Source organism: Flavobacterium sp. FlaQc-48 (assembly GCF_044007335.1).
Lineage (GTDB): Bacteria > Bacteroidota > Bacteroidia > Flavobacteriales > Flavobacteriaceae > Flavobacterium.
In genome coordinates this window covers 115344-217046 of the sequence record NZ_JBIPCR010000010.1, presented here as the reverse complement: position 1 = coordinate 217046, position 101703 = coordinate 115344, and the positions used below count along the sequence as shown (strand labels likewise).

Here is a 101703-nt window from a genome sequence, read left to right as displayed (position 1 = left end):
AAATGATGAATTGGATCCCAGAAAATTATTTTTTTTTTAAGGGGCAAAGGTTCAAAGGGACAAAGGTTCAGAGTTTATATACTTTGTGGTTTTGTTTCTTTGGACCTTTTTTTTCAATTCACCTTTGTCCCTTTGAACCTTAATCCAGAACCGGGCATCGACACAAATGAACCAAACGAGGTAAATGATGAATTGGATCCCAGAAAATTATTTTTTTTTTAAGGGGCAAAGGTTCAAAGGGACAAAGGTTCAGAGTTTATATACTTTGTGGTTTTGTTTCTTTGGACCTTTTTTTTCAATTCACCTTTGCCACTTTGAACCTTTGCTACTTTGAACCTTTGTCCCTTTAAACCTTTGCCACTTTGAACCTTTGCCACTTTGAACCTTCAAAAAAAAAACCTAATCCCCTATTTTCTCCAGAACCGGAATATCATCCATTTTTTCCAGACGTTCGGCCAGTCCTGCCCTGGCCTCTTTTAATTCTTCTTCGGCGGCTATAAGTTCTTTGTACAATTCGTCTTTTCCGGAAGAAACCTGATCAATTTTACGCATGATTTCGTAAATCTCGCCTTCGGCTTCCATTACTTTTAGTCTTTTGTAATACGTCAGGCTTTCGGTCATGTGCGCCAGTGCGATCATTGCCGTTAGAAACGGATGGTTGTTGGTGACATTGACATCTTTAATTTTTCCGTGTTCGAGTTCGACCTTTAGTGCAAAAGCAAATTCTTCCATATTAAAAGCTTCGTATTTGCTTTTTGGATTTAAATAGGCCTTAATAGACTCAACATTGTTCATGGTAGACAAATCAACGTCAGTCTCTTTTTCATCGCTTAAATCCTTAAAAACGATGTTTGCGATGGCTCTTGCCTCGGCAACCGTTGGATCATTTTCAGGATTTTCGAAATCCCGTACCGACCAGTCCCAATTTTCAGGATGGACAGGTTTGATATATTTTTCACAGAAATCTGTCACATCGTTTTTTAAACTTACCATTACCTCTTCTCTTTTGATGTAAACATCCTGGTAAGCACCGCTTTTAGTTCCCATAATTTTTATTTTTTTTTGAAAATACAAACGACACATTTACCTAAATACATGTGTCGTTTTTGATTGTTATTTTATTTACTGTGCTGACTAAATTCTTTTTCTTCCTGTGATTAGAGATATAATAAATAAAACTAAGAATATAAAGAATAAAACTTTAGCGATACTGGCGGCTCCGGCAGCAATGCCTGTGAAACCAAATATTCCGGCGATGATCGCAAGAATAATAAAAATGACTGTATAACGTAACATAAGCGTGATTTTTTTAATTAATAATGATTTTGTTTGTTACTCAAATTTCATACTTTTTAAAGAGATGCATTAACTCCATAAATTCTTTTATTGTCGTAATCAAGGTCATTTTACAATAAACTGACCTGATAGTTTTGTATTAATTCTGAAAAGGCAATTTCGCTGTGCGAAAAGTGCTCTTTGTTGCTTCGGCATTTTTTGGCCCTGTCGAAATAGTGCTGAATCGAACCGTCTTCGTAGGTCGAAACCAGTAACGGATGAACGTAATAATTTTTACAGACATTTCTGGTATTTCCCAAAGCTTCGGCTGTAGTATCAAAAGCGGTTAAAATGTTCTTTTTGATTTCTTTTTCATCGCTGGTCGTTCCAATTTCCATTAAGGTTTCAAAAAATACGATAGAGGCTGCCCAGGTCCTGAAATCCTTGGCGCTAAAATATTCTCCCGAAATTTCATGTAAATATTCGTTTACCATATGGCTGTCGAGCACTTTTCGTTCGCCGTTTTTATCGTAATACTTAAAAACTTCCCAACCCGGAATTTCCTCGCAACGGCTCACCAGTTTTACCAGTTTTTTATTTCGGGTCGTAATGGTGTGTTTTACGCCTTTTTTTCCTGTAAATTCAAATCGAAGGGAATTTTTATTGATGTTGATATGGCGTTTTCTTAAAGTCGAAAGCCCGTAGGATTTATTGTCTTTGGCGTACTTTTCGTTTCCAATCCTAATGTGGGTTTCTTCCATTAACCGGATTACCAGAGCCACTACTTTTTCTTTAGACCATTCTTTTTGTTCTAAATCCTGATCGACTTTTTGTCGTATGGCAGGTAATTTGCTTCCAAACTCGGCTATTTTGTAGAATTTGGTTTGGTTGCGGATCAGATTCCATTTTGGATGGTAGCGGTATTGTTTTCTGTTTTTATCGTCTAAACCTACGGCTTGTAAGTGTCCGTTTGGCAAATCCGAAATCTGAACATTTACCCAGGCCGGCGGAAGTACCAGACTGTGAATGCGTTTTAACTCGCTTTTTTGTTTAATGCAACGTCCGTTTTTTTTATAAACAAAGCCTTCTTCGCATTTCGAACGTTCGATAGGCAATTTTTGATTGCTGATATAAACTAAATCTAATTTTTCTAACACCAAATGAGGTGTTTTAATCAATTGGCCCATTAGTTTCTCGGTTTTTGCTGCTGCATTCATGGTAATCATTGTTATTATTTGCCACAGGTTTCAGATTGATAAAGATGTTTTCCGATATATTTAATTCTTCTGATCCTCTGTGGCATTATTTTAATGTTAATTGGGACGTAAGGACTTAATTAGATTTTTTTTGTTCATGTAGGACCTTCCGGGAATTCCCACCTTTCTGGCCTGCTGATACAATTCTTCTTTAGTCCATAAATCATAAGGTTTTGCATTTCCTCCTTTTTCACCGGCATCCGGCGTATTGGCAATACGCGCTGCTTTTTCTTTGCTATATCCTATTTCTAATAGCGCCTGGTACTGCTTTTCGTTTTTTATTCTGGCATCTGGCATAACTGAAAAATTTTAGGTTAATAACTTACTGTATGGTTTAGTAAAATTCCTTAAAATGCAAGAATTATGTGTTATACAATTTTTTGATAACTTTTCATAATTAACTCTATGTCAGAAGCCTTCGCAACAAAACAAAACAATTTCCCCTCCATCAGGGGTTAAGCATCGGTTTTATAAGAAACTTATTAAAAATAAATAAGATTTTTACTATATTTACCGTTCTTAACCTACGACATTAAGAATTACATAAAATTTGCCTTTGTGGTACGGTACTCTATTGGAAACAATTAAGAACGCCTTATCAACATGGGCTTTATATTCACTAAAAAATGTCAAGTTATGAGTACAAACACCCTTTCGAAAGAAGCCGAAACAAGGCTGATGAATTTTTTTAACAACACAATTGATCCAAAAGAAATGGCGAAATCAATAAGGCAGGCAAATTATATTCTTGCTTTGGGCGTTATGAGGGAACATGAAACACTTCAAAACGAAAAAGCCAATCTCGAAAACAGTTTTTACTGGCTGAATCAATTAGCCGAAATTTTAAATCCATATCTGGATGAAGAATAGATTTAGATTTCTATTTTAAATTAAATACAAAACTTAAAACCTCGACTATACCAATAGCCGGTTTTTTTTTATTGATACTTTTCTTTTAATCAAATCCCTTTAAACCCCATTAGTGGTCGGAGTATTTTTCATAAATACTAAAAACATAAAGAAAAAAGCGAAAAGCCCAAAGGCAAGAAATACCGTTTTATAATTTGACGTTTTGATCGATTATAAATTTCTTTTTCTTCTTTACCGGATCGATATACGAAATATTGAACTTATTTTTGTCGGCATTTAGGGTAAGTGTAGAAAGGGCTTCTTTTTTTAATTTTTTTCCTTTAATGTTAATTGCAGTCGCAAAACTTCCTATAAGCTGAATCTCTAAATTTGTTTTGTCGATTTTGTATTCAATTTTACGAATTACAAATTCTGCCCTGCTGCTTTTTTTATTTACATTATTTACGGCATCAAACACCTTAATGTCTTTTGGATCAAAAACAAGCGAAAGTCCTTTGTTCTCCAACTCTATTCTTCCGTTTCCGCTGGCTTCATCTTCGTTTATAAACTCTTCAAAAGTGACAAAAAAAGATGCAAATTTGTCCTGAGTAGCCACATTGTATTTTAAAAATACGCCTGAGTTTAAAAAATTATACTCAAAAACTCTCGGAATTACTTTAAAACTATAAAATGAGGCAGATGGTCCTATAGAGGTTTGTAAATCGCCAACAAAGAGCATGTCACTGGTTCCTTTTAATTCTTTTCGAAAATAATTAAGTTCCGGGCTAAAAAGCGATTCATCGGGATCATTCAAAAACAAATCCGTAAACCGGGGATGATACGCTTGCGCAGAAGCTGTAAGGCTAATAAATAAAATGGTGATCGCAAAGATTTTTTTCATTTTCAGGATGTTTCAATTGTTTCAGAAATGGTTTTAGTAAAAGTATAATGAGGTTAATCGCATTTTACCTTTTTTAATTCGCCTGATTTAATGTCTAGCTGAAGGCAGGTTTGCTTTATTAAAACCATTTTATTATTGACAACCTTATACACTGCATTCATCTGACTTGCCCCTGCACAACATTGATTGTATTCGCTAATTCTTTTCGTTTTACTATCAAACTCCAATGAAGTGCCGCTAAAACTGCTTTCAAAGTACTTTTGTGTCTTTGGATCGTAAAGAAAATACAAACTGGTCGTATTGGGCCCGGCTGCACTTGCCTCAAAAACAGAGAAATCTTCAATGCCGTCAAAATTATAATCATCGATACTTATATTGTTTAACCCCCAAAGCTGACAATCTAAATCAAATTGCTGAAGTAGTTTGTCTGTCTTTTTCTCCAGAATTTTAACCCCGGTTACTTTGGCATAAAAATCGCCTTTGGTTTTTGACACCATCAACTTAAAATATTTGCCTTTAAGGGAGACAGGCTGTAGAATTTCCCTGTTTTTCCATTCGGCTGAAGGTCCATTATCAATAGCGGATATTTTGGACAACGTTATCTTAAGTTCTTTTTTTGTAGTTAAGTCCAGCCATGTTCCCTCGATTTTAGTGGCTTTGGGATTAAAATTTTCAAAAGTCATTTTAGCAGTTTCTTTACCGCTTTTATCTTTTTCAAAAAAAGTTAATACTTTCTTTTTTAATGTACCCCGTATTTCAATAGGCGTATCATAATTTGAATAGGCATAAATAGCACTTCCGGAATCATCTGAGCTAATATCGGTAACAAATTCTATGGGATACTTATCTATAAAGCCCGTATAAGTGGTTTGTGCCCTGATGCAAAGTGAGAGTAAAAAAAATAATGCCACTATCATTTTTTGTTGTACTGCATGGTTGGTTATGGCAATCATAAAATGGTTGATTCGGTTTATATGATAAGGTGTACTTATTTTTGGTATTGCGAATATAACACTATTTGTATTACACCTTGATTTTTTAGATAAATCCAAATCATATAACATTATTCAAAAATACTGTAAGACATTCTTCACACGATCTGAATAATTTTACATTATAACATTTAAACTTTAAAATCATGAAAAAAATACTATTAGCCGGAAAAGTAATTTTAGGAGCAGGACTACTGCTGATATCCTTAAACTCTTGTAAAAACGAAAACAAACAAGAAGATCCAAAAGAAGTTGCCGAAGATACAAACGAAGCTAAATTTGACTCTATTGATGATAAAAAAGATGATTCGGAATTTCTGGTAGATCAGGCAGAGATTAATCTTGCTGAAATCGAAATCGGAAAACTGGCTCAAACCAAAAGTACAAATCCTGAAGTGAAAAAATTTGGAAAAATGCTTGTTGATGAGCATACCAAATCAGCTTCTGAAGTTAGCGCTTTGGCTAAAGCTAAAAACTTCACTTTACCTACTTCGTTAACTGAAGATGGTCAGGATGAATACAAAAAACTAAATGAAAAATCAGGTCTTGATTTTGATAAAAAGTTCGCTGATATGATGATCGACGGACACGAAAAAGCTATTGACAAATTGAAAAAAGCAACTGAAGATGCAAAAGATCAAGATGTTAAACTTTGGGCATCAAACAATATAGCACCGCTAACAGCTCATTTGGAGCATGCGAAATTGCTAAAACAAGACTTAGACAAAAAGAAATAAATTTAATTGGTTATTATTTATTTTCAAAAAACCCCTTAAGAGTTGAATTGCTTAAGGGGTTTTCTTTTTTTTTCTAAGGTACAGAGGTTCAGAGGTGCAAAGGGACAAAGTTTTTTGTAGGACGCACTTGCTGTGCATCTTTTTAGGTTTTAATAACCACGTAGGATGGATTAAAATCCATCCCTACAATATGTTTCGTTCCTCCGGAACTGCTTGATAAGTTTTAATACAAAGCATTCAGCCTTTGTCCCTTTGAACCTTTACACCTATGAACCTATTTCTCCAGCTATCTTTCTTCCTTTATAAAAAACCCCTTCTCTTTTAGGCAAACGTGCTACGGCTTCGGCGGAGCAGCTTGCTTTTACTAAAATAAAACTGGCTTCGTCATTTGCTGTGGGCCATACGCGGGTTCCTGAATCGTTTAGCGGCAAAATCTCATCTTTTGTGGCAATATGAAGGGCACGGCTTAAACTGTATTCGTCTGTCCAGCCATATAATTGTGCACATAATTTTGCTTTTTCGAGCATATCGCACGTTCCAAAAGGCTGCCAGTGATCGACAATACTATCTGTTCCTGTCATTAATTTTACGCCGTATTTTTTCAAAGTCGGAATTGGCATTATGGTTTTCCCAATAGGGATTGTCGACACTACTCCTATCCCTAGATTTCCCATTTGTTCCGCTATTTTTTCCATATCCTTTGGGTCCATTCTCGCCAGGGCAAAACCGTGACTGATATAGGTTTTTCCTTGTAACTGCTTATTTTCTTCTACTTTTTTTATCATGTATTCAATCGCAGCTTTACCGGATGGAGGCGATTCGTGCAAATGTATGTCGATACCTTTATTTGTATCAAGTGCAATTTGAAACATGGTGTCAAGTGATTTTTCCATATTACCATCAACATTTGTCGGGTCAAGTCCGCCTATGAAATCAATTCCCATCGAGGCTGCTTCCCTTAACAAAGGTTCTGATTGTGAATATAAGATGCCGTGCTGCGGAAAAGCCACAATTTCCCAGCCAAAACCATCTTTATTTTTTTCCAGTGCGGCCTGTAAATGTTCTAAACTTTTTAATCCGCTTACAGGATCAATATTGCATTGACAACGTGCAAAATAACTCCCCTGGCTTTGCATGAGTTTAATGGCTTCTTCGGCTTTATGCTGAGAATCCGGCAGCAACTTTGGAATTAGCTTTTGCTCCAGCGTAATCATATCTTTTACTGTATATCCTTTTCTTGGCGCTGCATTCCAGGTTCCGCTGCCATAATAGGTTTTATCGATATGAATGTGCATGTCACGCAATCCCGGAAGCATCAAAAGACCTTTGGCGTCAACTGTTTTTAATTTCAAAGCCGATTTTCCTGTTGTAATGCTTTTAATTTTTCCATCGGCAATATGTACGGTGTACAAAGCTGTTTTGGTGGCAATGACTTCATTTTTTTCATTGTACTCAAAACCATCTTCTAATCGTACATTCACTAAAAGGTATTCGTTTAAGGCTGTTTTATTTTCTTCCGGTACTACCTGTGCGACTGCATTGCCCCCAATTCCTGAAAACAAGGCGGCACCGGTTGCTGCAGCTCCCAATCCTAAGAATTTTTTTCGGCTTATTGTATGCTCTTCCATAAATTATATTTTATATTTCCTGGGTTTGTTATACGTTTTTCCAATAACACTCTGGTAATAAACAGCATGCATTGGTTTGCAAAAATCGTGATAAACTAAAAACGGGAACGGTAATATTACGGATAAGGATGGTAAAAATTATAACTTTGTTTAAAATCGCCTGGAGTTTTGCCCGTATATTTTTTAAATACTTTGCTAAAATACGTATTGTCATTAAAACCCAATTGGTAGGCTATTTCTTTGATAGACAAATCGGTACTGGTAAGTAAACGTTTGGCTTCGAGAATCGTTCTTTCTTTAATTACATCGCCGGCCGGCATTTTTAAATATTTCTGCGAAAGGATATTAAGATAATTAGGCGTGATATTTAATTTATCAGCATAAAAATTCACCGAAGACTCCTGATTAAAATGATTGTCAATTAAGACCGTAAACCTTTTAATCATCTTTTCGGGTTTGGTTGAAGAGTCGTGCTCCGGAAATTGATTTAAATACTCCTTTTGCAATAATTTCAGCATGACATGCAAGCGAAGCAAGACTATTTCTTTGGTCAGCATATCATTATCCGGCAATACCAATTCTATTTCCTGTAACTGATTTTTGAATTCTTCGAATTTTATCTGATTTAAAGAAAGACAAGACGGAACACTTTGTTCAAAAAACGGAAGTGATCCTAAATTCGGGAAAATCGTAATTACATCTGCCGAAAGCATCAGCTGAAATCCGGTAGTATCGACATCAAGCGACCAGTTATGTACCTGCCCCGGTCGTATAAAATAAACCTGATAATCGCCTACTATATATTGTGTAAAATCGACATGGTGAACGCCGGAACCTTTCTCTACAAAAAAGACGAGATAAAAATCATGTTTATGAGGCTGTTCAAATTCGTTTCTTCCTTTTACACTATGGCGGAATAAGGTAATACCCAAAGTTTCTTCCCCGAGTATATTGCCAACAGATAAAACAGGAATCGAATGTTTTTGCAAAGGAAAAAGTGGTTGATTGTTCACTTTCAAAAATAATAATTAATATGGTATAAGTTTTTAAAAGAATAAAAAAAGGTCCGACTTTATAAAGTCAGACCTTTTTAAGCACTTATTTATGTATGTTTTTAGTTCACGCAATAACAATAGCTATCGGAAGCTAAGACACAAAGTTTATAAACTTCTGAACCTTTGCCAATTTGAACCTTTGCCGCTTTGAAAGTTACTTCAAAGAAGCCATATCAATTACAAAACGGTATTTAATATCTCCTTTTAGTAATCTTTCGTAAGCATCGTTTACTTCATTTACGCCAATCAATTCAATATCAGCAGTAATGTTATGTTCGGCACAAAAGTCAAGCATTTCCTGAGTTTCGGCAATGCCGCCTATGTTTGAACCGGCAAAGCTTCTTCTGCCTAATAAAAGACTAAATGATGTTACCGGAAGTGGTTCCATTGGTGCGCCAACCAAAGTTAGCGTTCCGTCTACTTTTAGCAAATTCAGGTAAGCATCGATATCATGCTGAGCTGATACACAGTCCAGAATAAAGTTCAGGCTTTTGGCATATTTCGCCATTTGTTCCGGATCGGTAGACAAAACTACTTCATCTGCACCCAACCGTTTTGCATCTTCGGTTTTAGACAATGAAGTGGTAAAAACCACCACATGAGCGCCCATAGCTTTTGCCAGTTTGATTCCCATATGGCCTAAACCACCAATACCTACGACACCTACTTTTTGCCCGGGACCCACTTTCCAGTGTTTCAACGGAGAATATGTGGTGATCCCTGCGCACAATAAAGGAGCAACTCCTGCAAGATCTAATTTATCTGAAATATGCAATACATAGTTTTCATCGACTACAATACTTTGAGAATACCCTCCAAAAGTTTGTCCGCCTAAATGAACATCAGGAGAATTAAAAGTCAGTGTATTTCCGGGATCGCAAAATTGCTCTAATCCTTCTTTGCAATGCTCGCATTCTCTGCACGAATCGACCATACAGCCTACTCCGGCCAGATCCCCAATTTTGAATCCTTTTACGTGATCGCCTACTTTTGTTACACGCCCTACGATTTCGTGACCCGGAACAATTGGATAAATGGTTCCGTGCCATTCGTTTCTGGCAGAATGCAAATCAGAATGGCAGATTCCGCAATATAAAATCTCGATTTCTACATCATGTGCCAGCACTACTCTGCGTTGTATATCTAAGGTTTGCAAAGGTGCTTCGGCAGCTTCTGTACCAAAGGCTTTTATGTTTTTTGTTTCCATTTAAGTTTTTGTTTAAAGTTTCAGGTTTTATTTATTTGCTTCGCCAATTCAGCTAAAGCCTCGTGTCACGTTTTGAAAAATGCCAGGAAGGCATGAAAACACAATTTGTTTGCGAATGTTGTGTATAATTTCACGCAGATCTACATGGATTTAGGCAGATTTAATTTGATTTAAATACTATCTGCTTAAATCTGCGTTAAAAAAATATTATTTCAAGCAAAGACGCAAAGTCGCAAAGTTTTCTTTTTTAAGGCTGTAAGCTTTTACACTTAGTAACTTAGAAGTTCAGAAACTTAGCAACTTAGATTACTTTCCAAAACTAAAATACTCGTCATCGGTTACGCTTTCTAACCAGATTCCTTTTCCTTTATCGATTTCTGTGATAATGCTAATGTGCGAAAATCGGCTAAAAGGAGTTGCACCATACCAATGTTCTACGCCAGGCAAAATTGTAATTACCTCATCTTTATGAAGCAAACGAATAGCAGCGCCTCTTTCCTGAAAATAGCCAATTCCGTCTGTTACGATAAACAATTGTAAGCTGGCGTTAATGTGCCATTTGCATCTTGAACCCGGTTCAAAAGACACTTCTTTAATGATCGTATTGTCCGGATGAATATTGCTGGTTTGTTTTTTATACGAAACATCCCCAGTCATAAAAGTATTTGGGATTTTTCCCTCTTCAATAGCAGAAGTATAAAGTGTTGACATAAAATTGATTTTTTGAGATTGATTTTTATTTTAATAAAATCTAACAAAACCGTTAATTAATCGTTAGATCACCAAACAACACTTTTACTTGTATTATTTAAAGCTATTGTATTGTTCGTCGGTTACTGGTTCAAGCCAGTCTACAATACCTTTTTCAGTATTGGTACTAATAGCAATGTGGGTAAATGTACCGTCCGGAGAAGCTCCGTGCCAATGTTTTACTTCGGGTTGAATGTTGACTACATCGCCTTCCTGAAGCAACTGAATTGGTTTTCCTTCTTCCTGATAATATCCTGTTCCTTGTGTTACAATCAGGATTTGTCCTCCGGGATGTGTATGCCAGTTGTTTCTCGCTCCCGCTTCGAAAACGACATTACCCACTGCAGTATGTAAAACAGGATCATTTGGAACCAGCATTTTCACCCATGCTTTTCCTGTAAAATAATCCGCTGAAGCTAAATCTCCTTTTGGGAAAATAGTTTCATTTAATTGATTTTCTGATTCTTTCATAATTGTTTTGTTTTTGTATATCAGTGCTGGAAACTAAATCAGAAAGCCAGATACGCTTTATAGAAGTTATATTTAGTCAGCGAAAAACCGATAGTGGTTAATACTAATTATTTCAGCGCAAAATTACTTTAGCATCGACAATTAGAAATAACAATAATCAAACAAAAAATTATGAATATGAAACAATTTACGCTCTTAACGATTTTGGAATCGTTCCGGTAAGCCTTTTAAAGTAATTATTAAAATAACTCGGATATTCAAATCCCAGCGAATATCCAATGTCAGAAATACTCCAGTCGGTATGTTGCAGTAATGCTTTGGCTTCGCCAATGATTCTCTCTGTAATATGGGCTGTGGTGGGCTTTCCGGTGACTTCTTTTACAGAACGGTTTAAATGATTAACATGTACCGCGAGGCTTTGTGCATAATCCTGAGGTGTTTTTAAGGCCAAAGGTTCATTTTTTGTTTCTATAGGGAATTGTCTTTCTAACAATTCCAGAAATAAAGATGTTATTCTTGAAGAAGCATTTTTATGTTTAAAGAAATTTTCTGTAGGCTGCATTTTCATCGATTCGTGCAAAATCAGATTGATATAATTACGCATTAAATCATCTTTAAAAACATAATCGGTTTCCTGTTCTTCGATCATTTTTTTAAATAATGAATCGATAAACACTTTTTGTTCAGGTGATAAGCTAAAAATAGGTGTTCCGCCAATTTTAAACAAAGGCGATTCATGAAGACTTTCAGAACGATCGTTTGCCCGTAAAAATTCTTCGGTAAAAACGCAGGCATATCCTTCGTAAACAGGCGAAATAATTTCCCATGAATACGGAATAATCGGATTGCCGAAAAACAATATCGTTCCGTCAGTTTCGATACCACGATCGGCATAGTGAATCAGGCTCTTACTGGTATTGATACAAATCTTGTAAAAATCCCTGCGATTGTAGGTCGGAATCTTGCTAACATCGCTATTTACCTCATACACTTTAAAGCCTTTTAACTTTAAATCGTTTATACCTAGTTCAGAAGCCTGAAATTCTAATTGATCTTTCATTTTGCAAAGTTATGAAAATCAAATAAAGAAATTTGTTTCAGGTTTCAGGTTTTTTTGTTTCAGGGTTGAAATGAGAATAACAAAAATTTAACCGCAAAGTCCGCTAAGCTTTTTTACGGTAGATTGTCTTGATAAACGCAGAGAACGCAAAGCTTTGTCAATTAACTTTGTGAACTTTATGTTTTAAAATGTAAAAACAGTATAAAACTTTGCGCCTGAGCTAGCGATACCTATCGGGATTCCGAGATTAAAAAAAACTTAGCGCATTTTGCGTAAATCCTTGCGTGCTTTGCGGTTAAATTTTACACAAACACTAATCCCGTTTCAAACCTGAAACCTGAAACAAAAATAAACAACTAAAAAATTGCTTAATTATACCAATCGGTATATATTTGCATTAAAATTTACCAATCATGAGTAAAGCCGAAAAAACAAAACAATTTATTATAGAAAAAACTGCTCCTCTTTTTAATATGAAAGGATACAGCGGAACTTCTATGAGTGATATTACTGCTGCTACCGGACTTACAAAAGGAAGTATTTATGGTAATTTCGAAAACAAAGACGAAGTTGCCATTGCTGCTTTTAAGTTTAATGTGAAGAAACTTCAGGACACTTTTGCGAGAGAAATCGAAAAGCAAACGACTTTCAAAGACAAATTATTGGTTTATCCCAGATTGTATTCTGACTATTATGATTTAAGGATTACCAAAGGCGGCTGTCCTATTATCAATACCGCCACAGAAGCTGACGATACGCACCCAATTCTTAGAAAAAAAGTCGAAAACACCATTCTGGCCTGGAAAGACAAATTGGTCTATTTTATTGAACAGGGAATTATTGCCGGAGAATTTAAAGCTAAATCTATCGATCCGGAAAAAACAGCCTTAACTATAATTGCCATTATCGAAGGCGCTGTAATGATTACCAAAATCACCGGAAACCTCAATAACTTATCTGATATTATGCTTTCGCTAAACAAAATTATAGAGGACTTAGAATAAAAAGCAACAACTAAAATTGCTTTTTTTTTAAATAAAAATATACCGATCAGTATTAAAAAATAAACACTAAACCTAATGGAAAAATTAACGCGATTACAAGTATTGCAAAATCACATTGACAGAGAATTTACAGCATCGCCATCGCCTTTTATGCTTTGGATGAAACCCATAGTTGTTGCTGCCGACGAAGGAACGGTTACTTTTAAATATTTGGTCAGGGAAGAAATGTCGAATCCGGTTAAGAGCCTGCACGGAGGCGTAACGGCTGCTATTGCTGATGATTGTATTGGTGCGACCATGTTTTCCTTACATGAAGATACTTTTTACACCACCATCAATCTTGTGGTCGATTACTTTGCCCCTGCTTTTGTTGGAGATACTATTATTGCCCAAACAGCGATCATCCGAAAAGGAAAACAAATTGTAAATGCACAATGTGAAATATGGAACAAAGACCAAACCCGATTACTTGCAAGAGCAACGTTTAATCTTCTTAAAACCAATATTGTCAAGAAAGAACTGTAACTCTTTCTCACACACAGATGCTGTTGATTTCTAAATTAAATCTACGTTTAAATAGTTTCACGCAGATTTTCTTTTTTATCAGTGGCTATGATTTTTAAACACATAGAAACATAGATTCTGTAAACTTAAAAAAAGGCGTTTCACTTTACCTCAACTAACATAGAGCTATGTGAAAGAAACTTGTTTCTTTTTTGACACCTTTTTATGCTATAAAACCTATGTTTCTATGTGTTTTATATTTTACGTATTGCAGGCCAGCATTTGATAAACAGAATTTTTTTTTAATCAAAAATATACCAATCGGTATAAAAAAACTTATGACACCATTACACCGAAAACTCCTCATTTTTACAGTTATTCTGGCTGCCATTATGGAACTGATTGATATTTCGATCGTAAACGTAGCCCTTTCTCACATGAGCGGAAACCTGGGTGCAACGCTCGAAGACACTTCCTGGGTGATTACTGCTTATGCTATTGCCAATGTAATTATCATACCCATTACCAGTTTTTTGAGCGCCAATCTGGGGCGACGCAATTATTACATTGGTTCTGTTATTTTGTTTACGTTCTGTTCTTTTATGTGCGGGCATTCTTCAAACATCTGGATGCTGGTCTTTTTCAGGTTTTTTCAGGGAATTGGCGGTGGTGCCTTATTGTCTATTTCTCAGGTGGTGGTTTTTGAACTTTTTCCAAAAGACAAACAATCTACTGCAGGTGCTTTGTTTGGAGCAGGAATTTTCATCGGGCCAACCATTGGGCCAACGCTTGGTGGTTATATCACCGAAAATTACGATTGGCCATGGATCTTTTTAATCAATGTCCCAATTGGAATTCTGGTCATGATTTCTTGCTATTTCTTGTTGCGTGAACCATCAGTTAAACCGGAAATAACAAAAGTCGACTGGACCGGAATTGCTTTACTGGCTATTGGTGTTGGTGCATTGCAAACTGTTCTGGAAAGAGGCGAAGTCGAAGATTGGTTTGAAACCCGATATATTATTGTTTTAACTGTTATTGCCATTAGTACTTTACTCCTGTTTATTTATTGGGAATTAAGGATCGAAAAACCAGTAGTAAACCTCAGGGTTTTAAAAAGTAAATCCCTCAGCATAGCAGCGATTCTGACTTTTGTAACCGGATTTGGAATGTTTATTTCGATCTACATTACCCCTGTTGTGGCACAACGGCTTTTGAGTTTTTCTCCTTATCAAACAGGATTGCTTTTACTTCCGGGAGCTTTATTTGCATTACTGGCCTTAAAAACATGCGGAACGCTTTTGCAAAAAGGGGTTTCACCTGTTATCATTATTGCAGCAGGTTTTCTTTTATTTATCTATTTCAACTGGCGAATGTCCGGAATGACTTTAAACACCAGTGCTGCCGAAGTTGCCACTTCTCTTATTTTTCGTGCCTTAGGAATGGCTTTACTTACGGTTCCGCTCACGATGCTGGCTGTTTCTTCTCTGGATGATAAAGATGTTGGACAAGGCGCAGCCCTCAACAATATGATGCGGCAATTGGGGGGTTCTTTTGGTGTATCCATCATCAATACCTACGTAGCACACCGTTTTGCAGCACATCGAAACGAATTGGTATCGAATGTGAGTCAATACAATGTTATTGCTATGGATCGAATCAATGCGTATATCAAATATTTTCAAAGCAGGGGTTTCGCTTATAATGAAGCCAAATTGAAAGCCCTTAAACTGATGGAAAATATTGTATTGAGACAATCCTCTTTATTAAGTTATCGGGATGCTTTTTTTCTTGTCGGGTTGTTTTTTGTCGTGACCTTGCCGCTTCTTTTGTTTGTGATGAACAAATCGAAGAAACCAAAAACAAATGTGATTATTTCCGATCATTGAAATTTTTATTTAAACACCCAGAAACATAGCTTTTATAGTCTGGAAAAGGGAATAAAAAAGAAACTCGTTTCTTTCACATAGCTATGTGAATTAATACAAAGTGAAACGCCTGTTTTAAGTTTACAAAAGCTATGTCTCTGTGTGTTTAAAAATTATAACGTTAGTTTTTCTTCTGGTCAACATTCAAAACCCCCGTCTTTAATCCTTTGGCGGAAGCCGATAAAACAACTTCACTTCTGCTCTCGTCTTTCTGAACAATGATTTGGGCATAACCATTAAATAATTTACGTTTCCATGGTTCTGATGGTGATATTACCCTGATAATTCCGGGATCTGTATTCATAACATCCCAATCTTTTACTTTTTGTAAAGGGGATGCTCTTATAGTAATAAAATTGGTTCCTTCTTTTAAAACAGCTTTATCAAGATGATATTTTTGCGGATCATCTGTACTTGCATTCACTAAATTCCCGTTTATAAAAACAGACTCGTTTACACCTATTTTTTTATAAAAGAAATCAACAATATTGGCTTGTAAATTATTTTTCAACTCAAATTTTCCTCTGTAGATATATGCCGAAGCCTGATTTTTATAATCTCTATCCTTAAAAGCTGGTGCCCAGGCATTACTTTCATCTAAAGCAGATTGATTTGCATTGTCAACAGAAACACTCTTTCTTTCTTCGAAATTAGTAATGGGAACAAGATCAATACCATCCAAAAAAATATCTTTTTCTAATGATGTCGGATTTCCATTTCCTACGCCCAAAATCTTTCCGCCTTTTATCGAAAATGTAATTTCGTCATTTGCAGTTGGTACATGTACCCCTTTTTTATCTGTAACTTCAACTGTAATCACAGAAACAGTTGCATTTGGAGAATTTTCAGGATCTATAGAAAGTTTTATGTTTTCAGCATTTCCGGTTGTTTTTTGAACTTCGGTCAATATCTTTTTTCCCTCTTTATAGCCAATCGCTTCCAGAGTTCCAGGCGCGTATTTTACTTTCCATTCTAAATGGCTGTATTGTTCCATTTTCTTTTTTCCTAAACTCTTTTTGTTCAGGAAAAGTTCTACTTCATCACAATTAGACTGGACCCAGACGTCGATTTCTTTTCCTTCCATTCCGCTCCAGTTCCAATGCGGCATAATGTGCAGGACTGGCGCACTTCCCCACCACGATTTCAGGTAAAAAACATTGTCTTTCGGAAAACCGCAAACATCCATCATCCCAAAATAAGAGGTCACCGATGGCCAGCCGTAAGGCGTTGGTTCTCCGCGATAATCAAAACCGGTCCAGATAAACATTCCTGCCAGATAAGGTCTTGAAGCATAAAACTTCCATCCTTCTTCGATACTGTAAAAAGTTGGTCGTGGCTTTTTGTCATATGCACTTTGGTAATGTTTGACATCATCTGTAAAATAAATACCCCGCGTTGCAAATGTAGAACCTTCTTCTGTTCCCATTCCGGGTTGGTTTTTAAATTCATTTCGATGTGCGTCAATATCTCCGTTACCTATATAATTATACCCCATGATTTCAACTACAGATGATATCCCGCTTTTAAAACCACTGCTGATTCCAACAGTTACCGGTCTTGTCGGGTCAATGCTTTTGCTAAATCCCTGCATTACATTGGTAATGCGTTCACCAACAATTCCGCCTTCGATATTCCATTCTTCATTTCCAACAGACCAGCAAAAGATAGCTGGATGATTGCGATCGCGCTCTATCATTCGTTTTAAATCGTTTAAATGATACTCGTTAATTCCCATCAAACGCGTTTCATCAATAACCAGCATTCCTAATCGGTCGCAGGCATCGAGCAATTCGGGAGTTGGCGGATTGTGTGAACAACGATAGGCATTAGAACCCATTTCTTTGAGTTTTTTTATGCGGTAATATTGTAATGCGTCAGGCAGCGCCGTTCCAATTCCGGCATGATCCTGGTGGTTATTTGTTCCTTTAAGTTTTACTGCTTTTCCGTTAAGAAAAAAACCTTTTTCAGGATCAAAATGAATAGTCCTTATTCCAAAATTGGTTTCATACGTATCGACGATTTTTCCTTCTTGTTTAATTTGTGTCTCCAAACGATACAAATTAGGCGCTTCAATATCCCATAATAACGGATTATGGACTTGTAATCTTGAAGTGTATTGTACTGTTTGATAAAAATCCGGAGCTGCTGCATTTTGAGTAGTACTCACAACTTGTTTCCCTGAAGCTTCTAAAATGGTTTGCACTATTTCAATTGCACCTTTATAATTTCCTTTGTTTTCAATTTTAATTTCGGCAGTAACTTCAGCAGCAGTATTCTGAATTTGGGAAGTCACATACGTTCCGTTCTGGATCACGTGCAATGGATTTGTTTTTTGCAGATAGATATGTCTGTAAATCCCTGCTCCTTCATAAAACCAGCCTTCTTCCATTGTGGCATCAGCCCGAACGACAATCGTATTTTCGCCACCATAATTAACATAAGCCGTTACATCATATTCAAACCCATTGTAACCGCTTTCTTCTGTTCCGAGGAAATGACCGTTGAAAAATACTTTCGAATTTCTAAAAACACCATCAAATTTCAGCGAAATAATTCTTCCTTTGTCACTTTCCGGAATGGCAATTTTTTTTCGATACCAGCCAATACTTTTTTCAGGAAAACCTTTTCCGGCAGCTTTAAAACCATGACTAAAACTTGCTTTTTCACTAAAAGCCTGTTCAACAGCCCAATCGTGCGGAAGATCCAGTTTTCTCCAGGCCCGGTCATCAAATCCTACTGCTGCAGGACCATCGCCAAAACCTGTTTTAGACAGGTACGAGAAATATCCTTCGGCATGTCCAAAATCTTTTTGGGTATCATAAGAATGACCAAATGAAAAGCGCCAGTCTTTATCGATTACAATTAATTCCCTGTCTGATTTGTTTTGCGCAAATGAACCAATAGAAATCAGAAAGATAAAATACAACAGCATTTCTTTGAGAGAAATAGTTTTCATAAATAATGTGGTTAGTCAGTCTGATAAAAATAGGATTTTTAAATAGAACATAGTAATAGTATTTTATCAAAATATGATCCATGACAGTATCGATTATCAGCTTTTTTTAAGAACAAAAACTGCGCTGTTTTCTATCAAAATACTATTGAAAAATTTCTTGTAGTATTCGAAATACAACTTCGTAACGCTTACTGTTAAAATTTAGAATCATTCTATTGCCTCTCTTTTATCAAATTATTTTGTTTTGATGTAATTTTATAATGAAATTAAACTAAAATTAGAAAAACGAGCTATTATTATGAGTGTTATTAAAGATGAAAATAAACTTATTAGCACCATTAAACGCGTTGATCAGAAGATTAATAAACTAAATGATCAAAAAATCATCGCCTTTTTTGAAGCTCTGGGTTTAACAGAAAGAGAGGATGTGCCGAAAAATTTTCTGGAATGGGAAACTATTTTAATTATAGTTCCGGATCGCCATATATCTCACGAATTAAAATATTATAAGTATTCGATTGAAAGACTTTCTTTCGTCACAAATCCGAATGCGCAGGAAATTCATATTTTTGATTTTAACGAATGGAAAAATATCACCCGAAACAAAACACAATTTCAGATTAGGGAACTATTGAAGAATAGTTTTGGCGGTGTTCGAAATCACGCAGACAGATTGAATTAAGGTATTTACTTTAACTGATATTTTAATTCCAATTGAGATGAAATGGATCACCAGAGAAAGACCTAAAATTGACCGGATTGCATGTCCCTGGTTAATCCAAAAATTTGTTGATGCTGAAGCTGAATTTATTTACGTTCCGTTTGATGAAGTATTAAGTAAAGCGGCGGCTTTAGATGCTATTCCGTTTGATATTCCCGATGTTGAATTTACTCATTATAATGATGAATGTACTTTTGATTATATCATAAAAAAGTATCAAATTAAAGATCCTGCAGTTTTAATACTGTCTAAAATTGTTCGTGGTGCCGATACGGACAGACATGATCTTGCCAAAGAATCAGCAGGACTTTGGGCAATATCTGCGGGATTGTCCCACAATAGTACAAACGATTCTGAATTACTAAAAACCGGAATGCTTCTTTATGACGCCCTTTACAGCTGGGCAACACATCTTTACCAACAAAATCATTTGCAAAATAGTCCTTTTGAGAGTTTGCTTCATGAAGTCTATCAGAAGTTTTTAATCGAAAAAAAATCAAATAAAAAAACACCTTCCTGGGTAAAAGATTTAAAAGAAATAATTCAGGATCAGGTCGATGCACAGTTTACTTTTGATTTAAAGAAAATTTCAAATGATTTAGAACTTAATCCTTCTTATTTATCCCGTGAATTCTCAAAATATTTTGAAGATTTAAATTTTGGTGACTATGTTCGAAAATTACGTATCGAAAAAGCTGTAAACCTTATTCAGAATTCGGCTTATACCCTTACCGAAATTGCTTATATGACGGGCTTTTCAGACCAAAGCCACTTTACCAGAATTTTTAAACTGCATACGGGCAAAAACCCTTCTTCTTATCGAAAAAATGCCTTAAAAAGTAATCCGGATACAAAAGGTAAATAGCATACTATTTATAATGGCAGAGTCGTAATAGTTTTGTTTTTCTAAAATCAAACTATTATGAATTCGTTGAAACGCCTTTTTATTTTAATTCTCCTTGTATCAAAATCAACTGCATTTGCTCAAAATACTTATCCAAAAATCACCGGCTATTTTGGGATTCTTCATCCTATTGTAACTCTTAGCAAGGAACAGACGAACCTGAATTTCAGAGATTATTATGCTATAGGGTTCCCTACAGGAATAAACATCTGGAAAAGTTCCAAAATTGGGTTTTCATTTGAAATTGTTCCTACTATAAAAGCCGAAGACGGTCATGATAAAGTAACCAATATCGTATTTCATCCCGGCGTTTTGGTCGCTTTGGGAAACGGTTACACTTTTGCAGGAAGAGCTGCTTTTGAAAGTGGCGGAAGATATGGTTTTACCCCCGTCATAAATAAAACGGTTATCAAAAATGAGAATTGCAGCTACTTTGTTGCCGTTCCTTTTCCGGTGCGATTTGGAAATGATCATCCTGCAACTTTTACGGTAGGTTTTCAATTTGGAATTGCTTTTTAAACTCGCCTCTGTCAATATATTAATTAGCAAAATAACGCAAACTAGTTTTCCAAAATATAATATATTTCCTTATATTTCAAAGACTTAAAACAAAGACTCAATAGTGCTTTTATTGAGTCTGCACAGTTCTTTTGAAAACAAAATTAATTTTTTATCTATGGAAACAAAATTTGATATCATTGTTATTGGTTCTGGCCCTGGCGGATACGCCTCTGCCATCCGATGTTCACAATTAGGCTATAAAACAGCTATTGTTGAAAAATACAAAGCATTGGGCGGCACTTGCACAAACGTTGGATGCATACCTACAAAAGCATTACTCGACAGTACGGAGCATTATCATGAAGCGGCAACCAAATTTGCAGCTCACGGCATCATAACCGGAAAATTAAGTCTGGATTTCCCTCAATTCATCAAAAGAAAATCAGAAGTAGTCGAGCAAAATATTGCCGGACTGAACTTTTTGATGAAAAAAAATAAAATTGAAGTTTTTGAAGGAATAGCTTCTTTTTTAAACGATAAAGAAATTAGCATAAAAGCAAATGATGGCTCCCTAACTACAATTTCGGCTACTCATTATATTATTGCAACAGGCTCTAAACCCGCCACCATTCCCGGAGTTGAAATTGATAAAACACGAATCATTACTTCGACCGAAGCGCTTTCTCTTCCGGATAAACCCAAAACAATGGTCATTATTGGAGGTGGCGTCATTGGTGTCGAAATGGCGTCAATTTATGCCCGAATTGGAGTTGAAATTACCATAATTGAATATGCTGACAGCCTTATTCCGACCATGGATAAGGAATTAGGAAAAGAACTCAAAAAGATCTTTACCAAACAAAACATCAAAATTTTACTGAGCCATAAAGTACAATCAGCGAAAAATAACGGCAAAAATGCCACGGTTACTTTTCTGGATACGGCAAATGCCACACAAGAAATTACAGCCGATTATTGTTTGGTTGCCGTGGGAAGAAAACCTTATACTGAAGGTCTGGGATTGGAAAATACCACTGTTGAATTAGACCAAAAGGGCCGAATCGTAACCAATGAGAAACTACAAACTAAAGCTGAAAATATTTATGCTATTGGCGATGTGGTTGCCGGAGCAATGTTGGCACATAAAGCCGAGGAAGAAGGAATATTTGTTGCCGAAACCATTAACGGACAAAAACCGCATATCAATTACCGCCTAATTCCAGGTGTTGTTTATACCTGGCCGGAAGTCGCTTCGGTGGGTTATACCGAAGAAGAACTGAAAGAAAAAGGCCTGGAATACCGGGTGGGTAAATTTCCGTTCTCAGCCAGCGCAAGAGCCCGTGCCGCAATGGAAAAAGATGGTTTTTCGAAAGTCCTTTCAGATCCTAAATACGGTGAACTTTTAGGCATGCACATCATTGGTCCAAGAGCCGCCGATTTGATTGCACAAGGGGTCATAGGTATGGAATATGAAGTGACCGATGAAGATATGTTCCGAATTTCGTATGCGCATCCAACCTATTCTGAAACTTTGAAAGAAGCCTATATGATTGCCTCAGGACAGGGAGCTATAAATATTTAAAATTTTTGTTTCAGGTTTCAGGTTTCAGGTTTCAGGTTTCAGGTTTCAGGTTTCAGGTTTCAGGTTTCAGGTTTCAGGTTTCAGGTTTCAGGTTTCAGGTTTCAGGTTTCAGGTTTCAGGTTTTCACTAACCTGAAACCTGAAAACAATCTGGATTTTATCTTTTAATTTCAAAAATCCTGATGAACTTTTGCTCCAGCTTTTTCTTTTTTCTTTCCTCTTTCCATCTTGAATAAAAAATTATAATGAGCAGAAACAGACTCACAATGGTAGATGCCCTTCTCAGACCTCTTCCAAAAAAAAGAAAAAACACATTCATTGCTATTAGAAAAACTACCGGAGAAAACCGCACCCAAAGCAACTGAAATTTACTGTTTGGTTCAACGATGTAACTTACTTTAAGTATATTGTTGACATTCTTGTATTTTCCTTTTATAGTAAAATAGGTTGGTGATGTGGTTGAGTTGATCGTCAAAGTGAAACTTTTATCATCAAAAAGCCCGTAAAAAAGCTTTTTTCCGCCGAACCTGGGAAATATTCTAAATAAATTTAATTGTGCTCTCAGAGAACCTATTTCCGTATTATTTTTTAATCTTGTTCTGAATTCGGCTATACTGAGTTTTGATTCCATTGATTCGTTTTTCTTTTAAAAGAAATTTTTATATTCTCTTAATAAGTTCTTTCACTCTTGCAAAAACATAATTGGCTTTTTCATCAAAAACTACCATATCAAAATCGCTGCTTCCTTCAGTAAAATGACCTTCTTTTTTGGTATCAGCATATACTTTTTCAAAATATTGGTCACGCTTCTTAAGCCAGTCTAATTGTTCTTTTTTTAATTTTGATTGTTCTTTAGAACTCAATTTTAGTTTTAAATTCCTATAGGAAAGGTTAAGTAAACTATCAGATTGGTTGTAATATTCAATTGAACAATTTTTCATCCCATTCCCACTGTCCAAACAATGCTGATAAGATGATTTTATTTTATTAACTGTTTCTATTGTCTGTGCACTACAATGAAATGAAAACAAAAGAATAAATACTGCTATCGATTTTTGTATCATAATTTATATTGAAGTTTTTATTGTTATTACCTGAATTTCGAACTAGCAATATACTCAAAGTTTCTAATAGTTTTTATTTTTTTACTGTGCTGTCAGTAAATTTTTAAGCATATCATTTAAAGCATTTCCGTGGATATTCTTAGCCAGGATAATTCCGTTTTTGTCAATCAGAAAGTTTAGCGGTACTGATTGCAGTTTATAATCGCCAACAACGGGAGAATTCCAGTATTTTAAATCGCTTACTTGTGTCCACGGGAGTTTTTGCTTTGCAATTGCTGCCAGCCAGAGTGTTTTTTTAGTATCCATCGAAATGCTGTAAATAGAAAACCTGCCAGCGTAAGTATTATTGAGTTTTATCAATTCGGGCTGTTCTTTTATACATGGGCCGCACCATGATGCCCAAAAGTCAACTAATACAAATTCTCCTCTGAAGGAAGAAAGTGCCACAGTATTTCCTTTTGTATCCGGTAAGTCTATTTCCGGTGCAATATCGCCAATATTTGTTCCTACGACCTGAGCTTTTGAATTGGTTATAAAACACAATAAGAATCCTAAAATAAGTACCGTTTTTTTCATAATTGATTAAGTTTATTGTTTTGGGGTTAGCTTTTACTCTTGTAAAACGTAAATTTTTATCACAAAAAAAATACGCTAAACTCTTCATCTTTGAGAAATGAAATTTATAAGCAAATATAATTTTTTATCTCTTTTAGAAAACTTTTAATTTTAATGCTCTTTATTTTTTATAAATAGAAAACATATAATTTTACGTAAATAATATTATTTTAATTTAAAGACTAAAAATGAAAATTTCATACCAAAATATCAGTCAGAAAGAAATAACACAAGAGCAGATTATTCCTAATGAAGGGTATTATAAAGTTTTTAAAGACGGTAATGACAAAATCATTAAAGAAGAATATTATAAAGATGAAAAAGTACTTCATACTTATTTCTATGTGGATTTAGGATCTTCACATCAGCAAATTTTAGATTTACAGACTGAAGAATCAATCGTTTTTATTGAAATAGAAATGATTAATAAAAATTACTTTAAACATTATTTATACGGATATCGTAATGGAGTTCTTAGTAACAAAGACTTTTCAATCTATGACAATACCGGATTTTGTTTCATGACTCGTGATATAGAAACAAATATGGGTAGTCGCCTGGAAACTATTAAATATTATGAAGATCCAAAAAGTGGTTATGAATTTGAATTCAATTATTCTGAATCCGGTCAATTATCAGGTGTTATCGTTTTTTCTTCAACAGATTTTTTTGAGCCCTTTAGAGCTGATGAATTACATATGATCCCAAATTTTGAATGGTGGGAGCAATATTCGTCTTATTATTTAAATGCTACGCCAGAAATACCGGATTTTGTCACTGACATTAAATAAGATTGAAAAATAACAATTAATCACTCGGTTTGGCTAAAGCTTTTTCTCTTTTCAACTCTCATTCTATGCAAAAAAACTTGGCGGTCCTGTGCCTTTGCGAGATTAATACTTAGGCAAGTATAAATTTTCATTATTAAATCCTTCGTTTTTTACTTTAACTTTCCTCGCCTACATCATAAAATTATGCTAAAAATATTTCTTTAAATTGGTATATCGGGAAAAGTCGATATATTTGCATGATGGAACCAATCGAAATCTTTAAAGCGCTCTCTAATAAATCCAGATTGCAAATGCTGGAATGGCTAAAAGAACCTGAAATCAATTTTCCGGATCAATTGCAGCATGCAGGATTTGAACACGGAGTTTGTGTTGGACAAATTCAGGCCAAAGCTGGTCTGACACAATCAACAGTTTCTGAATATCTCTCTATTTTACAACGTGCAGGATTTATAGAATCTAAACGCGTTGGACAATGGACTTACTATAAACGCAACGAAGGTGCCTTTGAAGCACTCAGTAACTTAATTCAATCTAATTTGTAAATTACTATGAGTACAAACAACCTGTTTTCTCCATTTAACTTAAAAACGTTAAATCTTAAAAACCGAATCGTAATGGCGCCTATGACGCGTTCATTTTCTCCAGACGGAATTCCAACTGATGAAGTAGCTTCTTACTACCAAAAAAGAGCTGAAGGCGAAGTTGGATTAATATTATCTGAAGGAACTGTTATCGACAGGGCCTCATCCTCAAACGATGCTAATGTGCCGCATTTTTACGGTGAAGCAGCATTAAAAGGATGGAAAAAAGTGATTGAAGAAGTTCACGCTGCCGGAGGTTCAATGGGACCACAAATCTGGCATATGGGTATAATGGACAACCACCACTCAGGATGGGTTCCTCCGGTACCTTTTGAAGGTCCGTCAGGATTAAACCGACCTGATTTCAGTAATGGAAATACAATGTCTGAAAAAGATATTGAAGATACTATTATTGCTTTTGGTAAAGCTGCTGCCGATGCTAAAAGATTAGGTTTTGATACAATCGAAATTCACGGTGCACACGGTTATTTAATTGACCAGTTCTTTAGAGCCGAAACAAATTTACGTACTGATATTTACGGCGGAAAAACACTTCCGGAACGTAATCGTTTTGCTATCGAAGTAGTAAAAGAAATCAGAAAACAAGTGGGTAATGATTTCGCGGTAATCATGCGATTCTCTCAATTTAAGCCTTCTGATTATAATTATAAACTGGCTCATAATCCACAGGAATTAGAAGCGTGGCTTACACCTCTTGTGGATGCAGGAGTTGATATTTTGCACTGTTCTCAACGTCGTTTCTGGGAACCTGAATTTGAGGAATCTGATTTGAATTTTGCAGGCTGGGCTAAAAAAGTAACGGGAGCACCAACTATTACAGTAGGTTCTGTTGGGCTTTCCGGAGATTTCTTTGGAGCATTTGCAGGTGAAAGCTCTCAACCCACTTCATTAGAGGAATTAAACAGACGTTTCGACAGAGGCGATTTTGACCTGGTTGCTGTAGGAAGACCTCTTTTATCTGACCCTAATTGGGTGGCTAAAATTAAAGCAGGTAAAACAGACCAATTGAAAGGTTTCAGTAAAGAAGCTTTGGGAGCATTGGTTTTGGAATAAATTTAAAAAAAGGTTCAAAGATGCAAAGGTTCAGAGGGACAAAGGTTTACTTTTAGGATTTTCCCCCTTTGTTACTTTGAACCTCTGAACCTTTTTTTTAGAAGCATTGGTTTTAGAAAAAGGGACAAAGATGCAAAGGTTCAGAGGGACAAAGGTTTCCTAATTGAACTAAATACAAAAGGGATAAACTTAATTGTTTATCCCTTTTTTTTGAATAGCGCTACTACAGCAAACATTTAGAGGTTCAGATAAAGTTTTCCTTTTAGAATTCCCCCCTTTGAACCTTTGTTACTTTGAAACTCTGAACCTTTTTTTAGAAGCATTGGTTTTAGAAAAAGGGACAAAGATGCAAAGGTTCAGAGGGACAAAGGTTTCCTAATTGAACTAAATACAAAAGGGATAAACTTAATTGTTTATCCCTTTTTTTGAATAGCGCTACTACAGCAAACATTTAGAGGTTCAGATAAAGTTTTCCTTTTAGAATTTCCCCCCTCTGAACCTTTGTTACTTTGTTGCTTTGAACCTTTGAACCTTTGCACCTTTGCACCTTTGCAACTTTGAACCTCTGCCCCTTTTTTTAAGCAATTTTTCTTTTTTGAAATTTATTCTGAAGCCAATTGCGTACAGGTTCATCGTAAAATTTCAGACATAGAATAGCAATTACAATACTTGAGATTAAAACCCCAATTCCTGTGACGTAACCGTCTTTTAAAGAAATTTTATTATCAATTACCCAGGCTGTATACCAATAAATTAAAGGATAATGTATAATGTAAATTGGGTATGAAATATCTCCCAAAGCTTTGCATATCTTAATTGATAGTTTATTTTTTATTTCTCCTCCTGCACCAATGGCAACGATTAAAGGAAACAAAAGAATAATAGAAACCGATTCATATAAACCATTCATCCATAAACTGTTTTCGTCTCCAATTCTTGGAATTGAAAAAATAACCAGAATTAGAATACTGCAAACCCAGAAAGCGCCTTTTATATGAATTAACTTTCCTAAGCGAGAGAGTAAAACACCAGCAAAAAAAGGATATAATAAGCGGGTAAAACCAACATTCAATTGTTCCGGGTTTAAAGACCAACCGCCAATAACATCGCCTTTTGGTCCAAAAACGGTATAATTAATCAGCATTGCAGCAAATATAAAAACAAAGATTCCAAGTACTTTATTCGAGAATTTACGGAAGAATAAGGTGTACAAAATATTGGCAATATATTCGAAGAATAGTGACCATGCCGGCCCGTTTAGAGGATGCATTTCGCCCCAGCCTCTAATTTCTAATGATGGTGGAATTGGAAGTAATGTAAACCCGATTACCATGGTCAGAATCACTTTCCAGGGAGCCATACCTGCAATTTGCGGAAAAATACCCGAAGCCTGAAAATAATAGAAAATGGCCCCTATAATCATTCCCATAATCACCATGGGCTGCAGACGAATTAAACGTCGTTTGTAAAATTCCCATTGGGTCATTTTTGCCCAACGATCGTCATAGGCATACGCTACCACAAATCCGGACAGGAGAAAAAAGAAATCAACTGCAAGATAACCATGATTGATGATTTGTTTAAATCGGCTTCCTTCGTTGTGAGCTTCAAAAATGTGAAAAATAACAACAAGAACGGCGGCTACTCCACGCAATCCGTCCAGAATTTCATAATGTTTTTTAGGTTGAATATCAATAGAAGTTGAACTCATAAAGTTTTTGGTGGTTTAAAGGTTAGTTTATTTTTTGGTGAAAGCTAAAATAAGTTTTTTCTAAACAGTTTTAATAAACAATTTAACTATAAAAGTGTATACATTTTTATGCAGAAAACATAACTATCTCATTGTCAAATCATCTTATTATCCAATTTAAAATTACTGATGATTTTTAAGCCATTCTAATCTGCGTTGATCCGGCAACTGTGTTACTTTAAAATTCTCGAATTTAGCTTCAAAACCTTTTCCGTCCGGCGATGCGGCCATCAAACCTACCATCACTGGTGTGTTGTCCTGTAAAGGCGCATTTCTGGTCAGGATGTAGTTTTTATCATCATACGAAAAGAAAACCTCAACAGCGTCTAATCGTCTCACTACTTTAATCCATACAAATGGCGGTGCTTTGTCTAAAGTAGTTACGCTCCAGTCGCTTTTATCGTGTGTTACGACTGTACTGATATTAAATTTTCCGTCTACAAATTCAACTCCTGTTTTAATATAGTTTTTCTCGTCGATACGAAGCATTAATCCCATTTGGTCAAAACGGGCAATATAATTTCCGGTAATTTTTACTTTGGCTTCAAATTCTCCACCATAAGTAGCGTAATAAAACGGAGCATCATCTACGGTGAATCCGTAATGCGAAATACGCCAGTAATCGCTGTTTGCTGTAACATTCATGATTAACGCATTGTTTTTAATTTCCCATTTTTCAGGTTCATTAAACCATTGCATTTTATTCAGGCTTTGCGCCGAAAGGTTTTGGATCAACAATAAAACCAGAATACTTAGTACATTTTTTTTCATTTAAATTAATTTAACTATTAACTTATTTTTTTTGAACCACTAAGAGATTAAGAAAGATTAAGCTTAATCATAATGGTTATTTTTTGGGAACCTTTAAGAAATTACGAAAAGTTAAGTTTTAGGCTTAATAAACACAACGCCTTAATGATCTTAATATCTTAATGGTAAAATCCATAAATGGTAAAACCATTTTAAAAGCAAAGCTGCAACTTTTTACACTTGCAGCTTTACAACCAACCAATTTAGAAATAATGAAATTATTGAAGTGAGAAGCCCACTTTAGATTTTATATCTGTAGAAGATGCCCCAATGATTGCTTCAAAAGCTCCCGGTTCAGCAACCCAGTCGTGTTTTTTATCATCAAAAAAGCTCAAAGCTGTTTTGTCTACTGTAAAAGTTACTGTTTTTTCTTCTCCCGCTTTAAGCGCAATTTTCTCAAATCCTTTTAACTCTTTTATTGGACGGGGTAATGAAGATTTTAAATCGCTGATATAAAGCTGAACAACTTCTGAACCTTCTCTTGGTCCTGTATTTTTAACCGTAACAGAAAATGTAATTTTGTCGCTGCTTGTCATTTGTTTTTTATCAGCAGTTACTTTTCCGTATGCAAAAGTCGTATAGCTTAATCCGTGACCAAAAGAGAATAATGGTTTTGCTTTTTGTTTGTCAGCCCAACGGTATCCTACAAAAATTCCTTCGTTATATTTTACGTCATCACCGCCCGGGAATTCTCCTAAAGCATGCGCTCCGTTATCTGATAATTTAACCGGAAAAGTGAAAGATAATTTTCCTGAAGGATTTACATCTCCAACCAAAACGTTCGCCAGGGCGCTTCCTGCTTCTGTACCTAAAAACCATCCTTGTACGATTCCCGGAACTTCTTTTACCCATGGCATTGCCACAGCATTTCCTGAAATATTGACAAAAACTACATTTTTATTTACTTTAACCAGGTCGGCAATTAATTTATCCTGTCCGTATGGCAAACCTAATGTTGTACGATCATGTCCTTCAGCATCCTGATTGTCACTTTTATTTAAACCTCCAATAAAAAGAATGATATCAGCATCTTTAGCTACTTTTAAAGCCTCAGCAGATAATTCTGCCGGAGAGCGTTTGTCTTCTAAGCTTACTTTTGCCACTACCCCATTATAATTACTGGTTGGATCCCCAACATAACCACGGGCATAAACGATTTCAGCCTGATTTCCAATTCTTTTCTTTAATCCTTCAAGAGGTGTAATTTCGTATCTTGCTTTTAGTGAAGAACTTCCCCCTCCTACAGTCATCATCTTGATGGCATTTTCACCAATAACCACGATTTTCTTTGTTTTAGAAAGGTTAATTGGTAAAATGTTATTATTGTTTTGAAGCAATACGATTCCTTCTTCGGCAATTTTACGGCCGGCATCTGCATGTTCCTGTGTTCCAAAAGATCCAAACGGACGATTTCTATCCATTGTTGTTAAGAACGATAAACGTAAAATACGACGTACTTTTTCATCTAATTCTTTAGTTCCAACTTCCCCTTTTCTAATCATTTCTGAGTATGGTTTTGCCAGATAATAGTTGTCATAGGCATTACTGGTTCCCCAGGAAAGTCCGTTTGTCCAGGAACCAAACTCCATATCCAGACCATTGTATATCGATTGTTTTGTATCGCTAACTCCTCCCCAATCTGAAACTACAACTCCTTTAAAGCCCCATTCTCCGCGAAGAATATCATTTAGCAAAAACTCGTTATGACAACATTGTTGTCCTTTATATCGGTTGTATGACCCCATAATTGCCCAGGCATCACCTTCCTGAACTGCAGCTTTAAAAGCAGGTAAATAGATTTCGTACAAAGCACGATCGTCAACAATAACGTTTACAGAGTTACGTTTTGTTTCCTGATTATTTAAAGCAAAATGTTTTACACAGGCAGCAACTCCGTTTGCCTGTACTCCTTTAATATAAGGAACAACCATTTTTGAAGTAAGGAAAGGATCTTCTCCCATATATTCGAAGTTACGACCGTTTAGTGGTGTTCTGTAGATATTCACTCCGGGGCCTAACAATACATTTTTGTTACGGTAACGTGCTTCTTCTCCAATAGATTTACCATATAAAGAAGATAACTCTTTGTTCCAGGTTGCAGAAAGTGCCGTAAGAGCCGGAAATGCAATACAAGAATCATTTGTCCATCCTGCCTGATCCCATTCGTCCCATTTTACTTCAGTACGAATTCCATGAGGCCCGTCAGTCATCCAGTTTTCCGGAATACCTAAACGTTTTACACCTGGAGAACTAAATTTAGACTGCGCATGGATCATGGCAATTTTTTCTTCGGTTGTCATTCTTTTAAGCGCATCTTCTACACGCTCTTCAATTGGCTTTTTATCATCCAGATAAACCGGAACTTTATTCTGTGCATTCACACCAATAGAGCTCAACAAAAGTAAAACAACAATTGTTTTAACGTTTTTAAACATAACTAATAATTTATTAAAGCATTTAATTTACAATCAAAGGTTACATACAGTTGCCGGTAACCTTTTTAATAATAGTGTAAAGCTAAAACGTTATAGTTCGTTTTGAATTTTTAAACGAAAAAAAGTAGTGAATTAAAAAATCAATAGTTTGATTTACAATTGTTTAACAAAAAATAAAGATCAAAAAAAGTAGTGATTTTAAAATATTTTTTCAGACTTTCAATGAAATTAAGCCAATTTTCATGACCATTTCTTCAAAATCATTTCGGGAAACTGCAGCTTTATTTCGACCTCTGGTGCGATAATTATAAATTGTGCTTAAAGAGTACCTGAGAAAGGCTGCAATTTTTACACTGTCATTAATTCCCAAACGGATCAAAGCAAAAATACGAAGCTCGGTATTGAGCAATTCTCCTTGTTTTAAAACGATCTGTTCTTCCTTAATTAAAAGTGCGTTGAAGTCTTTGACAAAAGTGGGATATAAATTCAGAAAGATAATATCAAAATTCTTGTATAATTCTTCGAGTTCGTTATCAACCAGAGTAGTCGACTTAAGCATTTTATAAATCTCATCGAATTGTTTTGCCGTTGCTTTTTTATTTAAAATGATACGGTAATTTTCAAGTTTATTGATGTAGGTTGAACAAAGGCTGAAAAAGTGTGCAATATATTCTTCCTTAATATGATTTGATTCTGATAATTGTGCATTACGTTCCTGTAACTGATTGTTGGTTTCTGTAATGTCTTTATTTAATTCGGCTAATTTTTGACTGGTAATAAAAAGTTCCCCTCTAATTCTGGACACCTTTTTCATTTGCTTGTACACATAAATTATGGCCACTAATAAAAATGCCGAAAGTAAGCTGATACATAAAAGATACAGTTGCAACTCGGTTTTTCTTTTAGCCTCTCTTTCCAGATAAACCGTATTGATAATCGAATATACCTCAGACATTAACAGGGTACGAAACTGAACATTACAATAAAGTGCATCTTCGATAGCCGATTGTGTTAATTTATAGGCCATATCAACATCGCCGATTTCATAAAAAACAAGGGCTAATTCCTGAAGTGATGCATTATCTTTATTGGCATTTTTTATATCTGAAGTAGCCGAAAGTGCGTAATATTTCTTTCTTAATTCTAATTGCTTCGTGGTTTCATAAATTTTACCCAAAAGATACGTAACCATTGCATATTGGGGATTATCTTCTTTGATATTGCCAAATATTTCTAACAATTGCTGTTCTGCAATTTTAAACTTTTTCCGGGACATTATTTGCTGAATCCTGGTAATCTGATAATTTAGCGTATTAGGCCCTAAAACAGTTACTAAAGAATCTCTGTATTTTTGTATTTGCTGAATGTATTTAATATCGTAACTATTGGCAGCATAATGCTCAAAAAACTCGCGATAGGCCACATAATAATGTTGCAGTAATGCTACCGACAGGTTTTTCTTGTCAATGCTTTTCAGGATTGCCTCAGATTCACGGTATTTTCCCGAAGATGAATAAAGGGTTACCAATTGCAAATTCGCCAGATTTAGCAACTCTTTGTTTTGAAGATCGCTGGCAATTTTCAGATTCTTTTTGACATAAAAAATAGCCGAATCTGAGTTGAATTTTTGGTACTCTGTGTATAATGTTTTGTTGTAATTGTATTCTTGTTCCTTCGTTAAATCTTCCGATTTTATTTTTTTAAAGTTTAAAATACGCTCCTCTTTGAGACGAACATAATGCGCTTTATTCCTAAGGGCATCGTTTAGCTTTGCAATAATAGTATCGGTACTGTCTGATGAATAAACAGGATTTGCCAACAGAACTAAAAAACAAAGCAACACGTAATTTTTCAAAGCGAATTAAAGATATAATGAGACTTACAAATATAACAAAGTGATCGTATAAAAGATGAATTATTTATAAGACGCAAATTTTGAATTTTGTAACAAAAAAACCGCTTAAAAAACATTGCTTCTGGCGAAAAGTACAGTTCAGATAAAATTTGATGCTCATTTTACTGATTCGCTATCCCGAAGACACAGCTGAAAAACAGATTTTTTAAATTAATTATAGGTTACGAATATAATCCTGTGGCAATGATTTTTTGTAAATTTGATTGTCTCTAATTTTTCTAATCTCAACTAAATAAATATGCCTCACTTTATTATTGATTGTTCCGAAAATGTAATACACTTAAAATCGGCTGATGATATTATGCAGGAAGTTTTTGATGCTGCCATGTCAACCGGACTTTTTACTGAATCTGAAATTAAAGTACGGATCAATCCGTTTAGTTATTACAATAACGGAAATTCCTTAAATGATTTTATACATGTTTTTGGATACATTATGGAAGGCAGAAATACAGATCAAAAGGCAAATCTTTCCCAATCAATTGTTTCTAAACTGAATGAAATACTACCCGAAGTTCCGGTAATTTCAATCAATATAAAAGATTTTGAAAAAGCAAGTTATTTTAATAAAGCGATGATCTGAAAAGAGTTTTTAGATCCTTTATGATATAAAAGAAACAATAACAACAATTCCCTGTCACTATAAAAACAAATACCTAATTATCAATAAATTAAATAATTTGTATATTTTTTTTATAAACAGATTTATTTTTTTAATCTAAGACTTTTACAAAAAAAAGCTACAAATTCACGAATATTTCTAATCTATTTTCCTGAAAATTCGTGAATTCACAGCTATATTAACTCACAATATCAATAAAACTTTAAAAAAGTTCCCACAAAGATCGATCCTCGCAACTCTATCCTCTTGATTCGATCCTCTTGACTCTTTGCTCTATCTTCTTGACTCTTTACTCTATCCTCTTTACTCTATCCTCTTTACTCTTTACTCTATCCTCTTGACTCTATCCTCTAACTACCCGCAATTGGCGCTGCCAGACAACTTTCGGGAATATCAAAAGCATTGACCAACGAAACAGCATCCGGACGAATGTCCCAACAAAGCTGATTGACCATTTTACGGATGGCTTTGGTTTTTACGGCTTCCATATATCCATCTTCCAGATACCAGGCTTTGTTTTTTTCGATTTGCGAAAGTGCGTACAGATGATTCAGTTTTGTCAATATCTCTTTTGATTTATTATCTTCAACTGCTGTTATTGCCAATTGAAACTGCTCCAAAACCACTCTTTCCAAATAAGCCTGAGCTACATCAATCATTTGGTGTTGTACGACATTAAAAGCATCATAAGGCTCTAAACCTCCGTCAACTAATTTTTTGATACGTCTTGCTGCAGATGCCAATATTGTTTTTTCTCTATGAATGAAAGCCTGTAAATGAAATTCCCCGTCAAGCAAATGTTCATCATCGGTTTTGCGGGTTGCAATTGGATTTTTTTCTGTAATGGCCGTTTTGGCATTTTCATATACATAATTGATGATTCCCAAAGAGCCCATTTCTCCGAATGCTTTTCTGAATTCAGACAAACGGTTTTTGGCAACCAATTGCATCAAAACGGTATTATCGCCTTCAAATGTGGTGTATATTTCGGTATCATTTTTTAAAGCATCGATTCGGTTTTCAGACAAATAGCCTTTTCCGCCACAGGCTTCACGGCATTCTTGCAAAATATCTCTGGTACTCCAGGTCGAATAGGATTTCATTCCGGCTGCCAACGCTTCAATTTCCTGCATTTCGGCTTCGGTTTTGTTTAAGAAACGATTAGTAAGATATTGTAAAGCAAAATGAACGGCATAAGTTTTAGCCAATGGCGGAATTAATCGGCGTTGGTGCATTCTGTAATTTAAGATTGGAACTTCTGATCCGCCTTCTGGTCCAAATTGTCGTCGCTGATCACTGTATCGAATTGCAATGGTCAATCCGGATTTGGCTGCAGCCAAAGCAGAACGCGGAATCCCGATTCGTCCGCCAACCAAAGTCCCCAACATGGTAAAAAAACGTCTGTTATCACTCGGAATCGGGCTTTCAAATTCGCCTTTATCATTCACAGAAGCAAAACGATCCAGCATATTTTCTTTTGGAATTACTACCTGATCAAAACTAATCGTTCCGTTGTCTACGCCATTTAATCCCATTTTATGTCCACAGTCACCAATAGTCACTCCATTAAGGGTATTGCCGTTTGTATCGCGTAACGGAACTACAAAGGCATTTACACCATAATCATGACCGTCAATTACTAATTTGGCAAAAACGGTTGCCATTTGCCCGTGAACCGCTGCATTGCCAATATATTCTTTTTGGGCGTTTTTGTTTGGTGTATGAATGGTAAACGTTTGATCATTGTGATTGTAAGTGGCTGTGGTTTCTAGACCTTTTACATTTGATCCGTGATGTGTTTCGGTCATTGCAAAACAACCCGGAATTTTTAATGTTCCAATATCTTTTAGGTATTTCGCATAATGCTTATCAGTTCCTAACGATTGCACGCTCATTCCCCAAAGCCCAAACTGAACACCAAATTTGATTACTAAGCTCAAATCGTGATAACTCAGGGTTTCCATTATGGCAAAATAATCGGCTATGTTTTCTCCTCCTCCATATTGTTTTGGATAGGCCATATTTCCGAGATTTTCTTCGGCTAAAATTTTACACCAATTGTAAACGGTCTGGCGATACACCCTGATATCTGTCGAAGTTTCGTAAGCAAATTCAGGTCTTGAAATAACCGATTTTACTTTGTTGATAATCGCAGCTTCTTTACCGTTTAGGATTGCTGTTATTTTCCGGATATCAAAATCAGCATTAGTCTGGGAGTTTGCCGTAAACGAACTGGCTTTTGTTTTAAAATTCTGAAGGGCTTCTTCACCCAAAATTCCGAGATCATTTTCCAGTTTTATAAAATCTGATTTCAAAGTCGAAATACCGGTGTCTTTTTCAGAAAGCGCTTCTGCAATATCAAAGATGGATTTGATATCTTCTTTATTTTGAATACTGTTTTCAATATCTGATTTCCACTGTGAGAGTTCATTTCGCGAAGGCGGATTTGAGATATCTACTCTTGAAAGCAATTGTTGTTTTTCTTCGGGCGAAAGCCAGGTTAGGTCATTGATAAATTTCTGAATCGTGATAAACTCTTTCTGAGTCAGCAAGTCATCGGACCATACTAAATAGAATAACGGAATAAAGGCTTGAAGTTTGGTATTTTTCATAGAGAATCTTAATTTTTACTTCTGTTAAATTAAAGAAATTTCACTTAAAGTACGTTAAGATTCTCTTAATATATAGATGCTGTTGTGTCTGTAATTTCAAGATGGTGCCCGTTTTTTATCCGTTTACTTTAGTATTCATCATACCGCTTACAACGTTAATCATTGCTTTTCTGGTTAAGAATCTCGGCAAAAACGACTGAACATAATTCATTGCTCCAACAATTTTAAAACTTTTGCTTTTTAGAAGCGCTTTGATTCCTTGTTTCGCAACTTCTTCGGGAGTATCTGCTGTCATGCCTTTTGTGTTTGCTCTTGCCACAGATTGAAAACCGGTAGTGGTATTCCCCGGACAAAGTGCTGTTATGGTGATCCCTTTTTTATGATACTCGCCATAAAGTGCTTCAGAAAAATTTAGCACAAACGATTTACTGGCGCAATAAGCAGCTACGTATGGACATGGCTGTAATGCCCCGGTTGAAGCAACATTAATGATACCGCCATCTCCTTTTTTCAGCATATCCGGCAATACCAAATGACAGAGTTTTACCAGTGCGTTGATGTTGATTTCGATCATTTCTTCGTACTGCTGAATACTTTCATCCAAAAAATTGATCCATTTACCAAATCCCGCATTGTTGACCAGTATATCTACAGTTAAACCGGCCTGTTTTATTTGATTGTACAATTTGTACGGAGTTTCTTTTTGCAGAAGATCACCAGCAAAAACATTTACTTTTACTTTATACTCATTTGAAATTTTACTGGCCAAAAGATCTAATTTACCTTCTGATCTCGCTGTTAAAATAAGATTTGTTCCCTGTTTTGCCAATTCATAAGCAAAAGCTTCTCCAATGCCGGATGATGCTCCGGTAATCAATGCTGTTTTGTTTTTTATTGTTTTCATTTTTTAGTTATTTTCTGAAGCAAAATTCAGGAATAACCAGACCATTCTACTTGACCTATGTTAGGAAATCAGTTTTCTCCTGATTCGGCTTAAACTTTCAGGTTTGATCCCGATAAAAGAGGCAATATATTGAAGCGGCACATTTTTAATTATATCCGGATTATATTTTAACAGGTTTAAATATCGATCCTCTGCTGACAGATTCATAATATCCCGGGTTCGCTGCTCATTATAGATAACCGATTTTTCATAAATAATTCTGGCAAAATCTGCCCATTTTGGACTTTTTTGGCAAAGGCTGTCAAAATTGCTTTTTGTAATACGCAGTACCTGACACGGAGTTATACATTCGACGCTGTCATGGGAAACGGTTCCGTTTATAAAGCTATTGAAAGAAGTGATAAATCCGGATGGACAATTGATATGGGTAGTAATCTGAGCACCATTTTCATTATAAAAAATGCGTATAAAACCGGAATTTATAAAATACAAATACTTAACGGGTTTGTTTTCGATTTCTAAAATCTGACCTTTATCAAAAAAAACAGGCTCGAAAAAAAGCCCCACGACACTTATATCAGTTTCATCGATTTTTATAATTTCCCGAATTAAATTTAAAAGTTTTTCGTGCATTTAAAATCTAGTTTGAATGAATCTCATATCATAAAAAGGCTTTTTTATTTGCCAAGAATTTACCCTGTTCCATAAAAAAACAGGAATGAAAAATACTCATTCCTGTTTGAATATCCTGTTAAGATTCTGGTAATTTATATTTTAAACCAATAAAAAATATATACTACCACACGTTATTTAGAATCTTTGGATATTGTGGCAAACTTTTGTCTGATGGCAAAAATATGATGTGAATTAAAAACCAAAACGGCCAGAAAAACAATTCCGTAGGCAATAATCTGTATCAATCCGAACTGTTCTTTATAAAGGAACATGGCCAACAGAAACGCAATCATCGGATTAATATTCAAAAGCATTCCTACTGTCGATGAGTTAATTCCTGAAAGCGAATATAAATTAAGGAACAATGGAAAAATGGTAAATAAGATCGCGATGGTTTCGATACAGAAATAAAATTTAAATGCTGTTGGAACAGGACCACTATAAAGAGGATAAAAAGGCAATAAAAATAATGCTGCCAATGTAATATGAAACGTTAGAATTATAAATTTATCAAAACCTTTATTGACACGCTGACTTACCAGATAGGACGCATAAGTTGAACCTATAATGATGCTAAAAAGCATATCCGTGATGTTGGCATAGGATAAAAGTACACAGCCTGAAATGCTTAATCCAACTGCAATCCACTGTGTTTTACTTAGTTTTTCATGCAAAATAAAGTAGGCCAATAAAGTCGTTAAAATGGGGCAAACCAAATAGGCTAAAGAGGTTGCTTTTACACTCACATGATTCATGACGTAAATAAACGTAAACCAATTGGCCATTAAAAAAACACTTCCGCCAATATTTAACAGTGTTGTTTTTCTTTTCTCGGCTTTTGGTAATGCCTTAAAGGTTTCAATGGCTTCTCTGACTTTTTTTCGTCTGAATATAAAAGCAATAAGCAGCATTAGAATACTACAACTAAAAACACGATAGAATAATATATCTAAAGAGGCATAGTCGTGAATGGGTTTTAAAACCAAACTAAAAAATCCCCAGATGACAAAACAGGTAATGGCGGCTATGTAGTATTTTGTTGTTTTCACGGATGGCTGTTTTTTGTTTCGTTTTCTATGAAACAAATTTCTAAAAAATAAAACAGCAATACAGATACAGTTTTTGTAAATTGCACCATAACAGTTTTTTTTTATGAAAAATTCAAATTACTTATATCTTCAGTTTGCAGACCGAATCGAAAAGCAAATAAAATCAGGTGTTTTAAGCGTTGGCGACAAACTGCCTTCTATTCGTGAAGTCTGTGCTGAAACGGGTTATAGTATGAGTACGGTAAGCAAAGCGTATTATGAAATTGAAAGCAGATCATTGATTGAATCGCGGCCTCAATCCGGATATTATGTGAGTAATACTTCGGCCAGAGTCATTACAGAACCTTCACCAAGCAGTCCAATTTTAAAATGTGCCAATATTGACCGCGAAGATTTGATCGATCAGGTTTATGGTAATATGACGGATAAAAACATTACGATGCTTTCTTTGGGTTTTCCTTCGAATGAATTGCTTCCTATTGCCAAACTAAACAAAGGAATGGTTCAGGCGATGCGCCAGCTGCCTAACAGCGGAACGAGTTACGAAGAAGTAAAAGGAAATCCCAATCTAAGAAGGGAAATTGCCAGATGGTCTTTTACCTGGGGAGGATCACTTACTGAAGAAGATATTATTACCATGCCGGGCTGTACAAGTGCAATCTCCCATTGTTTGATGACGCTGACAAAACCCGGAGATACCATTATCACTGAAAGCCCTGCGTATTTTGGAATCCTGCAATTGGCTAAATCCCTGGGATTATACATCATGGAATTGCCAACCAATATGACTACGGGAATAGAACTCGAAGCACTTAAAAAAGCACTTTCGTCTAAAAAAGTAAAACTTTGTTTGCTGATGAGCAACTTTAGTAATCCGTCCGGAAGTATGATGCCGGCTGAACATAAAATAGAAGTGGTGAAGTTGATGGAATTTTACAATATTCCGCTGATTGAAGATGATATTCACGGGGATTTGTACTTTGGCTCCAGCCGGCCTACAAATTGTAAAACGTATGACGAAAGCGGTATTGTACTTTGTTGCAGTTCCGTTTCTAAAACACTGGCCCCCGGTTATCGTGTGGGCTGGGTTTCTCCGGGAAAATTCAAAAAAGAAATATTGCGAAATAAAATTTACCACTCGCTCTCCTCTCCTACTATTACACATGAGGTTGTGGGCGATTTTCTAAAAAATGGCCGATACGAAAATCATCTTAGGAAAATACGCCAGATACTGAATCATAATTGCAATAATTATATCAACACCATTTTGGAATCTTTTCCGAAAGGTACAAAAGTAAGTCAGCCACAAGGCGGTTTTTTTCTGTGGATCGAATTAGATAAAAATATTGATACGGCTGTATTTTACCATTTAGCCATGCAACACCATATTAGCATTGCACCGGGGCGAATTTTCTCTTTTCAGGACCAGTTTTCGAATTGTATGCGACTGAGTTTCGGACTGCCCTGGAGCAATGAATTAAGACAATCCATACAAACATTAGGAAAACTGCTTCATCAGTGATTTAAAAAACTTATCTCATGAAAAAAGCCGGACAACGCTTACTTACTCGCGCGGTCCGGCAACAAATTGAGAAACCAAAATCAATTTAATTATAAAACAAAATAAGCGTTGTTTTCCGCTTTCTTTACCTCAGGTTTAAGATCAAATTCTTTAATGATATCAAATTCACTTTGATACTCATTTAGCATTTGCATTAAATTCTTTTCGATTGTATTCGAAATAGTCGTAACCGGTGTATCTGTTGGTCTGTTTTCGAAAGGATCCTGCAAATGAATCGCCATTTTTTCGATCAGAAAGAACATTCCGCCAATAATGGTAATTAATGGAACTGCAAACCAGCTTAATAAACTAATTAATCCAAAAGGCAATAGTAAAATGAACAAACACAATGTCATTCTGATGTACATACTATAGGTTGTTGGAAAAATAGTATTTTTAATACGCTCACATTTTCCCATTGCATCACACAATCTCGATAATGTATTGTCAATTTCTACTTGTTGATACGTATTCAATCGTTTGTCTTTTCTGGCAATTCTAAGATCTCTGGCATGCAATAATAATATCGCATTTGGAATATTCTGATGATTTTTTACAAAATTAAGTTCTTCTTCGCTAATCAAATCTTTGATTGGTTTTATGGCATCTTTATTACGCAACGCCTGGCCAAGGCTGTAACACCATGCAATTTGTCGTTTGGTGAAATTTTCTTTGAACTCATTTGCTTCTACAGAAAAATTCGGGTCTTTATAAAAAGTCAGCATTTGCCTTACTAAGGTTCTGGATTCATTTACAATTGATCCCCATATAATTCTTGCTTCCCACCATCTGTCATACGCCTGATTTGATTTAAAGGCTAATAATAAGGAGATAATAGTTCCCACCATTGTGGGGATCGCAATTGGAATATCAACCCCCACATTGATAAAGTAATGATGAAAAATTTCAAATAATATGGTATAAGTCAGTACAAGACCTAATTCCACTTTAATTTTTCCGAGAACGTACCTCATTGGAATTCTTTTCTTTAATAACATATTTTTTCGTTTAAATTAAACTTGTGCTTTTTTTTTGAAGAGATTTGGTTTAAGCCAGTTCTTCATAGAGTGACAGTACCGGAAGTCCCAGTTTGTCGTTTATATTTTCTTTTTTAGTTTTCTTGAATTTGATTTTTTCTCCTTTACGGGTTTCTACTAACAAATCGATATCGTATTTTGAAATAGCTTCAGATAAATAAGGAGCAAAATTTTCGTAGTTGTCATCAAAGTTTGATGTCTGGCTTACAATTTCAAATGAAAAATTATCATTCAAAAATTGCTGAACATCCTTAACATGCATATTAGCGCGTGTATTTTCAATGTAAAGTGCTTTATTGAAATCGTCTTTGTAGTTCTCTAGGCCTAAATGTAAAATAGGGCATTTTTGGTTTCCGGCCAATTGAACCATGTATTGATGAATTCTTTTTGTCTCTTGTTTATAAGAGTGCGTAAGGATTACCAGTTTTACAGAGAAAACGTCAATAATACGTTTAAAAATTGGAGATGAAATTCCGTATTGGTTCTGTACTTTTATTTTACAATTTGGAGTATGATCAATAATATATCTGCAGGTTTCAAGGACTTCTTCCTGATTTTTTGTAAGTCCTGTACGCATTTCGCGTAAAAAACCGGAAGACGAAAAAGTATCCGGAGCATCAGAAACCATCATTAAAATGATTTCACAGCCTGATGATTTTGCCTGACTAACAGCCGATTTTACAGCCCATATCGTATCATCTTTTAAAGTCGTAGGTATTAGGAAATTTTTCATATGTATAATCGTTTAGTTTATACATACAAAATAACTCCCGCAAAATTAGAAGGGTCTTAATCTAAAATTAGAACTTTCTAAGATTCAACATTAGAATCTTTAATGTTGTTTTTCTTTATCTTAGATTTTTTAAAAATAATAGTTACAATAGTTCCTTTATTTTGCTCTGATTGTACTTGTATTTCGCCATCATGCATCCTGATAATTTTGGAAGCCAAGGGAAGCCCTAAACCATATCCAATATATTTGGTAGCAATTTTTCCTCTGAAGAAAGGTTCATACAAATGGGGAATATCTTCCGGCGGAATACCGATACCAATATCATTGATGGCAATTTTAATCATTTCCTGATTTGCCGAAAGCGTTACAAACACTTCATTGTTATCCGAATATTTTACTCCGTTGGTAACGATATTGTTGATTGCCAATTCTAAAAGCGGCTTATTACAAGGAATTAATAGCAAATTAGAATCTTTTGGAGCAAAATTAAACTTCATGCTCACACGATTATCGGGATAAATTTTATCCAGATCTGATTTTACATCCATTAACAATTCATCGATTCTGGCAATATCCAATACTTGTTTTTTGCCATCATAACCTGTTTGTGTCAGTTTTAATAAACTTTCGGTTAAGTTTCCTAATCGGGAAGCCTGACCGTAAATATTCTCTAATGACTGGATGTATTCTGAAACTTCTCTTTCTTTCAGGAGCATGATTTCAGACTCGGCAATAATTGTGGTTATAGGCGTTTTTAATTCGTGTGATGCATTGTTGATAAAGTTGGCCTGAATCTCAAAAGAAGTTTCGAGGCGATCCAGCATATCGTTAAAAGTCTCGGTAAGATCGGAGATTTCATCTGAGTTTTTTACTGCGGGCAATCTATTATGAAGGTTCGAAGCACTAATTCTATTTACTTCTTTAGTAATTCTTGCAACCGGATTAATGACCCTTTTTGCTAAAAATCGTCCTAAAAAGAACGCTAAAAGTATAAATCCGATACCGCCAAAAATTAATATTTTAGCAATAAAAATGGTAGTTGTTTTTCCGCGGCGATCTCTTGCTCCTACGATTACGATGTATTTTTGGTTGCCTTCTTTAAAAACCTGTCCCAGATAATACTTGCTGTTTACTTCAAAATAGTCTTCCCCATATTTTAGCACATTGGTATAAAACTCATTTGGTAAGTTTAAATTGATATTATAATCAAAACTATTGGCACTGTTTATTTTAAGAACAAATTCTTCTTCTTCAATAAGTTCTTCAAGACCATTTTTCTTTAATTCGCTGTAATATTTACTTTTTTCAGGATCATTTTGAAAATGGATTGAAGCCACAATTTTAGCCCTGTCTTCTAAACGTTTTAAGAAATGGTATCTGTTATTTTCACGGAACAGAACAAAAACGATGATACACAATAGCAGCGTACTAAAGGTAGAAAGTGCTACATAAGTAAACGTGATTTTTTTTCTTATATCCATTTTATAGCTTTACGACATAACCTAAACCTTTCATGGTGTGAATGAGTTTGGTTTCAAAAGGTTTATCTATTTTTTTTCTTAAATACGTGATATAAACATCCACAACATTGGTATTCATATCAAAATTAATATCCCATACATTATCTAAAATCTGATCTCTGGAAACAATTCTGCCGGTATTTTTAGCTAAATAATATAGTAATTTAAATTCCTTAGCGGTTAAAATGATCGATTCACCATTTCGTTTTACTGTTTTCGCGCGCCCGTTTATCTCTAAATCACCAATTGTTATGCTGTCAATTTTTTCTGTTTCCTGATGTGCTCTTCGATGCAGTGCATTTATTCTGGCATCTAGTTCCCCAAATTTAAAAGGTTTAACTAGGTAATCATCGGCACCGGCATTGAGTCCGGTTACAATATTTTCAGAAGTCCCAAGGGCTGTTAAAAGCAAGACAGGAACAAAATTCTTACTCGCACGCAGACGTCTGCAAATTTCAATTCCATTAATATCCGGTAACATTACATCTAAGATTACAACATCAAAATTATAATTATGAAGCATTTCAAGGGCTGTTTTTCCATCCATTGCGACACTAACTTCATTGTTGTTTTCGGCAAATCCTTTGCGTAAAATAGATAAAAGATTTGGCTCGTCTTCGACTATAAGTAATTTCATATTATTAGTGGTATGAATAACAAAAATAGGGATTGCCTTTAAAAATATAAATCACAATAGTTATAAATTATGATTTAATTATGAACAATAACTTTTGAATTCAAAAGAAAATAACAAATTTTATTTTAAAAAAAGCTACCATTTTAAAGTTTAATTTTTCGAAATAACACTCAACCCTTATGCAAATACATATATCATTTTCAGTACTTTACATTAACTACATCCGAATTTACCCCAATAAAAAAGCCGGCAATAAAAAATTGACGGCTTGTAGAATGTATTTTGAACAAATACTTTATTTCGTAATGAACTTAGGATGAATTAAGTTTTCTAATGAATAAATTTCATCCCATTTTTCCTGAGTAATTAGTTTTCTTTCAACAACTACAATTTCATGTACACTTTTATTCATTTTTAAGGCTTCACCGGCAATACTGGCACTTTCTTCATAACCTAAAATCGGGTTTAATTGCGTTACGATTCCAATACTGTTCATAACCATATTATAGCAATGATCTATATTTGCTGTTATTCCGTTCACACATTTATCAATTAAAGTCTGAATCGCATTTGAAAGATAATCCAGCGAGGTAAACATCGCAAAAGCAATCACCGGTTCCATTACATTTAGTTGCAATTGTCCGGCTTCAGCAGCCATAGTAACGGTTAAATCCTGACCAATTACATAAAAACAAGTCTGGTTCACGACTTCCGGAATTACCGGATTTACTTTTCCGGGCATAATTGAAGATCCCGGCTGACGTGCCGGTAAATTGATTTCATTGAAACCTGTTCTTGGTCCGGAACTCAACAATCTTAAATCATTACAGATTTTAGAAATTTTTACTGCAGTCCTTTTCAAGGTTCCCATAATTTGAACATACGCCCCGGTATCAACAGTTGCTTCAATCAGATCCGGAGAAAGTGTTAACGGAATCCCCACTTCTTTGGCTAAGTAATTTACACAAATTTCAGGATATCCTTCCGGAGCGTTTACTCTCGTGCCAATGGCTGTGGCGCCCATATTAATTTCTAAAACCAGACTTTGAGCATCTTTTAATCTTTTAACATCTTCTCCTATTGTTGTAGCGTATGATTTAAATTCTTGTCCTAAAGTCATCGGGACAGCATCCTGCAACTGCGTTCTTCCCATTTTTAAAACACTTTTAAATTCTTCGCCTTTTGCAGCAAAAGCAACTTCTAAACCTTCTAATGTTTTTATGAAACTTTCCATTTTAAGATAAAGTGCAATTCTAAAAGCTGATGGATAAGCATCATTTGTAGACTGAGAACAGTTGACATGATTGTTAGGGTGCAAAAAGTTATATTCACCTTTTTTATGTCCCAGATATTCCAGGCCAATATTGGCAATTACTTCATTCGCATTCATATTTACAGAGGTTCCTGCCCCTCCCTGAATTAAATCGCTTACAAATTCCTGATCAAATTTACCGGCAATAACCTGATCGCTTCCGTAACAAATAGCTTCGGCAATTTTTGAGTCAAGTGCACCACAATCTTTATTGGCTAAAGCAGCTGCTTTTTTAACATAACCCAACGCTTTAATAAAAAGCGGCTCTTTTGATATTGGAATTCCTGTAATATTAAAATTTTCTACAGCCCTGAAAGTTTGGATACCATAATACAGATGATTTGGAATGTCTAATTCTCCTAAAAAATCATGTTCTTTTCTTGTTGATTCCATATAATATAAATTATTACGTTTTAATTTAAAAAAATCAGTGTAAAGCTACGCCAAAGAACTATTATAATAAAGTTTTTCAAATCAAAATATCACAAGTTTTTCCTAAAAACCAAGCCTAAAAATTAAACACTTATCATTTTAAGATTCAAAAAATATCAAATTAATAAAATTATAACATATAAATCAATCTCAAATTATTTGAGTATCGCCTATGTACTGACTTTTTATTTTTTCTGAATTTTATGACTAAACAGCTAAAATATGCTTGTTTACTATCCATTAATAAACTCATAATTATTATCTTTCGGCTTCAAAATAATTAGCAAAAGCAAGATTGAAAAAAGAGTCTGAATATTTCCTTGATAAAGAATACAATACTATTACTTATGGCAGAGATGATGTTAATTTCAAGGATTTTGAATGTTGTATTTTTAATAACTGTAATTTTTCTGCCTGCACTTTTTTAGCGGTTACTTTTATCGATTGTGTTTTTAATGATTGTATTTTTAATGAAGCCAAAATCAATTATGTAGCTTTTAGAACAGTCACTTTTAATCGGTGTGAGATAAAAGAAGTGAATTTTGCCATGTGCGATAAGCTTATTTTTGAAGTTCATTTTTACGATTGTATGCTGGATTTCTCAAAGTTTTATACCCTAAAAATAAAAGGAACCACGTTTACCAATTGCAGTTTAATTGCGGTAGATTTTATGGCAACCGACCTCACGAGTGTCCTTTTTGAGAACTGTGATTTATACCGCTCAGAATTTGATAAAGCAATTGCCAACAAAGCCGATTTTAAAACAAGCTACAATTATACCATTGACCCATCAAAAACCAAACTGAAGAAAGCTGTTTTTGCTTTGAAAGAAGTAAAAGGATTATTGTTTAAACATGATGTAATTGTGAGTTAATACAATGTTTATTCATGAACTGAAATTGTCAAAACTTTAAAAAAATGCATTCAATGAAAAAATAGTTATTCCCTTATTTTTAATTCTTTTTCAGTTAACGTTTTCTCAAAAAGTTATTCCGTTTAAAAATAAAGGAGTATTATTTGGAATATAAAGTATCATTTAACCTGCAAAACTTTTTTTGACTTTCGAGTAAACAGAACTGGCTAAAAAACTAAATATTCTTCCCCATCACATAATCTTCCATCAAATATCCATTTCCAATTTCTATATCGACTGTTTCTTTAATTTCGAACCCTATCTTCTTATAGAAATTTAATGCGGTATTAAAACGGTTTACATTTAATAAAAGATGCTTTGAATTGTTTGCTACAGCCAATTTTTCAATTAAATCAAAAACTTTTTTGCCAATTCCTTTTCCTTGTGTTTCAGGAAGAAGGTAAATTTTATGAATTTTGGTTGCAGCTTCATTTTTATAATTATGCTCAACTCCTATAAATCCTATTGTGGATTCTGAATCTAAAATTAAATAAAACAACTGTTCTTTATTCTGAATTTGCTTTGTTAGTGCTTCATCAGAATAAAACAGACCTAACATATAATCTAATTGCTCTTGAGACAATATTTCTCCGTAAGTAATTGGCCAGGTTACATTTGTAATTTCCTTAATTATTTTTATATCGTTTAAACCTGCTGCTGAAATCGTAATCATATTGTATTTTGAAATATTTTAATTGGTAAAAATTTGATTTTCCTGTTCACTTACTCTTATAAAAGTAGTTCGTTTGGTGAGCTCTTTTAATCGGGAAGCGCCAACATACGTACACGTACTTCTTAAACCTCCTAAAATATCCAGAACTGTATTGATGACCTGACCTTTAAAAGGTACCTGAACTGTTTTTCCTTCGCTTGCTCTGTATTCGGCCACTCCGCCCACATGTTTGTGCATGGCCGTTGTAGAGCTCATTCCGTAAAATTGTTTGAATTTCTGACCGTCAATTTCGATCATTTCCCCGCCGCTTTCCGTATGTCCAGCCAACATTCCGCCCAGCATTACAAAATCTGAACCAGCGCCAAATGCCTTAGCAATATCTCCCGGAGTAGCGCAGCCTCCATCACTGATAATATGTCCGCCTAAACCATGAGCCGCATCGGCACATTCGATAATAGCCGAAAGTTGCGGATATCCAACACCTGTTTTTATACGAGTTGTACAAACAGAACCGGGACCAATTCCAACCTTTACAATATCTGCTCCAACCAACAGTAATTCCTCAACCATTTCGCCAGTAACAACATTGCCAGCAATAATAACCTTATCCGGGTATTGTTTACGCATTTGTTTTAAAAACTGAACAAAATGCTCTGAATATCCATTGGCGACATCAATACAAATAAATTTCAATAAAGGATTTGCTGTAATTATCTGCTCCACCTTTACAAAATCTTCAGCTCCTGTTCCTGTACTTATTGCTATATAGTTGTAGAATTCTGGTGCTGCATTTTTCAAAAAAGCATTCCACTGCTGGAGTGTATAATGTTTATGAATGGCTGTAAAAAGTTTTTCTTTGGCCAGAACTTTTGCCATTTCAAAGGTACCCACGGTATCCATATTGGCAGCCATAATGGGGATTCCTGTCCAGATAGCGGTACTGTGTAAAAATTTAAAATTCCGTTCTAAAGAGACTTCTGACCTGCTTTTTAATACAGATCGTTTTGGTCTGATCATGACATCTTTAAATCCTAATTTAAGATCCGTTTCTATTCTCATGGCTTTTGGTTTTCGTTACTTTCAAATATACCCATTATGAAAGTGAACTCTTATAATTCATCCAAAAATTAATCATTCATTTTATCAACAATTCCAATATCAGATTGTTGATTTTAGATTGCCAAAACTTTGTCTTAATTTAATACGGATTTAAAGTTACTTTTTAATTCCGCAGAGGTACTCAAAGATTTTACAGATATTCTCAAAGTTTCAAACCTGAAACCAAAACTTATCCGTGAATCGTTTCGCCTTTTCCGTAATTGGTAATAATGGATTCTTCAAAGGCCAGCCATTCTCTCCAGCGTTTTTCAACATCAATTCCTACTCCGTACTTTCTGGCGTAAGTAATAAAAGTAGTATAATGCCCTGCTTCACTCTCCATTAAATCCCTGTAGAAAACAGCTAATTCTTCGTCCTGGATGTTTTCGGACAGTACTTTAAAACGTTCGCAGCTTCTGGCTTCAATCATCGCTGAAAATAATAGTCTTTCAACCAGACCTGAAACTCTGCTTCCGTCTCCACTTTTCTTCATGTATAAATACAATTCATTTACATAATCGTCCTTGCGCTCGCGGCCTAGTTTTAATCCTCTTTTAATGATGATATTGTGAACCTGCTCAAAATGATCGATTTCTTCTTTGGCCAAAGCCAATAAATCTTTCACTAAATCCTGATATTCAGAGTTGTTGGTAATAATTGTAATCGCATTGGTTGCTGCTTTTTGCTCGCACCAGGCATGATCTGTCAGGATTTCTTCAATATTTTTTTCTACAATATTGACCCATCTTGGATCTGTTGGCAATTGTAATCTTAGTACGCCCATTTCTTTTAAGTCTTAAAGTTAAAAAGTCATAAAGTTGTAAAGTCAAAATTCCTTAAAATAAAAGTCGAAGATCAAAAACTAAAATAGAAATTTACATTCCATTCCAAGACTTTCGACCTTCGACTTTAAGACTTTATGACTAATTTTTAGTATACGAAAATCGGTCTTTCGCTCATCATTTCATTTACTTCGTTAGCTACTTCTTCGATAACTGCTTCATTTGTGTGATCAGCTAATACTTTATCGATTAATGCTACGATAGTTTCCATATCTTCTTCAACTAAACCACGAGTTGTGATTGCTGCTGTTCCAACACGGATTCCTGAAGTTACAAATGGTGATTTATCATCAAATGGAACCATGTTTTTATTTACTGTAATTTCTGCTTTTACTAATGCATTTTCAGCTTCTTTACCAGAAATGTTTTTATTTCTTAAGTCAATAAGCATCATGTGGTTATCAGTTCCGCCAGAAATAATTTTGTATCCTCTTTTTACGAAAGCATCTGCCATAGCATTTGCATTTTTTTGCAATTGCATCGCATAAGTAAAGAATTCATCTTTTAATGCCTCACCAAAAGCTACTGCTTTAGCAGCGATAATGTGCATTAAAGGCCCACCCTGATTTCCCGGGAAAACAGCAAGATCCAATAAAGATGACATCATTCTGATTTCTCCTTTTGGCGTTTTCAAACCTTGTGGGTTTTCGAAATCTTTACCCATCAGGATCAAACCTCCGCGTGGTCCGCGTAAAGTTTTGTGTGTTGTTGTAGAAACAATATGACAATGAGGGATTGGGTCGTTCATTAATCCTTTTGCAATAAGACCTGCAGGGTGAGAAATATCAGCAAACAAGATGGCTCCTACGCTGTCAGCAATTTCTCTGAAACGTGCAAAATCCATATCACGAGAATAGGCAGACGCTCCGGCAATGATTAATTTTGGTTGCTCTTTAGTTGCAATTTCCTGAATTTTATCATAGTCTAAACGACCTGTTTCAGCATCTACACCATAAAAAACCGGTTTGTATAAACGGCCTGAAAAGTTTACAGGAGAACCGTGAGTTAAGTGACCACCATGAGATAAGTCAAAACCTAAAATAGTATCCCCAGGATTTAAACAAGCGTGGTAAACTGCTGTATTTGCCTGAGATCCTGAATGTGGCTGAACGTTTGCATATTCAGCGCCAAATAATTCTTTCGCTCTGTCAATTGCAATTTGCTCAATAACGTCAACTACTTCGCAACCGCCGTAGTATCTTTTGCCAGGATATCCCTCAGCATATTTGTTAGTTAAAACAGAACCAGCTGCTTCCATTACCTCATCACTTACAAAATTCTCTGAAGCGATAAGTTCTAATCCGTGAATTTGTCTGTCTTGTTCCTCTAGTATAAGGTCAAAAATTTGTTCGTCGCGTTGCATTTTTTCGTTTTTCGTTAATTTCCTGCAAAAATACAAAAAAACGTTTGTCAAACTGCTAGATTATGATATATTTGACGTAGAATTTTTCAACAAATAATTAACATCCACATGCCAATAACCGCTAACGATACCAAAAGAAAATCATGGTTAGAAGTCCCAGAAAATAGCGACTTCCCTATTCAAAATATTCCTTTCGGTGTATTTCTGACGAAAGAAAATGTCGTTACAGTAGGAACACGAATTGGCGATTACGCTATAGATTTAGGGGCTTTACAACAATTAAACTATTTTTCAGGAATAGATTTAACAGATGATATGTTCATGCAGGACACGCTAAATGATTTTATTTCTGACGGAAAAAAAACATGGCGTTTGGTTCGAAATCGTATCGCTGATATTTTCGACGAAACCAATCCACAACTTAGAGATTCAACAAAAGATCGCGATGTTGTTATTTTTAAAATCGACGATGTCGAGATGCAATTACCTGTTTTAATTGGTGATTATACTGACTTTTATTCGAGTAAAGAACACGCTACGAACGTTGGAAAAATGTTCCGCGATCCTGAAAATGCTTTATTACCAAACTGGCTGCATATTCCGGTTGGTTACCACGGAAGAAGTTCAACTATTGTTCCGTCCGGAATTCCTGTACACCGACCAATGGGACAAACTTTACCGGCTGGCGAGAAATATCCGGTTTTTGGACCGTCCCGTTTAGTTGATTTTGAATTGGAAACCGCTTTTATTACAACCGATGTAAATATAATGGGAGAAAATATCCCAACGTATGAAGCCGAAGATTATATTTTCGGAATGGTTTTACTCAATGACTGGAGTGCTCGTGACATCCAAAAATGGGAATATGTGCCTCTTGGACCATTTTTAGCTAAAAACTTTGCCACCTCAATTTCTCCGTGGATTGTGACTATGGATGCCTTGGAACCTTTTAGAACTAAAGGTCCTAAACAAGATCCGTCACCTCTTCCTTATCTGCAGACGAAAGGTAAAAAAGCTTTCGATATTCATTTAGAAGTTTCAATTAAGCCTGAAGAAGCTGAAGAGACCATAGTTTCAAAATCAAACTTTAAGTATTTATATTGGTCCATGAGCCAACAATTAGCGCATCATACATCAAACGGATGTCGTGTTAATTCTGGTGATATGATGGGTTCAGGAACCATTTCCGGTCCTACTCCTGATAGTTTTGGCTCAATGTTAGAGTTAACATGGGGAGGAAAAAATCCTATAAAATTAAAAGATGGCAGCGAACGTAAATTTATCGAAGATAATGATACGGTAATCATTAGAGGTTTCTGCGAAAATGCTGAAGTACGTCTTGGTTTTGGAGAGGTTTCAAGTCAATTATTACCTCCTTTTATAAGACCATGAAGAGCAGATAAATTATCTGAACAGATATAAAACACAAAACCTTGGTTCTCGCCAAGGTTTTTTTTATGCTGCATTTTTTTACAATACGTTAATCCTTTATGTTTGAATCTCACAAAGTCGCAGAGGCGCAAAGGTTAAAAGCAAAAACTTAAGAACAAAACCTTTGCGACTTCGCGAGATTAAATTATATGTAAAACTAAAAAAACTTAGCGCCTTTGTGCCTTCGTGGCAATTACGCCGGAATCTGCTGGCTTAAACAATGTAAGGTTCCAAATCCCCAAATAAAATCAATACAACTAATCCCGATTACTTCACGATCAGGAAAACATTCTGATAATATGTTTAATGCAACTCTATCATTGCTATCATTAAAAGTAGGAACCAAAACACAATTATTCAAAATTAAGAAGTTAGCATAACTTGCCGGTAATCTCAAAGTTTCGAAATCTACCCGTTTTGGCATTGGCAATGCTACAATAGTGGGCGATTTTCCGTCTTCTAATTTTGCATTTTGCAAACGTTTCAAATTATCTTGTAGTGGTTTGTAATTAGCATCATTTTTATCTGTTTCAACGATTGTTACAATCGTATCTTCATTTACAAATCGGCATAAATCGTCAATGTGACCGTGAGTATCATCACCTTCTATTCCGTCACCAAGCCAAATTACGTTTGTTATGCCAAGATATTCTTTAAAAACAGCTTCGTAATCTTCTTTGGTAAAGTTTTTATTTCTAACCTGAATAGACGGGTGCATCAAACATTCTTCCGATGTTAATAAAGTCCCTCTTCCGTTTACATCAATGGCGCCGCCTTCTACAATTACGGATTTTCCTTTATACACTACCTGCGTTAGCGGAACATCAATAAAATCAGCTATTTTACCCGGAACAAATTTGTCTAACTGGTAATTTTTATATTTTGCCCAGCCATTAAAATTGAAATTCAGCGCCTCTCTTTTTGAACCATTTTTTACAATAATGGGCCCGGAATCACGCATCCAGCTTCTGTTGGTTTTATGAATTATAAAAGAGACATTGGAAATATTTACACGTGCTCTTTCTAACATTTCGGCTACTTTTTCTTTGAGTTTTTCATCGGCTACGACCAAAAAAACAGTTTCAAAAGTGGCTACTTTTTTAATAAATTCCACAAAAGCCCATTGAACAGCCTCGTATTTTCCTGGCCAGTCGTTACCATTATGTGGAAAACACAATACAATTCCTTGTTGTTTTTCCCATTCTGCTGGAAATCTTCTATTATTTGTTGACATAAATAGGTTCTAAATTTGAAAGTGTACAAAGATAAGCATTCAGAAGGATTATAAAATAGCCGAACCAAAATCATATCTGATTTTGATCAATTATCTGATAAAAATTAAGTTAAAGATTAAATAATACAACCTTAATATATGCTTTCCTCCGGCTAATTACATTTGGCAAAACTAAAACACACACAAAATGAAAAAACTAAGTATTTCATTATTAGCAGCTTTATCTATTATGGTAAGTTGTAATAATGATGAGAATTCAAAAAACGAGCCTGAAGTGCTTGTAAATGAAAACCCCGGAACTTTTAAAGAAATTGGTTCGATCACCATTGGTGGTGAAGGGGCTGCAGAAATTACGGCTTACGACGAAAAAACAAAAAGACTTTTTACGGTAAATAATAGCGGAACCAATCAAATTGATGTGATTGATTTATCTGATCCGACAAAACCAACTAAAATTGGTAAAATTGATTTAACGCCATACGAAGGAGCTTCTAATAGTGTCGCTGTGTTTGATGGAAAATTGGCCGTTGCCTTAGAGTCGACTATAAACAAGCAGGGAAACGGAAAAGTAGCTGTCTTCAACACTACGGATTATAGTTTAATCAAACAAATTACTGTTGGCGCATTGCCTGATATGGTTACTTTTTCGCCAGATGGGAAATATATCATGACAGCTAATGAAGGCGAACCAAATACCGATTATTCGCAAGATCCAAACGGAACGATTTCTATTATTGAAGTTGCTAATAATTATGCGGTGACTACGTTAGATTTTGCATCTTTTGCCAGTCAATCTGCTGCTTTGCAAAAAGAAGGCTTTCGCGTTTCAAAATTTGCAAAAAGCTTTGCTCAGGATATCGAACCTGAATATGTAACTATTTCAGACGATTCTAAAACTGCCTGGGTAACTTTACAGGAAAACAATGGTGTTGCAAAAGTAGATTTGACTTCTAAAACGATTACAGCCATTTATCCTTTAGGATTTAAAAACTTTAATACTGCTGAAAATCCTATTGATGTAAGCGATAAGGATGATAAAGTTGCTTTTAACCCCTGGAAAGTAAAAGGCATGTTTATGCCTGATGGGATTAGTCATTTTTCTACTGGTAATGTTCCTTATTTTGTCACGGCAAACGAAGGTGATGCAAGAGAATATGCAGCTTATACTGATATAAAAAGAATGAAGGATATGAAGCTTGACGCTACTGTTTTCCCCGACGCTGCAACTTTAAAACTAGAAAGTAATTTAGGAAGACTGAACCTTATTACAGATATGGGCGATACTGACGGAGATGGTGATCTTGACGAAATGGTTGCTTTTGGTGCGCGTTCTTTCTCAATTTGGAATGGCAATACCGGAAAAATTGTTTTTGACAGCAAAAATGACGTAGACAAAAAGACAAATGAACTGGGAACTTATGATGACAAACGCAGCGATGACAAAGGTTCTGAACCAGAAGCTGTGGTTGCGGTAAAGATGGGAAGTCAGAATATTCTGTTTGTTGGTTTAGAAAGATCGGATGCTTTTATGACTTATGATGTAACAAATCCAAATTCGCCACAATATTTGCAAACGGTAAAAACCGGCGATGCCCCAGAGGGGATTCTTTTTATTCCAGCCTCTAAAAGTCCAACAAAAAGAAGTTTGTTAGTCGTTAGTAGTGAGGGAGATGGATCTCTAAAAATTTACCAGCCCGATTTAAAATAACGCTTACTTTTACAAATTCTATAAAGAGCTAAATATTAAATTTAGCTCTTTTTTTTGCTCAAATCTTTTGATTCTTTTAACGTATTTACACAATTAAAACCCAAAAGATGGGAATTATGTAAGAGCAAATAGAACACATTTTAAAGTTCGTGATATAATTTTGTCCTGAGTCTAAAAAAAATAAGGCTTTTAATAACAATTAAATTAAAACATTGGATATCATGAAAAAGAAATTAGCTTCAGTATCACTTTTACTACTAACGTTTGCTGCGGGTGCACAAAATATGGCAACAACTTCAGCACAACCTACAATTGACGCACCTTCATACAATAAATGGTCTATCGAATTAAATGGTGGGGTTAACAAACCTCTTAGAACAGTAACTCCTGGTTATTCTACAGAATCACTTAGTCCGTTTCATGCAGATTTAGGAGTGAGATACATGTTTAATCCTAAATTCGGTTTAAAATTAGATGTTGGGTATGATCAGTTTCAGGAAAAAAATGATACTCCTGAATTCGACAGTAAATATTACAGAGCAAGTTTACAAGGGGTTATTAACCTTGGCAGAGCTTTAAACTTCGAAACCTGGACAAATACTTTTGGTTTATTGGCACATGGTGGATTTGGTGTTTCTCAATTAAGTTCAGACAAAGGGTTTGACGGAAAAGATTACATGGCTCATGGAATTGCTGGTTTAACAGGACAAATTAGATTAAGCAACAGAATTGCTTTAACAGGAGATCTTACAGGTATCGTGAACGGAAGACAAAACCATAACTTTGATGGACAGGGAACAACAAATACAGGTTCATTAGATGGTGTATTATTAAATGCTTCTGTTGGTTTGACTTTTTACTTAGGTAAAAACACAAAACATGCTGACTGGTATTCTGAAGAAAATGAAAGATTAAACAAATTAGAAGACAGAGTGACTACAATTGAGACGAATCTTATTGATACTGATAAAGATGGTGTTGCTGATTTGTATGACTTAGAACCTAATACTGTTTCGGGAGTTGCTGTAAATACTAAAGGACAATCTATTGATAACAATCAAAATGGTGTTCCGGACGAATTAGAAAGCTACTTAGACAAAACTTATGTTAAAAAAGGTGCTGAATCAACTGCAACAAACAATACTGTTGAAGAATTGATCAACGGAGGATATGTGAATGTATATTTCGACTTTAACTCTTCTAAACCAACAAATGCTTCTTTATCTGGTGTTGATTTCTTAGTGAAATACCTGAAAAACAATCCGGGTAAATCTGCAGATATCGTAGGATATGCTGACGAAATTGGAAGTTCAAGTTATAATACTGAATTATCAAGAAAAAGAGCTGAAGCTGTGAAAAAAGTAGCTGAAAATGCTGGAATTGATGCTTCAAGATTGAATGTAATTGCTAACGGTGAAGATACTTCTGTGAATAAAAATTCTAAAGAAGCACGTCAAATCGTAAGAAGAGTTACTTTCAAAGTAAAATAATCTTAGTATATATTTTTAAAAATCCGCTTCGGAATATTCTGAAGCGGATTTTTTTTGGCTTTAAAGAAAAATAAAAAAGGACGAAATTTACATTTCGTCCTTTTAATATTTACAAATTGACCGGATTAGTCAATGGCTCTTTTCGTAATATCGCCAAAAGCATCAATTCTTCTGTCTCTGAAAAATGGCCAGTTCTGACGTACATTTTCCTGAAGATCCAAATCAACTTCGGCAATTAAAATTTCTTCCTGATCATGAGAAGCCTGCGCTAAAATCTCACCTTGTGGCCCCGCAATAAATGAGGCTCCCCAAAACTGAATTCCCTCTGTTCCTTCAATATATTTTTCTAAACCAATTCTGTTTGCAGCAGCAACAAAAACGCCATTGGCAACTGCATGGCCTTTCATTACGTTCATCCAGGCACCATATTGGTTTTCACCATATTGTTCTTTTTCTTTTGGATGCCATCCAATAGCTGTTGGATAAAATAAAACTTCGGCACCTTTTAGAGCTGTAATACGAGCAGCTTCCGGATACCATTGATCCCAACAAATAAGGGTTCCAATTTTTCCTTTTTTAGTTTCAATTGCCTGAAAACCTAAATCTCCCGGTGTAAAATAGAATTTTTCATAGAAATGAGGATCGTCCGGAATGTGCATTTTACGGTATAAACCAGCCTCTGTACCATCAGTGTCAATAATGTAAGCACTATTGTGGTAGATTCCTGCCATTCTTTTTTCGAAAAAAGGAACAATAATTACAACTCCTAATTCTTTTGCCAATTCGCTAAAAGCAATAAATGAAGTGCTGTAAAGTGGTTCTGCTAATGCAAAATTATCGACATCTTCGCTTTGGCAAAAATAATGACTGCTATATAATTCAGGCAATAAGATCACTTCAGCGCCTTTATTGGCAGCGTCTTTTACCCAGCTGATACATTTTTTTAGATTATTTTCGGCAACGTCGTTAAGATTTAATTGTATAACGGCGATTTTATATTTTCTTTTCGGCATGACATAAAATTTAGAGTGCAAAAATAGTAATTTTTAGAGGAATGGCAAAGTCTAACGTTTTGTTATTAACCTCAAAGAACGCAAAGGTTATTTCGCAAAGTCGCAAGTACGCAAAGTTAATTTTCTCTGCGACTTTGCGAGATTATTTTTGCTCACGGATTGGCACAAATTAAAAAAAGAGCTAATTAAGCTCCTTTTTTATATTATTTGCGCCTTGAACTGATTTCTCCTTGTAATAATTATAAATTGTCTTTTAACTGATCTTTGGCTGTATTAGTCTAAACCACTTTTTTTATTGTACTCATTTACCAATTCTCAGATTCTCTTTCTAAATCATCCTGTGAAGTGAATGCTCCTTTTTCAATTTCTAATCTTGCATTAACCAATTCAGCTTTATATACACTTCCGGTAATTGTTTCTCCATCAACTTAAAAAGCAACTATTTCTTCTTCCTGATAACTTTCAATCACTGTTGTAAGCATTTATATATTCTAAAATAAAATTAATTTCCAAAAAAAGAAAACCATTTTACAAATATTTAATTCTGATGAACTCCTATTTGCAAAATGGTTTCTCACCTAAAATTTATCCACCAGGAACCTATTTATTCGATAACCACTTTTGTTGTTAAGAATTCCGTTTCAGATTTTTTGAATTTAATTTCAAAAGTTCCTTTTGTTGCTGATTTGAATTTATAAACTGTTTTTTTAGGATCCGGTACTTGTTGTGTACAAACTTCTGATGGATATTTTGCCTCAACCTGTAAACCTTTTACTGAACCAATTGTTACATCACTAATTTTATCAAATTCTCCGCAAGCGTTGTCTACAATAAAAGTAACATCATAACTCAATTCTTCGTTTATTTTTCCGGTTGCAGGACCTTTAACTTCTGTAACCAATGCTACTTTTGATTTTACAGGAGCAACTGCATGATCGTCATCATTACTGCATGAAACAAATACTGTTGATAAAAATAATACTACTAAAGCTGATTTTAATTTAAAACTTTTCATATAAAATAATAATTAATTGTTAATTACTATGAAGATGTAAATGCGTTGCTTTGGTTGCTTGAACAAACTGTTAAATAATTTTCAAAAAAGATCAAACAATTATAAATCAAAAGTTTAGCTAAATAAAAAAAAACACACAAAAACAGTTATTTCTTATAAAAACTAAATTTTATACCCTGGTCCAGATGGAAACGGCATCTTTTTTATCTGCCTTTTTTCAGATAAAAAGATATAGTGGACAGCGGGACAAAAGGCCTGCTGAAAATGATGGTCTTGCCAAAAAAAAATACCAGCCTTTCGACTGGTATTTTAAAATTTTATGATAGAACCTTTATGTTACTTTTTCTTTGAAAATATCTTTTTAAATAAGCTTACAATTGCCAGAACTATAAATCCTAATACTAAACCTACTACAAACTCTTTTATAATGGAAGGGATATTAATTTTAGGCATTAAATGATGGAAAAACGGGATATAATGCACGAATATTCCGCCTGCTACGAGAATTAGCGCTATTGTACCAATTATAGTTAAAGCTTTGATAACTTTTGGAAGTGCCTGTACCAATATATTTCCGATAAATTTTAAAATTCCATTCTCTTTTTTACTAATCTGAATCAGTTTAAAACCTGCTTCATCCATTCTAACAATGAGAGCTACAATACCGTACACCCCAACTGTTGCAATAACTGCGATTATTGAGACGACAATAACCTGAGATAAAATAGGTTTACCGATTACCGTGCCTAAGGCAATAATCACAATTTCTACAGATAAAATAAAATCAGTTAAGATTGCCGACTTTACTTTTCCTTTTTCTGCTTCCAGAATTTCAGCTTCGGTAAAGGTTTGCGTTGTAATCCCCTCTGATTCTTCGTGCGAATGTGGAAATATAAACTCATATATTTTCTCGGCTCCTTCGTAGGCTAAAAAAAGCCCTCCAAGTACTAAAATTACAATGATTGCAACTGGTAAAAATGCACTTAGCAAAAATGCAATTGGCAAAATGATTACTTTATTCAGCAATGAACCTTTACTAATTGCCCACAATACCGGAAGTTCTCTCGATGACGCAAAACCAGAAGCTTTCTCAGCATTCACCGCTAAATCATCGCCTAAAATCCCTGCTGTTTTTTTTGCTGCAACTTTACTCATTACTGCAACATCATCCATAATTGCTGCAATATCATCTAATAGTACAAAAAAACCTGATGCCATTTTAATTTATTTATTTTTAAAAACGGTGTAATAAACTGATTTTTAGCATTCAGTTTAATTTAGCCGCTTGATTATTTATCTGCGCTAATCTAAGACTTTTTTGCTAATTTTTTCATTTAAAAATTAACTGCATTGGCCTAAAAGCACCCAGATAATGACAAAAACCAACACGGTTCCCAAGCATCCTCCTCCTAATTTTTTTGCACCGTAACCTGCTATTAATCCTCTAAAAATATTGTTCATAATGTTTGTTTTAAATTATTATTCAATTGACTATAGGTAAAAAAATATCCTTATGTAAATTTGAGAAACTAATCTTTAACTGTTTTTATATTACTTCAAAAAAAAGTTTCATGATTTACGGATTTGAAACTTTTATAAGCAAAAAAACACCAGCATTTCTACCAGTGTTTTCCTTAATATAATAGTTATTAATTAATCCGTTACAACGCTATTACCTGCATTTATTAAAGTTGTTTTAGTAACAAGACCTTGACCTGTAGGAGGAGCTGGCGGATTTTGATTCTGTAAACTAATAAATTTTCCTGAAGCAGGAGAAAGGTTTAACATCCTGCTTAAAATCAAATTAACCTGAGAACTTGGTAACGCATTGTTATCAAAATTAAGACTTGACTCTCTATTATCAACTGAGGATAACAATGGTAAGTCAATAGAGCTAAGAAAAGTATTGCCTCTAAAAAAAATACTTTGAGCCTTAGTTAACAAAGGCAAAGTAATAGATTGTAAGGATGAATTATCAATAATCCTGGAATCAAATCCATATATGCTTTTTAAAACAGGAAATAAAATTGAGCTTAGTTTTTCATTTTTTCGTATACGCAGATCATTATAAACTTCACTAAGGTTATTTAAATTTATAGTAACTAATTTTAAATTTTCACTTATATCCAGATTTATTATTTTTTTTACTGAACTTAAATCTAAGGTTGTCAAATTTGTTGTGTTCAGAACGTAAACATTTTCCGTCTGAGGCCCAAACTCAGCTGCTATTTGCGCTGCTGCCTGCGCATCAGTAATATCACCTGTTATAACTATACTTGTTTTTCCTTTATTTTGGCTACTCCCGGCATATAGTGCATATGGCACACTCAAAAGTTGGCTTGTTCCGCTGATTGTATAATTACTTCCTCCTGTTGGGTCAATTTCTGTCTTAATAAAATGTGATCCGGCTCCCCAATTGATAGCTGCAAAAGTTCCCGTAACTGGTGTTCCGCCACCTATTTCTATTGTTGCTAATCCGTTATTATTTGTTGTTGTGGTTTGTGTTTCGATATAACTAGGGTTACCATTTGCAGTATCGAATATAATACTGATTTTTATACTTACTAAAGCACTCGCTACTAATGTTCCATCTGTTTTACGAATAACAGATTGATAATTCATTTTTTGAGGAGCCTGTGCGAATAAAATAGTAAAAGAGCTTAATAGTAGTAATAGAAGAGTAATTTTTTTCATATATCTTTCTGCTGTTAAATTATTATTTTTTAATGATTTTAAAAGTTTTTATCGTTTTGTTATTATTAGTTATTCCCAGAAAATAAATCCCCTGATTTAATCCCTGCATGGAAACACTCGTTTCAGAGTTTGTTATCTTAGAATTTCCAGATATTATTTTGCCATTGATGTCAAATAAATTATATGCTAAATCATCTAATTTATCATTAACTATAACTAAATTAAGGACATCAACAGTAGGATTAGGATATGCGGTCATTAATAAATTAATCCCATAAAATTCGTCATTTCCTAAAGTAATGATCTCATAAGGCTGTTGGATTCCTTGTAAAACATATGCATTTGATCCAGGTAAACTAGCATACACTACTTGTCCGATTGAATAACTTGATGAACCGCCGGTTCCTGTTGCATTTCCTCCGGAAACTACTATACTTTCCTGCGCATAACTATTAGTCATAAATGAAATATAGGAAATAAATAATATTAAAAAAGTGGGTTGGTTTCTTTTCATATAGTTGTTTTAATTATTAGCTATTCAAATATATATTAATTCTTACGTAAAGTAGTATTAAAAAGAGAAGAATTATAAAATTACATAAAAAAAAGCACCAGCCTTTCGACTGGTGCTTATCTCAAAAAAATAAAACCAAAAAAAATTATTTTTCAATATGGGTTTGGTTCCTAAATACCAATTGCCCATCAAAAGCATCTAATAAAATGATGCTGTCTGTAGTGATGTTTCCTGCCAAAATTTCTTTCGACAATTGATTCAGCACTTCTCTTTGTACCACACGTTTTACCGGTCTCGCACCAAACTGCGGATCGTAACCTTTGTCAGACAAATATTTAATAGCTTCCGGTGTAGCATCCATAGCAATACCTTGTAAGGCCAGCATTTTGGTAACACTCTTAAGCTGCAAACTCACAATTTTAGAAATGTTTTCTACCGTTAAAGGCGTAAACATTACGATTTCGTCGATACGGTTTATAAATTCCGGACGAACGGTTTGTTTCAATAATCCTAAAACTTCAGTTTTTGCAGCTTCGGTAGCAGCTTCGATACCGCCTTTTAAGTTCTCGAATTTCTCTTGTATAATCTGACTTCCCATATTGGATGTCATGATGATAATTGTATTTTTAAAATCAGCCAGACGACCTTTATTATCTGTCAAACGACCTTCATCCAGAACTTGCAACAAGATATTGAATGTATCCGGATGCGCTTTTTCGATCTCGTCTAACAAAATTACAGAATATGGTTTTCTACGTACGGCTTCAGTCAACTGACCTCCTTCGTCATAACCCACGTATCCTGGAGGCGCACCTACCAAACGGCTCACACTGTGACGTTCCTGATACTCACTCATGTCGATACGGGTCATGGCGTTTTCATCATCAAAAAGATATTCGGCCAAAGCTTTTGCAAGCTCGGTTTTACCCACTCCGGTTGTTCCTAAAAACAAGAAAGTACCAACTGGTTTTTTCATATCCTGCAATCCTGCACGGCTTCTGCGAACGGCATCACTCACGGCTTCAATAGCTTCTTCCTGCCCTACTACACGTTTGTGCAATTCATCTTCAAGATGCAATAACTTTTCACGTTCAGTCTGAAGCATTTTCATTACAGGAATTCCTGTCCATTTTGCAACCACTTCAGCGATATCTTCGCGGGTTACTTCTTCCTTAATCAAAGAATTACCGGATTGATATTCCTGCAATTGTTTTTGTAAAACATCAAGACGTTCTTGCGCTTCTTTGATTTTTCCGTAACGGATTTCGGCTACTTTTCCGTAATCTCCATCACGCTCTGCACGCTCTGCTTCGTACTTAAAGTCTTCTATTTCTTGTTTTACAGCCTGAATTCCGTCTACAACATCTTTTTCTGATTTCCATTTTGCATAGATTTCGTTGCGCTCTTCTTTTAAGTTCGCCAAATCCATACGTAAGATTTTCAGTTTGCTTTCTTCTTTTTCACGTTTAATGGCTTCGATCTCAATTTCTAACTGCATGATTTTACGATCCAAAACGTCTAATTCTTCTGGTTTTGAATTGATTTCCATACGCAGTTTAGAAGCTGCCTCATCCATTAAATCGATGGCTTTATCCGGTAAGAAACGGTTCGTAATATAACGTTGCGAAAGTTCAACTGCTGCAATAATAGCCTCATCCTTAATCTGAACTTTATGATGTGTTTCATACTTTTCTTTGATTCCACGTAAAATGGAAATCGCACTCTCAGTATCCGGTTCATCAATTAGAATCTTTTGGAAACGACGTTCCAGCGCTTTATCTTTCTCAAAATATTTTTGATATTCATCTAATGTTGTTGCACCAATCGCCCTTAACTCACCACGAGCCAAAGCTGGTTTCAGGATATTTGCAGCATCCATTGCCCCTTCTCCTCCACCGGCACCTACAAGCGTATGGATCTCGTCGATAAATAAAACGATATCACCTTCGGCAGCTGTAACTTCTTTTACAACGGCTTTTAGACGCTCTTCGAATTCTCCTTTAAATTTTGCACCGGCAATCAGCGCTCCCATATCAAGTGAGAAAACAATTTTATCTTTCAGATTTTCAGGCACGTCACCATCAACGATTCTGTGTGCCAATCCTTCAGCAATAGCAGTTTTACCAACTCCCGGCTCTCCTATTAACATTGGGTTATTTTTTGTTCTACGTGTTAAAATCTGCAAAACACGACGGATTTCTTCGTCACGGCCAATTACCGGATCCAGTTTTCCGTTTCGTGCTAATTCGTTTAGGTTTTTAGCGTACTTATTTAAGGAATTATAGTTTTCTTCAGCTGAAGCCGATGTTACTCTTTCTCCTTTACGAAGTTCTTCAATGGCAGCTTTAAGTCCTTTTCCGGTAACGCCCTGATCTTTTAAAATCTGAGAAACTTTGCTTTTTGAATCAAAAATGGCTAAAATTAAATGTTCGACAGAAACATATTCATCGTTCATTTTTTGAGCAATAATCTCAGCTTCATTCAGTGCTTTATTGGCATCTCTGGAAAGTAAAATATCACCTCCTGAAACTTTAGGAAAGCTTTGAATGGTACTGTCTAAAATTTGTAAAAACAACGGAACGTTTACATTGAGTTTTTTCAAAATAAACGGCGCTACATTTTCATCTACTTCAAAAATAGCTTTAAAAATGTGTTCATTTTCTATTTGTTGTTGTCCGTTCCGTTGTGCCAGTTGTTGCGATAACTGAATGGCTTCCTGGGACTTAATTGTAAATTTATTGATGTTCATATGTATACGATTTAGGTTTGATTTTTAGTTATAAAGTTCGATACCATTAAAATTACAATTTATTGGATTACATTTTTAACTTAAATGATATAACTTTGCTTCAGAACATTCAAATTATATTCCACATTAAAAATACAGACAAAATGACATTAAAAACATGATTTTTATCATTTTTAAGCGTCAAAAAGTCATAAAACAAGTCAAATATGAGTTTTTTAAATTCAATCTTCGGAAATTCAGAGAATACTGAATCTCCAAAAAGTAATGTAAATTGGACAGAATTAACCGATATTGCACAATTATTGGAAATTGTAGCGATCTCGAACGAGAAGCCGGTTGTTATTTTTAAACACAGTACAAGATGCAGTATTAGCCGTATGGCTTTGAAGCAATTTGAACGTGAGTACGATTTAAATGATGTGGCTGATGCTTATTTTTTAGATCTGATTGCACACAGAGATATCTCTAATGAAATTACAAGCAGGTTTAATGTATACCATGAATCGCCACAATTGATTTTAATCAGAAATGGAAAAGCAGTTTATGACGTTTCGCACAGCGATATTGATGCCATAGCCTTAAAAGAAAAAATTTAAATCCGGAGTAAAGATTATTGTAAAATGTGAGATGTAAGCTTCTTTTTAATTTACATCTCACATCTTTCATATTTCACAAATTTAAAAAGTTCCTTCTGATCCTCCCCCGCTGAAACCTCCGCCTCCAAAATCCATGGGAGAATTTTCGGGTTTTACTTCTGGCTTTAATCCAAATGCAGATGCCACAATTAAAGATTCGGCATTTAAAATCGCGTTTGAATTATTAATTCGGTCTGGTTTAAATGTCAAACCAACTTCATTGTCTTTTAATTTCTTTATCGAAAAATACGCTATTGCAAACAAAACTAATCCACCAACGGTCAGAGCGACTTCTATGGGCAAAACGGAATAATAAAACCGAATGGTGTAAATAGAAAATCCAATCGCTAAGAAGCTCAGCCAGAGCATGATTCTGTCTTTTGTTCGTAATGCCTGTACCAGATAAACCGCAGGAACGATAAATGTAAAAGCATAAAAGAAAAATGCAAACGGAATATCAGTTCCCGGAAGCACTTCATTTCCTAAAAGCATTACAGAAAGCTCTCGTACAACCAGATAATTACAAGAAAGGTAAAACAAAATCAAACAATAAGCATTTGCCCATAACAGTCCTTTATAATAATAAGTTTTAGCAAGATTACTGATTGTTTTTTTAGTGATAAAATAAAACGCAGCTGCAAATAACATCGCAACAAATGGTAGTATCATTTTTCCAATTTCACCCAATTCAAACATTCCATAAAATAAAAGTGCCGAAACCGAAATACAGAAAACAAGCAGGGAAATCAAATGCAAATATCTTTTATACATGATAAAGGAAGTCACTGCAACAAAAAAGGCAATAACGAGTTCATAACCTTCGGTGTTTATGGCAACGGCAACTCCAATATTTAAAATGGCTCCCAAAATAAAAGCATCGTCTAAACCATGCTCGTAGTATTTTTGACTGGCTAAAATTTCGGCGCCGGCAAAACCGATAACGGCGAAAATATAACAGCAAATATTAAAAAAAATGTTTTCAGAAGTAGAGCCTGTCAATCCAACTAATGCAATTACACCGCAAATTGACAAATAAAAAAATGCTCCCAGAAGAAAGAATCCTAATCTTACCAGTATATTACTTTGTCTTTTTAATGCCGGTAATTCTTTTTTAATTAAATCTTTTTGTTCTTTGCTAATAAAACCTGCAGATTCTAAAGATTTTGCCTCTTCAGCCAGCGTAAGGTTATCTAATAAATTTTTATCGTATACTATCATAATGCAATTTCTTTATTGAAGGTTTTAATCAATTTGATAAACAATATAATGGAACCAATAAAATAGAATGGCATCATAACTATTAATAGTGCCCAGACATCTGAGAAGTTAATACTATCGAAAACTCTGGCGAGAAATATATTTATTCCAATATAAGCATAAATAATCATAAATACATACAATGACATTGCCTTTAGTTTATGGCTAACCTTGTAAAAATAATAAGATGACGCAGCAAGAATACATTCAAAAAGAATCCAAATACCGTCGTCATGATTAACTAAATTATTAATACAGGCAATACTGATGATATGCAGAGCAAATGTTTGATAAATGATCTCAAAATGTGTTTTTAAATTAATTCCTGAACTGTATATAGTCCACAAAATGAGTAATCCTCCCAATATAATTGCCGAATAGCTTAAACTTTGATCTTCGTAAAAATTACTATTATTTAATAAATCCTGCGGTGTTACTGAAAGCCCCACATAAGCAGCCAAACCAGTAATTGCGATAGTCAAAACACTTTTATTATCAAAATAATAAGCACAAAAGAAACTTACTGTTGTGGGGATTAATGTAGCTAATCCGTAATGTGTCCCGAATGGTTTGTATTGAAATTGCAAATATCCTATAAAAATACAAGTGAGAATATTAGCGGCCAAAACCAGATACTCTAAAACAGGATGTTCAAAAGTTGTCTCCTGTTTTTGAAACCCTTTTGAATTTTTAAAACAGAAATAAAAACAAACCACAATAACAATTAGTAACAATGACAGAATTGCAATATGCCCAATACTATCTATATTGTTATAAATTAAAATTCCAATTCCTGAAGTGAATAATAAAACAGATAAATAGAGAAATAGTTTTAACTCTGCATTTAGCGAAAAAATATTCAAATTGCGATAAGAGCTTATTTCCTGATATTGATCCTCAGTAATCAGATTTTTATCCCGAAGTGTTTTAGTAGCTTGAACGTCAAATTTATTCATACTTTATTTTTTATTAACCGATCAATCAAAAATACTCTTTTTTTGCTGGAATAAAACTTTGGCAGTAAAAATAAACTTACTAAACCACAGCCTGAATCATTTTTATTTGGGATTAAATATAATATTTTGACAAAATTATGGTTTGTATACTTTATTAAATTAAATTCGTGTAATCGATTACAAAAAGAAATTATCTAAGCTAAAAACCACAAAACTGACTTATTAAAAATGAAAAAAAATCTCTTTTTACTCTTTTTTATATTGAGTATATCCAATCTTTTTGCGCAAAATTATTATTTGGTATCTCCTGAAGGATTTGGAGCTGCTGCAACCGGAGGCGGAACTGCAAATCCTGTTACGGTAAGTTCATATGATGACTTGCTGGCAAAAATTAAACTGCCAACTCCTGAAGTTATTTTAGTATCCGGAACAATTACTATTCCTGCTGGCAAACCCATACAACAAGTGGTTTCAAACAAATCGATCATTGGATTACCGGGTGCAAAACTTATTAACGAAAACCAATCAAACCCCGGAGCCGGAATTTTGTACTTAAAATCCGGTTCTGATAATGTGATTATCAGAAACCTTGTTTTTGTTGGCCCTGGTTCTTACGACATCGATGGTCAGGATAATCTGACTGCCGATTGTACTAATCTTTGGGTAGATCATTGTGAATTTCAGGACGGTCAGGACGGTAATTTTGACAATAAAGGAAAAACAGATAATGTTACGATCTCATGGTGCAAATTTACCTATTTAAAAGCACCAAAATCAGGAGGTTCAGGAGGAGCAGATGATCATAGTTTTAGTAATTTAATTGGTTCCGGTAAAAATGATTTCCCTGCTGACGGACATTACAGTATCACTTTTAAAAATTGTTATTGGGCCCAAGGATGTAAGCAAAGAATGCCTCGCGCCAGAAATGCTGAAATTCATATCCTAAATTGCTATTACAATACATCAGAATCCGGTTCTTTGGCAATTGGTTTAGGCGGAGGCGCAAAAAACGCAACTTGTTACGTAGAAGGTACTTATTTTGCTAAAGTCGAAAAGGTATTTAAAGAATACATCAGTACAGACGGAGGAACGGTTGGAATTGCTTTTTCAAATTGTCGTAAAGCTCCAATGGATTTTGGCACAATAGTAAATAAACCTTCTTATGTTTACACCACCATCCCTCTTGGAAAAGTAGAGGAATATGTAACCAATAAATCCTGTGGTGCAGGGGCTACGCTTCAGGTAAGCTCAACTGGCGCTGTATCTGCAAATTGCAGTAACAAAATCTAATTACAACTTAATTTTCATAAAAAACCCGATTTGTACTGGAATACAAATCGGGTTTTTATTTTGTTTTGAAATATTTTTAAAGTGCTGCTTTCATTTTATCTTTTATAGCATTCAGGCACAAATTGTTGATACTTCCTTCATGCGTATGTTTTGTTTCTTTTGGAGACTGATATGTTCCCGATTCTAATTGCTCAGCAACAGCTTTATATGCATCTCTAAAAGGCATTCCGGCAACCACCATTTCATTTAAAGTATCAACCGTAAACAAATAATCGTATTTTTTATCTTTTAGGATATTCTCTTTTACTGTAATATCTTTCACTGAGAAAATGGCAATATCCAAACAAGCTTTTAAGGTTTGAATGGCAGGAAACAATCCTTCTTTTAAAAGTTGCAAATCTCTGTGATATCCGCTTGGTAAATTATTAGTGATTAAAGTAATCTCGTATGGAAGCGCCTGGATCTTATTGCATTTTCCTCTGATTAATTCAAATACATCCGGATTTTTTTTGTGTGGCATAATACTCGAACCCGTAGTAAGATGTGCCGGTAAACCAATAAAATCAAAATTTTGACTCATATACAAACAAACGTCCATTGCGAATTTTGATAAAGTCCCTGCTACACTTGCCATTGCAAAAGCAACTGTTTTCTCTGCTTTTCCGCGGCTCATCTGTGCTGCAACAGCATTGAATTTCAACGTTTCAAAACCCAATTCCTGAGTAGTAAAGGTTCTGTTGATTGGGAACGAGCTTCCGTAACCTGCGGCAGAACCTAACGGATTTTGATCTACAATTTTTGATGCTGCATTCAACATCGTTACATCATCAATTAAACTTTCTGCATAAGCAGAAAACCACATTCCGAATGAGGATGGCATCGCGATTTGCAAATGTGTATAACCCGGCAATAAAACGTTTTGGTGTTTTTCTGCTGATTCCATTAATAAATCAAACAATGTTTTTACCTGTTCTTTTAAGGCTTTTAATTCATCTTTTAAATATAAATGAACATCTACTAAAACCTGATCGTTACGGGAACGCGCCGTATGGATTTTCTTTCCGGCATCGCCTAGTTTTACAGTCAGCAGATATTCTATTTTAGAATGTACGTCTTCAAAACTGTCTTCGATTTCGAAATTTCCTTTTGCAACGTCTGCAATGATTTCGTTTAAGGCATCAACCAAAGAACTAGTTTCTTCTGGTGTCAATAACCCGATTTGCCCAAGCATTTTGGCATGTGCAATTGAACCTAAAGCATCATATTTTGCGAGAACCAAATCGAGCTCACGATCATTTCCTACTGTGAAATGTTCGATTTGTTTGTCTGTTGCAATTCCTTTTTCCCAAAGTTTCATAACTTAGATTTTTAGACTTCTTAGATTGTTAGATTTTTAGACTGCTTAGTTTGTTAGATTCCGCACTTCACAGTTTCTGGATCTACAGTTTATATTTTCTAATTTATACTAATGTCATTGTTTATACTTGTGGTGTCTCTAGCCCCGATAGAAGTGAAAATCCTTTTGTGCCGGGGTTCGGCATAAAAGATTGTAACGGATAGCGGGATTAGCTCCTTATTAATATTATAATTTAAAGAAATCTGTTAGTATTTTGATATACAAGGCGACTCCTTCTTCGATTTCGTTGATGAAAATAAATTCGTCAGCTGAATGTGACCGTAATGTTTCGCCTGGTCCTAATTTTAAAGACTGACAGCTCAAAACGGATTGATCTGAAAGTGTTGGCGAGCCATAAGTGGTTCTTCCTAAAGCAATTCCGGCTTGTACCAAATCATGTACAATTGGAATAGACGATGCGTTTAAATGCATGGATCTTGGTGTTACCTCGGCATTGACATTGGCTTTTACCACTTCAAGGATTTCACTGTTCGAATAACAATCGGTGACACGAATATCGACAACCAAATCACATTCTGATGGCACTACATTGTGCTGTTTTCCGGCACTAATCTGCGTTACGGTCATTTTTACGGGACCTAAAACCTCTGATATTTTATCGAATTTATAGTTTTTAAACCATTCCATTACCGGAATTGATTTGTATAATGAATTATCGTCATTTTGATGTGCGGCATGACTTGCAGTCCCTTTTACTTTTACGTCAAGAACCAATAAACCTTTCTCGGCTACAGCCAATTGCATTAAAGTAGGTTCGCCAACAATGGCGCAATCTAAGTCTGGTAAATGTTTTAAAACGCTGTTTAAACCATTTTTTCCGCTGCTTTCTTCTTCTGCCGAAGCTACAATTACAATATTGTATGGTAAATTTTCATTCTCGTAAAAGTGAACAAATGCCGCCAATAACGAAACCAGACATCCTCCCGCATCATTACTTCCTAACCCGAATAATTTACCGTCTTTTTCGATAGCCTTAAACGGATCGTTGGTATAGGCCTGATTTGGTTTTACGGTATCGTGATGTGAGTTTAATAAAAGTGTTGGTTTGTTTTTGTCAAAATATTTATTGAAAGCCCACACATTATTATTTTCTCTATTAAAAGGAATTTCGTTTTGATTGAACCAATTTTCTATTAAAAGGGCCGTTTGATCTTCTTCACTTGAAAATGAAGGCGTTTCAATAAGGCTTTTTAGTAGTGCTATGGCTTCTTTGGTAAGCGTTTCTATATTTTTCATTTTTAGTAGGTACTGAGGTACTAAGTTTCTGAGGTTCTAAGATTGCAAAAGTCTTAGTTTCTTAGCAACTTAGCAACTTTTTTCTTTATAATGTAATCGTTGTATGCAAAACATCCGGGTTTTGAAGCATTTTATGATGCCCAATTTTGATTTTCTGAACGCCTCTGGATAAACTGTTGAAGCAATTATCCAGTTTTGGAATCATTCCGGAATGGATTACTTTTTCTGCTTTTAATTTGTTATATAATGCTTCGTTTATTGCTGTAATTACAGATGAATCATCTTCTGAATCCTGCAAAACACCTTGTTTTTCAAAACAATAGGTTAGCGTAACATCAAAAACTTCAGACAATGCAATTGCTAATTCGCTTGCAATGGTATCCGCATTTGTGTTTAACAATTGTCCGTTTTTGTCGTGTGTAATCGCACAGAAAACGGGAACGATTCCAGCCTCAAGTAATGTTTTCAATAATGATGTATTAACTTGCTGTACATCGCCTACAAATCCGTAATCAATCGTGGGATGATTTCGTTTTGTAGATTGAATCAAGTTTCCGTCAGCTCCTGAAAAACCAATTGCATTATTGTTTTTGGCCTGCAATTGTGCTACAATATGTTTGTTGATTTGTCCTGCATAAATCATCACGACAACATCAAGCATTGGAGCATCAGTGATTCGGCGTCCATCAATCATTTGTGGAACTAAGCCAATACTCTCCGCCATTTTTGTAGCCGATTTTCCGCCTCCGTGCACTAAAACTTTATAGCCTTCGATTTTAGAAAAATCGGTTAAGAATTGTTCCAATTCGGTTGGATTGTCGATAATGTTTCCACCAATTTTTATTACGGTAACTTTCATTTCTTTCAAGATTCAAAGGGACAGAGGTTCAGAGGAACAAAGGTTTTTGTGACGGTTTTAAAACCCTTTGAACCTTTGTCGCTTTGAGCCTTTGCACCTCAAATTATAACTTTTTTAAAATTTTCTGTAAAACTAATTGTGCCGAATACGTTCTGTTATTTGCTTGCTGAATTACGATTGAATTCTCGCTGTCAATTACTTCATCGGTCACAATTACGTTACGACGAACTGGTAAACAATGCATGAATTTTCCGTTGTTGGTCAATGCCATTTTTTCGGCTGTAACCGTCCAGTTTGGGTCTATGTTGGTTACTTTTCCGTAATCGTTGAAGTTACTCCAGTTTTTTACGTAAACGAAATCGGCATTTTCAAACGCTTTGTTTTGATCGTATTCGATTTTGCAGTCTTTTGTAATTTCCGGGCTTAGTTCGTAACCTTCAGGATGGGTGATAACAAAATCCATATCTTTTTGCATTTGCATCATTTCTACAAATGAGTTTGCAACTGCCTGAGGTAAAGCTTTTGGATGTGGCGCCCATGAAAGCACTACTTTTGGTTTGTGTTTCGTTTTGTATTCTTCCATCGTAATGGCATCCGCCAAAGACTGCATCGGGTGACGAACGGCACTTTCCATATTTACGATTGGAACTGTGGCGTGTTTCAAAAATCCCGAAATTACCGTTTCCGCATAATCTTTTTCTTTGTCGACTAAACCTGCAAAAGCACGAATTGCGATGATATCACAGTATTGAGAAACTACTTCTGCCGCTTCTTTGATATGTTCCGATGCTCCGGAATTCATTACTGCTCCGTCTTCGAACTCTAATGTCCAGCCTTCATTGGTAAAATTCATCACCATAACGTTCATTCCTAAGTTTATAGCCGCTTTTTGAGTACTCAAACGCGTTCTTAAGCTCGGGTTAAAGAATAACATTCCTAAGGTTTTATTTTTTCCCAGGTCTTGGTTTTTAAGTGGGTTCTTTTTGATTTTTAACGCACTTTTTACCCATTTTGATAATGAGTTGATATCTTGTATTGAAATATAATTCATGTCTTTCTTGTTTAATCGTTTATTTGTTTAATCGATTAACCGAATTAACGGTTAAACAAATCACCATTTTACACTATTTTTGTAAAAGGAATTTCTCCTTCTAATGCTTTTAAAATAAAATTATCATTTAATCCGTTTACGATCCAGGTTTCTATGTTCGCTGCTTTTGCGATTCCGGCAGCTTCGATTTTGGATTGCATTCCGCCTGTTCCGTGTGATGATTTTGATTCGCCGATTTCTTTTTCTAATACTTTTAAATCATTTACTAATGTAATGGTTTCAGGATTTTCATCGTGAATGGAATCTTTTGTATAAATTCCGTTTGTATTGGTTGCAATAATCAGGATATCAACATTTAGTAATACTGCCGTTAAAGCTGCTAATTTATCATTATCCCCAAACCGAATCTCATCTGTGGCAACGGTATCATTTTCATTAATAATCGGAATGTAATTATTCTCTACCAAGACATTAATGGTATTGACAATATTGACTTTCGACTGGTCTTTCTCAAAATCAGAATACGACAATAAACATTGAGAAGTCAATAATCCTAAATCACTGAAATTTTCATGGAAAATCCGCATTAAATGAGGCTGTCCAATCGAGGCTAAAGCTTGCTTTAACGCAATCTCTTTTCCTTTGCTTTCAAGTTTTACGAATTGTTTGGCTGCTGCAATCGCTCCTGAACTTACGATTACGAATTCGTAATCTTTATTGAGTGCTGCTATTTGCATCCCAATATCTTCAATCTTTCCCCGCGAAATATGATTGGTTTCCTTGGTTAAAGTATTACTTCCTATTTTTAATAAAATCCGCTTTTTTCCCATGTTATTGTTTTAACCGCAGTTTTTTTTAACCGCAAAGTGCGCAAGGTTTTTTACATTGTTTGTGTTTATAAACGCTAAAGTTCGCAAGGCTTTATCTTTATATAAATTCCAAAATTTAAAATTCAAATTCCAATAATCGGAAATCAAAAATCGTTAGTCATCATTCTAAAATCTAAGAAAGTCTAACAATCTAAGAAAGTCTAATTATCTAATTTGCCCATCTCCGTACACGTACCATTTGTTTGTTACAAGATGTTGTAAACCGATTGGGCCTCTTTGATGTAATTTATCTGTGCTTATAGCTAATTCTCCACCTAAACCAAATTGTCCTCCGTCTGTAAAACGGGTTGACGCATTTTGATAAACGGCTGCAGTATCAACCGCATCCATGAATTCCTGTGCTGCTTTATCGTCTCTCGTAATAATTACCGCAGAATGTCCTCCACAATATTTATTTATTTTTTCGATAGCATGTTCTTCAGAATCAATGGTTCCAATAACAATTTTATAATCCAGAAATTCTTCGTACCAGATATCTTCGTTTTGAAGTGTTTCTGTATCTTCAAAATTCTCTAAAGATTTATCGACGATTACTTCAACTTTATTCTCTTTTAATTCTTCGATTAAGATTGCTGTAAAACCTTCAAAATTGGGTAATTTAGAATCTATTAAAACTTTATCAACTGCATTGCAAGCTGAGATTTTAGAGGTTTTGGCATTTAAAATTACTTTTAAAGCCAAGTCCGTATCTGCATCTTTATGAACGTATACAAAATTGTTTCCGCGTCCGCTTACAATAACCGGACAAGTGGCGTGCTGCTTGACAAACTCGATTAATTTTTCTCCTCCTCTCGGAACGATTAAATCTACTTTTTGAGTTGGTTTTTCTAAAAAAGCCTGTGTTTCTGCACGATTATAATTCAAATACTCTACCCAGTCTTTCGAAACTCCATTTTCTTCAAGAGCCTGATGCCATAAATCAACAATTTTTAAGTTTGATTTTAAAGCTTCTTTTCCTCCTTTTAATAAAATTTTATTTCCGGATTTAAAGGCTATTCCTCCCGCTTCAATTGTTACGTCAGGGCGAGATTCATATATAATTAAGATTGTTCCAAAAGCGGCTGTTTTATTTACCACTTTTATTCCATTATCATGAACAAAATGAAAGCGCTCTACCCCAACCGGATCTTCTTGCGATGCTAATTGGTTTAGGGATAAAATCATCTCGTCGACTTTTTTATCATCTACTTTCAGACGTTCTTCCATTGCTACATCTGAGCCATCATAAGCAAGTAAATCTTCCTGATTGGTGAGAATTATCTGGCTCCGTTCCTGCCCGACCAGCTTTGCCATAGAGTGCAAAACCAGATTGCGTTTTTCAATTGATAATGGATTCATTTTTTTTGGTTTAATTGGTTAATCGTTAATTCGTTTAATCGATTAACCAATTAAACGAATTAACAGTTATAGATAAACTTAATTTTGAAGCTCTTCTAAACTTTCTTTTAAAGCTACGATAAATGTATCAATATCAGCTTTTTTTACTGTAAGCGGCGGCAAAATTCTTAATAGGTTTTTGTTGTTGGCACTTCCTGTAAAAATGTGTTTTTCAATGATTAGCTTTTTTCTTAAAGCAGCTACATCAAAGTCAAATTCAACACCAAGCATCAAGCCTTTTCCTTTTACTTGTTTGATTCCGGGAACTTCTTTGATTTTTTCTAAGAAATATTCATAAACTTCGTTTACATTTTTCTGCAAATCTAGTTTTTCGATTACATCCAAAACCGCAATTCCTGCTGCACAAGATAAATGGCTTCCGCCGAAAGTAGTTCCTAATAACCCGAAACTTGCTTCAAATTTTGGTGAAATCAAAATGGCTCCAACCGGAAATCCGTTACCCATTCCTTTTGCTACTGAAATAATATCAGCGTTGATTCCGTGATGTTGAAATGCGAAAAATTTTCCACTTCTTCCGTATCCTGATTGTACTTCGTCTAAAATTAAAACAACGTCATGTTTCTTACACACTTTTTCCAAAGCCTGAAAAAATTCTGTTGTTCCCTGGTCTAAACCTCCAACACCCTGAATTCCTTCGATAATTACAGCAGAAACATCTCCTTTAGCCAATTCAGCTTCTACTAATTCAATTTGATTAAGAGGCAAAAAAGTAACTACTTGCTGTGCATTGATTGGTGCTACTATTTTCTTATTATCTGTAACAGCAACAGCTGCTGAAGTTCTTCCATGGAAAGAATTATGAAAAGCTACAACTCTAGATTTTCCGTTATGAAAAGAAGCTAATTTCAATGCATTTTCATTGGCTTCAGCGCCAGAACTGCACAAAAATAATTCGTAATCTTCTAATCCTGAAAGTTTTCCTAATTTCTGTGCCAATTCTACCTGCAAAGGATTCTGAATCGCATTCGAATAAAATCCCAAATGATCTAATTGATTTTTTAGTTTTTCAACATAATCAGGTTGCGTGTGGCCAATTGAGATTACACCATGTCCGCTATATAAGTCTAAATATTCCACTCCGTTGTTGTCTGTAATGGTGCAGTCTAATGCTTTTACAGGTGTTATGTCGTAAAGTGGGTATACGTTAAATAAATTCATTTTCTTGTTGTTTAATTGTTTAACCGTTCATTTGTTTAATCGATTAACCGAATAAACGATTAACCGTTTTGACAACAATTTAAAATCCGCTTGGTTTCAAATGTAAACCGGTGGTTTCTTCAAGTCCAAACATCAAATTCATGTTTTGAATCGCTTGTCCTGAAGCACCTTTGGTTAAGTTATCAATAATTGAAGTGATCAAAACCCGGTTTCCTTTTTTCAATAAACTGATGATACATTTGTTGGTTTGAACGACTTGTTTCATATTGATGTTTGTCGTTGTAACGGTTACAAAAGGCTGGTTTTTATAGAAATCTTCATATTTAGTAACTAAATCTTCTACACTTTCATCAGAATCAGTATACAAAGTCGCGAAAATTCCTCTTGTAAAATCTCCTCTGTTCGGAACAAAAATTAATTCATCTGAATAATCCGCTTGTAATTGATTTACACTTTGGTTGATTTCACCCAAGTGCTGGTGTTCAAAAGCTTTATAATGCGACATATTATTGTTTCTCCAGCTAAAATGTGAAGTTTCGGCAAGACTTACGCCCGCGCCAGTACTTCCGGTCGTGGCATTAATATGAACATCATTTTTTAGCAGATTGTTTTTCGCTAAAGGCAGTAAAGCCAGTTGAATCGCTGTAGCAAAACAACCCGGATTTGCAATAAAATTAGCTTTTTTGATCTCAGCTTTGTTTAATTCAGGTAAACCATAAATGAATTCTTTTCCTTTGAAAATAGCATCTTTGGTTAATCTGAAATCATTTCCTAAATCGATGATTTTCGTATGGCTTGCGAATTGATTTTCTTCAAGAAACGAAATAGATTTTCCGTGTCCTAAACATAAAAAAACAACATTTACATTCGGATTCACCACATCAGTAAAATTCATTTCGATATCTCCCATCAAATCATGGTGTGCCACTGAAAGCGGTTTACCCGAATTGGTTGTGCTGTAAACAAAATCAATGTTTACATTGGGATGATACATTAAGATTCTGATGAGTTCTCCGGCCGTATAGCCCGAACCACCAATTATTCCGACATTAATCATGATCTAAATGGTTTACAGATGAAAATATGTTTTGGGCATTTCCTAAAATCTTAATAAATCCTTTTGCATCGTCAGACGTCCAGGCATTGTTCATTTCTCCGTATTGACCAAAACCGGTGTTCATCAAATCATTATCTGATTCAATTCCGTCAAGCGAAAAATGATATGGTTTTAGGGAAACGGTTACAACACCATTTACTGTTTTTTGCGTGTCTTGCAAAAACGTTTCGATGTTACGCATTACAGGATCTAAAAACTGGCCTTCATGAAATAACATTCCGTACCAGTTGCCTAATTGTTCTTTCCAGTATTGCTGCCATTTACCAAGGGTATGTTTCTCTAATAAATGGTGCGCTTTGATAATAATTAACGGAGCAGCGGCTTCAAAACCTACTCTTCCTTTAATTCCGATAATAGTATCCCCTACGTGAATATCTCTACCAATTGCATAGGCATTTGCCAATTTTTCAAGGGCAACGATATTATTTGATGGTTTATCTAACTGACCGTTTATTCCAACTAATTCTCCTTGTTCAAAATGTAATCTTACTTTTTCTTCTCCTTCTTTTTGCAATTGCGAAGGATAAGCATCACCAGGCAATGGCTGACTTGAAGTTAGAGTTTCTTTTCCTCCAACGCTGGTTCCCCAAAGTCCTTTATTAATCGAATATTGTGCTTTTTCCCACGAATAATGAACTCCGTTTTTAGACAAATAATCTACTTCTTCTTGTCTTGACAATTTTAAATCTCTAATTGGAGTAATAATTTCAATTTCCGGAGCGATGGTCTGGAAAATTAAATCAAAACGAATCTGATCGTTTCCTGCACCTGTACTTCCGTGTGCAATGGCGCTTGCGCCTACTTTTTTAGCATATTTAATGGCTTCAATTGCCTGAAAAACACGCTCTGCACTCACTGATAAAGGATAGGTATTGTTTTTTAATACGTTTCCGAAAATCAAATATTTTATAGCTTTATCATAATATTTATCCACGATTGTCAGATTAGCGTGTTGTGCGCTTCCTAATTCGTAGGCTCTTTTTTCGATGGCTGATAATTCTTCAGCATCAAATCCTCCTGTATCTACAAGTACGGTGTGAACTTCGTATCCTTTTTCATTTTTTAAATATTTCAAACAATACGAGGTATCTAATCCTCCACTATAAGCTAATACAACTTTTTTCATTTTTTATAATTTAGGCTAATACTTTCGTATGTAGCAAGTTTGAGATTTCTTTTTAATTGATATTCTTAAGATAAAAAGCCAAAAGACAATATTTTACCTAAAAATAAGGCTTGTTTTATTTTTTTCAATCTTTTCAAAACAGCTTCGTTAAAAGGATGTCTTGGCGGATCTTTTTGTTTTTCCTTCGGGTCGTACAACATTCCGGTACAAAGACACATTTTGTTTTCCTTGCTTTGTAAAATTTGATAGTTGGTACAGGTTTTGCATCCTGCCCAAAAACTGGGATCAGTTGTAAGTTCAGAGAAAGGAACTGGTTTATACCCTAAATCAGAATTGATTTTCATTACAGCCAAACCGGTTGTAATTCCAAATATCTTAGCGTCAGGGTATCTTTTTAGGGAATAATCAAAGACTTTTGATTTGATCTTTTTTGCCAAACCTAAACTTCTGTAATCCGGATGTACAATTAAACCCGAATGTGCCACAAATTTTCCGTGTTGCCAACTTTCGATATAACAAAAACCTGCAAATTTTCCATCTGCTAAAGCAATCATCGCATCACCGTTCGACATTTTTTTCTGAATGTATTCAGGAGTTCTTTTAGCAATCCCTGTACCTCTTAACAAGGCAGAGGATTCTATTGTATCGCAAATTTCCTGTGCGAACTTGAAGTGTTCTTCCTGAGTAACAACAATAGAGATTTTCATTTCAATAGTTGAAGTTAGAGTTAAAAATTAAAACGTACTGTTTAGTTTGAAATCCAGAAATCAATCCAACAAAAATAGACATAATAGAAGTAACATTCTCAAAATCAAAAACTTGATTAAGAAAATTAAAAAAATGATGTATACTTTCAGGATATGTTTGTCCAAGGGACAAATGATGTGATTTCAAAATGAAAAATGAATATAAATAAATACGCGGCGAAAAACTCTGTGAATACTATAGAGATAGCATCCGTACTTCGGGAGAAGTAGCAGGCAGGTTTGTCCGTGACAAAGAAGTTATATGTAAACTTATTTTATTCATCGGTGCAAAAGTACACTATTTTTTAATTTACAAAACAAAAAAAACAAAATCTAACATTTTTTTAATAAAATGTTATTTTTAAAAAACAGAAAACCCGATAGTTACTGCTAACTATCGGGCTTTAAACATTCTGTAATTAAGGCTGTTAATTTTTAGTAAACGGAATAGTTTGTCCATTTTCTAAAATAATCATATCAAATCCTGTTTTTGCATCATTAAATTTAAATTTTAATCCCGCACTTTTAGACTGAAATGTATCTTTTTCGTTCTCAACAGGAACTACTGAAAACTTAGGAAAATTAGTAATCTCTACATTGAGTGTACTGTTTTTTTCTGTAAAATCAATTTTCAATGGCGCTCTTGAAGTAGAATAAGCTCCTACATAACCATCTAAAATTACATCTTTCTCTATGCTGCCTTTTCCTGCTGTCCATATATTGTTTCCTTCATTATTGTCTGGAAAAATATGATCCGGGTCAAGTGTTATACTTTCAATCTCTTCAGTAGAATTATGTTTAAAAGTCCATACACTATTACGCTGCCAAACTTCGACAGGTAATTTTACCCTTGAAACTTTTCCGCTTTTTGTTTTCACATCTAAAATAACCGGCATGGCCATTTTATCGAAATTTTCAATAGTGATAGCTACTCCTTTTGCAGGATCATTTTTGATGTATTTAATTGAATTAATACCCTGATCAAAGCGCCAGTTGTTTACAAACCAACTTCTCCAAAACCAGCTTAAATCCTCACCCGCAACATTTTCCATAGATCTAAAGAAATCATCCGGTTGTGGATGCTTATAAGCCCAACGCTCTATGTAAGTACGGAAAGCAGTATCAAAACGTTCTTTTCCTAATACTTGTTCTCTCAGGATTATCAAAGCTGTGCTTGGCTTAAAATAACACAACATACCAATATTAGCCTCCTTCATATTATCCGGAGAACTCATTACAGTTTCCAGATCAGGCCTTGTAAAAGATTCTGCTCCTTTATGAAAATCTGTTGGAGCTTCTACATATTCCCCTTTATTAAACTCTGCGGTGCTTAATGAATTGATAAAAGTATTAAAACCTTCATCCATCCAACCAAATAACCTTTCATTTGAACCTACAATCATAGGAAACCAGATATGGCCAAATTCATGATCTGTAACTCCCCATAAATCTTGCCCTTTTGATTCCCATCCGCAAAAAACAATTCCCGGATATTCCATTCCCCCCTCGTTTCCGGCAACATTTGTGGCTACCGGATAAGGGTATTCAAACCATCTTTTAGAATAATTTTCAATTGCCGCTTTTACATATTCAGTAGAACGTCCGTAAGCACCCTCTCCTGCACTTTCTACAGGATAAGCTGATAAAGCCAGGGCTTTTTTACCACTTGGTAAATTAATCTTTGCTCCGTCTAAAATAAAAGCAGGTGATGATGCCCATGAAAAATCACGTGCATTTTTTATTTGATAATGCCATGTTTTTAGTCCTGAAGCATTTGCGTTTGCAGTAGCAGCAACTTCTTCGGCAGAACGTATCGATACCGTTTTATCACTTAAAGAAGCTTCTTTATAACGTTTAAATTGTTCCGCCGGCAGCACTTCGGCCCCATTTAGCAATTCTCCTGAACCCACAACAAAATGATTGGCAGGAACTGTAAGTTTTACATCAAAATTACCGTATTCCAAGTAAAACTCAGAAGCTCCCAAATAAGGCGCCGTATTCCATCCTTTTACATCATCATACACACACATACGTGGATACCACTGTGCAATAGTGAAAATTTTTCCGTTTTTCGTTTCTAAAACTCCCATTCTGTCAGATCCTTCAAAAGGAGCTATGAATGAAAATTCTATCCTGATTTTTACTGCTCCTCCTTTTGATGCCAATACTTCGGGAAGAAATATCTGCATTCTGGTATCTGTAATAACGTATTTGGCTTCAACCTCGGTCGTTTTCTTTCCAGTCGTAATTACTTTTACCGATTTTATCTTATTTCCTCCATCAAAAACCTGACCCTGAGCGCCATTACGGCTTCCTGTTAAAGGCACAACGGAATTTCCTCTGGAATCTTCTTTAAATAAATTTTGATCCAGATTCAGCCACACAAATGACATTTTATCCGGACTGTTATTGGTATAGGTTATTTCATCTGTACCAATAATTTCATTTGTAGTTCCGTTTAACTTTGCTGTTATCTGATAATCAGCTCTGTTTTGCCAGTATTCAACTCCAGGCTGACCGCTGGCAGAACGCGTTGGTGTTCCGTTCTTTGTATAAAAATTGGGACCAAACGCATCGTGGTAATTATAATTATTGACTGGATTTACTGCTGTTGCTGCAGGCTTTTCCTGCGCCCAAACAGAAGAAATTCCAACAAACAAAGCCATGGTTAATAAGGCTCTTGAGGATTGTATTTTCATATTTTTTAGCTGTTTATGTAGCAAATTAATGAAAAAAAAAGCTATTTAGAGAGAAAACAAGAATCATAAATTGAATTTTAGCAAAATTTTATCAAAAAAATATTTTGAAGGATTTTCTTAAAAAACTAAAATTTATCAAATATATTTACATCAATCTAAAATTAACCCATTACAATCTTAAACATTTTGAACACAACTATTTCAAATTCAGTATTAACCGCTAGTATAAACCATTCCGGGGCTGAATTATTTTCATTAAAAGACAATCAAAACAAAGAATACATCTGGGAAGGGAATCCTGATTTCTGGGGAAAGCATTCTCCGGTACTTTTTCCGATTGTGGGAACTTTAAAGAATAATACTTATACAATTGACGGGAAAGAATATCACTTAACCAGACATGGATTTGCACGTGATATGGAATTTGAATTAATTGCTAAAACTGAAAATAGCGCTACTTTTTCATTACAATCCAATGAAGAAACATTAAAAAAATATCCTTTTGAATTTGAACTTCAACTTATTTACACTCTTGAAGAGGCTTCATTACGTATTGAATACAAAGTAATTAATAAAGCTGCTGTAAAAATGCCTTTTTCAATAGGAGCTCATCCGGCGATAGCTTTACCTGAAAAGTTTAAAAACTATGCTTTTGAATTTGAAAAAGAAGAAACTTTAAAATACTATCTTTTAGAGAATGATTTAATTTCTAACAATACCCGGGTTTTAGAAACCAGTCATAATTTGGTTCCTTTAGATTATAAGTTATTCGAGAATGATGCTTTGATTTTCAAAACATTAAAATCAAATTCCCTTACTATCCTGGAAAACTCTAAACCTTATGTAAAAGTTGATTTTGAAGATTTTCCGAGTTTAGGAATCTGGACTAAAGATCAGGCGCATTTTATTTGTATTGAACCTTGGCTGGGCTATTCTGATACCGCTGAAAATTCTGGAGATTTATTTAAAAAGGAAGGCATTTTAACTTTAGAAGCCAATCAAACTTTTCATTCAAAATTTAGTATAAAAATAGTATAATCAAAAAATGTTAGAATTTAACTTTACTCCGTTCCCTGTAATAGAAACAGAACGTTTGCTTTTAAAAAGAATTACAAACGATGACGTCAATGAGGTTTTCGAATTACGTTCGAATCCGGAAACCATGAAATATATTCCACGCCCATTACTCAAAAATAATGAAGATGCCCTGGAGCATATTGCCATGATTGAAGATAAAATTGTAACAAATATTGGAATCAATTGGGGCATAACTCTAAAAGACAATCCAAAACTTCTTGGTATTATTGGATTTTACAGAATACAGCCGGAACATCATCGCGCAGAAATTGGCTATATGTTATTGCCTGAATTTCACGGAAAAGGAATTATTCCGGAAGCATTAAAAACACTCATTGATTACGGGTTTAACAAAATGAAACTACACTCAATAGAAGCCGTTATTGATCCTGACAACTATGCTTCGGAAAGAGTCTTACAAAAACTTGGTTTTATAAAAGAAGGCCATTTTAAAGAGGTCGAATATTTTGAAGGCCATTTCTTAGACAGTGTAGTTTACTCATTACTAGAACCTAAGTAATTTCACGTATCTGATTCAAAAAACATTCCTGTTAAATTAAAGTATTTACATAATAGTAATTAATGGTTTACGTTATATTTGCACGCGAAATAAGTAATGAAGCCTTATTTTACCCCACGAAATCCCCACTATTATGAAAAAATTTTTGATTCTAACTGTTCTTTTCTTTTCGATTCAATCTCAAAGTCAAACTTTTATTAAGTTCAATGCTGCTACGGCTTTGGTTGCGATACCTAATGTTGGTATTGAAACCAGCATTGGAGAAAAAATGACTTTTAGTGTAGATGTAATGGCTTCTTTCTGGCAATCTTTTAATGGACATAGTCCTATGGAATTTTATACGCTAACTCCTGAAGTACGTTATCACTTTAAAGAAAAATACAACGGTTTTTATGTAGGTGGTCATGCTGGTCCTGATATGTACAAAATTCAAAAATGGAATTACTGGGATACCAACAAATACGAACATGGTTTTGGTTACCGCTTAGGTGTTACGGTTGGGTACAACATTAAATTAAGTGATAAATTTTTACTGGATGTTTTTGCCGGAGCCGGATGGCATCAGGGCTTTTATCATGGATATTACAATGATGGAACTCCGGGAAGATATGAAAAAGCTCCAAATTGGAACAAAAGCGGCGAATGGCTTCCTTACCGTGGCGGTGTTATGATTTCCTACAAGTTGTAATTACTTCGCAAATTTAGGGAGCGATTTTAGATATAAATCTTCTACTTTTTTACGGGCCCAATCGGTTTTTCTTAAAAAAGTTAAACTTGACTTGACACTTGGATTTGAAGTAAAACATTTTATCGGAATCAATTCTGCTAAAGTATCAAAGCCATAATGGTCAACTAATGCTTCTACTATTTTTTGAAGTGTAATTCCGTGAAGAGGATCTTTTGACTGACTTTCCATATTTATATATTTTAAAATAATACTAAAAGACCGTACTTAAAAAAGTGCGGTCTTTTTTGCAAAACTAACGAATTGACCTAAAACAATTCATTAAAAATTTAGAATATGAATTTAAATCCAAAAGAAAGTGGAGAAGTTAAATTTGGTGCACTTCCTTTTAAGGCGGTATTATAATACGAATCAACATTGGCTACATGAGCTAATCCAAAATTAGTTACTGTAGTTTTTTCGCCCGTTTTAGGATCCAGAGTTGTAGAGGTAAAGTTAGCCAGGTCATAAGAAAACTCAACTGAGAAATTCTTGGTTACAAAATAATCAAATCCTCCTGATAAAGCTAATCCCGCCTGAGTTACTTTTAATTCACTCTCTTTTTCTTTTCCGGTAATAACAGGCAATGCCAATTGTCCGAAGAAATATAAAGAACCGGCAACATTCCAATATTTTCTTGCTAATGGCTCAATAACAATCAAATCTGTTTTTGCTGCAGTTCCGGCATCCGAATCTGCTTTAATATTAATATATCCTATACCTGCGCCCACCGCAACCGAAGGCGTAACAAATGTTCCTACAATTGGCAATACTGACAAACTGGTATTCTTTACATCAGCAGTTTTTGTTTGCTGATAACCAAACTGAGATGTGGCAAACCAAGCTCCTTTTAACCCTTGATTAGAATCTTGTGCTTTTGCAGTTAAACCAATGAACGCAATACTTACGAATGTTAAAATTTTTTTCATTTCTAAGTTTATTTTTTAAATTATTTAACAAACTTAGTAGTAAGCTTTACGTTCAAAAATGATTTAAATCATAGATTAAAAAAAATCTTTAATTATCTTTGAATGCCAAAGTTTTTCAATTTTGTTTACATTTGCATTTATGTTAAAAACAGTCAACATACTTAATAAAAGAGCTCGATTTGATTATGAGATAATCGACACTTATACTGCCGGAATTGTATTAACCGGAACCGAAATTAAATCGATTAGATTAGGGAAAGCGAATATCACAGAAAGTTTTTGTGAATTCAGCAATTTAGAACTTTTTGCTATTAATACCTATATTGAAGAATATTCGTTTGGAAATCAGTTTAATCACAAATCACGAAGTGAACGAAAATTGCTTTTGAACAAAAAGGAATTAAAAAGCCTTCATAAAAGTGTTCAGGCAAAAGGGTTAACTATTGTTCCCCTAAAATTATTCACCAACGAAAAAGGATTAGCAAAATTACAAATAGGCCTTTGTAAAGGAAAGAAAAACTACGACAAACGTGAGTCTCTCAAAGAACAGGATACAAAACGTGATTTAGACCGAATTAAAAAAGCTTTTAATTGATGTAAGAACGGTACTATTTAAAGAATTATTGCTATTTTTACTACAAAAATAAAATATAATTATGAAAAAGTACTTCATTATTTTCATCGCAAGTCTTGTAATAACAAGTTGTGGCAGTAATACTTCTATTGTGAATAGCTGGAGAGATCCTAAAATAACCGTTGCACAGGAACATTTTAAAAAAGTTCTGGTTGTCGCCCTGCTAAAAGATGAAGCTTCAAGAAGGGTAACAGAAAATAGAATTGCCGCCAGTAATGAAATTTTTAAAACTTCTTATCAATACTTAAACGAAACTACTAAACAACTTACTCAGGAGCAAAAATTAAAAATATTGCAGGATGAGAATTTTGATGGTGTCATTACTTTACGCTTAGTAAGTACCGAAAAAGAAACGAATTATGTTCCAGGCACTTACACAGGAATGTATTATGGCGGATTTGACGGCTTATATAGCGGAATGTATGGTTATGGTTTTGGAAATTGGTACGGAATGTACTCTCCCAGCTTTTATGATCCCGGATATTATCAGGAAACTACTTCGTATATGGTAGAAACTAATGTTTTTTCATTAAAAGAAAACAAACTGATCTGGACAGGAACAACAAAATCAGATTATGTCACCGACCTGGGCACTACAGTAGATGCAATCATGCAGGCTGTTGTACAGGAAATGAGAAAAGATGGCTCTCTTCCTCCAAAAAGTAAAATATAAAGAATAAAATATAATGTAATAAAAAAGCAATATTTAAAAATATTGCTTTTTTATTACAACCAAAAATGACAAATTCCGTCAAGACAATTTAAAGCATTAAAAAAATGAAAACACTTCTTAAAAATGCAAGAGAGCAAAAAGGATTAAAAACTCGTGAAGTGGCACAAATTCTGGGGATTGATCAGGCATTAATAAGCAAATTTGAATCAGGAACGCGAAAACCAACCAGAGAACAGATCTCAAAACTTTCGCAACTTTTGGAGATTGATTTTGAAACCTTAATGATTGTGTGGCTAAAAGAAAAGATTCTATATGAAATTGGAGATGATGAATTTGCCTTAAAAGCCTTAATGGTAGCAGAACAGGAAATTAAATACAATAAAACTGTTTCAAAATTAAAAATTTCTAAAACGTTGGAAAATCTTTTGAAGGAAATTGATCTTCTAAAAGCAAAATTAGACAGTTATCGTCAATATGACAGCTATAGAATTACCCAGGCTTTAGAATTAGAATATACTTTTGAAAGTAATCGAATTGAAGGAAATACAATGACACTTCGTGAAACAGATATGGTTATTAATGAAGGATTGACCATTTCAGGCAAAAGTATGCGTGAGCATCTGGAGGCAATTAACCATCACGAAGCAATTGCTTTCATTAAAGATTTAATACAAAGAAACGTTTCATTAAACGAACGTGATCTTTTATCAATTCATAATTTAATATTACGTGGGATAATTCCGGAAGATGCGGGCCGTTACAGAAAAGTACAAGTTATGATAAAAGGCAATATACATACACCACCACAACCTTTTATGATTGCCAAGGAAATGGAAGATTATTTCATTTGGTACGAAACCAATAAAAATAAAGTACACCCTATTATTTTAGCGGCCGAAATGCATGAAAGACTAGTGACAATTCATCCCTTTATCGATGGGAACGGAAGAACTTCCCGTTTGGTAATGAATTTAATTTTATTGCAAAAAGGATATATAATCGCCAATATTAAAGGAGATTATGATAACCGTATGCTGTACTATCAAACTTTAGAAACCGCTCAGATCAAAAATGACAAAGAAGACTTTTTGCTCTTTGTTGCTCAAATCGAAAAAGAAAACTTAGAACGATATATTGGTATTATTGCTCAATAAAACAAAACCCACTATTAATTAGTGGGTTTTGTTTTAATTTTTATCTTCTAATAAAGGAACAAATCGAAACTCTCCAAACTCATGTTTTTCAAATTGCGTTTCGTTTTTACGAATTAATAAAGTCATAATCTGAACATCTTCCCCTAACGGAATAACCAGCCTTCCTCCTATTTTAAGCTGTGCCATTAAAGGCTGCGGAATAAATGGTGCGCCAGCCGTAACAATAATACTGTCAAACGGTGCATAACTTGGTAAACCTTTGTAACCATCACCAAAAGACAAATGCTTAGGACGAATATTTAATTTTGGAAATAAATTTGAAGTCGTTTTAAATAATTCATTCTGTCTTTCTACGCTAAAAACCTTAGCACCAAGCATACATAAAACTGCCGTCTGATACCCTGAACCGGTACCAATCTCCAGGATTTTATGTTCTTTTTTAACTTCTAATAGCTGCGATTGAAAAGCAACGGTGTATGGCTGTGAAATGGTTTGACCAGCTCCTATAGGAAATGCCTTATCCTGATAAGCATAATCTTCAAAACTTGAATTCAGAAAAAGGTGTCTTGGGATTTTTTTTATCGCATCCAAAACCGCTTTATCCGTAATTCCTTTTTGTTCTAAAGTACTTACTAATTGATTACGAAGTCCTTGATGTTTGGCAGTGTCTTTCAAAATGGGTAGGTTTTATTTTGGCAAAAATAAGAAACAAAATAGGAAATCAAATATTGATTTTTAATTATTAAATCGCTAAATCTTTATTGCATTCACTTTTACTTTCAACAAATAAATTATATTTTTGTTTAAAATACATTCTCATGTTAAAAGTAGGAGTTTTGGGTGCTGGTCATCTTGGTAAAATACATTTACGCTTATTACAACAATCTGACAAATACGAATTAGTTGGATTTTACGACGAAAATCAGGAAAATGCCGAAAGAATTTCAAAAGAGTTTGGCTATAAAAACTTCAGCACAATTGCAAAATTAATCCACGCTGTGGATGTAATCGATATTGTAACTCCAACACTTTCACATTACAAATGTGCTAAAGTAGCAATCAAATCAGGAAAACACATTTTCATAGAAAAACCAATTGCCAACACTGTTGATGAAGCTGAAGAAATTATTGCTTTAGCTGCAGAATATAGCGTAAAAGGTCAGGTTGGTCATGTAGAACGCTTTAACCCGGCGTTTATTGCTACAAAAAACATGATCGAAAATCCGATGTTTATAGAAACACATCGTCTGGCTGAATTTAATCCGCGTGGTACAGATGTTCCTGTAGTTCTGGATTTAATGATTCATGATATTGATGCTATCTTAAGTGTCGTTCATTCAAAAGTAAAAGACATTCATGCCAGTGGCGTTTCTGTAATTAGCGAAACTCCCGATATTGCCAATGCCAGAATTGAATTCGAAAACGGCTGTGTAGCCAATTTAACGGCAAGCAGAATTTCGATGAAAAATATGCGTAAAACACGTTTTTTTCAAAAAGACGCTTACATTTCCGTTGACTTTTTAGAAAAAAAATGCGAAGTAGTACGTATGAAAGATGCTCCTGAAATCCCCGGAGATTTTGATATGATCCTGCAAAATGCCGAAGGAGTAAAAAAACAAATCTACTTTACCAATCCGGATGTGGAACAAAACAACGCTATATTGGATGAATTAGAATCATTTGCAAATGCAATAAATACTAATACAACTCCAGTAGTGACACTTGAACAAGCAACTGATGCTTTGAGAGTAGCCTATCAAATTATTGATTGTTTCGATAAATAATTGAACGTTTTTAAAAATAAAATTAGCCACGAATTCACGAACCAATTGGTGAATTCGTGGCTAAATCATAAATATAATATCTAATATAAAATGAAAACTATAGCTGTAATTGGTGCTGGAACAATGGGCAACGGAATTGCTCATACATTTGCACAAAGTGGTTTTGTTGTAAAACTTATTGATGTTTCTGAAAAATCACTAGACAAAGGAATGGCAACAATTGCCGCCAATTTAGACCGTATGTTGTCTAAAGGAACTATCACTCAGGAAGAAGTTGCCAAAACAATCACCAATATTATTACCTATACGGATATTAAGGACGGTGTTGTTGGCGTTGATCTGGTTGTGGAAGCTGCTACAGAAAATGTAGAGCTAAAGCTCAATATTTTCAAACAACTAAACGAAGCCTGTTCCCATAATACTATTTTAGCAACAAATACTTCTTCCATATCCATTACACAAATTGGGGCTGTAGTATCACATCCTGAAAGAGTTATCGGAATGCACTTTATGAATCCGGTACCAATTATGAAATTAGTCGAAATTATTCGTGGTTACAATACCAGCGATGAAGTCACTAAAATCATTATGGATTTATCTGAAAAATTAGGAAAAACTCCGGTTGAAGTAAATGATTACCCAGGTTTTGTAGCAAACAGAATCCTGATGCCTATGCTAAATGAAGCTATTGAAACGTTATACAACAAAGTAGCCGGCGTCTATGAAATCGATACGGTAATGAAATTAGGAATGGGACACCCAATGGGACCACTTCAATTAGCTGATTTTATTGGTCTTGATGTTTGCCTTGCTATTTTAAACGTAATGTACGAAGGTTTCAAAAACCCCAAATACGCACCTTGCCCCCTATTAGTAAATATGGTTAGAGCAGGAAAATTGGGTGTAAAATCCGGTGAAGGTTTTTATGATTACAGTGAAAGTAAAAAAGCAGAGAAAATCTCTAAGCAATTTATCCTTTCATAAAAAAGAAATACCATGTCGATACAATCGAATTTAAATACAATCAAAACAAGTTTACCGGAACATGTAACTCTCGTTGCCGTTTCTAAAACTAAACCTGTTTCTGATTTAATGGAAGCTTATGAAGCTGGTCAGCGCATTTTTGGAGAAAACAAAATCCAGGAAATGGCTGATAAGCACGAAGAAATGCCAAAAGATATTCAATGGCACATGATTGGTCATGTTCAAACAAATAAAGTCAAATTTATGGCACCATTTGTGAGTTTGATTCATGGCGTTGATAGTTTGAAATTATTGCAGGAAATCGACAAACATGCTTTAAAAAATAATAGAATAATAGATTGTCTGCTTCAAATATATATTGCCGAAGAAGAATCTAAATTTGGTCTGGACGAAAACGAATTAAACGAATTATTATCTTCATCAGAATTCAAAGAGATGAAAAATATTCGTATCTTAGGATTAATGGGAATGGCAACATTTACAGAAGACCAAAACCAGATTAAAAAAGAATTTACACATTTAAAATCTATTTTTGATTGCATTAAATCATTGCAATGTGAAAACTGCAATCTGAATACCATTTCAATGGGAATGTCAGGAGATTACCAACTTGCCATAGAATGCGGAAGCACAATGGTTCGCATTGGAAGCAGCATTTTTGGAGGAAGATAAATTTTTCAATATCAATTGCAAAAATCAATATCAAATTTTAAAAGCATAAATCAATAATGTAAATAGAAAAAATATTCAATTTTGAAGATCGATTAGTTCGATTTGCAGGAGAATGCATTTTCTTTACAAGACAATTAGAAAGATTATTTGAAAATGAATATTATAAAAATCAATTCATTAGATCATCCGGAAGTGCTTCCTTAAATTTTGGAGAAGCACAAGGTACAATAACTGACAAAAATTTTATTTTTAAAGTTTCATTAGTGATAAAAGAGTTGAAAGAGTCCAGAAACTCATTAAAAATTCCAGATTATAGTAAAGAAAGAAGGAGATAGCGATAAAAGAAGCAAACTTCTAATTGAAGTAGAACAACTTATTGCAATTTCCTCAAAAATGATAATAAATAAAAAATAATTCAATTACAATGACAATGGCAATTACAATAACAATTTTCAAAAATTGAAATTGATTTTTGAAATTGATATTGCCATTGATTTTTGAAATTGACATTGAAAATGTACGCAATACTAGACATAGAAACCACTGGAGGCCAGTTTAATGAAGAAGGAATTACCGAAATTGCCATCTATAAATTTGATGGACATGAAGTAGTAGACCAATTCATTAGCCTTGTCAATCCCGAAATTCCGATTCAGCCCTTTGTGGTGAAATTAACCGGAATCAATAATGCTATGTTGCGTTCTGCACCAAAGTTTTTTGAAGTAGCAAAAAGAATTATTGAAATCACTTCTGATTGCATTATCGTGGCACATAATGCTTCATTCGATTATCGAATTCTAAGAACCGAATTTAGACGTTTAGGATATGATTTTGAAGCCAGAACCCTTTGTACAGTTGAACTGGCAAAAAAATTAATTCCGGAACAGCCTTCTTATAGTTTAGGAAAATTAGTTCGCGCACTCGGAATTCCAATGGCAGACAGACATCGTGCCAGCGGAGATGCAATGGCAACAACCAAGTTGTTTAAAATGCTTCTCGAAAAAGACTTAGAAAAAACAATCGTAAAAGATTTTATAAAATTAGAAGTTGAAAAAGGAATTGCGCCTAAATTTTTAGACATTTTAACACAAATGCCTGCTAAAACCGGTGTTTATTACATTCACAATCAAAACAGTACTTTAATATACATTGGCAAAAGCCAAAATATCAAAAAAAGGGTCAACCAGCATTTTACAGGAATCACAACAAAAAGTAAAAAGATTCAGGCGGAAGTTTTTACCATTACGTATGAAGAAACGGGAAGTGAACTAATCGCTCTTTTAAAAGAAAGTGAAGAAGTAAAAATAAACCGTCCCAAATACAACCGCTCACAGAAAAAAACCGTCTTTCCGTTTGCTGTTTATGCAGAAAAAGATACTAATGGTTATTTAAATTTAAAGCTTGAAAAAGCCGACGGCCGTAAAAAAGAAGTTACATCGTTTGCCTCTTTACAAGAAGGCAAAAATGCACTCTTCAAATTCACGGCAAAATATCATTTGTGTCAAAAATTAACCGGATTATATCAAACCAAAAAAGAATGTTTTCAATATAAAATTAAGGAATGTGATGGTGCCTGTATGGGTGAAGTCAGTCCGGAAATTTACAATTTAAGAGTACAGCAATTTATAGCCGAAAATAGTTTCGAAAACAAAAGCCTGATTTTGCTGGACAGAGGCCGAAATGTAAATGAAAGAAGTGCAATATTAATCGAAAACGGAATCTATAAAGGGTATGCCTATTACGATCTTAATTATCAAGTTACCAATATCGAAATCCTGAAAAATATTTTAATCCCAATGCAGCACAACCGTGATGTTAAAAATATTATCCAGAATCACATTCGCAAAAGCAAGTCCCTTAAAATACTTCATTTTTAACACATCAAAACTTTCATTACCTTCGTGGATATGAAAAAAATAAAATCAAAATACGAAATTTTCAGAGAACAAATCAAAATCATCTTATATGGCACCAACACCATTTTAGGAAGAATGTTCGATTTAGTTTTACTGGGGTTGATATTATTGAGTGTTATTTTGATTATGATGGAAACGGTTCAGGGAATCAACCAAAAATACCATACACAACTTCTTATTTGCGAATGGGTCATTACCATATTCTTTACAATCGAATATATTTTAAGAATCATTTCGATTCAAAAACCCGTTAAATATATTTTTAGTTTCTACGGAATCATTGATTTAATGGCGGTAATGCCCATGTACTTGTCTATTTTTTTTCCGGGAGCAAGCATTTTATCTATTGTCCGGGCGTTACGTTTTTTCAGATTATTCAAAATACTGCACATCCCGCAAATTTCCCATCAATCAGTACAACTTCGCGAAGCGATTGAAGCCAGTAAAGAAAAAATTCTGGTTTTCATTTATTTTGTACTCATTAGTACCGTTATTATTGGTTCGATAATGTACCTGATAGAAGGTAAAGAATCCGGTTTTACCAGTATTCCTATGGCTATTTACTGGACAATTGTTACCCTGACAACAGTAGGCTATGGGGATATTTCCCCTCAAACGCCCCTGGGGCAATTTGTCGCGGCATTAGTTATGATCCTGGGTTATGGAATAATAGCTGTTCCAACCGGAATTGTAACGGCTGAATTCGCAAAAAGCAGTCTTAAAAATAATGCTGTCAGCACCAGTAAAATATGCAAAAAATGCAATTCGCAGGTTCATTTTGACAGCGCTAAATATTGTTACCAATGCGGAACAGAATTACCTGCTAATTAATTTAAGAAGCTATTTTAGATTGCACAGCACAACTCCTATTTATCTTTATTACTTTTTTAAGACATAAAAGGAGCTTCTAAAATAGCTCGTTTGTCCAAAAAAACTAAAATATACAAGTCCGGAGTTTTTACTTTCATCCGGATTAAAAAAATATGAAACACTTAATAACCATCGTCGGACCAACAGCAATAGGCAAAACAGCCTTGAGTATTGCTTTGGCTCAACATTTTAAATGCGAAATCGTATCTTGTGACAGCCGTCAATTTTTTAAAGAAATGACCATTGGCACAGCAGTTCCAAATCAGGAAGAATTGAATTCAGCCAAACATCACTTTATTCAAAACAAATCTATTTTTGAAAATTATACTGTTGGTGATTATGAAAAAGAAGCTTTGGCTAAAATAGAAGAACTTTTTCACAACAATGATTTTGTCATTCTTATTGGTGGTTCAGGATTATATGTAGATGCTATTCTAAAAGGTTTTGATGAATTTCCTGAAATTAACCCCCTAATACGTTCTGAAGTAAATTCAAACTATGAAAAACTGGGAATAAACTACTTGCAGGAACAATTACAAAACTTAGATCCTGACTATTACCAAAAAATAACAGTCGAAAATCCGCAAACGCTTCAAAATCCACAACGAATGATGCGTTTTGTAGAAGTTTGTATCGGAAGCCAAAAACCATACTCTTCTTTTTTAAATCAGAAGAAAAACAACAGAAACTTCAATCCTGTTTTAATTGGATTAGATGCTGACAGGCCAGTCATTTACAATAGAATTAATCAACGTGTAGATCTTATGATGAATGAAGGTTTATTGGGAGAAGCACAGACATTGTATCCTAATAAATCGTTAAATGCGCTCCAAACGGTGGGTTATAGAGAATTATTTAGTTATTTTGACGGAGATTTCTCTCTGCCTTTTGCCATCGAAGAAATCAAGAAAAATACCCGACGTTTTTCCAAAAGACAACTGACCTGGTTCAAAAGAAACGAGGCCACTAAATGGTTTGATTACGCTACCCCAAAAGCCAAAATCATTTCATTTATTGAATCTAAAATATAAAATCAACCATTTAAAATATAAAATTACCAATGCCTATATCACCCAATTTTACATCCGTTTTAAGCAAAGACTGGGAAATCAATTTTACACAATGTACACCTACAGGTTTTTTAAAATATACTGATTTATGCAATATTTTACAATTAACCGCTGCAGCACATTCTGAAGTTGGAGGTATCAGTTTTTTTGACATGCAGGAATTCCACCAAGCCTGGGTCCTAAGCCGTATGCGAGTTGAAGTAACTGCTTTACCAAGATGGCAGGATATTGTAACCGTAAAAACATGGATTAACAGTTTAGAAAATTCCCGCTCTGTTCGTGCACTTGAAATGTATGTAAACGGGGAAAAAATAGTAGGTTGCGAAACCTATTGGGCTGTTTTTAATACCCAATCACGTCGCCCGGAAGCTTTAGCTTTACCGTTTGAACATTTCGAATTATTTCCTGAAAACAGGGCTACAACCGAAGGATTTTCTAAAATCAACATCAATCACGAAAAAGAAGCCGTTTTCGAAAAAACAGTTTATTTATCAGATTTAGATATCGTTAATCATGTAAACAATGTCAAGTATTTAGAATGGTGCCTGGATCATGTCGATGAAAAACGAATCTTAAAACAAGAAGTAAAAAGTTTTGAAATGAATTTCATGAAAGAACTTTCGCTAAAAGATAATGTAGTCATTCATGAAAGCGAAGATGATGATCATACCACAGCAACATTCAGTATTACAAAAGGTGAAAAAACCTGTTTTGCGTTAGAATTACACTGGAAATAAATTGCCCACAAATTTTAAATTTAAAATTCGTGAATTCGTAGCTAAAACACTTTGAACTAATAAAAAAACGATGCGGTCCTAATTGAACCACATCGTTTTTGTTTTATCAGCATCACTTTGATTTCTTTTCAGAATCTTTTTTCGATTTCTTTGGGTTCTTTTTATTTTTCAACAAATCAATCTTGCCCTTTATTCTTTTTTCTACTTCCGTAATATCCGATTCAAAAGCAAATTGTAGTGTATACAGTTTTGCATTTTTAATAGCTGTCAACGCCTCTTTAAATTGAAGTTGCGCTTCTAAAAGAATGGCCTTTTTTACATAGATTTCAGATTTATTTATTCCTTTTATCGTCAAAGCAAAATCAATAAGCTTTTGCGCTTCTTTATAATCTTGATTCAAAATTAAAGTCTGAATATAATGTGGATATACTTCAAGCGCCTGTATATTTATAGCCAAAGCATCCTGAAAATAAGATTTCGCCTCTTCATAATTCATTAATTGTTCTGCCTGAATTCTTCCATACAAACACAAAACCATGGTGTTTTTTGTATCATAAGAAAAAGCATAGTCTAAGGATTCTATAGTTTCTTCAAGCGAATAGGGATAATTATCCAAAGCCTGAAAAAGGTATTTATCAATTGTTTTCATTTCGTAAATCGTTTTTTAATTTCTGACGGGTCCCTTTGTAACTTTTCTCCACTTTATTCTTTTTAAAGTCAGACCCGCTAAAAACTCTCACAGGATTACCTCGCTGAATATTCAGTTGATTTTCCCATTGTTTTTCCACATGATTTTTAAGCTGTTGCAAAGTTTCGCCTTCTAATTTTTTTAATAATCTTTCTGTTGCCAGTTTTTTGTTTTGGTGTTGCGAACGGCTATCCATGGCCACAACTGCAATTCCTGTTGGAATATGAGTGGCTCTAATAGCAGAACTTACCTTATTGACATGTTGCCCGCCCGCACCGGAACTGCGCATTGCCTGATACTGAATATCATTTTCTGAAATAGACGCATTTTTTTGCGGTTCAATTTCAAATATGCCAATAAACCAGTTTTTACGTTTGTGCATTTTCCTAAACTGACTCTGACCAATCCATTGAATTGTACCTATCCAGGAATTCGCGAATATTGCAGCGTTTTGTCCTTTTACAGCAATTGTCGCCGTCTCTACCGTTCCGTTTTCCGAACCAACCTCTCTTTGAAGCAAAGTAGTTTCTAAACCTTGCTCCTGCGCTTCGTCTAATACTTTTTTAAGCACTTGGGCAACCACCCAAGTGCATTCTGCTGGTCCGCGACCAGCTGTTATCTGAATTATTTTTTCCATTTTTCTAATATTTTAAGAAGCTTTTCTCTGTTCTTAGCTTCTTTTATAAATTGTGGTAAACAAGAGACTAAACTTGAATTATAGTTTACTTTTGAATTTCGTTCTCTCAAACCAGCTTGAATATACCTTTCTAAATAATGAATATGATCATAATTATAAGCCCAAAAAATATTTCCGTTAAATTCCTTTTGAAACCAAAGAGGAAAATTATAATATTGCTCTTTAACTAAACCGTCTTTGACTTCTAAATTCTGCAAAACCTTTTTTACTTTTGGTTTCCAATCTTCCTGAAAGTTACAATTTGGGCATTTTGCTTTGTATTTTTCTGGTCTTTCTTTTAATAACTGAGACTCAAATTCATATTGCTCGTAACAATTATTGCAATACGGATTTCCATATGCTATGTATTGATAAACCGGTTTTTCAAGTTTATAGTAACAATGTTTACATTCAAAAACTTTAGTCTGACAATATCCACATTTACACTCTGCCACAGGTTCTTTTTTAACCACCGACTTAGAATCACATTTAGGACATTTTACTAAAATCTCATTAGCAAAACTTCCTAAAAATTTATTTTCATCCTGAAACCTTTTCATAATCTTACTTTTTTATCGGTCCATTCTAACAATTTTTGGGGTGAAAGTTCCCAAAACTTCAACCAAATCAGTCTGATTTCCCATTACTTTTGTTATGTCTTTGTAAGCCATTGGTGCTTCATCAATATTACCGCCAATTAAGGTTACATCATTCGCTTTAAGCACTTTCTTAATCTCACTTTGTGTAAAAGTAGCCTTGCATTTTGCTCTCGAAAATAAACGTCCCGCTCCATGCGAAGCCGAGTTTAAACTTTCCGGATTTCCTTTACCTTTTACAATATATCCCGGAGCTGTCATCGATCCCGGAATAATCCCCAATTGACCTTGGGCAGCAGGAGTTGCTCCTTTTCTGTGCACGATACATTCTTGTCCGTTTACCATTTCTTTCCAGGCAAAGTTGTGATGATTTTCAATCGTAACCACTACCCTTTTTCCTATGGCTTTGGCAATTCTGCGATGAATATCATCGTGGCATGCTTTTGCATATTCTCCGGCTAAATTCATTGCCAGCCAATATTCCTGACCATCGTGTGTGTTTAAATCGAGCCATGCCAGATGTTGTACATTCTTTGGTAGCGGACATTGTTTCGTTGCCAGATACGTATAATGCTTCGCAATGTTTGCTCCTAAACCTCGGGAACCGCTGTGCGATAAAACGGCGAAATACTCTCCAACTCCTAACTTCCATTCATTCTCCGGATTGTCAATTTTAGCGATACCAAATTCTACAAAATGGTTTCCTCCGCCTGAACTTCCTAGCTGTTTGTAAGCTTTAGGCAAAAGATTTTTTAATAAAGGAATATCCTGAAATTCGCTTTTGTAAAAAACATCATGATCTGCTTTCGTAGCATGTGTTTCATTCATTCCGAATTTGGTATTGTCTTTTAAAATGGCCTGCAACTGATGCTCTTTTCCTTTAAAATATGAAGCCGGTAAATCAAAAATAGACAAACTCATTCGACAGCCGATATCAACTCCCACTCCATACGGAATTACGGCGTTATCTGTTGCTAAAACACCTCCAATTGGTAATCCATAACCTGAATGCGCATCCGGCATTAAAGCGCCTGCAACTGAAATTGGCAATTTTAAAGAATCATACAATTGAAACTTTGCCTGCTGATCTATTTCATTTTCTCCAAAAATGGTAAAAGGAACCCTTGTTGTCTTCAACTGATGCATTCTGACCTGAACCGGTTTTATCAACCCTTCAGCAACTTTTCCCCAGGTTCCGTGTCCTTCAAACTTTTCAGGATGAAGTAAAACCTCTTTGGCTTCTGTTAGAATAGATTCTTTTTTCTCTCTTTTTCTATATCTGTTTATTTGCCCTAAGGCGATATTTATTGAATTATTTTTTGGAAAGCCTAATTTAATTAAGTCTTTTCCGGATAATTTATTTCCCATGATTTATATCATTTCGTCTCTGTATTGTTGGTACAATACATGAAGACTTTTATTTTTAATTGGGTTTAACTCTCTCGGATTTTCAGTTTGATAATACTTATAACGATAAGAGGAACCATGTACTAATTTGTTTATTTTATATCTCAAATTAAGATTAGTAATGTAATTGTCGAGAACCTGAATTTCACTTTCCAAAACTGCATCAACCATTTTAGTATGCGTTATCATATAAGGCTTAATGCGAAACACATAGCGCCAGGGTTCATTAAATACATAATGAATTTTATAGCGTTTACAATTAGGACACCAGCGTTCCCTTTTATAAAAATGCGTTTTTTCTTTTTCAGTTAATGCTAATTTTGGACTTCTCCACTCTGATTCAGAAAACTCTTGTACTGTTTGAAGCTTTTCAACATATACATGCTTTCTTTTTCGTTTTTTCTTTTTCTTAAAAGATTTTTCCGAAGAGAATTGCACTGTATTTATCTTTTCCAGCAATACTTTGTAAAAAGAATATTCGCTTGATCTTGCTATATCTTCTCTTAGTACAAAATTGCGCTGCCAGCCTTTTTGATAAGGAACTGCTAAAGGAACTAATGGTAATTCTTGCCGTTTTTTCCAGAGTTCGACTTCAAGTTTTCTTAATTGAATTAATTGTTTTTCAAAATCTTCTTTTACTAATCTTTTCTTTGTTCTTTTATTTTTAAAGCGGGAGCACAAAGCATACTCCTCTGCTGTATAATTTTCCATAAAAAAATTATAGTGCATTAAATTAATAGCCAAACTGGCCATAACATTTTATCCCTGAGGATAAATAATAAAATCGATTATTCGGGAAAATTTGAAGTGTCTAGAATAAAAAAAGCCCGAAACTAAATGTCTTCGGGCTTTTTTATATATCTAAAAATTGAATTTCTAAGATTGAAATAAGCCACGAAGAAGCGCTGCACCAAATTTGTTTGGTGTAAAGCTTTGAGATGTCAATGTAAGTACAAACATTTTTCTTCGTTTTTAGAGGTTTATTATTTTTTTCGTCTGCAAATATTCAGAATTGTTTTTTGATTTTCCAAATTTATTTTAAAGAAAATTCGTCTAAAAACATTTCACACAAAAAAAGGTACAGTAAAAAAATATCTACACAACTGGAAACCAGCATTATAAACAACAAAATCTACAAACTAAAATTTAGATTAGAAAGTAGCTTTAGAAAGATAAAAACATAAAAAAAGCCCTGATTTCTCAGAGCTTGTGTTTTTATTTGGGTGAATTCTTATTATTCGGAAACTTTACTTTTAACGACTAATCTGAAACCTTCACCATGAATGTTAAGAATTTCAACATCCTCGTCAGATTTTAAATATTTTCTAAGTTTCGCGATGTAAACGTCCATACTTCTTGAAGTAAAGTAGTTATCATCTCTCCAGATTTTAGTTAAAGCTAATTCTCTTGGCATTAAATCATTTTCATGAAGAATCAACATTTTAAGTAATTCATTCTCTTTTGGAGACAATTTTATTGGCTCTTCATTTTCAAATGTTAAGAATCTAAGTTTAGAATTTAGGTGAAATTTACCTATATTAAACTCAAACTGTACTTGTTCTGCTTTTGTATCAGCAGATTTTCTCTGAATAATAGCTTTGATTTTCATCA

Annotated in this window: 97 protein-coding genes (1 of these 97 cut by a window edge); 35 read left to right on the top strand and 62 right to left on the bottom strand. The window is 34.6% G+C overall.

Translation table 11 applies throughout. The annotated features are described in order from the left end of the window. Positions 1–399 precede the first annotated feature (399 nt). The 4 genes from ACHRWY_RS16940 to ACHRWY_RS16925 form a co-directional block, all read right to left on the bottom strand. The gene (locus ACHRWY_RS16940; RefSeq protein ID WP_395356256.1) at positions 400–1047 is read right to left on the bottom strand and encodes a DUF5661 family protein; all 648 of its coding nucleotides are present in this window, start codon (positions 1045–1047) and stop codon (positions 400–402) included. A gap of 87 nt (positions 1048–1134) precedes the next feature. Then, on the bottom strand, positions 1135–1296 hold the full coding sequence (locus ACHRWY_RS16935) for a DUF1328 domain-containing protein (RefSeq protein WP_072964100.1): 162 nt from the start codon (positions 1294–1296) through the stop codon (positions 1135–1137). Between the two features lie 110 nt (positions 1297–1406). Next, a complete protein-coding gene (locus ACHRWY_RS16930; protein WP_395356255.1) occupies positions 1407–2492 on the bottom strand; it encodes a DNA topoisomerase IB in 1086 nt (361 codons plus the stop codon). A 96-nt stretch (positions 2493–2588) separates the two neighbouring features. Further along, a complete protein-coding gene (locus tag ACHRWY_RS16925) occupies positions 2589–2828 on the bottom strand; it encodes a Rho termination factor (protein ID WP_395356254.1) in 240 nt (79 codons plus the stop codon). Between the two features lie 339 nt (positions 2829–3167). Between ACHRWY_RS16925 and ACHRWY_RS16920 the strand changes: the two genes are divergently transcribed. Then, a complete protein-coding gene (locus ACHRWY_RS16920; RefSeq protein WP_395356253.1) occupies positions 3168–3401 on the top strand; it encodes a hypothetical protein in 234 nt (77 codons plus the stop codon). Positions 3402–3588: 187 nt separating this feature from the next. Here the strand turns inward: ACHRWY_RS16920 and ACHRWY_RS16915 are convergent, their stop codons facing one another. Together ACHRWY_RS16915 and ACHRWY_RS16910 are read right to left on the bottom strand one after the other, a co-directional pair. Continuing rightward, positions 3589–4281, bottom strand: coding sequence for a hypothetical protein (locus ACHRWY_RS16915; RefSeq protein ID WP_395356251.1), 693 nt, complete (start codon positions 4279–4281; stop codon positions 3589–3591). A 53-nt stretch (positions 4282–4334) separates the two neighbouring features. After that, positions 4335–5234, bottom strand: coding sequence for an XAC2610-related protein (locus ACHRWY_RS16910; protein WP_395356250.1), 900 nt, complete (start codon positions 5232–5234; stop codon positions 4335–4337). A 185-nt stretch (positions 5235–5419) separates the two neighbouring features. Between ACHRWY_RS16910 and ACHRWY_RS16905 the strand changes: the two genes are divergently transcribed. Continuing rightward, positions 5420–6010 (top strand): DUF4142 domain-containing protein, encoded by a 591-nt coding sequence (locus tag ACHRWY_RS16905; protein WP_395356248.1) that lies wholly within the window; start codon positions 5420–5422, stop codon positions 6008–6010. Positions 6011–6276: 266 nt separating this feature from the next. Here ACHRWY_RS16905 and ACHRWY_RS16900 read toward each other — a convergent pair whose 3' ends face one another. The 6 genes from ACHRWY_RS16900 to ACHRWY_RS16875 all read right to left on the bottom strand — a co-directional run bounded on the left by ACHRWY_RS16900 (position 6277) and on the right by ACHRWY_RS16875 (position 12181). Further along, positions 6277–7638, bottom strand: a complete 1362-nt coding sequence (locus ACHRWY_RS16900; protein WP_395356247.1) for an amidohydrolase — start codon at positions 7636–7638, stop codon at positions 6277–6279. A 116-nt stretch (positions 7639–7754) separates the two neighbouring features. Beyond that, complete coding sequence (locus ACHRWY_RS16895) at positions 7755–8651, bottom strand: helix-turn-helix domain-containing protein (protein ID WP_395356246.1); 897 nt, start codon at positions 8649–8651, stop codon at positions 7755–7757. Positions 8652–8847: 196 nt separating this feature from the next. Next, positions 8848–9900: an NAD(P)-dependent alcohol dehydrogenase gene (locus ACHRWY_RS16890; RefSeq protein WP_395356245.1), complete on the bottom strand. Its 1053-nt coding sequence runs from the start codon at positions 9898–9900 to the stop codon at positions 8848–8850. Positions 9901–10206: 306 nt separating this feature from the next. Beyond that, positions 10207–10611 carry a cupin domain-containing protein gene (locus ACHRWY_RS16885; protein ID WP_395356244.1) on the bottom strand — a complete coding sequence of 135 codons (405 nt, stop codon included), beginning with the start codon at positions 10609–10611 and terminating at the stop codon, positions 10207–10209. Positions 10612–10704: 93 nt separating this feature from the next. Further along, positions 10705–11121: a cupin domain-containing protein gene (locus ACHRWY_RS16880; protein WP_395356242.1), complete on the bottom strand. Its 417-nt coding sequence runs from the start codon at positions 11119–11121 to the stop codon at positions 10705–10707. 187 nt (positions 11122–11308) lie between these two features. Further along, positions 11309–12181 carry a helix-turn-helix domain-containing protein gene (locus ACHRWY_RS16875; RefSeq protein ID WP_395356241.1) on the bottom strand — a complete coding sequence of 291 codons (873 nt, stop codon included), beginning with the start codon at positions 12179–12181 and terminating at the stop codon, positions 11309–11311. A 413-nt stretch (positions 12182–12594) separates the two neighbouring features. Here ACHRWY_RS16875 and ACHRWY_RS16870 point away from each other — a divergent pair, with 413 nt between their 5' ends. The 3 genes from ACHRWY_RS16870 (at position 12595) to ACHRWY_RS16860 (ending at position 15578) form a co-directional block, all read left to right on the top strand. Then, positions 12595–13185, top strand: a complete 591-nt coding sequence (locus tag ACHRWY_RS16870; RefSeq protein WP_395356239.1) for a TetR/AcrR family transcriptional regulator — start codon at positions 12595–12597, stop codon at positions 13183–13185. 75 nt (positions 13186–13260) lie between these two features. Beyond that, a complete protein-coding gene (locus ACHRWY_RS16865) occupies positions 13261–13710 on the top strand; it encodes a PaaI family thioesterase (RefSeq protein ID WP_395356238.1) in 450 nt (149 codons plus the stop codon). 317 nt (positions 13711–14027) lie between these two features. Further along, a complete protein-coding gene (locus ACHRWY_RS16860; RefSeq protein WP_395356237.1) occupies positions 14028–15578 on the top strand; it encodes a DHA2 family efflux MFS transporter permease subunit in 1551 nt (516 codons plus the stop codon). 160 nt (positions 15579–15738) lie between these two features. On the opposite strand, the gene galA is transcribed toward ACHRWY_RS16860, so the two are convergent. Then, complete coding sequence (gene galA, locus ACHRWY_RS16855) at positions 15739–18573, bottom strand: beta-galactosidase GalA (protein WP_395356236.1); 2835 nt, start codon at positions 18571–18573, stop codon at positions 15739–15741. Positions 18574–18871: 298 nt separating this feature from the next. On the opposite strand from galA, the gene ACHRWY_RS16850 reads away from it, so the two are divergent. From ACHRWY_RS16850 to ACHRWY_RS16830, 5 genes are all read left to right on the top strand, one after another. Continuing rightward, on the top strand, positions 18872–19255 hold the full coding sequence (locus ACHRWY_RS16850) for a hypothetical protein (RefSeq protein ID WP_395356235.1): 384 nt from the start codon (positions 18872–18874) through the stop codon (positions 19253–19255). A 37-nt stretch (positions 19256–19292) separates the two neighbouring features. Further along, positions 19293–20159 carry a chromate resistance protein ChrB domain-containing protein gene (locus tag ACHRWY_RS16845; RefSeq protein WP_395356233.1) on the top strand — a complete coding sequence of 289 codons (867 nt, stop codon included), beginning with the start codon at positions 19293–19295 and terminating at the stop codon, positions 20157–20159. A 57-nt stretch (positions 20160–20216) separates the two neighbouring features. Then, positions 20217–20717, top strand: coding sequence for a hypothetical protein (locus tag ACHRWY_RS16840; RefSeq protein WP_395356232.1), 501 nt, complete (start codon positions 20217–20219; stop codon positions 20715–20717). A 157-nt stretch (positions 20718–20874) separates the two neighbouring features. Next, entirely contained in the window at positions 20875–22281 is a 1407-nt protein-coding gene (lpdA, locus tag ACHRWY_RS16835; RefSeq protein ID WP_395356230.1) for a dihydrolipoyl dehydrogenase, read from the top strand. A gap of 5 nt (positions 22282–22286) precedes the next feature. Further along, positions 22287–22448, top strand: a complete 162-nt coding sequence (locus ACHRWY_RS16830; RefSeq protein WP_395356229.1) for a hypothetical protein — start codon at positions 22287–22289, stop codon at positions 22446–22448. Here the strand turns inward: ACHRWY_RS16830 and ACHRWY_RS16825 are convergent. From ACHRWY_RS16825 to ACHRWY_RS16815, 3 genes are all read right to left on the bottom strand, one after another. Beyond that, a complete protein-coding gene (locus ACHRWY_RS16825; protein ID WP_395356227.1) occupies positions 22438–22911 on the bottom strand; it encodes a hypothetical protein in 474 nt (157 codons plus the stop codon). The genes ACHRWY_RS16830 and ACHRWY_RS16825 overlap by 11 nt on opposite strands. 28 nt (positions 22912–22939) lie before the next feature. Beyond that, on the bottom strand, positions 22940–23344 hold the full coding sequence (locus tag ACHRWY_RS16820; RefSeq protein WP_395356226.1) for a lysozyme inhibitor LprI family protein: 405 nt from the start codon (positions 23342–23344) through the stop codon (positions 22940–22942). An 81-nt stretch (positions 23345–23425) separates the two neighbouring features. Beyond that, the gene (locus tag ACHRWY_RS16815; protein ID WP_395356225.1) at positions 23426–23920 is read right to left on the bottom strand and encodes a TlpA family protein disulfide reductase; all 495 of its coding nucleotides are present in this window, start codon (positions 23918–23920) and stop codon (positions 23426–23428) included. Between the two features lie 227 nt (positions 23921–24147). Here ACHRWY_RS16815 and ACHRWY_RS16810 point away from each other — a divergent pair, with 227 nt between their 5' ends. The 3 genes from ACHRWY_RS16810 (at position 24148) to ACHRWY_RS16800 (ending at position 26405) form a co-directional block, all read left to right on the top strand. Next, positions 24148–24750 (top strand): hypothetical protein, encoded by a 603-nt coding sequence (locus ACHRWY_RS16810; protein WP_395356223.1) that lies wholly within the window; start codon positions 24148–24150, stop codon positions 24748–24750. A 239-nt stretch (positions 24751–24989) separates the two neighbouring features. Then, the gene (locus ACHRWY_RS16805) at positions 24990–25292 is read left to right on the top strand and encodes a helix-turn-helix transcriptional regulator (RefSeq protein ID WP_055097872.1); all 303 of its coding nucleotides are present in this window, start codon (positions 24990–24992) and stop codon (positions 25290–25292) included. Positions 25293–25298: 6 nt separating this feature from the next. Further along, the gene (locus tag ACHRWY_RS16800; protein WP_395356222.1) at positions 25299–26405 is read left to right on the top strand and encodes an NADH:flavin oxidoreductase; all 1107 of its coding nucleotides are present in this window, start codon (positions 25299–25301) and stop codon (positions 26403–26405) included. 577 nt (positions 26406–26982) lie between these two features. Here the strand turns inward: ACHRWY_RS16800 and ACHRWY_RS16795 are convergent. From ACHRWY_RS16795 to ACHRWY_RS16780, 4 genes are all read right to left on the bottom strand, one after another. Continuing rightward, positions 26983–28116: an acyltransferase family protein gene (locus tag ACHRWY_RS16795; protein WP_395356220.1), complete on the bottom strand. Its 1134-nt coding sequence runs from the start codon at positions 28114–28116 to the stop codon at positions 26983–26985. Positions 28117–28278: 162 nt separating this feature from the next. Further along, positions 28279–28926, bottom strand: a complete 648-nt coding sequence (locus tag ACHRWY_RS16790) for a DUF1349 domain-containing protein (protein ID WP_395356218.1) — start codon at positions 28924–28926, stop codon at positions 28279–28281. Positions 28927–29183: 257 nt separating this feature from the next. After that, complete coding sequence (locus tag ACHRWY_RS16785; RefSeq protein WP_395356217.1) at positions 29184–31400, bottom strand: glycoside hydrolase family 3 C-terminal domain-containing protein; 2217 nt, start codon at positions 31398–31400, stop codon at positions 29184–29186. A 211-nt stretch (positions 31401–31611) separates the two neighbouring features. Next, the gene (locus ACHRWY_RS16780; protein WP_395356215.1) at positions 31612–33255 is read right to left on the bottom strand and encodes a DUF6377 domain-containing protein; all 1644 of its coding nucleotides are present in this window, start codon (positions 33253–33255) and stop codon (positions 31612–31614) included. A 298-nt stretch (positions 33256–33553) separates the two neighbouring features. On the opposite strand from ACHRWY_RS16780, the gene ACHRWY_RS16775 reads away from it, so the two are divergent. Next, positions 33554–33898, top strand: a complete 345-nt coding sequence (locus tag ACHRWY_RS16775; RefSeq protein ID WP_395356214.1) for a 5-carboxymethyl-2-hydroxymuconate Delta-isomerase — start codon at positions 33554–33556, stop codon at positions 33896–33898. A gap of 389 nt (positions 33899–34287) precedes the next feature. Here the strand turns inward: ACHRWY_RS16775 and ACHRWY_RS16770 are convergent, their stop codons facing one another. The 4 genes from ACHRWY_RS16770 to ACHRWY_RS16755 all read right to left on the bottom strand — a co-directional run bounded on the left by ACHRWY_RS16770 (position 34288) and on the right by ACHRWY_RS16755 (position 39177). Continuing rightward, positions 34288–36549: an acyl-CoA dehydrogenase gene (locus ACHRWY_RS16770; RefSeq protein ID WP_395356213.1), complete on the bottom strand. Its 2262-nt coding sequence runs from the start codon at positions 36547–36549 to the stop codon at positions 34288–34290. Positions 36550–36664: 115 nt separating this feature from the next. After that, entirely contained in the window at positions 36665–37453 is a 789-nt protein-coding gene (locus ACHRWY_RS16765; RefSeq protein WP_395356212.1) for an SDR family NAD(P)-dependent oxidoreductase, read from the bottom strand. A 60-nt stretch (positions 37454–37513) separates the two neighbouring features. Continuing rightward, positions 37514–38086 (bottom strand): Crp/Fnr family transcriptional regulator, encoded by a 573-nt coding sequence (locus ACHRWY_RS16760; RefSeq protein ID WP_395356211.1) that lies wholly within the window; start codon positions 38084–38086, stop codon positions 37514–37516. 173 nt (positions 38087–38259) lie between these two features. Further along, positions 38260–39177, bottom strand: a complete 918-nt coding sequence (locus ACHRWY_RS16755; protein ID WP_395356210.1) for an EamA family transporter — start codon at positions 39175–39177, stop codon at positions 38260–38262. A 103-nt stretch (positions 39178–39280) separates the two neighbouring features. On the opposite strand from ACHRWY_RS16755, the gene ACHRWY_RS16750 reads away from it, so the two are divergent. Next, positions 39281–40699 (top strand): PLP-dependent aminotransferase family protein, encoded by a 1419-nt coding sequence (locus tag ACHRWY_RS16750; RefSeq protein WP_395356208.1) that lies wholly within the window; start codon positions 39281–39283, stop codon positions 40697–40699. Between the two features lie 89 nt (positions 40700–40788). Here the strand turns inward: ACHRWY_RS16750 and ACHRWY_RS16745 are convergent, their stop codons facing one another. The 5 genes from ACHRWY_RS16745 to aspA all read right to left on the bottom strand — a co-directional run bounded on the left by ACHRWY_RS16745 (position 40789) and on the right by aspA (position 46370). Beyond that, positions 40789–41736 carry a bestrophin family protein gene (locus ACHRWY_RS16745; protein ID WP_395356207.1) on the bottom strand — a complete coding sequence of 316 codons (948 nt, stop codon included), beginning with the start codon at positions 41734–41736 and terminating at the stop codon, positions 40789–40791. Positions 41737–41785: 49 nt separating this feature from the next. Continuing rightward, entirely contained in the window at positions 41786–42508 is a 723-nt protein-coding gene (locus ACHRWY_RS16740; protein ID WP_395356206.1) for a hypothetical protein, read from the bottom strand. A 77-nt stretch (positions 42509–42585) separates the two neighbouring features. Then, positions 42586–43989 carry an ATP-binding protein gene (locus tag ACHRWY_RS16735; RefSeq protein WP_395356204.1) on the bottom strand — a complete coding sequence of 468 codons (1404 nt, stop codon included), beginning with the start codon at positions 43987–43989 and terminating at the stop codon, positions 42586–42588. A gap of 1 nt (position 43990) precedes the next feature. Continuing rightward, positions 43991–44665, bottom strand: a complete 675-nt coding sequence (locus tag ACHRWY_RS16730) for a response regulator transcription factor (RefSeq protein ID WP_395356203.1) — start codon at positions 44663–44665, stop codon at positions 43991–43993. Between the two features lie 295 nt (positions 44666–44960). After that, complete coding sequence (gene aspA, locus ACHRWY_RS16725) at positions 44961–46370, bottom strand: aspartate ammonia-lyase (protein WP_395356202.1); 1410 nt, start codon at positions 46368–46370, stop codon at positions 44961–44963. 334 nt (positions 46371–46704) lie between these two features. Here aspA and ACHRWY_RS16720 point away from each other — a divergent pair, with 334 nt between their 5' ends. Continuing rightward, positions 46705–47283, top strand: coding sequence for a pentapeptide repeat-containing protein (locus tag ACHRWY_RS16720; protein WP_395356200.1), 579 nt, complete (start codon positions 46705–46707; stop codon positions 47281–47283). A gap of 214 nt (positions 47284–47497) precedes the next feature. Here ACHRWY_RS16720 and ACHRWY_RS16715 read toward each other — a convergent pair whose 3' ends face one another. The 4 genes from ACHRWY_RS16715 to glyA form a co-directional block, all read right to left on the bottom strand. After that, complete coding sequence (locus ACHRWY_RS16715) at positions 47498–47995, bottom strand: GNAT family N-acetyltransferase (RefSeq protein ID WP_395356199.1); 498 nt, start codon at positions 47993–47995, stop codon at positions 47498–47500. 18 nt (positions 47996–48013) lie between these two features. Further along, positions 48014–49054, bottom strand: coding sequence for a GMP reductase (locus ACHRWY_RS16710; RefSeq protein WP_395356198.1), 1041 nt, complete (start codon positions 49052–49054; stop codon positions 48014–48016). Positions 49055–49283: 229 nt separating this feature from the next. Next, entirely contained in the window at positions 49284–49877 is a 594-nt protein-coding gene (locus tag ACHRWY_RS16705; protein WP_395356197.1) for a tRNA-(ms[2]io[6]A)-hydroxylase, read from the bottom strand. A 146-nt stretch (positions 49878–50023) separates the two neighbouring features. Further along, the gene (glyA, locus tag ACHRWY_RS16700; RefSeq protein ID WP_041518753.1) at positions 50024–51298 is read right to left on the bottom strand and encodes a serine hydroxymethyltransferase; all 1275 of its coding nucleotides are present in this window, start codon (positions 51296–51298) and stop codon (positions 50024–50026) included. Between the two features lie 108 nt (positions 51299–51406). On the opposite strand from glyA, the gene fahA reads away from it, so the two are divergent. After that, positions 51407–52690: a fumarylacetoacetase gene (fahA, locus tag ACHRWY_RS16695; protein WP_395356195.1), complete on the top strand. Its 1284-nt coding sequence runs from the start codon at positions 51407–51409 to the stop codon at positions 52688–52690. 232 nt (positions 52691–52922) lie between these two features. Here the strand turns inward: fahA and ACHRWY_RS16690 are convergent, their stop codons facing one another. Continuing rightward, positions 52923–53963: an agmatine/peptidylarginine deiminase gene (locus ACHRWY_RS16690; RefSeq protein ID WP_395356194.1), complete on the bottom strand. Its 1041-nt coding sequence runs from the start codon at positions 53961–53963 to the stop codon at positions 52923–52925. Between the two features lie 187 nt (positions 53964–54150). Between ACHRWY_RS16690 and ACHRWY_RS16685 the strand changes: the two genes are divergently transcribed. Both ACHRWY_RS16685 and ACHRWY_RS16680 read left to right on the top strand, forming a co-directional pair. Then, positions 54151–55671 carry a choice-of-anchor I family protein gene (locus ACHRWY_RS16685; protein ID WP_395356193.1) on the top strand — a complete coding sequence of 507 codons (1521 nt, stop codon included), beginning with the start codon at positions 54151–54153 and terminating at the stop codon, positions 55669–55671. Between the two features lie 221 nt (positions 55672–55892). Further along, positions 55893–57161 (top strand): OmpA family protein, encoded by a 1269-nt coding sequence (locus ACHRWY_RS16680; RefSeq protein ID WP_395356192.1) that lies wholly within the window; start codon positions 55893–55895, stop codon positions 57159–57161. Positions 57162–57286: 125 nt separating this feature from the next. Here the strand turns inward: ACHRWY_RS16680 and ACHRWY_RS16675 are convergent, their stop codons facing one another. The 6 genes from ACHRWY_RS16675 to clpB form a co-directional block, all read right to left on the bottom strand. Further along, positions 57287–58174, bottom strand: a complete 888-nt coding sequence (locus tag ACHRWY_RS16675; protein ID WP_056251458.1) for a carbon-nitrogen hydrolase — start codon at positions 58172–58174, stop codon at positions 57287–57289. A gap of 604 nt (positions 58175–58778) precedes the next feature. After that, positions 58779–59189: a hypothetical protein gene (locus ACHRWY_RS16670; RefSeq protein WP_395356191.1), complete on the bottom strand. Its 411-nt coding sequence runs from the start codon at positions 59187–59189 to the stop codon at positions 58779–58781. 336 nt (positions 59190–59525) lie between these two features. Beyond that, a complete protein-coding gene (locus tag ACHRWY_RS16665) occupies positions 59526–60407 on the bottom strand; it encodes a DUF808 domain-containing protein (protein ID WP_395356190.1) in 882 nt (293 codons plus the stop codon). Positions 60408–60842: 435 nt separating this feature from the next. Further along, positions 60843–61883 carry a hypothetical protein gene (locus ACHRWY_RS16660; protein WP_395356189.1) on the bottom strand — a complete coding sequence of 347 codons (1041 nt, stop codon included), beginning with the start codon at positions 61881–61883 and terminating at the stop codon, positions 60843–60845. 22 nt (positions 61884–61905) lie between these two features. Then, positions 61906–62397, bottom strand: a complete 492-nt coding sequence (locus ACHRWY_RS16655) for a T9SS type A sorting domain-containing protein (protein ID WP_395356187.1) — start codon at positions 62395–62397, stop codon at positions 61906–61908. A gap of 145 nt (positions 62398–62542) precedes the next feature. Next, entirely contained in the window at positions 62543–65146 is a 2604-nt protein-coding gene (clpB, locus tag ACHRWY_RS16650) for an ATP-dependent chaperone ClpB (RefSeq protein WP_395356185.1), read from the bottom strand. Between the two features lie 206 nt (positions 65147–65352). On the opposite strand from clpB, the gene ytxJ reads away from it, so the two are divergent. Further along, positions 65353–65742 (top strand): bacillithiol system redox-active protein YtxJ, encoded by a 390-nt coding sequence (ytxJ, locus tag ACHRWY_RS16645; protein WP_395356184.1) that lies wholly within the window; start codon positions 65353–65355, stop codon positions 65740–65742. Between the two features lie 81 nt (positions 65743–65823). On the opposite strand, the gene ACHRWY_RS16640 is transcribed toward ytxJ, so the two are convergent. Beyond that, the gene (locus ACHRWY_RS16640) at positions 65824–66999 is read right to left on the bottom strand and encodes a hypothetical protein (protein ID WP_395356183.1); all 1176 of its coding nucleotides are present in this window, start codon (positions 66997–66999) and stop codon (positions 65824–65826) included. Further along, complete coding sequence (locus ACHRWY_RS16635) at positions 66996–67994, bottom strand: DUF2157 domain-containing protein (protein WP_395356182.1); 999 nt, start codon at positions 67992–67994, stop codon at positions 66996–66998. The genes ACHRWY_RS16640 and ACHRWY_RS16635 overlap by 4 nt, the downstream gene beginning before the upstream one ends. A 228-nt stretch (positions 67995–68222) precedes the next feature. Between ACHRWY_RS16635 and ACHRWY_RS16630 the strand changes: the two genes are divergently transcribed. Next, complete coding sequence (locus tag ACHRWY_RS16630; protein WP_395356181.1) at positions 68223–69284, top strand: polysaccharide lyase family 1 protein; 1062 nt, start codon at positions 68223–68225, stop codon at positions 69282–69284. A 76-nt stretch (positions 69285–69360) separates the two neighbouring features. Here ACHRWY_RS16630 and argH read toward each other — a convergent pair whose 3' ends face one another. From argH to ACHRWY_RS16575, 11 genes are all read right to left on the bottom strand, one after another. Then, on the bottom strand, positions 69361–70641 hold the full coding sequence (gene argH, locus ACHRWY_RS16625; RefSeq protein ID WP_395356179.1) for an argininosuccinate lyase: 1281 nt from the start codon (positions 70639–70641) through the stop codon (positions 69361–69363). A 225-nt stretch (positions 70642–70866) separates the two neighbouring features. Next, positions 70867–71937: a M20 family metallo-hydrolase gene (locus ACHRWY_RS16620; protein WP_395356178.1), complete on the bottom strand. Its 1071-nt coding sequence runs from the start codon at positions 71935–71937 to the stop codon at positions 70867–70869. A gap of 85 nt (positions 71938–72022) precedes the next feature. Then, a complete protein-coding gene (gene argB / locus ACHRWY_RS16615) occupies positions 72023–72796 on the bottom strand; it encodes an acetylglutamate kinase (RefSeq protein ID WP_395356176.1) in 774 nt (257 codons plus the stop codon). Between the two features lie 103 nt (positions 72797–72899). Further along, a complete protein-coding gene (locus tag ACHRWY_RS16610) occupies positions 72900–73847 on the bottom strand; it encodes an N-acetylornithine carbamoyltransferase (protein ID WP_395356175.1) in 948 nt (315 codons plus the stop codon). A gap of 68 nt (positions 73848–73915) precedes the next feature. After that, positions 73916–74677, bottom strand: a complete 762-nt coding sequence (gene proB, locus ACHRWY_RS16605; protein ID WP_395356173.1) for a glutamate 5-kinase — start codon at positions 74675–74677, stop codon at positions 73916–73918. Positions 74678–74881: 204 nt separating this feature from the next. Continuing rightward, entirely contained in the window at positions 74882–76075 is a 1194-nt protein-coding gene (locus tag ACHRWY_RS16600; protein WP_395356171.1) for a glutamate-5-semialdehyde dehydrogenase, read from the bottom strand. A 78-nt stretch (positions 76076–76153) separates the two neighbouring features. Beyond that, positions 76154–77293 carry an aspartate aminotransferase family protein gene (locus ACHRWY_RS16595; RefSeq protein ID WP_395356170.1) on the bottom strand — a complete coding sequence of 380 codons (1140 nt, stop codon included), beginning with the start codon at positions 77291–77293 and terminating at the stop codon, positions 76154–76156. Between the two features lie 79 nt (positions 77294–77372). Then, complete coding sequence (gene argC, locus ACHRWY_RS16590; protein ID WP_395356168.1) at positions 77373–78350, bottom strand: N-acetyl-gamma-glutamyl-phosphate reductase; 978 nt, start codon at positions 78348–78350, stop codon at positions 77373–77375. After that, positions 78343–79536 carry an argininosuccinate synthase gene (locus tag ACHRWY_RS16585; RefSeq protein ID WP_395356166.1) on the bottom strand — a complete coding sequence of 398 codons (1194 nt, stop codon included), beginning with the start codon at positions 79534–79536 and terminating at the stop codon, positions 78343–78345. Before ACHRWY_RS16585 ends, argC begins: the two co-directional genes overlap by 8 nt. A gap of 65 nt (positions 79537–79601) precedes the next feature. Next, positions 79602–80243, bottom strand: a complete 642-nt coding sequence (locus tag ACHRWY_RS16580; protein WP_395356164.1) for a GNAT family N-acetyltransferase — start codon at positions 80241–80243, stop codon at positions 79602–79604. A gap of 467 nt (positions 80244–80710) precedes the next feature. Continuing rightward, positions 80711–82981, bottom strand: a complete 2271-nt coding sequence (locus ACHRWY_RS16575; RefSeq protein WP_395356162.1) for a M1 family metallopeptidase — start codon at positions 82979–82981, stop codon at positions 80711–80713. 186 nt (positions 82982–83167) lie between these two features. Here ACHRWY_RS16575 and ACHRWY_RS16570 point away from each other — a divergent pair, with 186 nt between their 5' ends. From ACHRWY_RS16570 to ACHRWY_RS16560, 3 genes are all read left to right on the top strand, one after another. Beyond that, positions 83168–84019, top strand: coding sequence for an aldose 1-epimerase family protein (locus ACHRWY_RS16570; protein ID WP_395356160.1), 852 nt, complete (start codon positions 83168–83170; stop codon positions 84017–84019). A 7-nt stretch (positions 84020–84026) separates the two neighbouring features. After that, positions 84027–84578, top strand: a complete 552-nt coding sequence (locus tag ACHRWY_RS16565) for a GNAT family N-acetyltransferase (RefSeq protein WP_395356158.1) — start codon at positions 84027–84029, stop codon at positions 84576–84578. A gap of 133 nt (positions 84579–84711) precedes the next feature. Then, complete coding sequence (locus ACHRWY_RS16560) at positions 84712–85266, top strand: DUF3575 domain-containing protein (RefSeq protein WP_395356156.1); 555 nt, start codon at positions 84712–84714, stop codon at positions 85264–85266. Here the strand turns inward: ACHRWY_RS16560 and ACHRWY_RS16555 are convergent, their stop codons facing one another. Then, positions 85267–85494, bottom strand: coding sequence for a VF530 family DNA-binding protein (locus ACHRWY_RS16555; protein ID WP_395356155.1), 228 nt, complete (start codon positions 85492–85494; stop codon positions 85267–85269). 98 nt (positions 85495–85592) lie between these two features. Continuing rightward, positions 85593–86231: a hypothetical protein gene (locus ACHRWY_RS16550; protein ID WP_395356154.1), complete on the bottom strand. Its 639-nt coding sequence runs from the start codon at positions 86229–86231 to the stop codon at positions 85593–85595. Between the two features lie 139 nt (positions 86232–86370). On the opposite strand from ACHRWY_RS16550, the gene smpB reads away from it, so the two are divergent. The 3 genes from smpB (at position 86371) to ACHRWY_RS16535 (ending at position 88692) form a co-directional block, all read left to right on the top strand. Further along, positions 86371–86826, top strand: coding sequence for an SsrA-binding protein SmpB (gene smpB, locus ACHRWY_RS16545; RefSeq protein WP_395356153.1), 456 nt, complete (start codon positions 86371–86373; stop codon positions 86824–86826). Between the two features lie 61 nt (positions 86827–86887). Beyond that, complete coding sequence (locus tag ACHRWY_RS16540; protein WP_395356152.1) at positions 86888–87538, top strand: hypothetical protein; 651 nt, start codon at positions 86888–86890, stop codon at positions 87536–87538. Positions 87539–87642: 104 nt separating this feature from the next. Then, positions 87643–88692, top strand: a complete 1050-nt coding sequence (locus tag ACHRWY_RS16535) for a Fic family protein (RefSeq protein ID WP_395356151.1) — start codon at positions 87643–87645, stop codon at positions 88690–88692. Between the two features lie 33 nt (positions 88693–88725). On the opposite strand, the gene ACHRWY_RS16530 is transcribed toward ACHRWY_RS16535, so the two are convergent. After that, on the bottom strand, positions 88726–89367 hold the full coding sequence (locus ACHRWY_RS16530) for a protein-L-isoaspartate(D-aspartate) O-methyltransferase (protein ID WP_173973188.1): 642 nt from the start codon (positions 89365–89367) through the stop codon (positions 88726–88728). 143 nt (positions 89368–89510) lie between these two features. On the opposite strand from ACHRWY_RS16530, the gene ACHRWY_RS16525 reads away from it, so the two are divergent. The 8 genes from ACHRWY_RS16525 (at position 89511) to ACHRWY_RS16490 (ending at position 96725) form a co-directional block, all read left to right on the top strand. Then, the gene (locus tag ACHRWY_RS16525) at positions 89511–90476 is read left to right on the top strand and encodes a Gfo/Idh/MocA family protein (protein WP_395356149.1); all 966 of its coding nucleotides are present in this window, start codon (positions 89511–89513) and stop codon (positions 90474–90476) included. 90 nt (positions 90477–90566) lie between these two features. Further along, complete coding sequence (locus ACHRWY_RS16520) at positions 90567–91460, top strand: 3-hydroxyacyl-CoA dehydrogenase family protein (protein ID WP_041518720.1); 894 nt, start codon at positions 90567–90569, stop codon at positions 91458–91460. 12 nt (positions 91461–91472) lie between these two features. Next, positions 91473–92132, top strand: a complete 660-nt coding sequence (locus ACHRWY_RS16515; protein ID WP_395356147.1) for a YggS family pyridoxal phosphate-dependent enzyme — start codon at positions 91473–91475, stop codon at positions 92130–92132. A 62-nt stretch (positions 92133–92194) separates the two neighbouring features. After that, on the top strand, positions 92195–92467 hold the full coding sequence (locus ACHRWY_RS16510) for a four helix bundle protein (RefSeq protein WP_395356259.1): 273 nt from the start codon (positions 92195–92197) through the stop codon (positions 92465–92467). A gap of 180 nt (positions 92468–92647) precedes the next feature. After that, positions 92648–94009, top strand: a complete 1362-nt coding sequence (locus tag ACHRWY_RS16505; protein WP_395356146.1) for an exonuclease domain-containing protein — start codon at positions 92648–92650, stop codon at positions 94007–94009. A gap of 30 nt (positions 94010–94039) precedes the next feature. Next, a complete protein-coding gene (locus ACHRWY_RS16500; RefSeq protein ID WP_395356145.1) occupies positions 94040–94879 on the top strand; it encodes an ion transporter in 840 nt (279 codons plus the stop codon). Between the two features lie 152 nt (positions 94880–95031). Beyond that, positions 95032–95949 (top strand): tRNA (adenosine(37)-N6)-dimethylallyltransferase MiaA, encoded by a 918-nt coding sequence (miaA, locus tag ACHRWY_RS16495; RefSeq protein WP_395356143.1) that lies wholly within the window; start codon positions 95032–95034, stop codon positions 95947–95949. Between the two features lie 29 nt (positions 95950–95978). Beyond that, positions 95979–96725 carry an acyl-[acyl-carrier-protein] thioesterase gene (locus tag ACHRWY_RS16490; protein WP_395356142.1) on the top strand — a complete coding sequence of 249 codons (747 nt, stop codon included), beginning with the start codon at positions 95979–95981 and terminating at the stop codon, positions 96723–96725. A gap of 112 nt (positions 96726–96837) precedes the next feature. Here the strand turns inward: ACHRWY_RS16490 and ACHRWY_RS16485 are convergent, their stop codons facing one another. The 6 genes from ACHRWY_RS16485 to ACHRWY_RS16460 all read right to left on the bottom strand — a co-directional run. Continuing rightward, positions 96838–97374: a hypothetical protein gene (locus ACHRWY_RS16485; protein WP_395356140.1), complete on the bottom strand. Its 537-nt coding sequence runs from the start codon at positions 97372–97374 to the stop codon at positions 96838–96840. Further along, positions 97361–98050, bottom strand: a complete 690-nt coding sequence (prfH, locus tag ACHRWY_RS16480; RefSeq protein WP_395356139.1) for a peptide chain release factor H — start codon at positions 98048–98050, stop codon at positions 97361–97363. Before prfH ends, ACHRWY_RS16485 begins: the two co-directional genes overlap by 14 nt. Then, entirely contained in the window at positions 98038–98649 is a 612-nt protein-coding gene (locus ACHRWY_RS16475; RefSeq protein ID WP_395356138.1) for a hypothetical protein, read from the bottom strand. Before ACHRWY_RS16475 ends, prfH begins: the two co-directional genes overlap by 13 nt. 12 nt (positions 98650–98661) lie before the next feature. Then, positions 98662–100053, bottom strand: coding sequence for an RtcB family protein (locus ACHRWY_RS16470; protein ID WP_395356136.1), 1392 nt, complete (start codon positions 100051–100053; stop codon positions 98662–98664). Positions 100054–100056: 3 nt separating this feature from the next. Then, positions 100057–100803 carry a hypothetical protein gene (locus tag ACHRWY_RS16465; protein ID WP_395356134.1) on the bottom strand — a complete coding sequence of 249 codons (747 nt, stop codon included), beginning with the start codon at positions 100801–100803 and terminating at the stop codon, positions 100057–100059. A 523-nt stretch (positions 100804–101326) separates the two neighbouring features. After that, positions 101327–101703, bottom strand: the 3' portion of a protein-coding gene (locus tag ACHRWY_RS16460; RefSeq protein ID WP_042564360.1) for a response regulator transcription factor. Its footprint extends 340 nt past the window's final position; 377 of the gene's 717 nt are visible here — the last part of the coding sequence; the start codon falls outside the window, past its right edge; it ends in the stop codon at positions 101327–101329.

Excerpts from the sequence above, each read along its gene's own strand:
- ACHRWY_RS16940 (WP_395356256.1), bottom strand. The coding sequence starts at position 1,047 with ATGGGAACTAAAAGCGGTGCTTACCAGGATGTTTACATCAAAAGAGAA.
- ACHRWY_RS16935 (WP_072964100.1), bottom strand. The coding sequence starts at position 1,296 with ATGTTACGTTATACAGTCATTTTTATTATTCTTGCGATCATCGCCGGA.
- ACHRWY_RS16930 (WP_395356255.1), bottom strand. The coding sequence starts at position 2,492 with ATGAATGCAGCAGCAAAAACCGAGAAACTAATGGGCCAATTGATTAAA.
- ACHRWY_RS16925 (WP_395356254.1), bottom strand. The coding sequence starts at position 2,828 with ATGCCAGATGCCAGAATAAAAAACGAAAAGCAGTACCAGGCGCTATTA.
- ACHRWY_RS16920 (WP_395356253.1), top strand. The coding sequence starts at position 3,168 with ATGAGTACAAACACCCTTTCGAAAGAAGCCGAAACAAGGCTGATGAAT.
- ACHRWY_RS16915 (WP_395356251.1), bottom strand. The coding sequence starts at position 4,281 with ATGAAAAAAATCTTTGCGATCACCATTTTATTTATTAGCCTTACAGCT.
- ACHRWY_RS16910 (WP_395356250.1), bottom strand. The coding sequence starts at position 5,234 with ATGATTGCCATAACCAACCATGCAGTACAACAAAAAATGATAGTGGCA.
- ACHRWY_RS16905 (WP_395356248.1), top strand. The coding sequence starts at position 5,420 with ATGAAAAAAATACTATTAGCCGGAAAAGTAATTTTAGGAGCAGGACTA.
- ACHRWY_RS16900 (WP_395356247.1), bottom strand. The coding sequence starts at position 7,638 with ATGGAAGAGCATACAATAAGCCGAAAAAAATTCTTAGGATTGGGAGCT.
- ACHRWY_RS16890 (WP_395356245.1), bottom strand. The coding sequence starts at position 9,900 with ATGGAAACAAAAAACATAAAAGCCTTTGGTACAGAAGCTGCCGAAGCA.
- ACHRWY_RS16885 (WP_395356244.1), bottom strand. The coding sequence starts at position 10,611 with ATGTCAACACTTTATACTTCTGCTATTGAAGAGGGAAAAATCCCAAAT.
- ACHRWY_RS16880 (WP_395356242.1), bottom strand. The coding sequence starts at position 11,121 with ATGAAAGAATCAGAAAATCAATTAAATGAAACTATTTTCCCAAAAGGA.
- ACHRWY_RS16875 (WP_395356241.1), bottom strand. The coding sequence starts at position 12,181 with ATGAAAGATCAATTAGAATTTCAGGCTTCTGAACTAGGTATAAACGAT.
- ACHRWY_RS16870 (WP_395356239.1), top strand. The coding sequence starts at position 12,595 with ATGAGTAAAGCCGAAAAAACAAAACAATTTATTATAGAAAAAACTGCT.
- ACHRWY_RS16865 (WP_395356238.1), top strand. The coding sequence starts at position 13,261 with ATGGAAAAATTAACGCGATTACAAGTATTGCAAAATCACATTGACAGA.
- ACHRWY_RS16860 (WP_395356237.1), top strand. The coding sequence starts at position 14,028 with ATGACACCATTACACCGAAAACTCCTCATTTTTACAGTTATTCTGGCT.
- galA (WP_395356236.1), bottom strand. The coding sequence starts at position 18,573 with ATGAAAACTATTTCTCTCAAAGAAATGCTGTTGTATTTTATCTTTCTG.
- ACHRWY_RS16850 (WP_395356235.1), top strand. The coding sequence starts at position 18,872 with ATGAGTGTTATTAAAGATGAAAATAAACTTATTAGCACCATTAAACGC.
- ACHRWY_RS16845 (WP_395356233.1), top strand. The coding sequence starts at position 19,293 with ATGAAATGGATCACCAGAGAAAGACCTAAAATTGACCGGATTGCATGT.
- ACHRWY_RS16840 (WP_395356232.1), top strand. The coding sequence starts at position 20,217 with ATGAATTCGTTGAAACGCCTTTTTATTTTAATTCTCCTTGTATCAAAA.
- lpdA (WP_395356230.1), top strand. The coding sequence starts at position 20,875 with ATGGAAACAAAATTTGATATCATTGTTATTGGTTCTGGCCCTGGCGGA.
- ACHRWY_RS16825 (WP_395356227.1), bottom strand. The coding sequence starts at position 22,911 with ATGGAATCAAAACTCAGTATAGCCGAATTCAGAACAAGATTAAAAAAT.
- ACHRWY_RS16820 (WP_395356226.1), bottom strand. The coding sequence starts at position 23,344 with ATGATACAAAAATCGATAGCAGTATTTATTCTTTTGTTTTCATTTCAT.
- ACHRWY_RS16815 (WP_395356225.1), bottom strand. The coding sequence starts at position 23,920 with ATGAAAAAAACGGTACTTATTTTAGGATTCTTATTGTGTTTTATAACC.
- ACHRWY_RS16810 (WP_395356223.1), top strand. The coding sequence starts at position 24,148 with ATGAAAATTTCATACCAAAATATCAGTCAGAAAGAAATAACACAAGAG.
- ACHRWY_RS16805 (WP_055097872.1), top strand. The coding sequence starts at position 24,990 with ATGGAACCAATCGAAATCTTTAAAGCGCTCTCTAATAAATCCAGATTG.
- ACHRWY_RS16800 (WP_395356222.1), top strand. The coding sequence starts at position 25,299 with ATGAGTACAAACAACCTGTTTTCTCCATTTAACTTAAAAACGTTAAAT.
- ACHRWY_RS16795 (WP_395356220.1), bottom strand. The coding sequence starts at position 28,116 with ATGAGTTCAACTTCTATTGATATTCAACCTAAAAAACATTATGAAATT.
- ACHRWY_RS16790 (WP_395356218.1), bottom strand. The coding sequence starts at position 28,926 with ATGAAAAAAAATGTACTAAGTATTCTGGTTTTATTGTTGATCCAAAAC.
- ACHRWY_RS16785 (WP_395356217.1), bottom strand. The coding sequence starts at position 31,400 with ATGTTTAAAAACGTTAAAACAATTGTTGTTTTACTTTTGTTGAGCTCT.
- ACHRWY_RS16775 (WP_395356214.1), top strand. The coding sequence starts at position 33,554 with ATGCCTCACTTTATTATTGATTGTTCCGAAAATGTAATACACTTAAAA.
- ACHRWY_RS16770 (WP_395356213.1), bottom strand. The coding sequence starts at position 36,549 with ATGAAAAATACCAAACTTCAAGCCTTTATTCCGTTATTCTATTTAGTA.
- ACHRWY_RS16765 (WP_395356212.1), bottom strand. The coding sequence starts at position 37,453 with ATGAAAACAATAAAAAACAAAACAGCATTGATTACCGGAGCATCATCC.
- ACHRWY_RS16760 (WP_395356211.1), bottom strand. The coding sequence starts at position 38,086 with ATGCACGAAAAACTTTTAAATTTAATTCGGGAAATTATAAAAATCGAT.
- ACHRWY_RS16750 (WP_395356208.1), top strand. The coding sequence starts at position 39,281 with ATGAAAAATTCAAATTACTTATATCTTCAGTTTGCAGACCGAATCGAA.
- ACHRWY_RS16745 (WP_395356207.1), bottom strand. The coding sequence starts at position 41,736 with ATGTTATTAAAGAAAAGAATTCCAATGAGGTACGTTCTCGGAAAAATT.
- ACHRWY_RS16740 (WP_395356206.1), bottom strand. The coding sequence starts at position 42,508 with ATGAAAAATTTCCTAATACCTACGACTTTAAAAGATGATACGATATGG.
- ACHRWY_RS16735 (WP_395356204.1), bottom strand. The coding sequence starts at position 43,989 with ATGGATATAAGAAAAAAAATCACGTTTACTTATGTAGCACTTTCTACC.
- ACHRWY_RS16730 (WP_395356203.1), bottom strand. The coding sequence starts at position 44,665 with ATGAAATTACTTATAGTCGAAGACGAGCCAAATCTTTTATCTATTTTA.
- aspA (WP_395356202.1), bottom strand. The coding sequence starts at position 46,370 with ATGGAATCAACAAGAAAAGAACATGATTTTTTAGGAGAATTAGACATT.
- ACHRWY_RS16715 (WP_395356199.1), bottom strand. The coding sequence starts at position 47,995 with ATGATTACGATTTCAGCAGCAGGTTTAAACGATATAAAAATAATTAAG.
- ACHRWY_RS16710 (WP_395356198.1), bottom strand. The coding sequence starts at position 49,054 with ATGAGAATAGAAACGGATCTTAAATTAGGATTTAAAGATGTCATGATC.
- ACHRWY_RS16705 (WP_395356197.1), bottom strand. The coding sequence starts at position 49,877 with ATGGGCGTACTAAGATTACAATTGCCAACAGATCCAAGATGGGTCAAT.
- glyA (WP_041518753.1), bottom strand. The coding sequence starts at position 51,298 with ATGCAACGCGACGAACAAATTTTTGACCTTATACTAGAGGAACAAGAC.
- fahA (WP_395356195.1), top strand. The coding sequence starts at position 51,407 with ATGCCAATAACCGCTAACGATACCAAAAGAAAATCATGGTTAGAAGTC.
- ACHRWY_RS16690 (WP_395356194.1), bottom strand. The coding sequence starts at position 53,963 with ATGTCAACAAATAATAGAAGATTTCCAGCAGAATGGGAAAAACAACAA.
- ACHRWY_RS16685 (WP_395356193.1), top strand. The coding sequence starts at position 54,151 with ATGAAAAAACTAAGTATTTCATTATTAGCAGCTTTATCTATTATGGTA.
- ACHRWY_RS16680 (WP_395356192.1), top strand. The coding sequence starts at position 55,893 with ATGAAAAAGAAATTAGCTTCAGTATCACTTTTACTACTAACGTTTGCT.
- ACHRWY_RS16675 (WP_056251458.1), bottom strand. The coding sequence starts at position 58,174 with ATGCCGAAAAGAAAATATAAAATCGCCGTTATACAATTAAATCTTAAC.
- ACHRWY_RS16670 (WP_395356191.1), bottom strand. The coding sequence starts at position 59,189 with ATGAAAAGTTTTAAATTAAAATCAGCTTTAGTAGTATTATTTTTATCA.
- ACHRWY_RS16665 (WP_395356190.1), bottom strand. The coding sequence starts at position 60,407 with ATGGCATCAGGTTTTTTTGTACTATTAGATGATATTGCAGCAATTATG.
- ACHRWY_RS16660 (WP_395356189.1), bottom strand. The coding sequence starts at position 61,883 with ATGAAAAAAATTACTCTTCTATTACTACTATTAAGCTCTTTTACTATT.
- ACHRWY_RS16655 (WP_395356187.1), bottom strand. The coding sequence starts at position 62,397 with ATGAAAAGAAACCAACCCACTTTTTTAATATTATTTATTTCCTATATT.
- clpB (WP_395356185.1), bottom strand. The coding sequence starts at position 65,146 with ATGAACATCAATAAATTTACAATTAAGTCCCAGGAAGCCATTCAGTTA.
- ytxJ (WP_395356184.1), top strand. The coding sequence starts at position 65,353 with ATGAGTTTTTTAAATTCAATCTTCGGAAATTCAGAGAATACTGAATCT.
- ACHRWY_RS16640 (WP_395356183.1), bottom strand. The coding sequence starts at position 66,999 with ATGATAGTATACGATAAAAATTTATTAGATAACCTTACGCTGGCTGAA.
- ACHRWY_RS16635 (WP_395356182.1), bottom strand. The coding sequence starts at position 67,994 with ATGAATAAATTTGACGTTCAAGCTACTAAAACACTTCGGGATAAAAAT.
- ACHRWY_RS16630 (WP_395356181.1), top strand. The coding sequence starts at position 68,223 with ATGAAAAAAAATCTCTTTTTACTCTTTTTTATATTGAGTATATCCAAT.
- argH (WP_395356179.1), bottom strand. The coding sequence starts at position 70,641 with ATGAAACTTTGGGAAAAAGGAATTGCAACAGACAAACAAATCGAACAT.
- ACHRWY_RS16620 (WP_395356178.1), bottom strand. The coding sequence starts at position 71,937 with ATGAAAAATATAGAAACGCTTACCAAAGAAGCCATAGCACTACTAAAA.
- argB (WP_395356176.1), bottom strand. The coding sequence starts at position 72,796 with ATGAAAGTTACCGTAATAAAAATTGGTGGAAACATTATCGACAATCCA.
- ACHRWY_RS16610 (WP_395356175.1), bottom strand. The coding sequence starts at position 73,847 with ATGAATTATATTTCAATACAAGATATCAACTCATTATCAAAATGGGTA.
- proB (WP_395356173.1), bottom strand. The coding sequence starts at position 74,677 with ATGGGAAAAAAGCGGATTTTATTAAAAATAGGAAGTAATACTTTAACC.
- ACHRWY_RS16600 (WP_395356171.1), bottom strand. The coding sequence starts at position 76,075 with ATGAATCCATTATCAATTGAAAAACGCAATCTGGTTTTGCACTCTATG.
- ACHRWY_RS16595 (WP_395356170.1), bottom strand. The coding sequence starts at position 77,293 with ATGAATTTATTTAACGTATACCCACTTTACGACATAACACCTGTAAAA.
- argC (WP_395356168.1), bottom strand. The coding sequence starts at position 78,350 with ATGATTAATGTCGGAATAATTGGTGGTTCGGGCTATACGGCCGGAGAA.
- ACHRWY_RS16585 (WP_395356166.1), bottom strand. The coding sequence starts at position 79,536 with ATGAAAAAAGTTGTATTAGCTTATAGTGGAGGATTAGATACCTCGTAT.
- ACHRWY_RS16580 (WP_395356164.1), bottom strand. The coding sequence starts at position 80,243 with ATGAAAATCTCTATTGTTGTTACTCAGGAAGAACACTTCAAGTTCGCA.
- ACHRWY_RS16575 (WP_395356162.1), bottom strand. The coding sequence starts at position 82,981 with ATGAAAATACAATCCTCAAGAGCCTTATTAACCATGGCTTTGTTTGTT.
- ACHRWY_RS16565 (WP_395356158.1), top strand. The coding sequence starts at position 84,027 with ATGTTAGAATTTAACTTTACTCCGTTCCCTGTAATAGAAACAGAACGT.
- ACHRWY_RS16560 (WP_395356156.1), top strand. The coding sequence starts at position 84,712 with ATGAAAAAATTTTTGATTCTAACTGTTCTTTTCTTTTCGATTCAATCT.
- ACHRWY_RS16555 (WP_395356155.1), bottom strand. The coding sequence starts at position 85,494 with ATGGAAAGTCAGTCAAAAGATCCTCTTCACGGAATTACACTTCAAAAA.
- ACHRWY_RS16550 (WP_395356154.1), bottom strand. The coding sequence starts at position 86,231 with ATGAAAAAAATTTTAACATTCGTAAGTATTGCGTTCATTGGTTTAACT.
- smpB (WP_395356153.1), top strand. The coding sequence starts at position 86,371 with ATGTTAAAAACAGTCAACATACTTAATAAAAGAGCTCGATTTGATTAT.
- ACHRWY_RS16540 (WP_395356152.1), top strand. The coding sequence starts at position 86,888 with ATGAAAAAGTACTTCATTATTTTCATCGCAAGTCTTGTAATAACAAGT.
- ACHRWY_RS16535 (WP_395356151.1), top strand. The coding sequence starts at position 87,643 with ATGAAAACACTTCTTAAAAATGCAAGAGAGCAAAAAGGATTAAAAACT.
- ACHRWY_RS16525 (WP_395356149.1), top strand. The coding sequence starts at position 89,511 with ATGTTAAAAGTAGGAGTTTTGGGTGCTGGTCATCTTGGTAAAATACAT.
- ACHRWY_RS16520 (WP_041518720.1), top strand. The coding sequence starts at position 90,567 with ATGAAAACTATAGCTGTAATTGGTGCTGGAACAATGGGCAACGGAATT.
- ACHRWY_RS16515 (WP_395356147.1), top strand. The coding sequence starts at position 91,473 with ATGTCGATACAATCGAATTTAAATACAATCAAAACAAGTTTACCGGAA.
- ACHRWY_RS16505 (WP_395356146.1), top strand. The coding sequence starts at position 92,648 with ATGTACGCAATACTAGACATAGAAACCACTGGAGGCCAGTTTAATGAA.
- ACHRWY_RS16500 (WP_395356145.1), top strand. The coding sequence starts at position 94,040 with ATGAAAAAAATAAAATCAAAATACGAAATTTTCAGAGAACAAATCAAA.
- miaA (WP_395356143.1), top strand. The coding sequence starts at position 95,032 with ATGAAACACTTAATAACCATCGTCGGACCAACAGCAATAGGCAAAACA.
- ACHRWY_RS16490 (WP_395356142.1), top strand. The coding sequence starts at position 95,979 with ATGCCTATATCACCCAATTTTACATCCGTTTTAAGCAAAGACTGGGAA.
- ACHRWY_RS16485 (WP_395356140.1), bottom strand. The coding sequence starts at position 97,374 with ATGAAAACAATTGATAAATACCTTTTTCAGGCTTTGGATAATTATCCC.
- prfH (WP_395356139.1), bottom strand. The coding sequence starts at position 98,050 with ATGGAAAAAATAATTCAGATAACAGCTGGTCGCGGACCAGCAGAATGC.
- ACHRWY_RS16475 (WP_395356138.1), bottom strand. The coding sequence starts at position 98,649 with ATGAAAAGGTTTCAGGATGAAAATAAATTTTTAGGAAGTTTTGCTAAT.
- ACHRWY_RS16470 (WP_395356136.1), bottom strand. The coding sequence starts at position 100,053 with ATGGGAAATAAATTATCCGGAAAAGACTTAATTAAATTAGGCTTTCCA.
- ACHRWY_RS16465 (WP_395356134.1), bottom strand. The coding sequence starts at position 100,803 with ATGGAAAATTATACAGCAGAGGAGTATGCTTTGTGCTCCCGCTTTAAA.